Here is a 110611-nt window from a genome sequence, read left to right on the forward strand (position 1 = left end):
GTGCCGTGCTCGCCCCACTGTAGGCGACGAACCACACCGATGTCATTCGCTTCGCCGAGTCGCGGCAGACCCGTGGCGAGAACATCCAACCGGGAGCCCGCGGCACCGGTCATACACGTCCGCGAACCGGACGCCGGTGCCGCCCACTAGGGTGTGGACGTGACCTCCACAGGCTCCGCCGATCTCGTCATCGTCGCCAACAGACTGCCCGTCGACCGGTTCGAGCAGCCCGACGGCACGCCGGGCTGGCGCCGCTCCCCCGGGGGGCTGGTCAGCGCCCTGGAACCGGTGCTGCGAGCCAGTGACGGAGCCTGGATCGGATGGCCCGGCGGCACCGAGGAGGACCTCGAGCCGTTCGAGGCCGACGGCATGGACCTGGTCCCGGTGCACCTGAGCGCCGACGAGGTCGAGGAGTTCTACGAGGGGTTCTCCAACGCCACCCTGTGGCCGCTCTACCACGACGTCGTGGCCAAGCCGGAGTTCCACCGCGAGTGGTGGGAGTCCTACGTCCGGGTCAACCAGCGGTTCGCCGAGAAGGCCGCTGCCGTCGCCGCCAAGGACGCCACCGTGTGGGTGCACGACTACCAGCTGCAGCTGGTGCCGCAGATGCTGCGCGACCTGCGGCCGGACCTGCGGATCGGCTTCTACCTGCACATCCCCTTCCCGCCCACCGAGCTCTTCCAGCAGCTGCCGTGGCGCCGTCAGGTGCTCGAGGGGCTCCTCGGTGCCGACCTGATCGGCTTCCAGCTGGCCGGCGGGGCCCAGAACTTCATCCGCCTGGTGCGCCAGCGCGTGGGCCACAAGACGCACCGCGACCTGGTCTACCTGCCCGACGGCCGGACCGTGCGCGCGGCGGCGTTCCCGATCTCCATCGACGCCGCCGACTTCGAGAAGCTCGCCCGCTCCGAGGGGGTGGAGCAGCGCGCCAAGGAGATCCGCGAGGCGCTGGGCAACCCCAAGAAGGTGTTCCTCGGCATCGACCGGCTCGACTACACCAAGGGCATCTACGCCCGACTGCGGGCCTACAGCGAGCTGCTCGCCGACGGGCACTTCGACGTCGAGGACGCGGTCTTCGTCCAGGTCGCGACCCCGTCGCGGGAGCGGGTCGAGCAGTACCGCATCCTGCGCGACGAGATCGACCGTCTGGTGGGTCGGATCAACGGCGACCTCGGCAAGATCGGCAGCCCGGCGATCTCCTACATGCACTCCTCCTTCCCGCGCGAGGAGATGGCCGCCCTCTACCGGGCCGCCGACATCATGGTCGTCACGCCGTTCCGGGACGGCATGAACCTGGTCGCCAAGGAGTACATCGCCTGCCGCTTCGACGGCCAGGGCGCGCTGGTGCTCTCCGAGTTCGCCGGCGCCGCCAACGAGCTGCGCCAGGCCTGGCTGATCAACCCCTACGACATCAACGGCATGAAGGCCGCCCTCCTCGACGCCTACAACGCCTCCCCCGGGAGCTCGCGCGCCGGATGAAGGCGATGCGCAAGACGGTGGTCGAGCACGACGTGAAGGCCTGGGCGGACAGCTTCCTCGAGGAGCTGTCCTCGGTGCGCCGCGACCACGGCAAGACGGTGCGCCCGGTCTCCCAGAGCTGAGCACCGCGAGCTGAGCTCAGGCGAAGGTGGTGGCGTGCGGGGCCGCCATCACCGCCAGCAGGTCCTCCTTCAGCGGACCGGAGAGCTCGCCCCAGCCGGGGCGGTAGCCGTAGACGTCGGCCAGCGAGACGGCGCTGCGCTGGCCGTCGAGGATGTCGATGTCGGCGACCGAGATGAACCCCGGGTGCGGCACCCCGACCGCCTCGGAGACCTTGATCAGGTCGCGCCGCAACGAGACGACGTAGTTGGCCAGGCGCTGCTGCTTCAGCCCCACGTCCAGCCCCCGGGTGTAGCGCGGGTTCTGGGTGGCCACCCCCACCGGGCAGTGGTCGGTGTGGCACTTCTGGGCCTGGATGCAGCCGACCGCCATCATCGCCTCACGGCCCACGTTGACCATGTCGGCACCCAGCGCGAAGGCCACCAGCGCGTTCTCGGCCAGCCCCAGCTTTCCCGCGCCGATGAAGGTCACCTCGTCGGTCAGCCCAGCCTCCGCGAAGCGCCGGTAGACCTGGCTGAACCCGACCCGGAACGGGTAGGCGACCGAGTCGGCGAAGATCATCGGCGCCGCTCCGGTGCCGCCCTCGCCGCCGTCGATGTTGACGAAGTCCACGCCCCGGGTGCGGTCGGACATCTCCTCCCCCAGCTCGTCCCAGAACTCCATGTTGCCCACGGCCGACTTGATGCCCACCGGCAGCCCGGTCTCGCTCGCCACGAGCTCGACGAAGTCCAGCAGGGAGTCGACGTCGTCGAAGGCGGTGTGCCGACTCGGGGAGGCGCAGTCCTGGCCCTCCGGGATACCGCGGATCGCCGCGATCTCGGCACTGACCTTCTCCCCCGGCAGCATCCCGCCCAGTCCGGGCTTGGCGCCCTGGGAGAGCTTGACCTCGATCGCCCGGACCGGGGCCGACTGCACCATGTCCTTGAGGCGGCCGAGGTCGAAGTTGCCGTGCTCGTCGCGGCAGCCGAAGTACGCCGTACCGATCTGGAAGACCAGCTCGCCGCCCGCCCGGTGGTACGGCGACAGCCCGCCCTCGCCGGTGTTCTGCAGGCAGCCCGCGATCTCGGCGCCGCGGTTCAGCGCCTCGATCGCCGCGCCGGACAGGGCACCGAAGCTCATCCCGGAGACGTTGACCACCGAGCGGGGCCGGAAGGCGTGGGTGCGTCCGCGAGGTCCGCCCAGCACCTTGGCCGAGGGCACCGAGACCCCCTCCTCGCCGTGCGGCGCGGTCACCGCGCCGGAGCCCATGAAGGTGCGGTGCTTGATGATCGGGTAGCCCGAGACCTGCTCGACGTCGTTGTCGGTGCCGAAGCCGAAGTAGTTGTTCTCCAGCTTGGAGCTGGCATAGATCCACCGGCGCTGGTCCCGGCTGAACGGGCGCTCCTCGTCGTTGCTGGTCACGATGTACTGCCGCAGCTCGGGCCCGACCGTCTCCGCCCAGTAGCGGAAGTGACCGACCACCGGGAAGTTGCGCAGGATCGCGTGCTTCTTCTGCGTCAGGTCGTAGGCGACCACCCCGCCCAGCGCCGTGGCCGCCACGCCTGCTGCTCCACGCCAGCTCATCTGCTCATCCGCTTCATGGCTCGTGTCTAGTCGCAGCGCCCAAGACTTGTCGAGCCGACCGGCGTCCAGCACCCGTCGGCGGGCTAGATTCGGGGCCATGGATCTGATCCCGAAGCCCGGTCAGGTCGTCTCCGCGGCCGGCAACGTCGCCAGCATGATGCTCTACGGCGGCCTGGCGGATCTGAGGCCCACGCCCCGCACCCTGATCGACGAGGGCGAGCTGCGCGAGCTCTACCACTACCGTCCCGAGGCCGGCAGGCCCGAGCACGGCGACCCGGTGCTACTGGTGACCCCGCTGGCTGCCCCGGCGATCTGCTACGACCTGCGCCGTGGGTGCTCGCTGGTGGAGCACCTGGTGGCGGGCGGGCGGCTGACGTACCTGGTGGAGTACGGCCCGGTCTCCTTCCGCGACCGCAACCTGGGCATGGAGCACTGGGTCGAGGAGGTGCTGCCGAGCGCCGTCGAGGAGGTCTCCCGGCACGCGGGAGGACGCCCGGTGCACGTGGTCGGCTGGAGCCTCGGCGGCATCTTCGCCCTACTCGCCGCCGCCGACCGGCCCGGACTGCCGATCGCCTCGCTCACGGTGCTGGGGACGCCGTTCGACGTGCGCAAGGTGCCCCTGGTGGCCCCGGTGCGCCCGCTGCTCAACCTCACCGCGGCCGGGGGTCCGGTCAACCGGCTCTACCAGGCCCTGGGTGGCGCGCCGCAGCCCCTGGTGCGCTGGGCCTTCCAGCTCACCAGCGTCCAGAAGATCCTCACCCGACCCCTGGTCACCGTGCAGCACCTCGACGATGCCGAGTACCTCTCCCAACTCGAGGCGGTGGACCGGTTCGTCGCCAACATGGCCGCCTACCCGGGCCGCACCTTCGGACAGCTCTACCACCGCTTCATCCGGGCCAACGGCTTCGCCGAGGGCGAGTTCGAGCTCGGCGGCCGGACCATCCGGGTCGCCGACATCAGCGCCCCGGTCCTGCTCTTCGGGGGGCTCACGGACGGGATCGCCCCCATCGCCTCGATCCGCGCCGGGATCCCCCTGCTCACCGGCGCCGAGGAGGTCCGCTTCGAGATGGTGCCCGGGGGCCACCTGGGGATGCTCACCGGGCGCCAGGCACGCCACAGCACCTGGCGGGTGCTGGACGAGTGGCTCGACCAGTGGTCGGCCCGCCCCGCGCCGGCGAGGAAGAGCAGGGCGAAGAAGGCCCCAGCAAAGAAGGCCGCTGCGAAGAAGCGCGCCGCGGGGAAGTCCACAGGCGACGCCGCCCAGCCCGGCATCGGCGCTAACCCGGCGCGCCGCTACGGCTCGGGAGGGTCGCGAGCGCTCGCGCGCTGATACCGCCCCGGGGTCGCCCCTGACCCCTAGGGTGCCGACATGAGCCAGACCCGTGTGCCTGACACCTCCGTGCTTCCGGGCAGCGTGCGCTTCGGCTACGGCTCGGGCTCGGTGGCCACCGGCGCCTTCGGCACGGTGCCGGGCCTGATGCTGCTGCCGTTCCTGACCGACAGCCTCGGCATCGCGGCGCTGTGGGCCGGGGCGATCGTGTTGCTCCCCAAGCTCTGGGACGTCGTCCTCAACCCGGTGGCGGGACGGATCAGCGACCGCACGGTCGACGCCCGCGGTCCGCGCCGCCCGTGGCTGCTGCGCGCCGGCCTCCTGCTGGCCCCGTGCTTCGCGTTGATCTTCGCCGCGCCCGAGATGGGCTCCCAGGTCGCGGAGGCGGCCTGGGTGCTGGTCTTCTTCCTGGCCGCCGCGACGGCTTACGCGTTCTTCCAGGTCCCCTACGTGGCGATGCCCGCGGAGATGACCGACTCCTACGACGAGCGCACCCGGTTGATGACGTGGCGGGTGGCGATCCTCGCCCTCACCATCATGGTCGCCGGCGCGACCGCGCCGCTGATCCGCGACGGCGTCGGAGGCCGCGACGGCTACCGGGTGATGGGTCTGGTGATGGCCCTGGTCATCGTCGCCGGGGTGATCGCCTCCTACCGGGGCACCCGGAACGCTCCGGTCGGCTCCGTGACCGCGGGCGCCGGCACGCTGGGTGAGCAGCTGCGGGTCGTCGCCGGCGCCCGGGACTTCCGGCTGCTGCTCACCACCTTCGTCCTGCAGGCGCTGGCCACCGGCTGCATGCTGGCCGGGGTCGACTACCTCGCCGGCGACGTCCTGGACAGCTCGGGTGCCTCGACGGTGCTCTTCGTCTGCTTCGTCGGTCCGGCCCTGGTCCTCACCCCGGTGTGGGCCAGGCTGGGCGCGCGGATCGGCAAGAAGCGCGGGTACGTCGCCTCCTCCCTGGTGCTGGCGGCGGGCGCCATGCTGGCCGCGACCGCGCAGTCCGCCCCGGCGGCCGTGGTGTTCGCCGCCACCGCCCTGGTGGGCGTCGGCTACGCGGGGTGCCAGGTCTTCCCGATGGCGATGCTGCCGGACACGGCCGCCGCCGACACCCGGCGTACGGGTGAGAACCGGGTCGGCGTCTACACCGGCGTCTGGACGGCCGGCGAGACCCTCGGCCTCGCGCTGGGGCCGGGCGTCTTCGCGGTCGTGCTGGCGCTGGGCGACTACCGCTCCTCCACCGACGGCGCAGCCCTCCAGCCGGGCTCCGCGCTCACCGCGATCACCCTGGGCTTCAGCCTGCTGCCCGCGACACTCACCCTGCTCAGCCTGTGGTGGCTGCGCCGCTACACCCTCGGCGCGGCCGAGGTCGACACCACCCTGGAGGAGACCCGTGCCTGAGGCAGCCCCTGACGCCCTGGCTCGCCTGCACGAGCTGCAGCGCGCCGACCTGCCGGTGCACGGCGGTCGCACCCTGGCCTACGTCTACGACTCCGGCCTGGCCGAGGTGGACCGGATCGGGCGCGAGGCGGTCGCGGCGTACGCCGGGTCCAACGGCCTGGACCCCACCGCCTTCCCGAGCCTGCTGCAGATGGAGAACGAGCTGGTCGGGTTCGCCGCGACCCTGCTCGACGCCCCGGCGCAGGCAGTGGGCACGGTGACCTCCGGAGGGACCGAGTCGGTGCTGCTCGCCGTGCAGGGGGCGCGTGACGCCCGGCCGGAGATCGAGCGTCCCTCGATGGTGCTCCCGGAGACGGCGCACGCGGCCTTCCACAAGGCCGCCCACTACTTCGGGGTGCGGGCGGTCCTGGTCCCGGTGGGTGCGGATTTCCGCGCCGACCCCGTGGCGATGGCCGCCGCGATCGACGAGACCACCGTGCTGGTGGCCGCCTCCGCGCCCTCCTACGCCCACGGCGTGGTCGACCCGGTGCCGGAGATCGCGGCTGCCGCGGCAGCCGCCGGGGTGCGTTGCCACGTCGACGCCTGCATCGGCGGCTGGGTGCTGCCGTACGCCGCCCGGCTGGGCCGTGCCGTGACGCCGTGGACCTTCGCGGTCGAGGGAGTCACCTCCATCTCGGTGGACACCCACAAGTACGCCTACGCCCCCAAGGGCACCTCGGTGCTGCTGCACCGCTCGCCGGCGCTGCGCCGTCCGCAGTACTTCGCCTCGGCCGCGTGGCCGGGCTACACCATGCTCAACTCGACCCTGCAGTCCACGAAGTCCGGTGGCCCACTGGCCGGCACCTGGGCAGTGGTGACCACGTTGGGCGACGAGGGCTACCTCCGGCTGGCCGCCGAGGTGCTCGAGGCGGTGGACCGGATCGTCGCCGGGCTGGCGGCCCTGCCCGAGCTGCGGCTGGTGGTCGCGCCGGACTCGACCCTGGTGGCACTGGCCTGCGACGAGAGCTGCGACCCGTTCACCGTCACCGACGAGATGGCGAGCCGCGGCTGGTACGTCCAGCCCCAGATGTCCTACGGCGACCAGCCGGCGACGCTCCACCTCTCGGTCAGCGCCGCCACCGGAGCGCACGTGGACGAGCTGTTGACGGCCCTGGCGGAGTCGGTGGCGGCCGCGGCGGAGGTCGGGCCGGTCCGGGTCGACCCGGACGTGGTGGCGTTCGTGGAGGCCCTCGACCCGTCGACCCTGAGCGAGGAGGACTTCGACGGTCTCCTCGCCGCGTCCGGACTCATCGGCGACCCGGGCGCCGGCCTGGCGCTGCCCGAGCGGATGGCCGAGGTCAACGCGCTGCTGGATGTGGCCTCGCCGGGGATGCGGGAGGCACTGCTGGTGGCGTTCCTGGATCGGCTGGCCAGACCGGTCAGGTGAGGTGCGCACCGACCCCGGGCGCTAGGTTCTGCCCTCATGGGAGCAGACACCGAACGCGGTCTCGACTCGCTCGTGGCCCGAGGGCTGATGGCGCCGGACTGGGCCGAGGCCCTGGCGCCGGTGGAGGACCGGATCGTGGCGCTGGGTGGCTTCCTGCGCGAGGAGGTGGCCGCCGGGCGGCCGTATCTGCCTGCCGGTGAGGGGATCTTCCGCGCCTTCGTCCGTCCGCTCTCCGAGGTCCGCGTGCTCGTGGTGGGTCAGGACCCCTACCCGACGCCGGGCCACCCGATCGGGCTGAGCTTCGCGGTGGCACCCGACGTACGGCCGTTGCCGCGGAGCCTGGTCAACATCTACCGCGAGCTGCACGACGATCTCGGTCACGCCCCGGCGCCGCACGGCGACCTGAGCTCCTGGGCCGACCAGGGGGTGATGCTGCTGAACCGGGTGCTCACGGTGCGCCCGGGCGAGCCCGCATCGCACCGGGGACGCGGCTGGGAGGCCGTCACGGACTGCGCGATCAGGGCGCTCGCCGAGCGCGGCGGCCCCTGCGCGGCGATCGTGTGGGGTCGGGACGCGCAGACGCTGAAGCCCCTCCTGGGCAGCATCCCGTGGGTGGAGTCGGCGCACCCCTCGCCACTGTCCGCCTCGCGCGGATTCTTCGGCTCGCGTCCCTTCAGCCGGGCCGACCGGCTGCTGCAGGAGCAGGGCGGGTCGCCGCTGGACTGGACCGTGAAGTGACAACTGCCGGAATAAAGTTGAACTCTCAATTATTATGTCGTCATGACCCGGATGCCCGCGCTCTACATCGGCCACGGAGCCCCGCCGCTCCTCGATGACCCCGTGTGGTCCGGCGAGCTCGCAACCTGGGCCGAGCAACTGCCCCGCCCCAAGGCGATCCTGATCGTCAGCGCCCACTGGGAGTCGGCTCCGGTGAGCCTGACCGCCAGCGGTGCCGAGCTGGTCTACGACTTCGGCGGCTTCGCACCCAAGTACTACAACATGCGCTACGACACCCCCGACTCCACGGCCCTGGCGGCCCGGATCGCCGCGATGATGCCGGACAACCAGCCGGTGCACCAGCACGTCTCCCGCGGCCTCGACCACGGTGCCTGGGTGCCGCTGAAGATCATGTTCCCCGCAGCCGACATCCCCGTCGTCCAGATGTCCCTGCCCACCCACGACCCCGCTGCTCTGCTCAAGCTCGGCGAGCGGCTCCGGCCGCTGCGCGACGAGGGCGTGCTCATCATGGGCTCCGGCTTCCTGACCCACGGACTCCCGTTCCTCAAGGAGTTCCGGATCGACGCCGCCGCGCCGGGCTGGTCCAGGGAGTTCGACGCCTGGGCCGCCGAGGCCCTGGCTCGCGGCGACGTCGACGAGCTCGCGGCGTACCGCTCCAAGGCACCCGGGATGCCCTACGCCCACCCGACGGTGGAGCACTACACACCCCTCTTCGTGACCCTCGGTGCGGCCACCGTCGCCGACGAGCCCGGGGAGCAGCGGGTCGACGGATTCTGGATGGGACTGTCCAAGCGGTCGCTGCAGGTCGCCTGAGTCCCTGCTGGCGGTTTCGCCGGGGCCCCGGCGAAACCCGCACCTCGACACCGTTGCACCGCTCAAGATGTGTCAGGTTCGTGCGGGATGATGTCCTCACACCGCCTTCAGCGCCAGCGCAGTTCGCAGTCGCCGAGCCGTGATCTCAGGCGTGGCCAGATCAGGCCAGGTGAATCGGATCATCCCCGCGCCTGTCAACTCCCGCATCCGGTCCTCCCGGCGCTTCTCGCGGAACACCGCACCGCCGGCGGTCTCGCCCGGGCGCAGGTAGCGGCCGTACTTGACCGCGCCGTCGAACTCCCCGAGCAAACATTGCCTCGGCCACCAGAAGTCGCTGACTCCCACGAGTCGCCCGCTCTCGTCATGCACCTCATGTTGAAGCACCGGCTCGGGAAGGCGACACCGCCAGCAGAGCAAGCGCACGCGCGTCTCCCCCACCGACATGGAGCCCGGACGAGCGAGCCGGACCATCATCTGCAGGCGCAGGGTGTGCGGCCAGTGCTTCATCCGCTCGAACGCGGCCCACGTTGCCGCCAGGTCGCCCGCAGGACGGGCGAGCTGCGAGTCCAGGACGACAACGCCGGGCTCCAGATCCACCGAGGAGGCGACTTCCAGCGACGCCCGCACCGGTTCGACCGTCAGTACGTCGTTCACGGTGACAAGGTCTCGATCCTCGATCGCTCCCTGGTGATAGACGACGTCGTTGGTCGTGCGACCCGAAGCGCCGCCGAGCATCGTCAGGTGCACGCGATCCAGCGGCGTCCTGAACATGGCCAGCTCGTGCAGCGAAGCGGCCGAGCAGTGGCTCACCGCCACGGACCCCGGGCGGTGGCTCAGCAGGACAGCTTGCACGTGCAGCCGGTGCCGCTCCTCCGCAGACGCTGAGTCCCACAGCGACTGGTCGACGTACGCACCGTGTCGGATCCGGTGCACGACCCGCTCCTTGCGGGCGCGCACCAGATCCCGGTCGCGATAGCCCAGGTCGAGGGCGTCCCGACGCAGAAACACTCCGTGTCGTCGGATGCTGAAGAGGTCGTCCATGGCGCAGCGCCTGCCCGGTATGTCCGACTCCAATCAGGTGCTCATGCTGGCCTGTGGAGAAGGACCGCGGGCACCGTGCTCGGCTCGCCTGTGGACACGCGGTGGCCATGCCAGCCGGGTCCGGCGGATCGAACTTCCCCTGGGAAACGTGCAGTTCCGGACTGTTGCAACAGGGTGGAGGTGCAGGTTTCACCGGGGACCCGGTGAAACTGTCCGGAGGCCGGTTTGCTGGGGCGAGCCACCGGGGTCGAGACTGACCGCGTGAAGATCCTCTCAATCCAGTCCCACGTGGCCTACGGGCACGTCGGCAACTCCGCTGCCGTGTTCCCGCTCCAGCGTCGCGGGCACGAGGTGTGGCCGGTGCACACGGTCACGTTCTCGAACCACACGGGCTACGGCGCGTGGGGCGGGCCGCTGCTGGCGCCCTCGGACGTGGCTGAGGTGATCTCCGGGATCGCGGACCGCGGCGTGCTGGGAGAGGTCGACGCCGTACTGTCGGGCTACCAGGGCGGGGCGGGGATCGCGGACGTGATCCTGTCTGCGGTCGCCCAGGTCAAGGCGGCGAACCCGGCGGCGACCTACACCTGCGACCCGGTGATGGGCAACGCGAAGTCGGGCTGCTTCGTGCACCCCGACATCCCGCCGCTGATCCGGGAGCGAGTGGTGCCCGCGGCCGACATCATCACTCCCAACCAGTTCGAGCTGGGCTTCCTCACCGACACCTCGCCGGCGGACCTCGACTCCACGCTGGCCTCGGCCGACGCTGCCATGGCGATGGGTCCGAGCACCGTGCTGGTGACCAGCGTGGAGCGACCGGAGCGGCCCGAGGGCACCATCGAGATGCTCGCGGTGACCGCCGAGGGGGCCTGGATCGTGCAGACTCCGCACCTGCCGTTCAAGGCCAACGGGTCCGGGGACGTCACCGCCGCCCTGTTCACCGCCCATCTGCACGAGACCGGGTCGCCGGCCCGGGCGCTGGCCGCGACCACCTCCAGCGTCTTCGACCTGCTGCAGAACACCCTCGACTCCGGGGAGCGCGAGCTGCAGCTGGTCCAGTCCCAAGAGGTGTTCGCCCACCCGCGGCTGCAGTTCGAGGTTCGACAGGTCCGCTGAGTCGTCTCGCCTTCATTGCTGACTACGATGTGCGGGCGTCGCTCCGCGCGGGTCGATGCACGCCGGTGTAGCTCAGTTGGTAGAGCGCCATACTTGTAATATGGATGTCGCGGGTTCGACTCCTGTCACCGGCTCCACGCAGGATGTACCCATGACGCTCCTCGGCCAGCCGCACCACGACGGCTCCCGTGTCTACCTCGACTCAGGCCGCGGACCCGACACCTCTCCCGAGCTCGGCGACCTGGTGACGCTGCGCGTGCGCACGGATCCCACCGACCCGGTGGAGGAGATCTGGATCCGTACGACGTACGACGCGGAGCCGGTCTTCCACCCGATGCTGCGGCACGACGACGGCACGTGGTGGCACGGCACGATCTCGGTGCACAGCCCCGTCACCCACTACCGGTTCCTGCTGTGCCGTGGCGCCACCCAGCAGTGGCTGACCGGAGCCGGGCTGGTCGACCACGACGTCCCGGACGCCTACGACTTCAAGGTCTCCGCCTTCCCCGACGCGCCCGACTGGAGCCGCGACGGCATCATCTACCAGGTCTTCCCCGACCGCTTCGCCCGTTCAGAAGCCGCGGACGCGCGCCCGACGCCGGCCTGGGCGGTCCCGGCCGAGTGGGACGACGAGGTGATCTTCGAGCCCGCCGACCCGCGCACCCCGCTGCAGCTCTTCGGCGGGGACCTGGACGGGCTGACCGAGCACCTGGACCACGTCGCGGAGGTGGGCGCCGACATCGTCTACACCACCCCGGTCTTCCCCGGCGAGAGCAACCACCGCTACAACGCCTCCACCTTCACCCGCATCGATCCGCTGCTCGGTGGCGACGAGGCGTACGCCAAGCTCAGCGCCGCCGTGCACGAGCGTGGCTGGCGCATCCTGGGCGACCTCACGACCAACCACACCGGGGACACCCACGAGTGGTTCGTCACCGCGGCCACCGACCCACGCTCCCCCGAGCGGGGCTTCTACTACTTCCGCGACGGCGGGCACTACGAGACCTGGATGGGGCACAGCACGCTCCCCAAGCTCAACCACGCCGACCCGGCCCTGCGGGCCAAGATGGTCGAGGGACCCGACTCCGTGGTGGCGCGCTGGCTGCGCCCGCCCTTCGAGCTCGACGGCTGGCGGATCGACGTCGCGAACATGACCGGACGTCTCGGCGCCGTCGACCTCACGCACGAGGTCGCCCGCGCGGTCCGGCGCACCACCGAGGCCGAGCGAGCCGACGCCCTGGTCATCGGCGAGCACAACCACGACGCCACCGGCGACGTCGACGGGGACGGCTGGCACGGGGCGATGAACTACTCCGGCTTCTCCTGGCCGGTCTGGTCCTGGCTGCGCGACCCGGGTTCCCCGGCACGGGCCTTCGGCCGGCCGGTGCCGGTCCCGCGACGCGACGGCCACGCACTGGTCCGGGCGCTGCAGGACTGGCAGGGCACGCTCGGCTGGCGCGCCACCAGCAACGGCTGGAACATCCTGGGCTCCCACGACAGCGCCCGGATCCGCACGGTGGTCGGCTCGGCCGCGGTGCACCGCGTGGCCGCGGGCCTGCAGTTCACGATGCCCGGCGTCCCGATGGTCTTCGCCGGCGACGAGATCGGCCTCGAGGGGGTGCTCGGGGAGGACTCGCGCCGCACCATGCCCTGGCACCGCCGCGACTCCTGGGACCACGACACGCTGGCGACGTACTCCGCCCTGGCGCGGGTACGCCGGGAGCACGTCGCCCTGCGCCGGGGCGGCCTGCGCTGGGCCCACGTCTCGCCGGACGCGGTCGCCTACCTCCGCGAGCACCCGGAGGGCACGCTGCTGGTGATCGCCCGACGGGCCGGCGGACCCGCGATCGCCGACCTGCCGGCGGGCGACCTGGTGCTGAGCACCGCCGAGATCGACGCGGAGCCGGGGGCCGCCTCGTCCGGACCCGTCCTCACCATCCACCGCCTGCACTGAGTCTCGGGCGCCTCGATCCGGCGTACGCTGCCCAGATGGCTCTCAGGATCGTGGCCAACCGGCCGGACACCGCCATCTTGAGGCTGCCGTGGCACACGCCTCTTCAGGAGTGGGACGAGGAGTGGGTGGTCCCCTTCCCCCGGGGCCTATCGCGGCACGTGGTCCGCATCATCCGGCTCGGCGCCAGGACCTACGCGGTCAAGGAGACGCAGGAGCCCATCGCCTTCCACGAGTACGGGATGCTCCGCGACCTGGCCCGGCTCGACCTGCCGGCGGTGCAGCCGCAGGCCGTGGTCACCGGCCGCGTGGACCACCAGGGTGCAGCGCTGCCGGCCGCACTCGTCACCGAGCACCTGCGCTTCTCGCTGCCCTATCGCAGCCTGTTCTCGCACGGCGTCACCGCGAACAGCGTCCCGTCCCTGATCGACGCCCTGGTGGTGCTGCTGGTCCGCCTCCACCTGGCCGGGTTCTACTGGGGCGACGTGTCGCTGTCGAACGTGCTGTTCCGGCGCAACGCCGGGGAGTTCGCCGCCTATCTCGTCGACGCCGAGACCGGTGAGCTGCACGGCAGCGTCAGCGACCGGATGCGTGAGCACGACGTGACCCTCGGCACCGAGAACGTCTTCGCCGAGCTGCTGGATCTCCAGGCCAGCGGCCAGGTCTCGGGAAGCCTGGACCCGCACGAGGTCATCACGCTGCTCCGCGACCGGTACGCCGTCCTCTGGGGTGAGCTGACGGAGTCCGAGGAGTTCCCGCTCGAGGAGATGTGGCACATCGAGCAGCGGATAGAGCGGCTCAACGAGCTCGGCTTCGACGTGGACGAGCTCGACATCGTCACCGACTACGACGGGGACCGGGTGCGGATCCAGCCGCGGGTCGTCGAGCTCGGGCACCATGCCCGCGAGCTGCAGGCCCTGACCGGGATGTCGGTGGAGGACAACCAGGCGCGCCGGCTGCTCAACGACCTGGCCTCCTACACCGCCACCCACGACCTGGGCCGCGAGGACCGGCACCTGGTGGCGAACCGTTGGCTCACCGAGGTCTTCGAGCCCATCGTCGCGATGGTGCCCGCCGAGGCACGCGGCAAGCTCGAGCCCGCGGAGCTGTTCCACGAGATCCTGGTGCACCGCTGGTACCTCTCCGAGCAGGCCGGTCACGAGGTCGACATCCTGGAGACCGCGCGGGACTACGTCGACCGCTTCCTGCCGCACAAGCCAGACGAGGCGATCACGCCGGTCATCCCGGACTGAGCGCCTCTCCCCCCAGGTCCAGTCGGGCCACCACCATGGCTGCGATCCGCGCCGGCGACAGGGCGACGTCCACGACCATGCCGGGCTCGTCCGGCGCGAGCGGCTCCAAGGTGTCGAGCTGGCTCTCCAGCAGCGTGGGCGGCATGAAGTGCTCCCGAGCCGACATCCGCTGGAGCAGCAGCCCCTTGTCGCCGACCATGTGCACGAAGAACGTGCCCGCCCCGCCACGGCGCAGCACCTCGCGGTAGGAGCGACGCAGCGCCGAGCAGCTGATGATCGTCGGCGTGCCGCGCTCGTCGCGCTCCTTGGTCCAGGCGGCCAGCGACTCCAGCCACCCCCAGCGGTCCTCGTCGGTGAGCGGTCGCCCCGACTCCATCTTGGCGATGTTCTCCGGGGGGTGGAAGTCGTCTCCCTCGGCCAGCTCCCAGCCCAGCTGCTCGGCCACCGCGGTCGCGGCGGTGCTCTTGCCAGATCCCGAGACCCCCATGAAGACCAGGTGCAGCGGGGTCCCCTGGGGGCTCCCGGGCGTCATCCGACCAGCCACAGTCCGCAGGCGAGCACGAAGATCGACAGGCCCAGCGTCGTCTCCATCACCGTCCACGTCCGCAGGGTGGTCTTGACGTCCATCCCGAAGAACCGGCCGACCAGCCAGAAGCCGGAGTCGTTGACGTGGCTGAGCACCGTGGCGCCGGCGGCGATCGCCATCACCAGTGCGACCAGCTGCACCGACGACGGGTCGTCGGTGACCACCGCCGCCGAGATCAGTCCAGCGGTGGTGGTCAGCGCCACCGTGGCCGACCCCTGGGCGACGCGCAGGATCGTGGCGATCACGAACGCCGAGACGATCAGCGGCAGCCCGAGGTCCGCCAGCGAGTCCGACAGCGCTGCGCCGATCCCGCTGTAGCGCAGCACGCCGCCGAACATCCCGCCGGCACCGGTGATCAGGATGATGGCGCAGATCGGGCCGAGCGCGTCGTTGAGGATCGACTCGACGTCGGCCAGCGAGTGACCCCTCGTGCCCAGGGTGTACGTCGCGACCAGCAGCGTGATCAGCAGCGCGACCGGCGTCTGTCCCACGAAGATGACCGCGTCGACCAGCGCGCCCTCCTCGTCGAGGTCGCCGGCGGTCCGCAGCGTGCTGAGGATCGTGTTGGCGCCGATGAGCACCAGTGGCAGGAGCAGGATCGCCAGCACGTGCACGAACGACGGCGGGGTGCGACGCTGCTCGGCGCCGTCACCCTCGGCCGCGTCGGTGGAGGATCCGCCGCGGTGCCCGGTCAGGACGCTGTCGTCGATCGGCACGTACACCTTGCCGGCGTACGCCTGGGTGAACAGGTAGACGCCGACGTACCAGGCGATGACCGCGACGGGGACCCCGATCAGGGTGGTGAGGCCGATGCTGGCCCCGACCTCGGTGGCGGCGGTGACCGGGCCGGGGTGCGGCGGGACGATGGCGTGCATGGCCGCGAAGGCGCCGGCAGCCGGCAGCGCGTAGAGGAGCACCGAACCGCCGAAGCGCGTGGCGACGGAGAAGATGATGGGCAGGAAGACCACCAGACCGGCGTCGAAGAAGATCGGCAGACCGAAGAGCAGCGCGGCCACACCGAGCGCCAAGGGCGCCCGATGTTCCCCGAACCGGCTGATCAGGGTGTCGGCCAGCACCTGCGCACCGCCGGTCACCTCCAGCAGTCGGCCGATCATTGCGCCCAGACCGACCAGCAGGGCCACGGTGCCAAGCGTGGAGCCGAAGGCTCCCACCGCGACTCCGGCGACGTCGGCCAAGGGCACGCCCGAGGCGATCGCGGTGCCGAAGCTGACCAGCACCAGGGCCACGAAGGCGTGCATCTTCAAGGCGATGATCAGCACCAGCAGGACCACGATCCCCGCAGCCGCGATGAGCAGCAGCGTCGCCGAGCCGTACGCCGGTTCCATGGGATCCATGGACGACTCCTCCCGAGAGCAGGTGTGATGTGCAGCACGCTAGCGGAGCGGGCAGACGACGCCTACCGTGTCGGCCCCGAATGGGAGGGTGGACCCCGTGACCGCACCCGAACCCCTCCTCGCTCGCCTCGGCCGCAGCACGGCGCGCCACCGCCTGGCCTACGCCCTCACCTGGCTGGTCCTGGTGGTGGTCGGGTTCGTGACCAGCCTGGGGCTGCTCGGTGGCGACTCGCTCTTCGACCGGCTGCAGAGCGGCGACATCGTGGCGCCGGGCGAGGCCCAGGTCGGGCGCGACCTGGTCGCCAGCGCCGACGAGAGCGCCCTGACGGTGATGCTGCGGGTGGACGGCGCCGACCTGAGCGACCCCGCCCTGGCCAAGGCGGTGCAGGAGACGGTCGCCCGGGTCGAGGCGGTCGACGGCGTCGGCGAGGTGACCTCGCCGATGACCACTCCGGGCTGGCCCACCTCCCCTGAGTCGTTGGCGCTGGTGGCCGACCAGGACCCGGCCAGCGGCTCCTTCCTGATCGTCGCGGGCAGCGGCAGCGAGCCGGGCAGCGAGCTGCAGGACGAGATCGTCGAGGAGCTGGAGCTGGCCGCCCAGGACCTGCTCACGCCGTACTCGCAGGCGCGCACCCTGGGCGGGACCGGGCTCCTGGTCGACGACGTCGTGACCCAGATCGCCGACGACCTCAAGACCGGCGAGGGCATCGCCCTGCCCCTGTCGCTGCTGCTGATGGTCTTCGTCTTCGGCGGCTTCATCGCCGCCGGCATGCCGATCGCCGGGGCCATCGCCTCCATCGCCGGCGGGCTGAGCATCCTGCTCGGCTTCTCGCACCTGATCGACCTCGACGCCTCGGTGGTCAACATCGTCACCGTGATGGGGCTGGCGCTCTGCATCGACTACGGGCTGCTGCTGGTCAGCAGGTTCCGCGAGGAGATCTCCCGGGTCGCCCCGGGGGTGCCGCACTCCGACCTCACTGACGCCCAGGTCGAGGACGCGGTCGCCGGAGCCGTGGCGACCGCCGGTCGCACCGTCCTGTTCTCCGCCCTGATCGTGGGCATCTCCCTGTCGGGCCTGATGCTCTTCGAGGCCCCGATCATGCGCGCGATCGGCGCCGCCGGCGTCTCGATCGTGCTCGTCGCCCTGATCGTCGCCCTGACCCTGGTGCCCGCCCTGTGCGCCCTCGGGGCGCGACGCCTGGGCACCCGTCGGGGCGCCGAGGCCGCCCCCGACGAGGGTGTCTTCAGCCGTCTGGCGGCCCTGGTGCAGCGACGTCCCGCCCTGACCACGCTGGCCAGCGTGGCCGTCCTGCTCTTCCTGGCCATGCCCGCCCTGGACCTGCGGCTCAACGCCTCGGGGGTCGAGCTGCTCCCCGAGGGCGCCGAGCAGCGGGTCTTCTTCGAGGGGGTCGAGGAGGACTTCCCAGCCCTGGACACCCCGTCGGTCACGGTGGTGGCCCAGGCCGACCCGGAACAGGCCGCCGCCTGGGTCCCCGAGCTCGAGGCCCTGCCGGGAGTCCTGTCGGTGACGCCACCGAAGGAACTCAGGCCGGACCTCGTCACCATCGGCCTCCAGACCGAGGGGGGCGACATGGGCGACGCGGCCCGCGAGGTGGTGCGCACCCTGCAGGGTGGCGAGGCAGCCGGCTTCCCCACCTGGGTCACCGGCCAGACAGCCTCCCTGGTCGACTTCACCGACTCCGTCGGCGACCGGGCTCCCTGGGCGGCGCTGTGGATCGCGACCGCCACCTTCGCGCTGCTCTTCCTGCTGACCGGCAGCGTCGTCATCCCGCTCAAGGCGCTGATCCTCAACATCGTCTCGCTGGGCGCGAGCCTGGGGGTGCTCGTCTGGGTCTTCCAGGAGGGGCACCTGGAGTCGGTGCTGGGCTTCAGCTCCGTGGGCGGGATCGAGTCGGTGATCCCGCTGCTGGTGCTGGCCTTCGGGTTCGGCCTGTCGATGGACTACGAGGTCTTCCTGCTCGCCCGCATCATCGAGCTGCACGAGCAGGGGCACGACGACGACACCGCGGTCCGGCTGGGCCTGCAGCGCTCCGGGAGGATCATCACCTCGGCGGCGGTCATCATGGTGATCGTCTTCTCCGGCTTCGCCGCGGGCCAGATGCTGGTGATCAAGGAGACCGGTTTCGCCCTCGCCGTGGCGGTGCTGATCGACGCCACCCTGGTCCGGATGATCATCGTGCCGGCCACCATGACGATGCTGGGCAGGTGGAACTGGTGGGCGCCGGCCTGGATGAAGCGGGTCCACGCCAAGTACGGCGTGCGCGAGCACTCCTCCCCCGTGGCGGCACGGGGGGCGTGAGTGCGGCCTCAGATGATGGAGAGCCGCTCCAGCAGGAACAGGAACGCCACCGCGAACGCGTTGTCGTCGGTCTCGGCACGCACCACGTCCCAGTCGACCTGCTCGCGCAGTGCCCGCGCGACCGGCATCAGCCGGCCGAAGTCGCAGTAGCGCTCGTCCATCGCGTGCAGCTTCTGCACCATCAGCCGGGTGGCCGGGAGCACCGGCATCACCACCGAGATGACCTCGATGTGGTCGGCGTCGGCGAGCATCGCGCGCTCGGCCGGGATGGTGGCGTCGCGATGGATGACGTCGACCATGACGTCGTCGGTGAAGACCTTGAACAACCAGTCCTCGGGTGGCTGCACCACCTGGAAGCCGCGCTCCGCCAGCAGGCTGGCCACCTGGGGCGCGTCCTCCTCGGCCACCACGAAGTCGACGTCGTGCTCCGGCTCGGGGCCGCCCCGGGCCCACGAGGCGTACCCGCCGGCGAGCGCGAACGGCAGGCCGATCTCCTTGAGGGCGACCGCGACACGCTTCAGCGCCTCGCGAAGGTTCTCCTGCTCGACGTCGATCACGCGCACACGCTACCGAGGCTGGCAGAGTGGAGGCATGCGGGTCACCACGTTCAACATCTTGCACGGCCGCTCACCCGACGACGACCAGGTCGACCTGGCCCGCTTCTGTGAGGCGATCGCGAGCCTGGACGCCGACGTCCTGGCGCTCCAGGAGGTCGACCGCAACCAGGCCAGGTCCGCGGGCGCAGACCTGACCGCCCTGGCGGCAGAGGCCATGGGCGCCCAGGACCATCTCTTCGTCGCGGCCCTGCACGGCAACCCCGGGGTCTGGATGGCCGCCGACGGTGACGAGCAGCCCGACGCCGCGGGGTACGGCGTGGCCCTGCTCTCCCGCTATCCGGTGACGGCCTGGCAGACGATCCGGCTGGCCCCGGTGCCGGTGCGGGTGCCGATGTTCTTCCCTGGCAGCCGGCGCCCCGAGATGGTGCAGGACGAGGCTCGGGTGGCGGTCGCGGCCACGATCGAGTCGCCACTGGGACCGGTGACCGTGGCCAACACCCACCTGACGTTCATCGAGTGGTGGCAGCGCCGTCAGCTCCGCACCCTGCGCCAGGCCTTCGAGGCACGAACCACGCCACTGATCCTGGCCGGAGACCTCAACATGGGCCCGGCACGGGCCGCTCGACTGACGGGACTGGCGGCCCTGGCGGCCGCTCCCACCTTCCCCGCCGACGTGCCCGGCGAGCAGCTCGACCACCTGCTCGGCACCCCCGACCTCGCCGCGCGCGTCACGTCGAGCCGGGCGCAGCGCCTGGCACTGTCCGACCATCGGGCGCTCTCGGTCGATCTTCGACCGACCACCTGACCCCTACGCTGGACGCCATGACCACTGACCGCGACCGGGTGAGCGTGGAACGCGTCATCCCCGCGCCCCCCGAGAAGATCTTTGACCTGCTGGTCGACCCCGCCAGGCACCTGGACATCGACGGGTCCGGAACCGTCAAGCGGGCCCGCTCCGGCGGTCGGCGGCTCAGGCTGGGTGACTCGTTCGGGATGGACATGAAGATCGGCGCCAAGTACTCCACCCGGAACCAGGTGGTGGCGCTGGAGGACAACCGCCGCATCGCGTGGCGCACGCTGGCTCCCTTCCCGCTGACGTGGTTGTTCACCGGCCGCACGTGGAGCTATGACCTGGAGCCGGTGGACGGTGGCACCCGGGTCCGCGAGACCTGGGACATCAGCACCGAGGCCGCCATCGGGCGTCCCGCGGTGCGTCGGATGGCGGGACACACGCGGCGCAACATGGAACGGACCCTGCAGCGGATCGAGGACCTGGTCACCTCCTGACCGGGTTCCCTAGGATCGCAGCCATGGCCCGGATCGGCCCCGCGACGTTGGGGATCGGCATCGCAGTGGCCCTGCTCTGCGGTCTGTCACTGCTCTCCCCCGGCAGCGAGCTCCAGCGGCTGCGCGAGATGGCCGGGGTGGCCGAGCCGTTGGGGGTGCCGCCAGACGTCGACGAATCGGGCTCCTACGCCTTCACCGTCACCCAGCCCGGAAGCTCGGAGCCGGTCGGCTACAGCCCTTGCCGGCCGATCCGCTACCGGGTCAACCCGCTGCACGCGCCCGAGGACTACCAGGACTACGTCGACCAGGCCGTGCGGCAGGTGAGCGCGGCCACTGGTCTGGTCTTCGAGTACCAGGGCACCACCGACTCCCGGGAGTTCTTCGGCCCGGCCACCGACCGCGACGCTCCCGTGGTGGTGGCCTGGGCGACGGAGGACGAGGTGGAGGCGCTGGCCGGGAACGTCGCCGGTGTGGCCGGCAGCTCCTGGATCACCACCTCGCCCCGTCACCGGCAGTACTCCGCCGGCTCGGTGGTCCTGGACGCCGACAGCTTCGCCAGCTTCTGGAACCCCGAGTACGACCTGGAGGCGATCGTGACCCACGAGTTCGGACACCTGGTGGGCCTGGCCCACGTGGAGGACCGTCACGAGCTGATGAACGCCGAGACCACCGGGCAGCGCACCTTCGGTCCCGGTGACCTGTCCGGTCTCGCCCGTCTGGGCCGGGTGCCGTGCCGATGACTGCTCCGCGGCTCAGCAAGGCGACGTACGAGGCGGAGCTCTTCCGGCTCCAGGCCGAGCTGGTCAAGGTCCAGGAATGGGTCAAGGCCGAGGGCCAGCGGGTCGTGGTGGTCTTCGAGGGCCGGGACGCCGCTGGCAAGGGCGGGACCATCAAGCGGATCACCGAGTACCTCAGCCCGCGGGTGGCCCGGATCGTGGCACTGCCGATGCCCACCGAGCGGGAGCGCACCCAGTGGTACTTCCAGCGGTACGTCGAGCAGCTGCCCGCTGCCGGGGAGATCGTCCTGTTCGACCGCTCCTGGTACAACCGCGCCGGCGTGGAGCGGGTGATGGGGTTCTGCACCCCGGTCGAGCACCGTCGGTTTCTGCACCAGTGCCCCATCTTCGAGCGGCTGCTGGTGGAGGACGGCATCCTGCTCCGCAAGTACTGGTTCTCGGTGAGCGACACCGAGCAGCAGCGGCGCTTCAAGGCGCGCCTGCAAGATCCGATGCGGCAGTGGAAGCTCTCGCCGATGGACCTGGAGTCCATCACCCGCTGGGAGGACTACTCCCGCGTCAAGGACGAGATGATGGTGCACACCGACATCGGTGAGGCACCGTGGTACGTCGTGGAGTCGGACTCCAAGAAGCGGGCGCGGCTGAACATGATCGCCCACCTGCTCTCCACGCTGCCCTACACCGAGGTGCCGCTGCCGACCCTGTCGCTGCCCGAGCGACCGGAGTCGCGGGGCTACCAGCGGCCGCCGCGCGAGCAGACGACGTACGTGCCCGACCACAGCGCGACGCTGGAGTGATGCCGGGAAATGGAATGACCCCGCTGGCGTCTCGGGTCGCCAGCGGGGTCAGGAGAATCATGCGCTCGAAAGTGGTTAAAAGCAGCACTTTCCGGACAAATGTGGCGCACGTCTCAAGATCCCAGGGTCACCAGCGGTTGTGCACGTCCTCGGCCCAACCCACCACGTCCGCGACGCGGACCCACTCGCCGGCATCGTCGCGGACCCGGCCGGACCAGTGGCCGAAGCACTGGTGCGTCTTGGAGGCGAAGACCTTCACGTCGGTGACCGACTCCTTGAGGTGGAACGGCGTGAACGTCAGGTCCACCCGGTCGCCCATGACGGTCCACGGCGCCAGCCAGTCGTCGCGGTCATAGGTCCAGACCAGCTCCTCGCTGATCTTGGAGAGACGACCGTCCACGAGCAAGGAGTTCTCCACCGACCCGGTGCCGTCGGTCCACTGCCCACCGACCTGGATGCCGATCACCCGCCCGTCGACGCGACCGGACCCGGCACCCCAGTTCCACCGGATGTCGTAGGGCCAGCGTCCCCGGCCGTGGTCCAGCGTCGCCCAGGACTCCCCCTCGGGCACGACCGCCTCCACCCCGTCCACCCAGACCGAGCCGGTGGCGGGCCGGGCGACGTCCTTGACGGTGTACTGGAAGAGCCGGTCGGTCCACGGCACCACCACCCCCAGGCACTCGTGCCCCTCGGGCCGGTGCGCCACCACGTCGATCCGCACCCGCTCCCCCTGCGCGCGCAGTCGGGTGCCGCCTGCGACCTCCTCGATGTCGATGCGCACGGCCTTGGTGCGCGACCTCGCGGGCCCGTCCCCCAGGGTCCCCGGCAGGGTGGCGCTCCGGCCGAGCACCCCGATGGCGTCGTGCGCGATCGCCTCACCGGTGGCGCGGTCCAGCAGCCAGATGCCGTGCACGGCGGCGTAGTCGATGTCGGAGACCACCAGCGCGACCACGTGCGTGGGAGTGGTGACGGCCCAGTACTCCCAGCGCTTGTTGCGTCCCCGTCCGAGCCGTCCGCGGCCGATGCCGTCGGTGGAGATCACCGGTGTGCGGGTCCAGCCCACGGCGGCGGGGTTCAGCCGGCCGTCCGGCAGCGTCAAGGACACCGCCTCGGTGATCTCCCGCTCTCTCACCGCACCGCCGGTGAACCGCTGGCGCAGCGAGTCGTTGGAGGCGCGCACCGCGTCGGCGTCCACCTTGAGCTCGCGTCGGTCGTAGGTCATGAGTCCGTTCGTCTCCTCTTCCACGTCGGTGAGCTGGGTGTAGACGAAGGCGGCCAGGCCGTCCCGCACCGCCGGCCCGACCTGGAGGTCCTGCAACCGCAGGAACGCGGCCTGGAAGGCAGCCCGGTCGGCGTACTTGCGGTAGCCGAACTCGGCGTCGCTCCAGGTGTGGCCCGGCACGCGGTGGGAGTAGCCGCCGTACTCCGAGAGCACGGCGGCGCGCGGGTCGGCCCGATCGGCCCGCGAGAGCCGGTAGCGGCGGAAGTAGACGTGGCGGCTGACCATGTCGCCCGCACCCTGGTCGTGCCAGCCGCTGGCGTGGTCGACGAGCCGGGTGGGGTCCAGCTCCTTGAGCCAAGCGGCGGCCTCGGCGGCGTCGAACTGGCCCCAGCCCTCGTTGAACGGCACCCAGGCGGCGATGCTCGGCACCGACTGGAGCAGGTGCACGGTCGCCTCGAGCTCGTCGACGAACTCCGCGCGACCTTCGTCGTCCTGACGGCCGAACAGGGCGTGCCGGTGGTCCGAGAGCTTCACCGGGGCCAGCACCGGGGTGGTGACCACGGCATGCCGATAGCTGCGCCCGCCGTTGACCATGTCCTGCCACACCAGCATGCCGAGGCGGTCGCAGTGGTGGTACCAACGCAGCGGCTCGATCTTGATGTGCTTGCGCAGCATCGTGAAGCCGAGCTCCTTGGCGGTGCGGATGTCGTGGACCATGGCCTCGTCGGTCGGGGCGGTGTAGAGACCGTCGGGCCAGTAGCCCTGGTCGAGGAGCCCGGCGTGCAGGTAGGGCTCGCCGTTGAGCAGCAGCCGCGTGTGCCCGTGCCGGTCCGGGCCGATCCCGAACGAGCGCATGCCCACATAGCTGGTGACCTCGTCCTCGTCCAGGGTCACCGAGACGTCGTACAGGAAGGGGTCCTCCGGCGACCAGGTGCGGACCTCGGCGCCGAGCCACACGCGGGTCGGGACGCCGACCGGCACCTCCTCGCTCACCACGCCGATGGTCACCCGCGCGACCTCCGGCGCGTCGGCACCGGGGACGACCGTCACCTCCACCTCGCCCGCGTCCAGGTGGGGGGTCAGCACGAGCTGCTCGACCCACTGCCGCGGGACGGACTCCAGCCACACCGTCTGCCAGATCCCGGACTGCCCGGAGTACCAGATGCCGCCCGGATCGAGCTTCTGCTTGCCGCGGCTGCGGAACGAGGTGTCGGTGACGTCACGCACCCGCACCACGAGCTCGAAGCCGGGTCCGGTGAGAGCGTCGGTGACGTCGAGGGCGAACGGCAGGTAGCCGCCGCGGTGGCCGCCCACGGGCGCCCCGTCGACCCAGACCTCGCAGTCCTGGTCGACCGCGCCGAAGTGCAGCAGCACCCGGTCGCGGACGAAGCCGTCGGGCAACGTGACCGTACGCCGGTACCAGAGCGCCTCGTCCGGCTGCAGGGTCCGCCCCACCCCGGACAGGGGCGCCTCGGGTGAGAACGGGACCAGGATCGGGCCGTCCCAGACCTGGGGGTGCGCCCAGTCGCCGGCGTCGGTGAACGCGTGCTCCCAGGTGCCGTTGAGGTTGAGGTAGGAGCCGCGGACCAGCTGGGGTCGCGGGTACTCGGTCAGCACGCTCATGCTGCCGCCTGCTCCAGCAGGGGGTCCTCGACGCGGTCGAGCAGTCGCAGCGGGATCACCACCAGCATCACCACTGCCAGGGCCGCCACGAAGATCCACGGCGTCGGCACCTGCTTGACCACACCGAGCTCCACGAAGCTCTCGTCGGCACCGACGATCACGGCGGCTCCCAGGAAGGGTCCGACGACCATCGGGACGAGGATCGCGAAGACCATGCGCAGACCCTGCACCTGGCCGGCCCGGTCGGGCGGGGTGAGGTTGCGGACGGTGGCCGAGATGGCGGCGACGCCCAGCATGAAGCCAGACATCAGCACGATGCCGGCACCGATCACCGGCAGCATGCCGCGAGCGAAGAAGAAGGCGACCAGCCCGACGGCGTACACCCCGACGACCGGAAGGATCGCCCGCGCGGCACCCACCCGGTCCAGCACCCGACCCCCCGCGACGCTGACCGCAGCCGCTCCCAGCAGCACCGAGGCGAGCACGATCGCGTAGCCGTCGATGTCGAGGTAACGCTGGACGTAGATGATGAGGAACGGCAGGAAGACCTGGGTGCTGGTGCCCAGGACCGCCCACGCGGCGAGCGCCAGGTAGAGCCGGGGATTCGACCGCGCCGTGGACGGCCGAAGTCCGTGCAGCACCGACGAGAGGTAGGTGCCCGCGGGTCGGGGCTGCCGCGTCTCGGTCAGTCCGAACCACGCGACCACGCCGACCAACGCGGTCACCCCGCCCACGATCGCGAAGAAGAGCTGCCAGTGTCCGCCGCGGGTCAGCGGGTCCAGGGCACCGAAGACGATGAGCATCGCGAGCAGCGGCAGGGTGGCGAGCACGCCGTCCACCCGTCCCCGGTTGCCGACGTCGGTGGAGTCGGTGACCCAGGCGTTGAAGGCCGCGTCGTTGGCGGTCGCCCCGAGGGCGCTCATCAGGCAGTCGAGCAGGATGATCACGGTCACAGCCACGGTGACCGCCTCGGCGCCGACGAGGCCGAAAGCGGCGGTGCAGGCTCCCCACAGCACGTAGCCGACGGCGATGAGCTCCCGGCGCCGCCCCGCCCGGTCCGAGGCGGCGCCCGCGAGCAGGGTGGCAGTCGTCGCGGCGAGCGCGCTGCTGGCGACCAGGGTGGCGAGCACCGTCGGGGAGTCGGTGATGGTCTCGTAGACGAACACGTTGAGGTACATGTTCTCGACCGTCCAGGCCAGCTGTCCGGTCAGCCCGAGGATCACGACCCAGCTCCAGAGGCGGCGGTCGACGACGGGCCCAGGCATGCGCCGGACCCTACCGGTAGACCCCGAGGTCGATCTCAGCGTTGCTGAGGTAGACCTCCACGCCGGGCGGGGCGCCCAGCATCAGCTCGGCCTCCTCCATCGACAACCGGCGACTCCCGCGCTCGTCGACCAGCACGCAGGTCCCGAAGGGGGTCTGCCACAACGCGCGGCCGCGTCCGCACGAGCGATAGCGGAAGCCTCCGTGGGTCTTCCAGCGGTGGTGGGTGCGGCGCAGCGGGCTGGCGTTGTGAGGACCGGTCTGGCCGGGTGGACCCGCCGGGTCGTAGGGCTCCACGTGGTCGAAGTCCACACGGTCGCGGGTGGCGGTCCTGGGAGAGAAGGGGAATACGTCACCGCCTGACAGCAACCAGGCGATGTCCTTGGAGCTCTCCGGGTGCTCGTACTGGTCGACCCGGGGGCGGAGCGCGGTGTCGAGCACCGGGGTCAGTCGCACGTCGGCGTGCCCGAGGAGCTCCCGCAGCGCCTGCACCAGCGCCGGCCCCAGCCCCTCGATCCGAGCCAGGCCCGCCTGGCGGAGCAGCGAGGTGTCAGTGACGTGGACGAAGACCTGTCCTCGACCGCGCAGCGCGGCCAGCTGACGGGTGGACATCGTGGCCAACCGCTCGACCGTGCGCAGCAGGTGGTCGGGCGCCCAAGCCGGACGGGTCTCCTCGGGCTGCCCGGGATCCGGGACGTGGTGGTCGAGGAGCAGCTTCAGCAGCTCGGCGGGACGTGCCAGCCAGCCGAAGGCCTCGGCACGCAGCTCGTCCCGGTTGCCTTCCTCCCGCTGTGCGTCCGCCAGCACGTCGGCCACCCGGTCGAGCAGGGCGTCGACCCAGGCCGCGTCGCCGGCGTTCACCCGGGCGATGACGTGGCGGAACCCGAACTCGTCCACCTTGCCGAGGGCGACGTACCGTCGTCGGCGCTCGATCTCCCTACGCATGGCGAACGCCTCTGGATCCGCCTCGACGGTCTTCGCCCGCGCGATCTCCAGCACGGTCGACGGGGAGTGCCCCGCGATCGCGCGCGCGACTGAGGCGTCCACGATGCCGACGGTCTCGACCGGGACCGAGCGGGAGAGCACCGCCACCTTCCGCGCCACCCAGGGCTCGCAGGAGCCCGAGACCACGACCGCCCAGGTGCGTGGGAGCCGGTGCTGGAGGTCGAGGGTGTCGGCCATGAGAGCCCTCGTGGTGGCCACGTGCGAGTCCCGAGAGATGGCCAGGTCGGGCAACGCGAACTCCCGCACGGGGGGAGTCCCGTCACCCCCGGGACGGATCATCGGGTCATCGTCGTCGCAGGGATGACCGTGCAGCACGGCCCACTGCGCGGCCAGCTGCATCTCCGCGACCTCCGCGAGCCGTCTCGCTCGAAGGGTGCGCGAGGCGGTCTCGAGGAGCGCCGTCGAAGACAGCTCGTCGATCTCCGTCAGGACCATGGTTCCGATCCTAGATCGAACACCTGTTCGAATGAATACCTAACCTGAAGGATCCTCCGCCGAGGGAAACCGTCGGCCCATCTCGGCGCTGATCACCACGTGACGCTCCAGGAAGGCCCGCTCGTCCAGCCGCTTGCGCCGCAGCCAGGCGGTCACCTCGTCGTTGCACTTGCTCGCGTTGCACGACCCGCACGCCGGCGCGATGTTGGCCAACGTGTAGCGACCCCCGCGCGAGATCGGCAGGACGCAGTCGCGCTGCAACGGCCGGTCCGCCGCGCCGCAGTAGGCGCAACCACCCCAGGCGGCCTGGAGCGCGCTCCACTGCTCCGCGGTCAGGTCGTGCTCGACCTTGGCCATGCGACGCTTGCGGCGGCGGGCCACGGTCGCCTTGCGGCTGCGGTTGAGGGGCACGGCGCGCGGGCTCACATCGCCCGAGCCAGGCTACGGCGCAGCGACAACGCACCGAGGCCGAGCAGAAGCAGGGCCATCCCGGCGAGCACGCCGAGCTGGGGCAGCACGTCGAGCAGACCGCCCCCACGGCGCTGGATCTCGGCGAAGGCCTCGTAGGCCCAGGCGTGCGGGGTCACGTGCGAGACGGTCCGGATGGTGTCGGGGAAGAGCTCGAGCGGCAGCATCGAGCCGCCCAGGGCGGCCAGCACCAGGCCCAGCCCGATGCCCAGGGCCGCAGCGGCGCCCTCGTTCTCCAGCAGCGTGCCGAGGAGGATCGCCGCCCCGGAGGCGACGAGGGCGAACAGCGCGACGACCACCAGGGAGAGCCACAGACTCCCCCAGCTCACTCCGAACAGCACCGACGTGGCCAGCATCAAGTAGCCGCCCTGGAAGAACCCCAGCGCCCAGCGGCCCAGGGTCTGACCGGCGATCACCTGGGTGGTGGAGACAGGCCCTGCCAGCATCCGCGCGACCACACCGAGTCGCCGGGCCTTGATCAGCGTGGCAGAGCCCGAGAGGGTGGCGAGGAAGACGAAGAGCAGCAGCTGTCCCGAGGCACCGAGGTCGAACTGCCCCAGCCCGTCGAACTCCTCGCTGAGCTCGTCAATGTCGGTGACCTCCAGGACGGGCGCACTGGTTTCCTGCCGCGCCTGCGCCAGGGCCGCCTCGGCTCGGCCCGCCGGTACGCCGTACGCCTCCAGCGCGGCGACCTGACCGTTCGCGGCCTGCAGGGCGGCGACCGCCGTGCGGACCTGCTGCTCCACGACCTGCGCGTTCGGAGACGACGCCCGCACCATGGTGAGTCGCACCTCGTCCCCGGACGCGTACGCCGCGTCGGCCTCGTCGTCCACGCGCAGCGCGACGTCCAGCCGACCACGGGCCAGCTGCTCGAGGGCCGCGTCCCACTCGGGGTCGCTGACCTCGATGTCCTCGGACTCCAGCCCGGTGACCAGACCTGCGGTCAGGGCGCTGTCGCTGCCGCTGACCGCGACCCGGCCGGTGGTGGCCCCCTCGCCGAACTGGGCACCGATCATCAGCACCAGCAGCAGCGGGAAGATGAAGACGAAGAAGATGTTGGAGCGGTCCCGGACGAAGAGCCGCAGCTCCACCCCGGCGACGGTGAGCGCGTTCCTCATGACAGCGCCCCCGGTCGGGCACCAGCCGGGACAGCAGCATCATCACGGCCGCGAATCCCAGCATGATCAGCACGGGCGTGCCGATGTCGCCCAGCCCGCCGCCGCCAGCGGTGATCCCCAGGCCCCGGAGCAGGGCGGCGACGGGGTTGAGGTCGAGCACCGGTGCGAACGCGCCGGTGGCGCTGACCGGGAAGAACGCGCCCCCGCCCACGCCGAGGACCACCGCGACGATGGAGGTGGCGATGCTCGCCTGCTCACTGGTGCGCGCCACGCGCACGATCAGGAACATCACCGAGGTGGCGGCCGCCGAGACGCAGACCACCAGGGCGCCCACTGCCAGTGGCGAGCCGAAGCTGGCGTCGAAGAGGAACCCGCCGACGGCCAGCAGCACGGCGCTGGCGACCACCCCGAGGGTGAGGCTGACGAGCGCCTTCGAGGCCACTATCCGCCACGCCGGCATCGGCATGGAGCGCAGGCGGCGCAGCGTCCCGGTCTCCCGCTCCAGCAGCAGGCTGGTCACTCCGAAGCTGACGGTGAACATCAGGAACAGGCCGGTCTGCCCAGCCACGAGCGCGGCTCCGGAGTCGAGCTGCTCGTCCGACGCCTCGCCCTCGGCCAGGGTGTACGCCGGCCCGCTCGAGGAAGCCTGCTCGGCCAGCTTGCCCAGCTGATCCTCGGAGATCCCCTCGACAAGTCCGGCCCGGGCGGCGACAGCGCCGTGAGCGAACCGGTCGAGCACCCCGTCGACGACCGAGAGCACGATGTCCGACTCGATCCCGGCCTCGTCGCCCCGGACCGCGTCGACGGTGACGGGCTCTCCGGACTGCGCGGCCTGGCCGAAGCCGTCGGGGACGATCAGCGACATCGCGGCGTCACCGTCCTCCACCTGCTGACGCCCCGTCGCGGCGTCGACCTCGTGGACGGTGACGTCGAGTCCGCCCTGGCCGTCCAGGTCTCGGACCACGCGCGCGATGACTTGGGCGAGATCGTCGTCGGCCGGGGCGGAGACCGCCACGGTGATCGGCTTGAGCTCGATGTCGTCGGTGTTGCCGAAGACCAGGTTGAACACGAACATCAGCGCCAGCGGCACCACGAACGCGAAGATGAGGACCGACCTGTCGCGCACACGCTGGCGCAGGTCGGAGAGGGTGAGGGTCAGCAGCTGGCGCACGGTCGTTCCGAGCCCTAGTCCCTCAGGGCCTTGCCCGTGAGGTGCAGGAAGACCGACTCCAGGTCCGGACGCGAGACCTCCACGTCGGAGAGCTTGACGCCCAGGTCGGCTGCGGTGCTGACCACGTCGGCAACCAGCGCGGCGGCGTCGCGCACGGCGAGGGTTGCCGAGTGCCGGTCGGCGTCGACCCGCTCCACTCCCGGGATGGCACGAAGCTTCTCCGCGGCTGCGCCGACATCGCCGCTGCCGCCGATCCTGATCGTGTCGACCCCTCCGGTGAGGCGGATCAGCTCGTCCCTGGTGCCCTCGGCCTGAAGCACACCCGAGTCGATGATGCCGATCCGGTCACAGAGGCGCTCGGCCTCCTCCATGTAGTGCGTGGTGTAGAGCACCGCCATGCCTTCGACGGCCAGCGCCTCGACGGACTCCAGGATCGCGTTGCGCGACTGCGGGTCCACGCCCACGGTGGGCTCGTCGAGGATCAGCAGGGTCGGCTGGTGCAGCAGCCCGATGCCGATGTTGAGCCGGCGCTTCATGCCGCCGGAGTACTCCTTGCTCAGGTCCTTGGCGCGGTCGGTGAGGCCGATCAGCTCCAGCACCTCGGCCACCCGGGAGGTCAGGCGCGCGCCGCCCAGACCCTGGAGCCGTCCGAACAGCAGGAGGTTCTCGCGCGCGGACAGCTCGGGATAGATCGCCAGGTCCTGCGGCACCAGCCCGAGGTGCTTCTTGGGCTCGATGGCACGGGGCGTCATCTGTCGTCCCGCGACGGTGACCGTCCCCGAGTCCGCCGCGATAAGCCCCGCCACCATGGAGATGGTGGTGGTCTTGCCCGCGCCGTTGGGGCCGAGCAAGCCGTAGGTCTCACCTGGGGCGATGCGGAACGAGACGCCGTCGACCGCGGTCAGCTCGCCGAAGCGGCGGACCAACGACTCGACGACGAGCACGTCGGCCGGCGCGGGGTTCTGGCTCACGCGCCGACTGTAAGGCAACTCACTCGTGCATGGAGCGAGGGATGCTGCTGTTGGCGATCCTGTTCTCGGAGTCGATCATCCAGGCCAGCTGCTCGATCCGCTCCAGCACGGTGTGCAGGATGTCGGCCGAGGTGGGATCCTCGGCGTCGACGTCGTCGTGGATCCCACGCGCGGTGGCGGCGACGGCGTACAGGGCAGCCACGATCGCGTCGACGGTGTCGGCGGTGTCGATCTCGTCGCTGGGCAGCTCGGGCAGGGTGCTCTTCGCGGCCACGGTCTTCACTCGCGCGTCAGGGGTGACGTAGATGGCGCGCATCCGCTCGGCGATGTCGTCGGCGAAGCCGCGGGCCGCGTCGACCACCTCGTCGAGCACGAGGTGGGTGTCGCGGAAGTTCTTGCCCACCACGTTCCAGTGCAGCTGCTTGCCCTGGAGCTGCAGGTCGGTGAGGTCGACCAGGAGCTGCTGCAGGTGATCCCCGAGCTGCTGGCTGGCCTGGAATGCGGGGCGGGCGGCGTGCTTGCTCATCGTCTGGGTCATGACCGCAGTCAACACTCTTTTTTGGAATGATTCCAGAAAGGTGAGCCTGCCCTTAGCCGCCCAGCACCACCAGCGGTTGTCCTCCGAGGCCCCTCAGGAGCCGCTGCCGTGGCTGTGCGGCGGGACGACCGGGCCCTCGGAGGGCTGGACGACCACGATGCCGGGACCGTGGAAGGAGTACTGGAAGGCCTCCCCCGTGCCGCCGCGGAGCATGGAGCGCATGTTCATCGAGCTCACCACCTGCGGGGTGAGGCCGGCCGACCAGCAGACGGCAGCGTTGATGTCCACCGCCGTCGGCGTCTGCGAGCAGTCCAGGATCAGCGGTGGGCCGTCGCTGGTCAGCGCGACAGTGCCGGTGCCCTGGATGAGGGTGTTGAACATGCCTCCGGTCATCATCCCGGCGCCCTTGACCCGGTGCACGTCGTACTCCAGGGAGGCGTCCATCGCCAGCAGGCTGGAGCCGTTGACCGAGAGCCCGTCGCCCTCGAGGTGCACCAGGAAGATGTCCTTGGCCGCGTCGGCGAAGAAGACCTCCCCCTGGCCGGCGACCGTCATCAGCGGGGTGTCCTCGGAGGTGACGAGTCGCCTCATCATCTTGCCGAGCGAACCGGCCGACTTGTGCTCGAAGCTCACCTGCCCCTGGTAGGCCACCATCGCGCCCTTCGCGGCGAGCACGGGCTCGCCGAGCACCGCCCGGAGGGTCTTGCGGTGGTGCAGGGAGAACCGCTCGGCGGTGGCCCTCTCCTCGTTGACCTGGTCGAAGAGCTCGCTGCGCATGGGACACCTCCGGGGTGAGGCGACCCCCCTGGTCGCCGATGACCCGACAGTAGTGGTGCGGGCGGACGTTCCTGGCCCGTTCGGAACAGGGTTTTGCACAGGCCGGGCGTCTCGCACCGACGCCGTCGCCGAGAAAACGCAAGGATCTGACCAGTCCTTGCCGGCGCTCGCCGGTCCTACTCGGGAGGTCCCATGAGCATCCAGCTCGACCATGCCCACGTGTCGCGGGCGACCGACAAGCTCGTCTCGCGTGCCGCCGAGATGGCGGCGCGTCGCGCCCAGATCGAGGCTTCGGTCGAGTCCCTGATGACCGGCTGGCGCGGTGAGGCGGCCGCCCGCTTCGCCGCCTTCTGGGAGGAGTGGCGGGAGAGTGCCGACGCCGTGATCGACGGCCTGTCGACCGGGGTCGAAGGGGTCCGGTACGCCGACTCGCAGCTCTCGGTCGCAGACACGGGCTCCGGGGACGCCCACACGCGGATGCGGGGCCGACTCGGATGACCGCCTTCCGGGTCGACGTCGAGGAGCTCCGCCTGGTCGTGGCCGAGATGACCGCCTGTCAGGCGGCGCTCGACGACCTGGTGGGTGACGCCGACGCCGTGACGAGGGACCTGCACGCCGAGTGGTCCGGACTGGCCCGCGACGCCCACGTCACGTCGTACGCCCGGTGGCGCGGGGAGTTCGCCGACATGACCCAGGCGCTCGCCGGGATCCGCGACCTGGGCGACACCGCACAGGCCAACTACACCGCCGCAGTGGGGGCGAACCTGTCGATGTGGGGGCAGGTCCGGTGAGGCTCGCGGTCGACGTCGTCGGGTTCACCGACGCCGCCGAGGCCTGCTGCTCGGGCAACCAGATCACGGCCATGCTCACGCAGTCGCTCTCAGGCAACCTCTCGGGGTACGCCGGCATGGCTGGCGACGACGCCATGAGCGCCGACTTCGCAGCCGAGTACGACGCCGCAGCCCGCGAGTCCCTCGGCGCGCTGGTCGAACTGACCTACGCGTTCAGCAGCCTGTCCCGACTGCTCGCCACCTCAGGGGACAACCACGGACGAGCCGAAGCCGCAGCCGCCGCACGCGTGTACAACGCCGACACCTCCCGGCCCGCGAGCCACTTCGTCCACTACCGACCACCCCCACCCCCCTCCAGCCTCGGGGCCAACAACCCCGACCTCCAGATGGTGCAAACCTGGATCCTGGACCACGTCGAAGGATTCATCTGGCCCGGCGCCGACGTCCACCAACTCCTCGCTGCCGCGGCCACCTGGCAATCCACCGCCTCCTCGATCGCCGACCTGGAGCACCAGTGCGACCAGGCCATCACCCTGCTCGAACGCCAGCACTCCCCCGAGGTACCCCTCGCCACCACCGCCCTGACCGACCTGCGCTCCCTGATCGGCCAGACCGCCCAGGAGATGCACGCGATCGCCTCCTCCTGCGAGGAGTACGCCGAAGCAGTCCGCACCACCCACGAACGCACCCTCGCCCTGATCAACGAGATCTGCCAGATGATCGTGGAGGGCGTCGCCTTCTCCGCAGTCGTCGGCCTCCTCTCCTCCGGCATCGGAGCAGGCGCCGCCGGGACCGCCGCCATGGCCCGGATCGCCGCCCAAGCACCCCGATTCCACGCCCTCCTGATCACCCTGCGAGTCACCACCACCAAAGCCGCCACCCGACTCCGCCAAGCAAGCAACCGACTCGACGAGGTACGCCGACGAGCCGGGAAGTACCCACGGGTACGGGACGAACGCGGGTCCTTCCGGTTGCCTGGAGGAGGACGGTCATCAATCAAGGCTCAAGACAGGATTGGTGGCCACATCGAGGAGAGGCACATCGGCAGAAACGTGGATCAACTCGCCACCCGCGCACGCGAGGAAGAGCTTGAGTTTGCCTCATCCTTCAAGACGTATAAGGACGCAGACAGAGCCCTTGACAGGGTTTTTGAGAAGCACGCTGAGCAAGTGCAAGACTGGCTGGCGAACGGTAAGAAGTCCCTGCGGATCAATGCCGTCCTGCCCGAGGTGGTGGGCGTCTCGGTCGACGCGGCCGGCAACGTCCGTCACGTCACGGGTGTGCGAGTGATCTTGGTTCGAAGCAACGAGACCGAATCCGGATATCGAGTTGTTACGACCTTCCCCCAACCCACAGGAGTGGGCAATGCTTGAGGACCGGTACCCAGCGCTATGGCATTTCCTCGGGGCCTACTTGCACCAGGACTGGAGGGATCAGTACAGCAGCCCGCAAGAAGCGCTGCTCGACCTGCTGGATGGCGACCCGGAGGAGGCTCCGGCGCTCATCGATGAGATCGACGATCTGACGACCTCGGCCAGCACTGAAGAACTCGATGACTTGATCGTTGAGCTGGGATCCTTCTACCGCCCCTCACGCGACGGCACGGACGCTCGAGAGTGGCTAAACGAACTGCGTGGACTCACCGTGGATGCGATCAGCGCCTCCTCCACACGCGAGGGCAGAGAGCGTACTTGACCTTTATGGCCCGTTCTCGGGACTTCGTTCCACCCCTCGGTGGCAACGTCATGCACGTTGTTTGGAACGGCCCGCCAGGAGTTCGATGATCCGGCGGTCGGTGACACAGCGGTGAGGTCACGACCGCACGTGCATGCGCTCCCCCTGCGGGCCGAAGATGGCCAACACCTCGGCGGGCGTCGGACCCGGATTTCCGATCCAGTGCGGGGTCCGGGTGTCGAACTCCGCAACCTCCCCGGGTTCCAGGAGGAGGTCCCGGGTGCCGAGGACGAGCCTGACCCGACCACTGAGCACGTAGAGCCACTCGTACCCCTCGTGGGTCTGCAGGGTCGGCTGCGAGGCACTCTCGACCGGCATGATCATCTTGAACGACTGCAGGCCACCCGGCCGACGGGTCAGGGAGAGGAACGTCCGCCCGTGCCGGGTGACCGGTCGGGGGCGGATGCGCGGGTCCCCCGTCTCCGGGGCGTCCACGAGCTCGTCCAGAGCGACCCGGTGCGCGCGGGCCAACGGCAGCAGGAGCTCCAACGTCGGCTTGCGCTGGCCGGACTCCAGACGGGACAGCGTGCTCACCGAGATCCCGGTCTCCGCGGCGAGGTCGTTCAGCGTCGCCTCGCGCTCAAGCCGGAGCTGGCGCAGCCGTGGCCCCACGCCCCGCAGGATGTCGTCGTCTGCCATGTCATGACCTTGCCAGAGCGGCAACGGCGGTTGTCAACGAGGAGCGCAACGCACGTTCAGTGCGAGGCGTAGCCGAAGTCGGCTCGGAGGCCCGACTGCACACCGTTCGCCTCGAGAACTTCGGACGACTTCTCCACCACCCGGCGCGAAGGCCAGACGTGGAGGCCCATCAACCCCAGGCCGATCGCTGCTCCGAGCAGGTAGAGCAGGTAGGAGCCGTCCATGAAGGCCAGGACGATCCCGAGAAGCACCGGCACCTCGGCCATGGCGAAGCGCACGAACGTCGCCGACTGGTAGCGGCCCCGGGCCACGGCGTTCGCCTCGGCCTCCATGCCCTTCCCCAGCGGGTCCATTCGATAGCCGACCGTCGGAACCAACGCCAGGAGGGCGGCGCCGACCACCAGCAGCAACCCGACCCACACGACGTCCGGGCTGGCGGTCGTCCAGCTCTCGTCCGTCTCGGTGTCGGCAGAACCGATGAAGGCGAGAACCACGGCGATCAGCACCGGAGCGCTGATCAGGGCACTCGCCAGAATGCGGTGGGTCTGGGCGAACGGCACGACGGCGGGCTGCGTGGACATGGCGGCAGTCTTGCTCACTCCTGCTGCGATGCGGCGCAGACTCCGCGAGGACGGACGAGCCGGTTATCCACAGGTGACGGTCTCGGGGCCGCCCTGCCCGGCCGGAACCCGCAAGGATCGGGAGCGATACCGGGCCACAGGGGGCGGCAACATGGGGAAGACACGACCGGACGTGCATCGAGCGGAGCAGCTCCAGTGAGGCTCGCGGTCGACGTCGTCGGATTCAGCGATGCCGCGGCAGCTTGCCGCTCGGGCAACCAGATCACCGCGATGGTCACCGAGTCGCTGGCAGGCAAGCTCCAGGGATACGCCGGCATGGCCGGCGACGATGCCACCAGCACCGACTTCGCCATCGAGTACGACGCCGCAGCGGACGAGTCGCTCCAGGCTCTCGTCGAGCTGACCTACGCGTTCAGCAGCCTCTCACGGCTCCTGGCGGTGTCGGGCGACAACCACGGTCGGGCAGAAGCTGCCGCGGCCGGGCGAGTGTGGAACGGCGACACCTCCCACTCGACCAGCGGCTTCACGCACTTTCGTGCCTCAGCACCACCGAGCAGCCTGGGCGGCAATCCTTCGACTCTCAACACGGTCGAGGCCTGGATCATCGAGCACGTCGAAGGATTCGTCTGGCCGGGCGCCGACATCGACCGGCTCCTGGATGCCGCGGCCGCATGGCGCTCGGCTGCAGATTCCGTAGGCGACCTGGAGCATCAGTGCCGGGAAGCCGCCGCCCTCCTCGGTGGCCAGCAGTCCCCCGAGGTCCCCCTCGCCACCGCTGCTCTGACCGAGCTGCGCGCGTTGATCCAGGACACCGCCGGCGCCATGCTCGCCACCGCTGCTCTGACCGAGCTGCGCGCGTTGATCCAGGACACCGCCGGCGCCATGCTCGCCATCGCAACGTCGTGCCAGGAGTACGCCGAAGCGGTCCGGAACGCTCACCAACGCACCCTCGCGATCATCGGCGAGATCTGCCAGATGGCCCTCGAGGGCGTCGCCATCTCCGCGGTCGTAGGGCTGCTCTCCTCCGGTCTCGGAGCGGGAGCCGCCGGCAGCGCCATGATGGCCCGCATCGCGGCGCAGACGCCCCGGTTCCACGCACTGCTAGTCACTCTGCGCGCTGCCTCCACCAAAGCCGCGACCAGGCTGCGCGAGGCCCGCAGCCGGATGGCCCAGGTGCGTCAGCGCGCAGGCAAGTACCCGCGAGTGCGGGACGAACGGGGATCGATCCGACTGCCGGGTCCTCCCTCCGGGACCTTCAGGAGCGGCTGGTTGATCAGCCACGAGGCACCACCCGGTCACACCTTGCGTGATCACGCGAGGAGATCTATCGAGGAACTCCTTGAACAATGCCTGAGACACAAAAAGAAGCAGGCTTCGTCCTTCCCATCCCAGCTGGACGCGGAGCGTTTTGTTTCGCGGGCCATCAAGGACAACTGGAATGACATTGACGCGTGGCGTCGAAGTGGGAACCCCAGATCCTTCCCGCTGACCAAGGACATGGGGGAACCAACGGGCGTTACTGTCACGAAGGACGGATCCGTGACCTACCGGTCCGGCGTGCGGGTCGTCCTCATACCCAACGAGTCAATGCCACACGGCTGGCAGGTCTTGACTGCTTACCCGAACTAGGAGGACACCCCACATGGATCCCCTGACGTATCTGCTTCAGGCCTACTTCCACGAGGACTGGTCGCACACGTTCCAGACCTGGGAAGAGATCCTTGACGAGTTCCTCAAGGAGGATTCCGCACTGATTGCCCGCGTTCCCGAAGAGATCGACACGTTGCTTGCGCGCATTGGAGACGACGCGGAGCTTGAGCGCACGCTCATGAGCATGGGCCTGGCGTACGACCCAGATGAAGGTGACCGGGCATGGCTGGAGGCCGTGCGCGATCGGATCGTCAGCTCGCTCCGCTAAGCACACACGAGGGCATCAGTTCGCCAGCATCAACGCATCGTTCAGGTCGGCGTTGGTGGCAATGACTCCGACGTCCTCGCTGCCCGCCCCTGCTCTCGGATCAAAGACTTTCCCCTCGCCCGGCCAGGTGCGGAACACGCTGAGCGAGTCTGACCGGTGGAGATTCCTTGTAGACCTCGGCCAGATCGGGACCACGCTGATGTTCTCGCTGCGCTGACCATCGGCACTCCTCCGAGACGTCCTTGCACATCAGCCAGGGGCGACGAGAGGCTCGAGGGCCTACTCGGGGGTAGTCGTACTTGACCCGGTCGAGGACCACACCCAAGGGCAGACCGCCGCTACCTTTTAAAGTGATGGACGAGCAACAAGCTCCCAATCGATCGATTGGCACTCTCGGGTTGACCTTCGTCGCAATCGGCGGCGTCGTCGGCTCCGGAGTGCTGTTCGCACCGCTGTTCGCCGCACAGCAGGCCGGTCCGGCGGCCATCCTGGCCTGGCCGATCGCCGCGGTGATGCTGATCTCGGTCGCGCTGGTTTATGCCGAGGTTTCCGCCATGCTGCCGGTCGTCGGGGGTCTCGGGCTGCTGCCCACCTTCAGCCACGGGCAGGGGGTCGGGATCGCGATCAGCTGGGTGGCCTGGGTCGGGTACGTGACGGCCGCACCGATCGAGACGCAGGCCACGCTCGAGTACGCCAGCAACGAACCGGCGTTCGACTGGCTCTTCGTCGCCGCGACCTCCTCCAACGGAGAGAGCGCGCTGAGCCTGGGCGGGATCGTCGCCGCGGCGATCGTCCTCGTCGCCTTCACCGCGCTCAACGCGTTCGGGGTGGCACTGTTCGCGCGGATCAACACCGCGCTGACCTGGATCAAGCTGATCATCCCGCTGGTCATCACCATCGCCCTGCTGACGCACTTCTCCACCGCTCCCATCAGGGAGGAGGGATTCGCTCCCGAAGGCGTCGACGGGGTGCTGAGCGCGATCACCACCGGCGGAGTGGTCTTCGCGTTCCTCGGCTTTCGGCACGCGCTTGACCTCGCCGGTGAGGCACGACGGCCCCAGCGCGCCATCCCCGTCGCCCTCGTGGGCGGGATCCTGATTTGTGCCGCGCTCTTCACGGTCCTGCAGCTGGGCTTCATCGGCGCGGTCGACCCGACCGAGCTCGACCGCGGCTGGGCCCACCTGGACCAGGGCGGGGCCAACGGTCCCCTCGCGGCGATCCTGTCAGGCCTAGGCATGGCCACGCTGGCCAAGCTCGTGGTCGCCGACGCTGTGCTGGGGCCGTTCGGCGCAGGCCTGGTCTCCACCGCGTCCAGCGGGCGACTCACGGTGGCGGTCGCCGAGAACGGCCTGTTCCCGCGGGCTGTGTCCGTCTTCTCGCCCCACGGTGTCCCGCTGCGCGCGATGGCGCTGAATCTGGTGGTCGGGTTGGCGCTGCTGCTCGCCTTCCGCGACGGCTGGTCGGAGCTGCTCGCCTTCAACTCCGGAGCCATCGTGCTGTCGATGTGCCTCGGCCCGATCACCGTCGTCGCGTTGCGCCGTCAGGTCCCGGATCGGATCCGCCCGTTCCGGCTGCCCGCGCTGCCTGTGGTGGCACGGTTCGCCTTCGTCGTGGTCGGCCTCATCATCTACTGGACCGGTTGGGACACGATGATCAAGCTGACCATCCCGATCGTCGTCGGTGTCGCGGTCCTGTCCTGGCGGATGGTTCGCGACGTGGACCTGGCACGCTCCCTGGCGCCGCGCTCCCTGGTGTGGCTGGGTCCGTACTACGCCGGTCTGCTGCTGCTGACGTACGTCGGCCGGTTCGGCGGTGGCCGGGAGCTGCTGCCCAACGGTGTCGACATCATCGCCGTCGCTGTGTTCTCGCTGATGATGTTCGAGTGGGGAGTGCGCTCGGCACTCCCGGACGCGGCAGCTGCGGCCGCCGTCGCAGGGGTCCCGGAGGCTCCTTCAGGCGCAGCGCCGCACTGATCCATGGCGCTCCAACCGGCGCGCGCTTCTTCGCTCGATGGTCTTGCCTACTGGCGAGTCATGCCCGAGGGTGTGCGCACCTTTCAATTCTCGGACAGAAGGAACTCTCGGTGACTACACGTCGACTCTCAGCCCTTGCCCTTTGCGGGGCACTCACTCTCACCGCCGCCGGCCTGACCGTCGGAGGCCCGGCGCAGGCCAAGCCGATCACTTCCCACTGCGGGACCGAGGCCGGCGGCAACTCGGCCGGTTTCGTGAACCACTCCCAGCTCACCTCCGCGCTCGACAAGATCGAGCGCACCAGCAAGGGCAACGTGCAGGTCGACGTGATCGGCCGCAGCAACCAGGGGCGGGAGATCTACTCCGCCCGGGTCGGCACCGGCGACACCGTGATGCTCGTGCAGTCCCAGATCCACGGCAACGAGAACCACGGCACCGAGGCCCTGCTCAACATGCTGCAGCAGCTGGGCGGCAACAGCCCGGCCGCACAGGCCACCCGCGAAGGGATCACGATCGTCGCGATCCCCCGACTCAACGTCGACGGGGGCGAGCACCAGCACCGGCAGAACGACCAGAGCTGGGCTCAGACGGTGGCTCGGTTCCCGCAGCTTGCCGGCTCGGCGCCCGCGTGGAACTACAACGCCGGGGTGCCCGGCTTCGACACCAACCGCGACTTCAACCCCGACCTGGACTACGTGCCCCAGCCCGCCGATCTCCCCGGCAACAGCGGGTCGGTCGGCTGGTACCTGACGCCGGAGGCACAGACCGTCCGTGAGGTCTACCGCGACCTGGAGCAGGAGTTCGGCACGGTCGACTACTTCGTCGACCTGCACAACCAGGGCCCGTGCTACCTCGTCGAGGGCACCAACCGTCTCTCCACTCTGTCGATCTCGGGGCGGTTCATCGCCGACCCGGCCGAGCACGGCACCTGGCCCGAGTTCGACTACGACGCCTCGCGGCGCGCCAACGTCGCCATCTACGACGCCCTGAAGAACCGCGCCGGCAACGGCTCGGGATTCGGCGACGTCACCCTCTACCCGCAGGACACCGACCTGCCCGGCACCGCGCTGGGCTCCTTCGCCCTGCGAGGCAGCGCCACCGTTCTCTTCGAGAGCAGCTCCCAGACGCAGTCCACCGGGCTGAAGGGCAACGGGATGCTGACCAAGCAGATCGAGATCGGGCTGCAGGGGCTGATCGACTCGATCGTCGACGGGTCCGTCGACTCGCTCAACCCGAACGCGTACGAGGCCATCCCCAACCGGATGCCGGTGCCGCGCAGCTGAGGCACTGATCCGCGGAGGTACGCCGCTCGCCGGCGTACCTCCGTATCGGGGACAGCTGGGCGACTTCGGACCGGACCCTGCACCCGTCGCTGGGCCCGCTGGCGGACTGGTGGCGGACGGGCAGAGTCGCCGCCGTGCACGCGGCCGGCCTGCCGGCCCGCAACCGGTCCCACTTCGCCGCGATGGAGGAGGTCGAGGACGCCGACCCGACGTCGTCGCTGCGTGTGGACTGGCTCAACCGCCTCGCGGATCTCGGCCCACACCTGGACCGCACGACCGTCGTGGTGCTGAGCGAGTTCGGCCGTCGGACGGAGGAGAACAGCAGCATGGGGCTCGACCACGGCTACGGCAACGCCATGCTGCTGGCCGGAGCCTGCGTCGTCGGCGGGCGGGTGCACGGCACCTGGCCGGGGCTGACTCTGGGCAGCGACGCCGACCTGCTCGTCACCACCGACTATCGCGATGTCCTGGCCGAGGTCGTCGCGACCAGGTTCGGCGTGTCCGCCGCTCGGGTGTTCCCAGGCTCTTCCCCCGCACGTGTCGGCGCGATGCGAGCCTGACGAACGGGCGCGGGTCCGGTCAGCAGGGGCGCCAGGTCTTGCCGCCCGGCGCATAGCAACGGGGGCCGTTGTAGACCGGATAGCTGGGCGACTTCGTGACCGGAGACTTCTGCGTCGGCTTGGGCTTCGGCTTGCGTTGCTCCGCCCGGGCCGTGCGCCACGCACGGGTCTTGGCGGTCCGCACGGTTGCGATCGCTCTCGCCAGCGGCTTGCGGGCGGCGCGGATCCACGTGCGCAACGTCGGACCGGGCAGGCCGTACCTCGCGGCCCTGATCTTGTTCAGCGCCGCCTTGGTGGCGGCGAGACTCGCGATCACCGCGGCGTACTGGGTCTTGGTCTGAGCAGGCATCGCGCGGGCCTGCGCCACCTTGGACCGCACCTCGTCGAGGTGGCCCGCCGGCGTGCAGCCGAGTCGCGGGTCGAAGAAGCCGACTCGATCCCGAACCGCGGCCTTGCTTGCCCGCACCACCGCCGGGTAGTGCGCCCGGTTGGGAGCGATGTTCACCGGGACGCCCAGGCCGTTTCTCGCCAGCGCCACCGACAAGGACTTTCCCGACTTCCCACGCACGACCGCGAGGACCCGTCCGTACGGATCGAAGAGGCCCTTGTCGTAGGTGAGGGCCGGACTGGTGCCGGGACGAAGCTCCCGCTTGGTGAACGCGGTCGCCTCAGCGCTCAAGCAGGTGCCCACCTCCGGGGTGTCGACGTTCAGGAAGCGGATACGTCCCTCCGCACCGTCCTCCCACGTGCCGGCCACGGTGTCCCCGTCCACGACCCGATCGACGGTGAACCGTCCTTCGCCCGGGGCCGCATGAGCCACGCCCTGCACGCTCATGACCACCACTGCCAGCGCCACGATCGCGCTGATTCTGCTTAATCGCACAGAGTTCTCCTCGTCCTACGGATGAGCTCGCACGGTACGTCGACCTGTCTAGACCACGCAGACGAACGGAGTCGATGTGGGGAGGGTCACGAGAGCAAGGGCCGCGCCTGGCTGGTAGCGGGCTCCGACGGGGGCGTCATGGCTGAGGCATGAGCGAAGCTCATCGCAAGGCCCTTGCACGACCGCGGTCCTGATCACGGCGTACTGCTCGTCGGTCAGCTCGCCAACCACGTGCGCGACCTCCACCTGCGCGAAGCTCTCGGCGGGATCGTCGAAGACGCCCTCCATCTTGACCTGGATGATCTCGAAGCGGGACAGTCACTCGGCGGCGACGCCGGGGACCGTGGAGACGAGCCACGCGATCAGCGGGGCCACCTCCTCGACCTCCACCTCGCCGTCGTTGACCTGTTGCAGCAACCTGTTCAGCTCGCTCATAGTCCTCCTCCCACCGGGCTAGACCGGGACAGACTGTGAACGGCCAAGAGTCCGGTGGGCTACGGGGTGGTGCGAAGTGGCACTCGTACGGAGTAGGTGTCGGGGTCGTTCCCGTCGACCTTCGACCTTCGGTTGCCAGACGGGTGACCTAGGACCTGAGGCGGCTCTCAAACGCGTCCACCCGGGTCTCGATCTGCACGACGGTCCACTCCTGTCTCGACCAGCCGCGTCCCGCGAGGTACGGGACGGTAACGGCGGTACACGCGCCAGCCGCCGGAGCTCGGGCGACACTCACCCTAGGGACTTCGGCGGAGCGAGGCCCGCGCTGTCAGTCGCCGATACCGAGCCGCTTCGCCACGTCGTGCCCGCCCACGCGGCGGACGGTCTCGGGATCGCCGACCACGACGAGGACGTCGGTGGCCCGGGACATCCCGACGTACAGCCGCTTCTTCGCCCGATCGCGCGTGCCGTCCTCGTTGAGGCAGAGGACGACCGCGCGGCGCTGCAGCCTTAGAGGAACGGAACGGCATCGGCAAGTCAGCGTCATGCACCTGTGCCTGTAGGAAGGACCGTCGTGGTCGTACTGAGAACAACGTGAGCGTTAATAGCCGAAGATGTGGACGGCACGCACATTGGTGGCATTGGCGTCCATGAGAAGGTTCCCAAGCGCTTCACGACAGCGCTGTACTCCCGCTTGGGTGTCATACGGTGGTTGTGCTTGAGCGCCTGCGGAACCATCAGGAACAGGAAGTCCGCGTGGCGGCACAGATGACACTTCCACATGTCCAACAGGTCCATGTTGTTCGTGGTGGTCTTCCCCCGTTCGACCTCGAGGAGGACGCCGCTCTTGCCCACAGCGCGGTAGTAGTCGGGGCGGAGCTTGTTCTCGTACTCCAAGAACAGGCCCTTAGCCTCGCTCGTGAAGCCCAGTTCCAGGGCGTAGGGCAGGAACGTTGCCTGCACCTCGGCGCTGGAGATGCCGGGCATGTTCGCCCTCGCCAGCAACTCCCGGGCAGGGCGGGTATTGAGGTGGGCGAGAAGCTGGTCACTCAGTTCCTCGACTGCGCGGACTCCTCGGTGTCGGCCCACTTGTCGAGTGCGTAGATCGTGCGTTTGGTCCCAGTGTCCACGGCGCAAGCTTCGGACGGTCCCGAGTCCTTGTCAGATGATTCTTCTAATTGATCGTCACCGACTCGAAGCATGAGCGACACCCGCCGTATGGGGTGGCTGGTGGATTACTTCGAACTCTTGGCATCAAGACGCACGGGGGTGCCAACATGAGTCAGCGCCCGAACCGGAAGACGACGAAGTGCCCCAAGGAATGAATTCCTTGGGGCACTTCGACGTTCTACTCAGGATCAGCTGCAGCCGCTGGTGCTTCCGCACCCTTCGCACACGTAGCACGACCCAGCCGGACGCATCTTGGTCCCACAGGTCATGCACAGCGGGCTGTCGACCGCCGTACCGGTGAGCTTCTCGAAGAGCTCAGCGGAGGTGCGCGCCTCACCCGTGGTGATCTTGGCCGGCACCTCGCGGGCCTCGGCACCGTGGGTGTCCTTGGTCTCGACCTCCTCGAGGTTGAAGGTGTCGGTGTCGGACTTGAGCGCCTCTGCCTCGCTGATCTCGACGATCGGCTCGTAGGAGCCGGTCTCCAGGTGGCGCTGGCGCTCCTCGGCGGAGTAGATCCCCAGCATCGACCGCTCCTCGAAGGACATGTAGTCCAGGGCGAGACGACGGAAGATGTAGTCCATGATCGACTGGGACATCCGCACGTCGGGGTCGTCGGTGAGGCCGGCGGGCTCGAAGCGCAGGTTGGTGAACTTCGAGACGTAGGTCTCCAGCGGGACGCCGTACTGCAGGCCGATGGACACCGCGATCGAGAAGGCGTCCATCACGCCGGCCAGGGTCGAGCCCTGCTTGCCCAGCTTGAGGAAGACCTCACCGAGCTCGCCGTCGTCGTGCGCACCGGAGGTCATGTAGCCCTCGGCGCCACCGACGGTGAACGACGTGGTCCGGGAGACGCGCGACTTGGGCAGGCGCTTGCGCGTCGGGGCGTAGACGACCTTCTCGATGACCTTGGCCTCGACGGGCTCGGCCGCCGAGGAGGCCTTGTTGGAGTCCGTGCCCTTGTTCTCGCCCTTGCCGCCGGAGAGCGGCTGGCCGACCTTGCAGTTGTCGCGGTAGACCGCGGTCGCCTTGAGGCCGAGCTTCCACGACTGCAGGTAGATGTCCTCGATCTCCTCGACCGTGGCGCTCTCCGGCAGGTTCACCGTCTTGGAGATGGCACCGGAGAGGAACGGCTGGCAGGCAGCCATCATCCGCACGTGACCCATCGGGGCCAGCGCCCGCGCACCCATCGCGGTGTCGTAGATCTCGTAGTGCGCGTTCTTCAGCCCGGGAGCATCGATCACGTGACCGTGCTCGGCGATGTAGGCGACGATCGCCTCGATCTGCTCGGGCTGGTAGCCCAGCTTCTTCAGCGATCGCGGAACCGTCTGGTTGACGATCTGCATCGAGCCGCCGCCGACGAGCTTCTTGAACTTCACCAGGGAGAAGTCGGGCTCGATGCCGGTGGTGTCGCAGTCCATCATGAAGCCGATGGTGCCGGTCGGCGCGAGCACCGAGGCCTGCGCGTTGCGGAAGCCGTTCTTCTCACCGAGCTTGATGACCTCGGCCCACGCCTTGGTGGCGACCTTGTGGACGCGGCCGTCCTCGGTGTGCAGCACGCGGACCTGGTCGTTGGCGGCCTGGTGCTTGCGCATGACCCGCTTGTGGGCGTCGGCGTTGCGCTCGTAGCCGGCGTACGGACCGACGATCGAGGCGAGCTGCGCCGAGCGCTTGTACGACGTACCGGTCATCAGGCTGGTGATGGCGGCGGCCATCGAGCGGCCACCGTCGGAGTCGTAGCCCAGGCCCATCGCCATCAGCAGCGCGCCGAGGTTGGCGTAGCCGATGCCGAGCTGGCGGTAGTCGCGGGTGGTCTTGCCGATCGGCTCGGTCGGGAAGTCGGCGAAGCAGATGGAGATGTCCATCGCGGTGATGATGAACTCCACCGCCTTCGCGAACAGCTCGGCGTCGAAGGTGTCGTCGTCCTTGAGGAACTTCAGCAGGTTCAGCGACGCCAGGTTGCACGAGGAGTTGTCCAGCGACATGTACTCCGAGCACGGGTTGGACGCGGTGATCCGCCCGGTCTCGGGGTTGGTGTGCCAGTCGTTGATGGTGTCGTCGTACTGCAGACCCGGGTCGGCGCACTCCCAGGCGGCCGTGGAGATCTTGGTGAACAGCTCACGAGCGTCGACGGTCTCGATGACCTCGCCGGTGCTGCGCGAGCGCAGGCCGAACTCGGTGCCGTTCTCGACCGCGTTCATGAACTCGTCGGTGACCCGGACGGAGTTGTTGGCGTTCTGGTACTGCACGGAGGTGATGTCCTTGCCGCCCAGGTCCATGTCGTAGCCGGCGTCGCGCAGGGCGCGGATCTTGTTCTCCTCGCGCGCCTTGGTCTCGACGAACTCCTCGATGTCGGGGTGGTCCACGTCGAGCACGACCATCTTGGCCGCGCGCCGGGTAGCGCCACCGGACTTGATGGTGCCGGCGGAGGCGTCAGCGCCGCGCATGAAGGAGACGGGGCCCGACGCGGTACCACCGGAGGAGAGCAGCTCCTTGGAGGAGCGGATGCGGGAGAGGTTGAGGCCGGCGCCGGAGCCGCCCTTGAAGATGAACCCCTCCTCCTTGTACCAGTTGAGGATCGAGTCCATGGAGTCATCGACGCTGAGGATGAAGCACGCCGAGACCTGCTGCGGGGAGGGGGTGCCGACGTTGAACCAGACCGGGGAGTTGAACGAGAAGTACTGGTTGACCAGGAGCCAGGTGAGCTCCTCCTCGAAGACCTGCGCATCGGCGGTCGTCGCGAAGTAGCCGTTGTCGATCCCGGCCTTGGTGTAGGTCTTCACCACGCGGTCGACGAGCTGCTTGAGGCTCCACTCGCGCACGTCGGTGCCGACGGCGCCGCGGAAGTACTTGGTGGTGACGATCGTGGAGGCGTTCACGCTCCAGAAGTCGGGGAACTCCACGCCGCGCTGCTCGAAGACGGTGTCGCCCGTCTTCCAGTTGGTCTGGACGACGTCGCGCCGCTCCCAGGTGATGGCGTCGTAGGGGTGGGTGCCTTCGGTGCTGAAGACGCGTTGCATCTTCAGACCACCCTTGTTCACCGTCTCGGTCATGAATTCTCCTCAGTCACTGCTGCGTCGTTGCATCGGTCTCTGCTGTGGTGCGCCCGGCACGCCGCTTCCCCACGACGTGCCGGGCAGTATCTGGTCAGCCCGTGGGCTGAGGTGCGGTGGCTGAGCGCTCTGCGCGCAGCCACTCGATCTCGTTGGCGAAGTCCTCTGCGCTCTCGAAGGCGCGGTAGACGGAGGCGAACCGCAGGTACGCCACCTCGTCCAGCTCGCGGAGCGGGCTCAGGATCGCGAGCCCGACCTCGTGGGCGGGCACCTCGGCGTACCCCTCGCTGCGCAGTGCGTCCTCGACCGCCTGCCCCAGGCAGGCGAGCTGGTCCTCGGTGACGGGCCGGCCCTTGCAGGCCTTGCGCACACCCTGGATCGCCTTCTCCCGGGTGAAGGGTTCGGTGGCACCAGAACGCTTGAGCACCATCAGCTGCATGAGCTCGACGGTGCTGAAGCGCTTGCCGCACTCCTGGCAGGTACGACGGCGGCGGATCTGACCACCGTCGTCGGAGACGCGGGAGTCGAGCACCCGGGTGTCGGTGTGACGGCAGTAGGGGCAGTGCATGTCGGGTGTCTCCTCTCGGCCCGGTGTGGCGTCATCCGGGCACAGCAGTAAAACCCTGCTCTCAGGGTTAACGCCTGTGGATGACGGCCTGTTTCCTGTGGATGAAACTGTCTGTGCTGTGGGCGAACCACCCGGTCCCTGTGGACTAGATGTGGAGAACCACAACGGTGTAACTACTAGATGTAGTGGTAACCGTACGTCCCTGGCACAACGCTTGGCAAGCGGAACCGCCTTTCTGGGGCCACGGGTTTCCGACGCCCGAGCGCCTTCTGACAAACGTGCAGGTCAGACCCAATATCGGGTAGGAAAATCGGTCTGGACCGCGCCGGGCAACAGGTACCGACCTCGCTGGCCGGGCCTGACACAATGGCCGGCGTGGCGACGGGCAAGCGGGCAGGATCGAGACGGGCAACACCTTCCTCGACGCGTTCTGCCTCGTCCATCGACCCGAAGGTCGTGGGGTACGCCGGGGGATCACCGCCTGCGTCGTCGCGTGGGGGTACCTGGTGTACGCCGCCATCGACTTCGGCAGCGCCGCCAGGTCGGGCAGTGGCGGCGGCTGGGCACTGTTGGTGCTCGCCTCCATCGGCGCCGCGGCCTGTCTCTTCGTGGGCCTGATGCTCGCCACTCGCCTGTCGTCGGCACTGGGCTTCAGCTCCTCGCCGAACAAGCCGGCGCCGAGCGACCCTGCGACGACCCCGGCCGACACCATCGAGATGACTGCGGAGCCGCCGAAACCGGCCGCACCTCGCCCGCCGGGCGGAAGGCGGATCTCTCGCAAGTAGCGAATTCAAGGGGCGGGCTCAGCGCGTGAGCCCGCCCCTCGTCTTCCCCTATCCACCGCTCGGGGTCGAAGCGAGCGGTGGAAGCTATTCAGTTGTGGATCCATGGGGCCGCGCGGGCGCGCAGCACGGGTCAGTCAGCGAGCGGGATGCGCAGCTTCTGCCCCAGGGTGAGCATCCCGGAGTCGAGCGCGTTCAACCGCTTGATCTCCGACATCACGCTGGGAACGTCGCCGTCGACGGCGATCTCCGACGCGATCCCCCACAGGGTGTCCCCCTGGCCCACCATCACGACCTCGGTGGGTGCCGGCGTGCCAGCCTCGTCCGTCGCGACCGAGCGGGAACCGAAGAAGACCCCGGCGACCAGCACGGTCAGCAGGATCGCGGCCACCACGACCACTCGCCCACGACGCGTCAGGCGCACACCCGTGGACCCCGGCGCCTGACGGGCTGCCACAGGCAGGTCACGACCGAGGCGAAGCTCGCGAGTGGGGTTCAGCGTCATGGTGCTCATGGGGACCTCCGGGGGAAGTGTTCAGCCGGTTGGCTTGTGTTGATCTCATGTCTAGTGATCTCCGCCGACAGTCCTGATCTGCTGGACTACGAGGAGTCGATCAGACGTTCGATCGAACACATGTACGAAGTTAGAGCACATGTTCGAATGAATCAAGCATCTGTGCGAACAAGTGTTCGAGCGTGTCGCGGCCCCCCACGACCCCTCGACGTGCTCGAAGCGCGCCCGGTTCTCACGCGCTGAGCGCAGATGCTCCGCGAAAGCGGGGAAAATGCACCACAAAGCCGGCGTTGCCCAGCGGATCACCTCGATGTCATCAGTTTGAGGCATGCAACTGTCTAGGCAGCCCCCCTAGCGTCTCCCGCATGCGAGACACGCTGACCACGCCGATGGCGATCATCGAGGCAGACCTCGAAGCTCTCCAGCAGGCCATGTCCCTCTCCCCCGTCTTCCAGACCACTCACGAGCCGGACGCACTCCTGTACTGGTCGCACCTGCCTCTTCCCGCGGGCAACGTGATCACGCACGCGCGCATCTCGGCGCGTGACGTGCCGACCCGCGTCCCAGCGCTCCTGGGGCCCTACCTCGAGCGCGGACTCCCGTTCCGGTGGGTCACCACCCCCAAGACCACCACCCCGGCGCTGGAGGCAGCCCTGGCGCAGGCCGGCATGGTGCCTCGCGAGAGCCCGGCGATGTACCTGGCGCTGCAGGAGACCGTCGATCCCGGGACCCCGGACGACGTCTACATCGACGTCGCCTGGCCCGACCACCTCGAACCCGTCAGCTCCATCCTGTTCTCCGGCTTCGGCCTACCCCGAGGCACTGAGGCCGAGCACCTGCAGTTCCTCGACACCCTCGACCCTGCCGACACCCAGTTCTTCATCGCCCGGAGCCTGGTCACCGGCGAACCGCTGGGCGCCAGCACCATGCACCGCCGCGGCACCAGCGTGATGCTGGCCAACGTCAGCACCAGCGAGCACGCCCGGGGCCGGGGCATCGCGAAGGCCCTGTGCGCCACCATGCTCAACCGAGCCGCGCACACCGAGGCGCTGACCGCCACCGTGCTCTCCAACGACGAGGGCTACCAGGTGTACGTCGACCTGGGCTTCCGCACCAAGTTCAACGTGGTGACCTGGGAGTGGCACCCGCAGACCTGAGGCAACCAGAGCCGAGGCAACACGCCGTTCGAACAGGTGTTTGAACTCCGGTCCGGTGCCGACTACGGTGAGACCACCGAGATCGCACCACACCAGGAGGACACCGGATGGCCAACCCGCGCGAGACCAAGGGCAAGGTCGTGGCCCTGCCCGACGGCCCTCCCGACGCCACCGGCCTCACCCCGCGGCAGCAGCGGGTGCTCTCCACCATCAAGGACGCGATCGAGCAGCGTGGATACCCGCCGAGCATGCGCGAGATCGGCCAGGCGGTCGGCCTCACCAGCTCCAGCAGCGTGGCCCACCAGCTCAAGGTGCTGGAGGAGAAGGGCTTCCTCAAGCGCGACCCCAACCGGCCCCGGGCTCTCGAGGTGTTCCTGCCCGAGGTGATGGCGGCCCGTCGCGCCATGAGCAGCGACGAGGAGACGATCTTCGACCCCACCGGTGTCGGCGACGCCGCGCCGGCCGCCCGCTACGTGCCGGTCGTCGGTCGGATCGCCGCCGGTGGCCCGATCCTGGCCGAGGAGCGCGTCGAGGACGTCTTCCCGCTCCCGCAGCAGCTGGTGGGCGACGGCACGCTCTTCCTGCTCGAGGTCTCCGGTGACTCGATGATCGACGCCGCGATCTGCAACGGCGACTACGTCGTGATCCGGCAGCAGCCCGAAGCCTCCAACGGCGAGATCGTCGCCGCCATGATCGACGGTGAGGCCACGGTCAAGACGTTCCAGCGCAAGGACGGCCAGGTCTGGCTGCTCCCCCACAACGACGCCTACGAGCCGATCGACGGGACCCACGCCACCATCCTGGGCAAGGTCACCGCGGTCCTGCGACGGGTCTGAGCCAGGGGCCCTCGCCACTCCGGAGACGAGGCGGCGGGTCGTGTAATCTCACGGCGGTGCGACGAAGCCGACGAGATGCCGAACCCGCCGACCTCTCCTCCGAGCAGTTCCGCACCAAGCCTGACGACCGGTTCAAGCTGACCGACGAGAGCCAGACGCTCCTCAAGGAACTGGACCGCCACAGCGGCGCGTCCCGCCGCCTCTCCCCGTTGAGCTACAACCTCACCGTGGGCCACGAGCACCGGTTCATCTGGTTCCGAGTGGCCAAGGTGGCCACCCGCACGATCCGCCACCACTTCACCACCCATGGGGTGCCCCTGGACGTGGACCACGCGATGCGGATCCGCTATCCCATCGACGTGTTCGAGGACTACTTCAAGTTCGCCTTCGTCCGCGATCCGCTGGACCGGTTCGTCTCGGCCTGGCACAACAAGGTCGTGGACATGAACTACTTCCACTTCGACGAGCCCACGCACCGCAAGATGCAGGACGTCGAGGAGTTCGCCCGCTGGGTGGCCGACCAGGACCTCGGCCAGGTGCCGGGCACCGACCAGCACCTCGCGCTGCAGACCCGGCTCATCGACCTCAGCCAGGTCGACTTCGTGGGACGTCTGGAGACCTTCGACGAGGACTTCGCCGAGGTCTGCCGCCGCGTCGGCGCACCGGCGGTGCCGACGGTGGCCCAGAACCAGACCGGCTCCCCTGGCAGCACCCGTGAGGTCTCCGACTCGCTGCGCAGCATGGTCGAGGCGATGTACCGGCGGGACTACCAGATCCTCGGCTACTGACCCGAGCCGCCGGCCAGTCGGGTCAGCGCCTTGCGCACCACCTGCGGGTCGGTCGTGGTCCACATCGGCGGCAGGCTCGCCTTGAGGAAGCCGCCGTACCGCGCGGTGGCCAACCGGGGGTCCAGCACCGCGACCACGCCGCGGTCGGTGGTGGTGCGGATCAGCCGCCCCGCACCCTGGGCCAGCAGCAAGGCGGCGTGGGTGGCCGCAACCTGCATGAAGCCGTTGCCCCCGGCCTTGTCGGCCGCGCGCTGCCGAGCACTCATCAGGGGATCGTCGGGCCGCGGGAACGGGATCCGGTCGATCAGCACCAGCTGGCAGGTCTCGCCGGGCACGTCGAGGCCCTGCCAGAGGCTGAGCGTGCCGAAGAGAATCGTGTGCGGGTCCTCCACGAACTGCCGCGCCAGCTCCGGCAGCTGCGCCTCGCCCTGGGCCAGGGTGGTCAGGTGCGGCAGCCGCTCGCGCACCGCCTCGGCGGCGGTCTCGGCGGCCCGCCGTGAGGAGAACAGCCCCAGCGTGCGTCCCTCGGCCGCGTCGATCAGCTCCACGATCTCGTCGAGCTGGGCCTTGCCCAGCCCGTCGCGTCCCGGCGGCGGCAGGTGGCGGGCGACGTACAGGATGCCCTGGCGCCCGTAGTCGAACGGCGACCCCACGTCGAGGCCCTGCCACGGCAGCGCACCCTCGGCCTCGACCTCGGGCGCACCGGTGTCGATCCGCTCGGACGGCTTGAGCCCGACGCTGCCCGCGACGGTGTTGAAGTCGCCCCCCAGCATCAGCGTGGCCGAGGTGAAGACCACGGTCTTGTCGGTCAGCAGCCGGTCCCGCATCTGGCCCCACACCTGCAGCGGCGCGATCGCCAGCCGGGCGGGGATCCGGTCCCGGGCCTCGTTGAGCCACATCACGTCGGAGTCCTTGCCCGCCGCCATCCGCTCGGCGGTGGCGAAGACCTCCTGGGCCATGCCCTTGGCCTGGGTGCGGGCAGCGTCCACGTCGCCGCCCTCCTCCTTGCCGAAGGCCGAGGCCAGCGCCCGCGCCGCGTCGCGCACCAGCACCAGGGCGTCGGAGAGCTGGTCGGTGCGCTGGTCGATCCGACCCGGGGGCGTCATCGCCAGCGCGTCCGCCAGCGCGTCCGCCGCGTCCGCCAGGTCGTCGGCGGGACTGTTGGCGCCGCCCCGATCCGCGACGTACTTGTTGGCCCGACGCGCGGCCCGCTCCACGTCGTTGACCGCCAGCTCGTCCGTCGCGGCCTGGGTGACCCGGGCGGTGAGCTCGTGGGCCTCGTCGATCACCACCACGTCGTAGTCGGGGATCATCGGGACCCCCTCGATGGCGTCGATGGCCAGCAACGAGTGGTTGGTGACGATCAGGTGCGACTTGTGGGCCTTCTCCTTGGCGCGCTCGGCGAAGCACTCGGCGGCGAAGGCGCAGCGCGCGGCGCCGAGGCACTCGCGGTGGTTCACGCTGACCTGGCGCCACAGGCGGTCGTTGTGCCGCGGCGCGTTGTCCCGCTCGCCGGTGCCGCCGTTCTCGACCTCCTCCTCGGCCCAGGCCCGCAGCTTGAGCACCTCGGCACCCATCGTGCCCTCGGGCACGTCCACCAGGACGCCCTGGTCGTCCGGGACGCCCTCGCGGATGCGGTGCAGGCAGGCGTAGTTCGAACGACCCTTGAGCACGGCGTACGACGCGTCGAGCCGGTCGCCGACCGCCTCCACCAGCCGCGGGATGTCCCGCTCCACCAGCTGGTGCTGCAGCGCCAGGGTGGCGGTGGCCACCACGACGCGCTGCCCGTGCAGCAGGCTCGGGACCAGGTAGGCCAGCGACTTCCCGGTGCCGGTGCCGGCCTGGACCAGCAGGTGCCGGCCGTCGTGCATGGCCGTGGAGACGGCCTGAGCCATCTGCACCTGCCCCGCGCGCTCCTGACCGCCGAGCGCCGTGACCGCAGCGCCGAGCACCTCGGTCACCCGGGAGGTGTCGTGGGGCTCCTTCTCAACGGGGACATCAGGCACCCGAGCACACTATCCCTGCCTGCCGACAGCTCAGATGACGGCGCCGGAGTCGTCGGGCGCGCGCTCGACGCGCACCTTCTTCTCCTTGGTCATCGGCCACTTCTCCTGCAGGTAGGTGACCATCGGGGTGGCGGTGAAGACCGAGCTGTAGGTACCGACGATCAGACCGACCAGCAGGGCGATGGCGAAGTCCTGCAGGGAGTCGCCGCCGATCAGCGCCAGGGCACCGAGGATGAACATCGTGCCCAGACCGGTGTTCACCGTGCGCGGCAGCGTCTCGAGGGCAGCCTTGTTGGCCAGGTCGGTGAACAGCTCTCCGGGCTTGGACGACTGCCAGCGCTCGCGCACCCGGTCGAACACGACCACGGTGTCGTTGACGGAGAGACCGATGATGGTCATCGCGGCCGCCAGGAAGATGCCGTCGATGGGCTTGCCCAGCCAGGCGAAGAGGCCCACCACGATGACGACGTCGTGGAACATCGCGGCCACCGCGGCCAGGCCGAAGGTCCACTTGAACCGGAACGCCAGGTAGGCCAGCTGGGCCAGGAACGCCACGCCGAAGGCGATCAGCGCCTTGTTGCGCAGCTCGTCACCCAGCGAGGCCCCGATCACCTCGTCGCGCTCCAGGGTCGCCCCGCCGCCGGCCTCGTCGATCGCCGCGGCGACGTCCTTGGCCTCGGCGTCGGTCAGCTCGCCGGTGCGGACGCTGATCTTGTCCTCGTCGGCCAGCTGGACCGTGGCGGTGCGGAAGCCGGCGTCCTCCACGGCGTCCCGCGCCTGGTCGGCGGTGAGCGTCTTGGTGGTGGAGTACTCCAGGACCCGGCCACCGGTGAACTCCACCCCGAGGTTGAGCCCCTGGATGAAGATGCCGGCCAGGGCGACCACCATCACGACACCCGAGATCCCCAGCCACAGGGCCCGGCGGATCATGAGGTTGGGGTTCTTCTCCTCCAGCCACTTGCGCACTCGACCGATGTCGCCGATGCCGGTGAACTTGGGGTGGCGGGCCACCCACTTGTTGCTCACCCCCAGCTCGGTGAGCACGCGGGCGATGATCAGCGCGGAGATCATCGACGCCACGACACCGATGGTCAGGGTGACACCGAAGCCCTTGATCGGCCCGGAGCCGAGGAAGAACAGCAGGCCCGCCGCGAGCAGCGTGGTGACGTTGGAGTCGATGATCGCGCTCCACGCCTTGTTGAAGCCGACCATGAGGGCGCGGCGCAGCCCCGCCGAGGGTTGGTCCTCGTACTCCTCCCGGGCTCTCTCGAAGACCAGCACGTTCGCGTCGATCGCCATCCCGATGGCCAGCACGAAACCGGCCAGACCAGGAAGTGTCAGCGTCGAGCCCAGCCCCACCAGCATGGCGTAGGCGAGCAGCGCGTACGAGGTGAGCGCGATGGTGGCCAGGAAGCCCACGAAGCGGTAGACGGCGATGATGAAGAGCCCGGTCAGGATGAGCCCGACGATCCCGGCCTTCCAGGAGGCCTCGATGGCAGCGTCGCCCAGGGTCGGGCCGACGGTGCGGCGCTCGATGATCTCGACCGGCAGCGGCAGCGCGCCGCCCTCGATCAGGATGGCGAGGTTCTTGGCCTCCTCCAGGGAGAAGCCGCCCTCGATCTGGGTGGCGTTGGAGATGGATGAGCCACAGGGCACGGTGACCTGCGGTGAGGTGATGACCTCACCGTCGAGGACGATCGCGATGCGCTTCTGGTCGCCCGTGGCGCAGGCGGCTGCGGCCGAGAGCTTCTCGAAGGCCTTCGAGCCCTTGCTGGAGAAGTCGACGTCGACGACCCACTGGGTCGAGTTCTGCGGCTGGGTGGCGTCGGCGCCGGTGATGTCGTTGCCCTCCAGCACGGCCGGACCGAGCTCGAGGATGTCGCCCTGGTCGCTGGGCGCCACGATGTCGCCCTTCTTGCTGGGCTTGACGTCCGCGCTGGCGAGGCCGCCGGCGACGACGGCGTGCACCGTGAGCTGGGCCGTGCGACCGATGGTCTCCACCGCCTGGTCGGGGTCCTGCACGTCGGGCAGCTCGATGAGGATCCGGTTGTCGCCGGAGCGGACCAGGGTCGGCTCCGAGACGCCCAGGGCGTCGACCCGGCCGCGCAGGATCTCCACCGCCTGGTCGGTGTTCTCGGCGTTGGCCTTGACCCCCGACGGCGAGTCCGAGGTCTGCAGCGTCAGCGAGGTCCCTCCGCTCAGGTCCAGGCCGAGGCGGGGCTCCTTGTTGAGGGCGAGCGCCGCACAGCCGGCCAGCAGACCGAGGACGAGAAGGAAGCGGATCCAGGCACCACGTGACATGCGACGCATCTTTCCTCAGGCGGCAACGCCGCCCCCAATCGGGGGGCGACCTCAGGGACCAACGACTCGGGCCGCCTCATGGTTCCGCCTCGTCCCGCCGAGCCTCACCGGCTCACTGCGCGTAGGCATCCAGCTCGCCGGCGAGGTCCGGGTGCGCACGGCCGTGGATCAGGGTGCCGTGCTCGGTGTGCTCCAGGGAGTCGATCTCGCCGTGCTGGTGCAGCTGGTTGAGCAGGTCGCCACGTCCGTAGGGCAGCAGCACCGTGAAGTCCACCTCGGGTCGGGGCAGCTCGTGCTCGATGACCTTCAGCGCGTCCTCGATGCCCTCCCCCGTGCGGGCGGAGACCACGACGCTGTGCGGCTCGCGCTGACGAAGGCGCGCGATCACCATCGGGTCCGCGGCGTCGGCCTTGTTGATCAGCACCAGCTCGGGCACGTCGCCGGCGTCGATCTCGGCGAACACCGAGCGGACCGCCGCCAGCTGCCCCTCGGGGTCGGGGTGGGAGCCGTCGACCACGTGCAGGATCAGGTCGGAGTCGGCCACCTCCTCCAGCGTCGAGCGGAACGCCTCGACCAGCTGGTGGGGCAGGTGCCGGACGAAGCCGACGGTGTCGCTCATCGTGTAGACGCGGCCGTCCGCGGTCGTCGTACGACGGGTGGTGGGGTCGAGGGTGGCGAACAGCGAGTCGTCGACCAGCACCCCGGCGTCGGTGAGCCGGTTGAGCAGGGAGGACTTGCCGGCGTTGGTGTAGCCGGCGATCGTGACGCTCGGGATCTGGTTGCGCTGACGCTGGGCCCGCTTGTTGTCGCGGGTGCCCTTCATCGCCTTGAGCTCGCGGCGGAGCTTGGCGATGCGGTCGTTGATCCGACGACGATCGGTCTCGATCTTGGTCTCACCGGGGCCACGGCCACCGATGCCCTCACCGCCGGAGACCCGGCCACCGGCCTGGCGGGACAGGTTGCCGCCCCAGCCGCGCAGGCGCTGCTTCATGTAGCTCAGCTGGGCGAGCTCGACCTGGGCCTGGCCCTCGCGGGACTTGGCGTGCTGGGCGAAGATGTCGAGGATCAGCGCGGTCCGGTCGACGACCTTGACCTTGAGCCGATCCTCGAGGTTCCTGAGCTGGCTGGGCGCCAGCTCGCCGTCGCAGATGACGGTGTCGGCGCCGGACGCGGCCACGATCTCGCGCAGCCCGTCGACCTTGCCGCGCCCGATGTACGTCGCCGGGTCGGGGCGCTGGCGGCGCTGGTAGATGGCGTCGAGGACCTCCGAGCCGGCGGTCTCCGCGAGCAGCGCGAGCTCGGCCATCGAGTTCTCGGCGTCCGCGATCGTGCCCTCGGTCCACACTCCGACCAGCACCACCCGCTCCAGGCGGAGCTGGCGGTACTCGACCTCGGAGATGTCCTCGAGCTCTGTGGACAGCCCGGCGACGCGCTTGAGCGCGTGCCGCTCGACCAGGTCCTGCTGACCGCCGGTCAGCTCCTCGGGGTCCGGGTCGTCGGGGCTCACCACGGTGTAGCCCGACTCGAAGTCGTCGTCCTCGGCCGGAGCTGCGGAGTCGCCGTCCCACGTCTTGGTGGCGTCCAGCTCGTCGGCGAGGGAGAAGTCGCGTGCGTTCGTCATATGCCCTTCAGGGTAGGTCGGCGTCGCGGCTGATGCGACTCGTTAATCGACGTACCCAGAACACCGGTGGCTCACCCGTTAGTCCCGTGCTACTTGGGCGGCATCCGGATGCCGCCGTCGACGCGGACCGTCTCGCCGTTCAGGTAGGAGTTGGTCACGCACTCGACGACCATGCTGGCCAGCTCGTCGGGGACGCCGAGTCGCTTGGGGAAGAGCACCGACTCGCCCAGCTTGGCCTTGAACGCCTCCGCCGGCTCGCCCTCGCCGTAGATGGGGGTGTCGATCAGCCCGGGGGCGATGGTGTTGACCCGGACGCCGATCGCGGAGAGGTCGCGGGCCACCGGGAGGGTCATCCCGACGACGCCGCCCTTGGAGGAGGAGTACGCCGCCTGGCCGATCTGGCCGTCGAAGGCCGCCGCGGAGGCCAGGTTGACGATGGCACCCCGCTCGCCGTCGGCCAGCGGCTCGGTGCGGCCCATCGCGGTGGCGGCCAGCCGGATCGCGTCGAAGGTGCCGATCAGGTTGATCTCGATGACGCGACGGTAGGCGTCCAGGTCGTGCGCGGACCCGAACTCGCCGTCGCGACCCACGGTGCGCTGGGCCCAGCCGATGCCGGCGGAGTTGACCAGCACCCGCAGCGGACCAAGCTCGGCGGCCCGCAGCACGGCGGCCTGGAGCTGCGCGGTGTCGGTCACGTCGACGTGCACGAAGACGCCGCCGATCTCGTCGGCCAGCGCCTGCCCGCCGTCGTCCTTGAGGTCGGCCATCACCACCCGGGCGCCCTTGGCGGCGAGCTGACGGCAGACCGCGGCCCCAATGCCCGACGACCCACCCGTGACCAGTGCTGAGGCTCCAGAGATGTCCATGGAGGGCAGCATAGGAGGATTGCTAGAGGTCGGTCTCGCCCCTGGCCACCAGGACCGCCGGACCGGTCAGCAGCACCCGGTCGTCCTCGGTCCAGGTGACGTGCAGCGTGCCGCCCGGCACGTCCACGGCGTACGTCGTGCCGCGCGGGGCGCCGTCCCGGAGGGCGGAGGCGACCATCGCCGCGCAGGCGCCGGTGCCGCAGCTGCGGGTCTCCCCCGAGCCGCGCTCGTGCACCCGCATCGCGATGTGGGACCCGGCGAAGCCGACCACGAACTCCACGTTGACGCCCTGGGGGTAGACCGCCTCGTCGTGCGTGGGCGGGACCAGCAGCGGGCCGGCGTCGGTCAGGTCGTCGACGAGGGCCACGGCGTGCGGGTTGCCCATGTCGACGTGCACCGCGGTCCAGGACCGGTCGCCGACCGAGACCTGGGACTCCCCCAGCACCTCCGGCGAGCCCATGTCGACGGTGATCAGGTCGCCGTCGACGGTGACCACCTTGATCCCGGCCCGGGTGGCGATGCGGATGGGGTCGGTGGGGTCCGCCAGACCCTCCTCGACCAGGTGCCGGGCGAAGACCCGGACCCCGTTGCCGCACATCTCGCTCAGCGACCCGTCGGAGTTGCGGTAGTCCATGAACCACTCGCCGTCGCTGGGGTTGATGGCGTGGGTGCGCAGCACCCGCAGCACCCCGTCGGCGCCGAGGCCGGCGCGGCGGTCGCACAGCGCGCGCACCCGTTCCGGGCTGAGGTCACCGTGCACGGTGCCCTCGTGGTCGGGCAGCAGCACGAAGTCGTTCTCGGTGCCGTGGCCCTTCAGGAACGGATACGTCACGGGGTGAGTGTCGCACTGTTCAGCACGCTCCAGCGAGCGACGGCGAAGTCGCGGTTGCGCTCGACCTGCTCCAGCCTCAGCTCCAGGCGGCGCGGCAGCAGCGGTGCGCCACCGCCGAGGGCGACCGGCGCGTACTGCACCCACAGCTCGTCGACCAGCCCGAGGTCGGCGAACTGGCCGACCAGCTCACCCCCGCCGACCAGCCACACGTCCCGGCCCTCGGCCGCGGCCACGGCCTCGGCGTGCACCTCACGCAGGGCCGCCTCGTCGTCGGCGCTGGTGAAGGTGATCCCGTCGAGGAGGTCGAACGCCCGGTGGCTCAGCACGAAGGTCCGGGCCTCCCCCAGCGCACCCACCTCGTCGTGGTCCAGCAGCCACTGCCAGGTGGTGGCCCCCATGACGCTGGCCCCGATCCGGGGCTGGAGGGCCTCGAAGCCCATCGGGCCGGTCGGGTCCACGTCCCGGGTCAGCAGCCAGGACAACGAGTTCCCCGGATCGGCGATGAAGCCGTCGACGGAGGAGGCGGTGTAGAAGATGGTGGCCACGCGAGCCACTGTGGCACAGCGCGGGCCCCTGTGCAGTTCACGAAGTTCGCCGCCCGCGCCCTTCCCAGCACCGGTTACCTCTTAGTAAGTTTCCAGCCAGTAAGCCCGTGTCGACCAGTCGGTCCCGGTCTTGCGCCCTGGTCCTGGGGAGGGAAATTGAGGGGCGGCCCATGGGGCCGCCCCTCTTTTCGTGCCGCCGGTCAGAGCGCGGCGACCAGCTCCAGGGCACGGTCCACCCGCGCCGGGTCGTCGAACCTGACCCAGGAGACGCGGGGGTCCTTGCGGAACCAGCCGTCCTGCCGCCGGGCGAACCGCCGGGTGGCGAACACGGTCCGCTCCTGGGCGGTCTCGAGGTCGATCTCGCCGCGCAGGTACGCCGCTACCTCGCGGTAGCCGATCGCCACCGAGGCGGTCTGCCCCTGGGCGAGACCCTGGGCCTGGAGCCGCTCCACCTCGGCCACGAACCCCTCGGCGAACATCTGGGCCACCCGCTGGGCGATCCGCTGGTCCAGGGTGGGGCGGTCGATGTCCACGCCGATCTGCACGGTCCGGGGGTCGACGTACTCCAGGGTGGGCAGGGAGGCGCTGTAGGGACGGCCGGTGAGCGCGATGACCTCCAGGGCGCGGACCACGCGACGACCGTTCTCCACCTCCATCTTGGCGCCGGCGGTCGGGTCCAGCTCGCTCAGCCGGCGGTGCAGCGCCGCGGAGCCCAGCTCCTCCAGCTCGGCGTTCAGGGCCTCGCGCACGACCGGGTCGGTGCCGGGGAACTCGAACCGGTCCAGGACCGCGCGGGTGTAGAGCGCCGAGCCGCCGACCAGCACCGGGGTCCGGCCCCGTCCCCGGATCTGGGCGATCGCGGTGCGCGCCAACGTCTGGAAGCGGGCCACGTTGGCCGGCTCGGTGACCTCCATCAGGTCCAGCAGGTGGTGCGGGATGCCGCGGCGCTCGGATTCCCGAAGCTTGGCGGTGCCCACGTCCATGCCCCGATAGACCTGCATCGCGTCGGTGTTGACCACCTCGCCGTCGAGGCGCTCGGCCAGGTCCAGGGAGAGCCCCGTCTTGCCCGCCGCGGTGGCCCCCACCACGGCGACGATGGGCGGGGCGTCGGACGGCATGGGGCTAGTGTTCCAAAGCACCGATCCCGCACGACGACCGCACACCGAGGAGTGGAGAGACCAATGGGAATCCCCGACGACGCCGAGGACCAGGTCGCCGACGCGGCCGAGCAGCCCGACGAGGCCGTGCCCGGCACCGACGACGACCTCCCCGCGTCCCGCAGCCAGGGCCAGCAGGGTCTCACCCAGTCCGGTCCGCCCAGCGACCCCAGCGCTCCCACGGGGTGAGCGCGACCATCCCCGAGCGCTTCGTGGTCGTCCCCGCCTCCTACGTCTTCCTGTGCCGGAGCGGCGAGCGCGGCGACGAGGTGCTCCTGCAGCTGCGCCGCAACACCGGCTACATGGACGACCACTGGGCCGCCGCGGCGGCCGGGCACGTGGAGCGTGGCGAGACGGCGTACGGAGCGGCGCGCCGGGAGGCCGCCGAGGAGCTCGGCATCGAGGTCGCGGACCTGCACTTCGAGTTCACCATGCACCGCACCGCCCGCGACCTGCCCATCGACGAGCGGGTGGACTTCTTCTTCACCGCCCGTGACTGGGCAGGCGAGCCCCGGATCATGGAGCAGGACAAGTGCGCGGAGCTGCGGTGGTGCGCCCTGGACGACCTCCCCGAGCCGGTGGTGCCCCACGAACGTGTGGCGCTGGCCAATTTGGGCACTGGGGAGAAGTACCTCGCCATCGGATTCGAGCAGGAGCAGAGATGACCGACCCCGACCTGGGCCCAATCCCGACCCCCACCACCGAGGACCCGGACCTCTATCCGGGGGGCGTCGACGCGGTCGAGCCCACCGGCCCGGACCCGCTGCCGCACGACCTGGACCCCCAGCACAACGCGGGGCTGCGCGACAAGGCGCCCGACGAGATCTCCGAGCCCGACGCGGAGAAGGAGCAGGCGCCCAGCGACGGCGCCGTCTCCGGCGAGACCGAAACCCCCGACGAGCCCCCGGCCTGAGGACGAGATGACCGAGCAGCGCAAGACCGGAGTGCCCGACCCCGACGTCAGCGAGTCGCTGCGGGCCTCGAACCCCAACGCCTCGGGCGAGGAAGGGCTCGCCGGCGAGATGGGCATCAGCAGTGAGCGGGTGGGCACCGCCGGCCCGGGACAGGTCTCCACCGACGGCGTCCGCGACGCCTCGCCCAACCCGCCCGAGCCCGACCCGGGCCCCGAGCAGTCCGCGGGCGGGCACGAGGAGAACCCGGCCGAGATGGGCCGCAAGTCCGACTACCCGAGCGCGGACCCGCGCTCGTCCGGCGAGGAGCCGGAGACCGGCGACCCGGGCCTGCGCCAGGGGCGGCCCCGCGCCGACGACGCCTGAGCGCTCAGCCGCACACCGGTGCCGGCGGCAGCGCCGCCGGCACCCCCACCGTCGGCATCCCCAGCCCGACGCCGCTCGGCGCGGGCGGGGCCGCGGTGCGGGCCTGCCAGGCGTCGCCGGAACGGGTACGCCGCACGGCCAGCACCGGACCGTCGGCGATCAGGTGGTGCGGCGCGGCGTGACTGATCCGCACCGTGGCCATGTCGCCGGGCCGTACGCCGTCCACCCCGGGGAGCCGGGAGAAGTCCGGCTCGAAGTGCACCAGGCGGTTGTCGGCGCCGCGACCCGAGAGCCGTCGGGTCGCGGTGTCCTTGCGGCCCTCCCCCTCGGAGACCATCAGCTCCACCTCGTTGCCCAGGAGCAGCTTCGACTCCTCCCAGGCGATCTCGTTGACCACCGCGACCAGCCGGTCGTAGCGGTCGGAGATGACCGCCGGGTCGACCTGCTCGGCCATGGTCGCCGCAGGAGTGCCCGGACGCGGGGAGTAGATGAAGGTGTAGGCACCGGAGAAGCGGGCGGCCCGGACCACGTCGAGGGTGGCCTGGAAGTCCTCCTCGGTCTCGCCGGGGAAGCCGACGATGATGTCGGTGGTGATCGCCGCGTCCGGCATCGCCGCGCGCACCCGGGAGATGATCCCGAGGAACTTGGACTGGCGGTAGGACCGGCGCATCGCCTTGAGGATCCGGTCGGAGCCGGACTGCAGCGGCATGTGCAGCTGGTGCACCACGTTGGGGGTCGTGGCCATCGCCTCGATGACGTCGTCGGTGAACTCCGCCGGGTGGGGCGAGGTGAACCGGACCCGTTCCAGGCCCTCGATCTCACCGCAGGCCCGCAGCAGCTTGGAGAACGCCTGCCGGTCCCCGAACTCCACGCCGTAGGCGTTGACGTTCTGGCCCAGCAGCGTGACCTCGCTGACCCCCTCGGCGACCAGGGCGCGGATCTCGGCGAGGACGTCGCCGGGCCGGCGGTCGGTCTCCTTGCCGCGCAGCGAGGGCACGATGCAGAAGGTGCAGGTGTTGTTGCAGCCGACCGAGACCGACACCCAGGCGGCGTACGCCGACTCGCGCTTGGTGGGCAGCGTCGAGGGGAAGACCGAGAGCGACTCCAGGATCTCCACCTGGGCCTCCTCGGCGACCCGGGCGCGCTCCAGCAGCACCGGCAGCGAGCCGATGTTGTGGGTGCCGAAGACGACGTCCACGTAGGGCGCCTTCTCCACGATGGTGGCGCGGTCCTTCTGGGCCAGGCAGCCGCCCACCGCGATCTGCATCCCCGGGTGCTGGGCCTTGACCGGCACCAGCTGGCTGAGGTTGCCGTAGAGCTTGTTGTCGGCGTTCTCGCGGACCGCGCAGGTGTTGAACACCACGACGTCGGCCTGCTGGCCCTCGGGTGCGGCGGCGTACCCCGCGTCCTCCAGCAGCCCGCTGAGGCGCTCGGAGTCGTGGACGTTCATCTGGCACCCGTGGGTGCGTACTTCATACGTGCGAGTCATGGCCGCACCAGCCTACGGCGCGCGGGCTGCTGGTCACGAGTCGGCAAAGATTGGCCTCAGGGCCCCTCGCAGATGGCCCATTTGTGTCACGGGGGGCTAGGTTCCCCCCATGGCAGTGGTGGACGAGAAGGCGGCCGAGACGCGTCCCGACGGGCTGGTCGTGCTGCAGGGCGTCGACAAGCACTTCGGGCAGCTGCACGCCCTCAAGGACGTGAACCTGGCAATCAAGCGTGGCGAGGTGGTCGTCATCATCGGGCCTTCCGGCTCGGGGAAGTCGACGCTGTGCCGCACGATCAATCGGCTCGAGACCATCGACTCCGGCCACATCTGGCTCGACGGCGAGCCGCTGCCGGCCGAGGGGAAGGCCCTGGCCAACCTGCGCGCCGAGGTCGGCATGGTCTTCCAGTCCTTCAACCTCTTCGCGCACAAGACGATCCTGGAGAACGTCACGCTGGGCCCGATCAAGGTGCGCAAGAAGTCGAAGGCCGAGGCCGAGAAGCGGGCGATGGAGCTGCTCGAGCGCGTCGGCGTCGCGCATCAGGCGCAGAAGTACCCCGCCCAGCTCTCCGGCGGCCAGCAGCAGCGCGTGGCGATCGCCCGTGCCCTGGCCATGGACCCGAAGGTGATGCTCTTCGACGAGCCCACCTCCGCGCTCGACCCGGAGATGATCAAGGAGGTCCTCGACGTCATGGTCGACCTCGCCAAGCAGGGCATGACGATGGTCGTGGTCACCCACGAGATGGGCTTCGCGCGCACGGCGGGCGACCGGGTGGTCTTCATGGCCGACGGCGCCATCGTGGAGGAGAACACCCCCGAGGAGTTCTTCACCAACCCTGCCTCGGACCGCGCCAAGGACTTCCTCGGCAAGATCCTCAAGCACTGAACCGGCTCAACGAACAAAGGGAGTACAGATGCGATTCACCAGGAGCAAGGCACTCGTCGTGACGGTGGGCCTGGCCCTCAGTCTGGCGGCGTGCGGCGACGCCGGTAGCGACGACACCGAGACGACCGACGTCGACGTCGCGGAGAACGCGGCCGACAAGTTCGAGGACGGCACCGCGATGAAGGAGCTGGCCGAGGACGGCTCCATCACCATCGGCGTGAAGTTCGACCAGCCCGGCATCGGCTTCAAGGGCGCCACCGACGACGCGCCCAAGGGCTTCGACCCGGAGATCGGCAAGATCCTCGCCGCCGACCTGGGCATCCCCGCCGACAAGATCAAGTGGAAGGAGACGATCTCGGCCAACCGCGAGCCGTTCCTCCAGGAGGGTGAGGTCGACCTGGTCATCGCCTCCTACTCCATCACCGACGAGCGGCGCGCGATCGTCGGCCAGGCCGGCCCGTACTACGTCACCGGTCAGCAGCTCCTGGTGCGCTCCGACAGCGACATCGAGTCCATCGAGGACATCAAGGGCCTCGACGTCTGCTCGGTCACCGGCTCCACGTCGCTGGACAACGTCAAGGCCGAGGGCGCCAAGCCGCGCGGCTTCGACACCTACTCCGAGTGCGTGGACCAGGTCCTCGACGGCACCGTCGACGCCATGACCACCGACGGCGCCATCCTGCTCGGCTACGCCGCCGAGAACCCCGATGAGCTGAAGGTCGTCGTCGACCCGTTCTCCGAGGAGCGCTACGGCGTGGGCTACAGCCCGGACCGTCCCGAGATGTGCCAGTGGATCACCGACACGCTCGAGAAGGCGGAGGATGACGGCGCCTGGGACGAGGCGTTCGAGGCCACGCTGGGCCAGTCCGGGGTCGAGACCCCCGACGCACCGGCCCTGGACGAGTGCGCGTGACCCTGACGTAGCCACGTCTGACCCCGCACGACTGACACCGGTGCCGGCGGGCGTCCACCACCCGGACGCCCGTCGGCACCACCCAGGAAGGAGCCACCGCGCATGGATGCGGTCTTCTCGAACTTCGACGAGGTGCTCAAGGCCTTCGGCCTGACGCTCGGGCTGTTCGTCGTCTCCGGCATCGGCTCCCTCATCTGGGGCACCGTGCTGGCCGTCTTCCGGGTCGGCCCGGTGTCGGTGCTCAACAAGGTGGCGGCCTGCTACGTCACCCTGTTCCGCAACACCCCGCTCCTGATGATCTTCATCTTCATGGCGATCGCGATGCCCAGGCTGGGCTACACCTTCAACTTCATCGAGGACGTATCGATCGGCGGGTGGCAGGTCTCGGGCTTCTTCTTCCGCTCCTGCCTGGCCCTGACCCTCTACACCTCGGCCTTCGTCTGCGAGGCGATCCGCTCCGGCGTCAACGCCGTGGACCTGGGCCAGGCGGAGGCGAGCCGCGCGATCGGCCTGACGTTCAACCAGTCCATGCGTCTGGTGGTGCTGCCCCAGGCCCTGCGCGCCGTCGTCCCGCCGCTGACCAGCGTCCAGGTGGCCCTGGCCAAGAACACCTCGGTCGCGGCCGCGTTCGGCATCGCCGAGGCGACCGCCACCATGCGAGGGCTGGTCAACCAGAACGGCGACCAGCTCTACGGGATCTTCATCGCCTTCGCGATCGGCTACATCATCATCGTCGAGGCCATCTCGTTCTCCTCCTACGCGATCGAGCGAAGGCTCAAGGTGGCCCGATGAGCGCCTCAGTCCTCTTCGACGCCCCGGGTCCCAGGGCACGTGCCCGGCAGCGGATCTACTCGGTGCTCAGCGCGCTCGCGGTGGTCGCCGTGCTCGCCTTCGCCGTGTGGCGGCTCTACGACCGCGGCCAGCTCGAGTACTCCCTGTGGGAGCCCTTCCTCACCCCCGACTACATCCGCTACATCCTGGTCGACGGCCTCGTCAAGACCCTGCAGATGGCCTTCTTCTCGATCATCTTCGCCGTCGTCTTCGGCTTGGTCTTCGGCGTCGGCAAGCTCTCGGACCGTCGGTTCATCCGCTGGGTGTCCTGGCTGGTGGTGGAGTTCTTCCGCGCCGTGCCGGTGCTGCTGCTGATGGTCTTCCTGTTCTTCCTGCTCTCCATCGGCGACAAGCCCCTGAGCCCGTTCTGGTGCGTGGTCATCGCACTGACCCTCTACAACGGCTCCGTCCTCGCCGAGGTCTTCCGCGCGGGCGTCAACGCCGTTCCGACCGGCCAGTCGGAGGCGGCGTACGCCATCGGGATGCGCAAGACCCAGGTGATGGTGACCGTGCTGCTCCCCCAGGCGGTCAAGATCATGCTGCCCACGATCATCAGCCAGATGGTGGTGGCGCTCAAGGACACCAGCCTCGGCTACTACATCACCGCGCCCGGCCTGACGGCCGTCGGCAAGCCGATCTACCTGGAGTTCAAGAACCAGGTGCCCGTCGCCATCGTGATCACCGCGATCTACATCGCGGTCAACCTGCTCCTCACCCTGATCGCGATCAAGGTCCAGAAGCGGCTGGTGGGCGAGAAGGAGATGCTGCAGGTCTCGATGGTCGGGACCGGGCCTGACGAGTCCAAGACGATCTGATCCTCAGCCGGCCAGCGCCTCGAGGTCGAAGACGTCGAGGGTGAGCTGCAGGGCCTCCACCGAGGCCCGGATCGACTCGGGCCGGCTGGCTCCGGGGATCGGGACCACGCACTCGGCCTGGGCGAGCTCCCAGGCCAGTGCCACCTGCTGCGGGGTGGCGTCGTGCTTGCGCGCCACCTCGGCGAAGGCGGCGTGCTGCCGGCCGAGCTCCCCGGCATGGCTGATGCCGCCCAGCGGGCTCCAGGGCAGGAACGCCAGGCCGAGCTCGGCGCACAGCTCCAGCTCGGGCAGCGAGGACCGGAAGCTCGGGGAGAACTGGTTCTGCACCGAGACCAGGGCGTCGCCCAGGATGCCGTTGGCGAGCCGGATCTGGCCGGGATCGGCGTTGGACAGGCCCACCCGGGCCACCTTGCCCGCGTCCACCAGGTCCCGGAAGGCACCGATCGTCTCGGCGTAGTCCACGGCCGGGTCCGGGCGGTGGTGCTGGTAGAGCGCGATCTGTTCCACGCCGAGGCGCTCCAGCGAGCCCTCGACCGCCTCGCGGATCCACTCCGGGCGTCCGTCGACGGGCCAGTCGCTGCCCTCGCGCCGGAGCCCGCCCTTCGTGGCCACCAGCACGCCGCTGGCGTCCCCGTCCCAGGAGGCCAACGCGTCCGCGACCAGCCGCTCGTTGTGGCCCAGCCCCGTGCCGTCGGGGGCATAGCAGTCGGCGGTGTCGATCAGCGTCACCCCCGCGTCCAGCGCCGCGTGGATGGTGGCCCTGGCTCGGCTCGTCGCCTCCTCCCCGCCGGTCGACATGGGCATCGCTCCCAGGCCGATCGCGCTGACGGTCCGGTTGCCGAGGCTTCGCTGCGCAAGAGTCATGCCCCGAGCCTAGGACCCGGGCCCCGTAGGCTCCCGCCATGACCTCGAAGAAACCGCGTGGCCGGATGACCGGTGCCGAGCGCCGGGAGCAGCTGATCGTCGTGGCCAGGGGGCTCTTCGCCGAGCGCGGGTTCGACGGGACCGCGATCGAGGAGGTCGCTGCCCACGCGGGGGTCTCCAAGCCGGTGGTCTACGAGCACTTCGGCGGCAAGGAGGGGCTGTACGCCGTGGTGGTCGACCGCGAGGTCACCCAGCTGCTCTCCATGATGCGGGCCGCGCTGTCGGCCGGCGGCAGCTCGCACCAGCTCCTCGAGGACGCCGTCTGCGCGCTGCTCGACTACATCGAGACCAGCCCCGACGGGTTCCGGATCCTGGTGCGGGACTCCCCCATCGGCGCCTCCAACGCGACGTACCAGACGTTGATCGGGGACATCGCCACCCGCGTCGAGGGCCTCCTCGGCGAGCGTTTCCGTGAGCAGAAGCTGGACCCCCGCAACGCCCCGATGTATGCCCAGATGCTGGTCGGCATGATCGGTGCCGTCGGTCAGTGGTGGCTGGGCGAGCGCAAGCCCGCCAAGGCGGTCGTCGCAGCCCACCTGGTCAACCTCGCCTGGAACGGCCTGTCCGGCATGGACGCGAAGCCGACCCTGGGCCGGGCGGCCGAGGACGAGGTCCCGGCCTAGCGGGTCGCGAGCAGCTCGACGCGGTTCCCGTGGCCGTCGAAGGTGTGCAGCCGGACGTGACCGGGGAAGGTGTCCCGCTCGGCGCGGTCCACCTCGAACCCGAGCCGGGCCAGCCGATCCCCGGCCGCCTCCAGCGCCTCGACGGAGTCCAGCAGCAGGGCGGGGTGGGCCTTGCGAGCGGGCTGGAAGGGCGTCTCCACGCCGACGTGCACCTCCGCCGCGGCTCCTCCGGAGCCGTCGAGGGCTCGGAACCAGGCGCCGCCCCGGGAGCGCAGCGGCTCCGGCTTCTCGACCTCGGTCAACCCCAGCCCCTCTCCCCAGAACCTGCGGGCGTCCGCCTCGCCGCCTGCCGGACAGGCGACCTGGACGTGGTGCAGCCTCATGCCGGCACCTGCGCGACCACGAAGACGCGCCGGAACGGCATGACCACGCCGTGCCCGGTCTCCGGGTAGGCCTCGCGCAGCCGGGCCTTCAGCTCGGCGACGAACGCCGGGCGCAGGTCGTCCGGCAGCGCCTCCAGGGTGGGTCGGGTACCGGTCGCCGAGACCCACTCGAAGACCGGGTCCGGACCGGTCAGCACGTGCAGGTACGTCGTCTCCCAGGCGTCCACGGTGCACCCCAGGGCGGAGAGCTCACGCAGGTAGGTGGCGGCGTCGTGCGCGTGGGGCACCGCCACCCCCGCGGTGTGCTCGACGTACGGCGGCTGGGCGGCGAGGTCGCTGCGCAGCGTGTGGCTGGGCTCGGAGAAGTTGCCCGGGACCTGCCACGCCAGCCAGCCGCCGGGCGCCACGGCCCCGACCAGGGCGGGGACCAGGGCCAGGTGGTCCGGGACCCACTGCAGCGTCGCGTTCGAGACGAGCACGTCGACGGGTTCCCCGGCCGCGGCGAGCCAGCTGCGCAGGTCCGCGACCTCCCAGTCGATCGACTCCGGGACCGCCTCGCGTGCCCGCCGGATCATCTCCTCGCTGGAGTCGACGCCGCGGATCGCCGCGTCCGGCCACCGGTGGGTCAGCAGCCGGGTCAGGTTGCCGGGCCCGCAGCCCAGGTCGACCACGCTGGCCGGTGACCGGGCCGCCACCCGGGCGAGCAGGTCCACGAAGGGCCGGCCGCGCTCGTCGGCGTACTCGAGGTAGAGGTCGGGGTCCCAGGAGAAGGTCATCTGCCCACCTTGGGCCGCAAATGTCTTGATGTCAAGATTCTCGATGTGCCGCTAGGGTGTGTCCATGCGAGACGAGGTCGACGAGCTGGTGGAGGCATGGGCGCGCGAGCGTCCCGACCTCGACCTGACCCCGGTCGAGGTCTTCAGCCGGATCAGCCGGCTCGCCCGGCACCTCGACCTGGCCCGCAAGCACGCCTTCACCGCGCACGAGATCGAGGTCTGGGAGTTCGACGTGCTGGCCGCCCTGCGCCGGGCCGGCGACCCCTACGAGCTGTCCCCGGGACGGCTGCTGCGCGAGACCCTGGTGACCAGCGGCACCATGACCAACCGGGTGGACCGACTGGCCGCCCGGGGGTTCGTGGAGCGGCTGCCCGACCCGAGGGACCGACGCGGGGTGCTGGTGCGCCTCTCCCCCGCCGGCAAGGTCACCGTCGACGGGGCGTTCGAGGCGCTGCTGGCAGCGGAGGCCGAGCTGGTGGGCGACCTCACCGACGACGGCCGCGACCAGCTCGCCGGCCTGCTGCGCAGCCTGCTCAAGCCCTTCAGCTGAGCAGCTACTGGCCGAGCAGCTCGGCCGCCTCCAGCCACTCCAGCTCGAGGTCCTCCCGCTCGGCGGCGAGCTCGGAGAGCCGCGCCCCCAGCCGACCCATCCGCTCGTAGTCCCCGTGCGCCTGCGCCATCTCGGCGTTGGCGGCGGCCTCCTGCTCCGCGACCCGGGCCAGCTGCTTGTCCACCCGGGCCAGCGTCTTGCGCGCCGCACGCTCCTCGGCGCTGCCCGACTTGGCCCGGCCGCCCTCGACCGCAGGCGCGGAGGCCGGCTTGGCGGCCGCGGCCGCCGAGGCCGACTCGGCCGCCAGCATCGCCTCGCGACGCTCGAGGTACTCGTCCACCCCGCGCGGCAGCATCGAGATCTGGCCGTCCCCAGCAGCGCCCACACCGAGTCGGTGACCCGCTCCAGGAAGTACCGGTCGTGCGAGACCACGACCAGCGTCCCGGGCCAGCCGTCGAGGAAGTCCTCGAGCACGTTGAGGGTGTCGATGTCCAGGTCGTTGGTCGGCTCGTCCAGCAGCAGCACGTTGGGCTCGGTGAGCAGCAGCAGCAGGAGCTGGAGCCGGCGGCGCTCGCCACCGGAGAGCTCGCCGATGCGGGTCGTGAGCCGGTCGCCGGTGAAGCCGAAGCGCTCGAGCATCGCGCTCGCGGTCACCTCCTGGCCGTCCGCGGTCTTCGTCACCCGCCGCACCGACTCCACCATCGGCAGCACCCGGGCGTCGGGATCGAGGTCGTCGAGCTGCTGGCTGAGGTGCTGCAGCGCGATGGTGCGCCCGTGCTTGACCTTCCCGGTGCGCGGGCTCAGGTCGCCGGCGAGCATCGCCAGGACCGAGGTCTTGCCCGCGCCGTTGACGCCGACCAGCCCCACCCGGTCACCGGGACCGAGCCGCCAGGTGGCGTGGGAGAGCAGCTGACGCTCGCCGCGGTACAGGTCGACGTCCTCCACGTCGAGCACGTCCTTGCCGAGGCGCTGCGCCGCGAAGCGCTGCAGCTCGAGCCGGTCCCGGGGCTCCGGCTCGTCCTCGATGAGGGTGTTGGCCGCGTCGATGCGGAACTTCGGCTTGGACGTGCGGGCCGGTGCTCCGCGACGCAGCCAGGCCAGCTCCTTGCGCACCAGGTTCTGGCGGCGGCTCTCGGTCGCCGAGGCCTGCCGCTGCCGCTCGGCCTTGGCCAGCACGAAGGCGGCGTACCCGCCCTCGTAGGAGTCGACCACCCCGTCGTGCACCTCCCACGTGGTCTGGCAGACCTCGTCGAGGAACCAGCGGTCGTGGGTGACCACCACCAGGGCCGAGGACAGGGTGACCAGGTGGCGCGCCAGCCAGGCCACCGCCTCCACGTCGAGGTGGTTGGTCGGCTCGTCCAGCACCACCAGGTCGTGCTGCTCGAGCAGCAGCGCGGCCAGCGCGCAGCGGCGCCGCTCGCCACCGGAGAGTCCGAGCACCGGGCGGTCCAGGTCGATCCCGACCAGGAGCTCCCGGACGACGCCGCGGGCGGTCGGGTCTCCGGCCCACTCGTGGTCGGCCTTGCCGCGCAGCACGGCCTCGCGCACGGAGTGGGAGTCCACCAGCTCGTCGCCCTGGTGCAGGTAGCCGACGTCGAGCCCGCTGGTGCGCGAGACCCGGCCGGTGTCGGGCTCCTCCAGACCGGTCATCACCTCCAGCAGGGTGGTCTTGCCGTCACCGTTGCGCCCCACGATGCCGATCCGCTCGCCGGCGCTGATGCCGAGCGAGACGTCGTCGAGCAGCGGCCTGATGCCGTAGGACTTCGAGACGTGTTCGAGGTTGAGAAGGTTGGCCATCACATGACTTCCACGAGGTGGGCGCCGGCAACCGGGCCATGGGCAAGAAGGGTCACAGGGTGCTGGGGCTGGAGAGCCGCGGCGACCGCCTGCGCGGACTCCGGCGACTCGCACAGGAAGACCACGGTGGGGCCGGACCCGGAGACCAGGCCGCGCAGGGCACCCTCGGCCTCGCCGCGGGCCAGCAGGCCGCCCAGGTCGGGGCGCAGGTCGATCGCGACCTCCTCCAGGTCGTTGTGCATGGCGACCGCCAGTCGCCCGCTGTCGCCGACGAAGAGCGCCTCCAGCACCCTGTTCGCCGGGCGGGGCTCGGCGGGGGCGTCGGGGAACAGCTTGTCGTAGTGGCGGTAGACCGCCGGCGTGGACAGGCCCAGCTCGTCGGGCACGACCACCCAGGCGTAGCTGCCGTGGTCGGGCAGCGGGGTCACCAGCTCACCGCGGCCCAGCCCGCGGGCGCTGCCGCCCAGCAGCGCGAAGGGCACGTCGCTGCCCAGCTCGGCGGCCAGCGCCAGCAGCTGCTCGTCGGGTGTCTCCAGGTCCCAGAGCCGGTCCAGGGCGACCATCGCCGCCGCGGCGTCGGCGGAGCCGCCGGCCATGCCGCCGGCGACCGGGATGGCCTTGCTGATCTGCACCTTGGCGCCGGGGCCCCCGGAGCGGCGCAGCAGCCGGCCGACCGCGTCCACGATGTTGGCTCCCACCGCCGGCAGCGCCGTGTCGTCGAGGTAGGAGGCGAGCTCGGTGCTGACGCTCCACTCCTCCGCCGGCTCCACCTGGACGTCGTCGTAGAGGCTCACCGCCTGGTAGACGGTGTCGAGGGGGTGGAAGCCGTCATCGCGGACCGCACCCACACCGAGGTGCAGGTTGATCTTCGCGGCGGCTCGCACCGTCAGGGGCGCGCTCACGGGGCGACCGTCCCCACGTGCAGCTCCTCGGCGATCCGGACGAACTCCCCGATCCCGATCGCCTCCCCGCGCGCCTGCGGATCCACCCCGGCGGCCACCAGCGCGGCCTCGGCGGCCTCCGCCGAGCCGGCCATCGACTTGAGGGTGGAGCGCAGGGTCTTGCGTCGCTGAGCGAACGCGGCGTCCACGACGGCGAAGACCTGCTCGCGGGTGGCGCGGGTCACCGGCAGCTCGCGGCGAGTCCACGCGACCAGCCCGGAGTCCACGTTCGGGGCCGGCCAGAACACGTTGCGGCCCACGGAGCCGGCCCGGCGCAGGTCGGCGAACCAGGCCGCCTTCACCGACGGCACGCCGTACACCTTGGAGCCGGGGCCGGCGGCGAGCCGGTCGGCCACCTCGGCCTGGACCATCACCATCCCGCGCTCCAGGGACGGCAGCAGCGCCAGCATGTGCAGCAGCACCGGCACCGACACGTTGTAGGGCAGGTTGGCCACCAGCGCGGTGGGGGGCGGCCCGGGGAGCTCGGTGATCCGGAGCGCGTCGGCCAGCACCACCTCGAACCGGTCGGCGTGGTCCCCGGCGTACTCGGAGATCGTCTGAGGCAGCAGCCCGGCCAGCAGCGGATCGACCTCGACCGCCACCACCCGGCTGGCCACCTCAAGCAGCGCCAGGGTCAGCGAGCCCAGGCCGGGCCCCACCTCGACCACCACGTCGTCGGGGGTGATGCGCGCGTCGCGCACGATCCGGCGCACCGTGTTGGGGTCGATGACGAAGTTCTGGCCGCGCTGCTTGGTCGGTCGCAGGTCGAGCCTGGCCGCCAGCGCTCGCACCTCCGCCGCGCCGAGCAATCTCGGCGCGGCGGGAGTGGTCGTCATGACCGGCAGCCTATGTCCCCAGACGGGCTCGTCCTCAGCGGGGCAGCCCGAGGCTCGAGGAGCAAGCCGGCCACGCGCCGTAGCCGCCGGCAGCGTCCCGCAGCCTGGTCGCCACCGCGATCTGGGTCTCCCGGCTGTGCTGGCTCGGCAGGCCGGTGCCGCCGTAGGCACGCCACGTGCCCACGTTGAACTGGAGCCCGCCGTAGTAGCCGTTGCCGGTGTTGATGGCCCAGTTGCCACCGGACTCGCACTGGGCGAGCTGGTCCCACACGGTGTTGCCGGAGGAGTAGTCGGCAGCGGCGACGGTCTTGGTGCCGACCTTGACCACCTTGGCCTCGGGCTTGCGAACGACGCGCTGCTTGAGGACCTTGCGGCCCACCAGCGAGCCGTTCTCGTAGGTGAGCCGGTAGGTGACGTCGCGCAGCCCGGAACGGCCGGCCCGCACCACGGTCTGCTTGCCCTGGAGCATCGAGCCGTCCTTGCGCTCGACGGTGCCGAAGCCGATCGCCTGGGCGCGGACGCGCTTGTTGACGACCTTGACCCGGGTGACCACGATGCGGTCGCCGGCCTCTACCTGCTTACCGCGGCGCGGGGTGACCCGGTCGTCGGCGTCGACCTTGACGTCGAGCTCGGCGAGCGCGTCCTGGACGGTCATCGCCGGCACCTCGACGGTGCGGGCCTTGCCCTCGCCGACGGCGAGGGTGAGCTTCTTGGGGGTGACCACCTCGAGCTCCAGGCCGGAACGGCGGATCGGGGCGCTGCGGGTCACCGAGAGGTCGGCGCCGCGGAACCGGCGGCCGATCTGGGCCAGGGCCCCGCCCACGTGGCTGGCGGTCACCCAGTGGGTCGAGCTCTCGCCGTCCACGCTGAGCTTGAGGGGACGGGAGAAGGCGACGGTGATTGCGCTGCCGTCGTCGACCGCGGAGTCCAGGGCCGGGGCCACCTCGTCGCGGGCGTCGACCTCGACGCCTTCGGCCTCCAGGACGTCGGCGACGGTCTCGCCCAGGACGTCGACCTCACGGGTCTCGCCGTCCAGGGTCAGGGTCACCGACTTGGTGAGGGAGGCGTAGCCGAGGGTGGTGCCGACCACGGCGAGGGCCACGAGGGCCACGAGGGAGAGGAGGAGGGGCTTGCTGTGGAGCGCTGACTTGGTGAGCTGTGCGATGCGCACGATTCTCCGAACGTTGTACTTCCCGGTCTTCGGACGCCGGTGCCGGAGCGACCCTTGGGCACTGGCGAAATCAACCCGATTCCGGCCAACAATCACAAGACCATAACGAGAATTGGGGACGTACCAAACTCTTTGGCCCAGATCCAGCGTGGAAGTGATGAGCCTCTCCACCCGCCGCAGCGGCTACCAGGACCCCCCGAAGGCCGCCTCGGTGTTGGCGTCCACGGCCGCGCACAGCACTTCCAGGTCCTCGCCCCGCACCTGCGCCATCGCGCGCATCGTGACCGGAATCAGGTAGGAGGCGTTCGGCCGCCCGCGGTACGGCGTGGGGGTCAGGTAGGGCGCGTCGGTCTCCACCAGCACCCGGTCCCGAGGAGCCAGCACCAGCGCCTCCCGGAGCGCGTCGGCGTTCTTGAACGTCACGGTGCCGGCGAAGCTCAGGTGGGCGCCGCGGTCCAGGCACGCGCGCGCGAAGTCGGCGTCGCCGGAGAAGCAGTGCATCACCCAGCGCTCGGGCGTCCCCTCGGAGTCCAGCACGTCCAGCACGTCCTGGTGGGCGTCGCGGTCGTGGATCACCAGGGTCTTGTCCAGCCGCTTGGCCAGGTCGATGTGCCGGCGGAAGCTCTCCACCTGGGTGGCCCAGCCCTCCTCGCCGGTGCGGAAGTGGTCCAGGCCCGTCTCCCCCACCGCCCGCACCCTCGGGTGGGCACCGGCCAGCCGCTCGATCTCCGCCAGGGCCGCCTCCAGCTCGCCGGCGGCCTCCAGCCGGGGCGCCTCGTTGGGGTGCAGCGCCACCCCGGCCACCAGCGCCTGGTGCTCGGCGGCCGCGGCCACCGCCCACCGCGCGCCGGGCAGGTCGCAGCCGATCTGCACGATCCTGGGCACGCCCACCGCGCTCGCCGCAGCGATCGCCTCGACGACGCCCGCCTGGTCGTCGTCGGCGATGTCGAGGTGGCAGTGGTTGTCCACCACCGGGTGGGGCAGTGGCTCCGGGGCGGGTGGACGCTCGCTCATCGGGTGGACGCGACCCGCGCCAGGACCGCCGCGGCCAGCGCCTCGGGCGCCTGCCGGGGGATCCAGTGGGTGACGCCCGCGAGGACCACGAGCTCGTAGTCGCCGCTCACGTGGTCACCGCAGCGCTCCGCCGCCTCCCGGGTCAGGGCCACGTCGCGGTCGCTCCACACGTACGTCGTGGGCACGGTCACCGGGGTCCGGGTCAGCGAGAGGGGGGCGAACGGCAGCGCGCGGTACCAGCCCAGGGCGCCCGGCAGCGCGCCGGACTCCACGATCTCGGCGTGGAAGCGAGCCACGTCCTCGGCCCGCATGCCGCCCTTGCGCAGCGGGAGGTCGAACGCGTCGGGCTTGGCCGCGATCATCCCCTCCACCAGCAGCGGCGTCGCGAAGAGGCCGACGTACCAGGAGGCGGCCAGCTGGCCGTGCAGCAGGGCGGCCCGGAAGGCCCCGGGGTGGGGCACCGAGACCGCGGTGAGCGACCGCACCAGGTCCGGGCGCTCGGCTGCGAGCGCCCAGGCCACCACCGCGCCCCAGTCGTGGCCCACCAGGTGCACCGGCCCCCCGGTGCGCTCCGCGAGCGCCACCACGTCGCCCACCAGCAGGCTCAACCGGTAGGACCAGCGTCCCCGCGGCCGGGCGCCGGGCGAGTAGCCGCGCTGGTCCGGGGCCAGGGTGTGCAGCCCCTGCTCGTGGAGCAGGGCCGAGACCGCGTCCCAGGACGAGGCCCGCTCGGGGAACCCGTGCAGCAGGATCACCGGCTCGCCGTCGGCCGGCCCACCCTCGACCACGTCGAAGTCCAGCCCGTCATGGCGGTAGGAGCTCAGCCTGTTCATCGCACGTGCACCACGTCGTAGACCTCCCTCTTGGGCAGCCCGGCCCGTCTGGCCACGGCCGCGATCGCTTCCTTGCGGCTCATCCCCACCGCCTCCTCCTCGGCGACCGCCGCGCGCAGGCTGTCGGGGTCCCCGGCCACGTCCGGGCCCGGGGGCCGACCGGCCACCACGATGGTCACTTCGCCACGTACCCCGTTCTCGGCCCAGGCAACCAGGGCGCGCAGCCCGTCGCGGCGCACCTCCTCGTGGGTCTTGGTCAGCTCGCGGCAGACCGCGGCGGGCCGCTCCTCACCCAGCGCGTCCGCCATGGCGGCCAGCGTCGCGCCGGTGCGGTGCGGGGCCTCGAAGAACACCATGGTGCGCGGCTCGGTGGCCAGGTCTGCCAGCCTCCGGGCCCGCTCGCCGGCCTTGCGCGGCAGGAAGCCCTCGAAGCAGAACCGGTCCACCGGGAGCCCCGAGACGGCCAGCGCGGTGAGGACGGCGCTGGGCCCGGGCACCGAGGTCACCCGCACCCCCTCGGCGACCGCGGCGCTGACCAGGCGGTAGCCCGGGTCGGAGACGCTGGGCATCCCCGCGTCGGTGACCAGCACCACCCGGCTGCCGGACAGCAGCGCCTCCAGCAGCGCCGGCGTCCGGGCCTGCTCGTTGCCCTCGAAGTAGGACACCACCCGGCCGCCGAGGGTGATGCCCAGGTCGCTGGTCAGCCGCTTCAGCCGCCGGGTGTCCTCCGCCGCCACCACGTCGGCCCCGGCCAGCTCCGCGGCGAGTCGCGGCGGAGCGTCGCCGACCTGGCCGATCGGGGTCGCGGCCAGCACCAGGGTCCCGGCTCCAGCCCCGGGCCGGGCGTCCACGGGTGGGGCGTCCACGGGCTGTTCTGTCATGGTCACATCCTGCCCCGTGCTGGCTATTGTTGCCGACCGTGACCCCCGCCCTCCGCCGCCGCCTGCCCGGTGACCAGGTGATCGGCTGGGTGGGCGCGGTGCTGCTCGGCTGCCTGGCGTTCTTCCTGCGGGTGTGGCGGCTCGGCACCCCGCACGCCTTCTCCTTCGACGAGACCTACTACGCCAAGGACGCCTGGTCCCTGCTGCACCACGGCTACAGCCGCGGCTACGTCGACGGCGCCGACGCCAGCATCCTGGACGGCAAGACCGACGGGCTGTGGACCGACTCCCCCAACATGGTGGTGCACCCCGAGGTCGGAAAGTGGCTGATCGCCCTGGGCGAGAAGGCGCTGGGCATGGACCCCACGGGCTGGCGCATCGCCTCGGCGGTGGTCGGGTCGCTGATGATCGTGCTGATGTGCCGGTTCGCCACCCGGGTCACGGGCTCGGTCTTCCTGGGCCTGCTCGCCGGGTTCCTGCTCTCCCTGGACGGGCTGCACCTGGTGCTGTCCCGCTTGGCGCTGCTCGACATCTTCCTCGCCTTCTTCATGCTCGGCGGCGTGCACTGCGTGGTCGCGGACCGCCAGTGGTTCACCGCCCGGCTGGCCCGCGAGCCACGCGTCACCGGCGGCTGGGGGCCGCGCGTCTGGTTCCGGCCCTGGCTGCTGGCCTCCGGGGTCTGGTTCGGCCTGGCCGTCGGCACCAAGTGGACCGCCCTCTTCCCGCTGGCCGCCTTCGGCCTGCTGGTGTGGGCCTGGAGCGCGGGGGCCCGCCGCGGGCGCGGGGTGCGCTGGCCGGTACTGCGATCGGCCGTGCTGGACGGGGTGCCGGCGTTCGTGCACCTGGTGCTGGTGGCCTTCGTCGTCTACGTGACCACCTGGACCGGGTGGCTGATCCACGCCGACGACTACGAGCAGGCGCTCTCCAACACCCAGTACACGACGTACGGCGGGGGCACCCAGTGGCCCTCGGCCACCGAGCCCGACGCCGAGGGACTCGGCGAGGTGGTCCAGTCGCTGCGCTCCTTGGCCAGCTACCACCGCGACGTCTACGTCTTCCACTCCCACTTCCTCAACGACGCCACCCACGTCTACTCCTCCAAGCCGGCCGGCTGGCTGCTGATGAACCGGGCCGTCGGGGTCGACGCCCAGCTCGACATCCAGCCGGGCACCCAGGGCTGCGAGGCCGAGGCCGGGTCCACCTGCCTGCGACAGGTGGTGCTGCTGGGCAACCCCATCCTGTGGTGGGGCGGGTGCGTCGCCCTGCTCGCCGCCGTGGTGCTGTGGGTCGGCAGCCGGGACTGGCGCTTCGGGGTGGCCGTGGTGGGCACGGCGTCGACATGGCTGCCGTGGCTGCAGTACGACGACCGCACCATCTTCCTGTTCTACGCGATCGCGATCGCGCCCTTCATGGTGCTGGCCGTGGTGCTCGGGCTGGCCAAGATGCTGGGGCCCTCGCCGCTGCCGTCCCGGCGCCGAACCGTGGGCGCGGTGCTGGGCGGGTCGTTCGTGGTCTCGGTGGTGCTGGCCTTCGCCTGGTTCTGGCCGGTGTGGACCGACCAGCTCATCACGCACTCGGAGTGGCTCGACCGCATGTGGTTCAAGCGCTGGATCTGACCGTCTTGCATGGTGACGACCCGCCGTGGGTACCGTGGCGCCATGCTGCTCCCTCCCCCACGCGGCTCGCTCACCGAACGCCTCGTCACCGTGCTGCCCACCGGAGACACCAGCGATCTGGGCGACCTCCTCGTCCCTGACGACGCCGACGACGCCCAGCTCGCCCTGTGGATGCTCTACGAGCTGCACTACCGCGGGTTCCAGGGCGTGGACGAGCGACTGGAGTGGGACCCCGCCCTGCTCGGGCTGCGGCGCCGCCTCGAGGACGACCTCGAGCAGGAGCTGCGCACCCGTTACGCCAAGGCCGGGATCACCGGGGACAGCGCGGAGGACATCTTCCGGATCACCGACGAGCACGAGGGCCGCTCACTGGCTGCCCACGTGCAGCGGCACGCCACCCGCGAGCAGGTGCTCGAGCTGCTGCGGTCGCGCTCGATCTACCACCTCAAGGAGTCCGAGCCGCAGGCCTGGCTGGTGCCGCGGCTGGGCCACGTGGCCAAGGCCGCCCTGGTCGAGCTCCAGTACGACGAGTTCGGGGGCGGCGACCCCAACAAGCTGCACTCCCACCTCTACGCCGTCGGCCTGGAGGCCTGCGGCCTGGACCCGTCGTACGGCGCCTACGTGGCCGAGACGCCCGCCGAGGTGCTGGAGCAGAACAACGCGATGAGCCTCTTCGGGCTGCACCGCCGGCTGCGCGGGGCGAGCCTGGGGCACCTGGCCGCCTTCGAGGCCACCAGCTCGCTGCCGTGCCGCAAGATCGCGCAGGGCATGGAGCGACTCGAGCTGCCGGTCCAGATGCAGCACTACTACCGCGAGCACGTGGAGGCCGACGCGGTCCATGAGCAGCTGGCGGTACGGGTGATCTGCGCCGCCCTGCTGCGCGAGTCCCCCGAGCTGCTGGACGACGTCCTGTTCGGGGCCTACACCTGCCTCGACACCGAGGACCGGGTCACCGAGCACTACCTGGCCCGCTGGGAGGCGGCATGAGCGCGCCCGCGGGCCCCGAAGGGGTGGCCCATCCAGACGTGATCATCTGTCCCCGCGGCCCGCTGCTGCTGCGCGGGGACCACCTCGTCGACGACGGCGAGGGCAACATCGTGCGCACCGAGCGTCCGGTCAGCGCGGTCTGCCGCTGCGGCAAGTCCGAGACGCAGCCGTGGTGCGACGGCACCCACAAGGTGCTGCCGCCGAAGCTGCAGCCCTGAGAGCCCGCCCCTCAGTCAGTCCTGACCGGGCGCAGCGGGCTGGTCGCCGGACCCTCCACCACCGCGCCGGAGAGGTCGAAGCGGGACCCGTGGCAGGGGCACTGCCAGGTCTCGGAGGTCTCGTCCAGGTCCACCAGGCAGCCCATGTGCGTGCAGGTCGCCGAGACCTGGTGCAGCGCGCCCGCTCGGTCGCGGTAGGCCGCCACCACGTCCGCGCCCTGCTGGAACCGACCCGACTCGCCGGGCGCCAGCCGCTCGGGTGAGTCGGGCAGGGCAGCGGTGCTCGCCGCGCCCACGCGACCCGCCACCGCGTTGGAGACGAAGGTGCGGCCCTGCTTGGCGAGCTGGGTGCCCTCCGCCAGCCAGCGGCCCCGGCGCAGCGTGAAGAGGTCCCGCCACCCGCGTCCCTGCCCCGACAGGAAGGCCCCGCCGTCGTCGGAGTCCAGGATCATGTCGCGCAGCAGCACCCCGGACAGCACCCCGTTGGCGATGCCCCAGCCACCGAAGCCGGTGGCGCCCCAGACCCCCGACCCCGGCCGGGTGATGGGCCGCATCTCGCCGATGAAGGGAAGGCGGTCAGGGGAGTCGTGATCCTGGGCGGACCACTGCCGCTGCACGTCGTAGCCCGGCATCCGGTCCTGGGCCCAGTGCACCAGGTCGCTCAGGCGCACCGCGGCGCTGGTGCTCCCGGGGCTGAACGGGGCGCCGGAGACCATCAGCACCGGGCCCTGGGCGCCCGGCACGGGCCGCAACGCCGGGGTGTCGCTCCCCACGCCGACGTACATGTCCCGAAGCTGGGGGCCGGGGGGCATGGGGCCGGTCAGCACGTGCTCGCGGTGGGTCTTGAGCCGGGCGAACATCACGCCCTCCGCGAACGCCGGGAAGTGGGTGGCGACCACCACGTGCGCGGCGCGCACCGAGCCGCCCTCCTGCGTGCTGGCGCGGTGCGGGTCCCCGGTGTCGAGCTCGACGACCCGGGACCGCTCGAAGAGCCGGCCGCCGAGGTTCACGAAGTCGCGCGCCAGACCGTCGAGGTAGGCCACCGGGTCGATGAGCAGCTGGTTGCCGAGCCGCACCGTGCCGGTCACGTCGAACGGCAGCCCCGGGTCCGCGTCGGTGGTCACGTCGAGCTCGCACTGGGCCAGCACCTCGGCCTCGGCCCGCAGCGCGCCCAGCTCCCGCTCGTCCTCGGCGAAGAGCCAGCTCGGGCGGCGCTGCATCGAGCAGTCGATACCGACCCGCTTGACCAGCGAGGCCAGGTGCTCCACCGCCATCACCTGGGACTGGGCGTAGGTGCGGGCCGACTCCAGGTCCGCACGCGCGGCGATCGTCGAGTACGTCGTGCCCTGCAGTGCGCTGACCTTGGCCGTGGAGCCACCGGTGGTGCTGCCGGCACCGACCGTGAGGGCCTCGAGGAGCACCACGTCCCGCCCGGCCGCGGCGAGCTCCCAGGCGGCGCTCATCCCGACGATCCCGGCGCCGATCACCAGGACGTCGCAGTCGATGGCGCCCGACAGCTGCTGGGCCGGCGTCCGGCTTCGGTCATCGAGCCAGATCGGATCCATCACGGCGCGGGCGTACCCGCTCCGGGAGTGGTCCAAACACTGAGGCAACTGGTAGACAGGAGACTTCTGGGGTCGAGAAACCTGCGCCTGTGGTGCAGGACCTGTTGAGAGGGTCTGAGCGTGATCGCCAAGGAGCTGCAGGAGCTGCGGCGCGACGAGGCCTTCCAGCACTCCCCGCGCCCCATGGCGGTGTGGGACGAGGAGTTCGTCATCCGCGCCGCCAACGCCGCCTACCTCGAGCTCACCGCCCAGACCGAGGGCTCACTGCTCTCGCGCGTCCTCTTCGAGGTCTATCCCGAGAACCCCGACGACCCCGAGAACGACGGCCCCGCGGCCATCCGGCGGTCCTCGCTGGCGGCGCTGAGCGAGGGGCGGACGCACCACCTGCTGCTGCAGCGCTACGACATCCCGGACCCCGCGCATCCGGGGACCTTCCTGCCCCGCTGGTGGGCGCCGATGAACGAGCCGCTGCTCATCGACGGCGTCCCGGCCGCGGTCCTCAACCACGTCGTGCGCGTCCAGGACCCGACCCCGCACGCCGTCCGCACGGTGGACCAGCTGAAGGAAGCCCTGGGCGGTGGCTGCTTCCTCGACGACCTGTCGCGCGATCCACGCTTCGAGGAGCTGCTGACCGTCGTCCAGGGTCTGAGCACCCTGGGACGCGAGGTCGACCAGCTCCAGGAGGCGCTGCTGTCCCGGGCCACCATCGACCAGGCCAAGGGCATCGTCATGGCCAGCCGGCACTGCTCTCCCGACGAGGCGTTCCGGGTGCTCGTGAAGCTCTCCAACGACACCAACGTCCGCCTCGCGGAGGTGGCGCGAGCACTGGTCTACCAGGCCGAGCACCCCCGGGGAGCTCCCCGGGGGTGAGGGGCATCGGAGTCCGGCTCCGGGCTTGCTCTTTGGCGCCGGCTCTGATTGTCTAGACCGAAGTGGTCGAGAGTAGTTGCCACGTCGCCCTTCACCAGGGAGATGGGTTTCGTGCTCCAAACACTTGCCACCCGCGCCGGCACCGACAACATCTGGCCGGACCCGGCCGACCGTCGCGCTGCCACCGCTCAGCTGCTCGAACGTGCCTCGCTCGTCGACGGGCCCGCACGCCGTGAGATCGAAGAGCTCGTGGTCGAGCTCAACGTCGAGGTCGCCCGCGACGTGGCCCGCCGCTACCGGGGCCGGGGCATCGACCAGGACGACCTCGAGCAGGTCGCCTGCCTGGGCCTGGTCAAGGCCGTGCGCCGCTTCGAGGCCGACAAGGGCCGCGACTTCCTGAGCTTCGCCGTGCCCACCATCCGTGGCGAGCTGCGTCGGCACTTCCGCGACCGCGGCTGGATGGTCCGGCCGCCCCGCTCCATCCAGGAGATGCAGGCCTCCATCAACGGTGCCGAGGAGCAGTTGGTCCAGGACCTGGGCCGGTCCCCGAGGCCCCGCGAGATCGCAGCGCACCTGGGGGTCGACCTGGACCTCGTGGTGGAGGCGCTCGGTGCCAGCGGGTGCTTCGTGCCCTCCTCGCTGGACGCACCGCTGTCGCCCGGCGAGGCCGCGGAGCTCGGCCAGACCCTGGGCACCCACGAGTTCGGGTTCGAGGCCGCCGAGGCCCGCGCCGCCCTCGGACCGGTGCTCGCCACGCTGACCGACCGGGAGCGGCTGATCCTGGAGCTCAGGTTCGGTCAGGGGCGCACCCAGGCCGAGATCGGCGCCGAGATCGGCGTCACCCAGATGCAGGTCTCCCGCCTGCTCACGGCCACCTTGGCCAAGCTCCGGCTGGCCATGGAGTCCGCGGCCTGATGACGGCATGAATATCCCCCGCAGTGGGTACGAGAGAGCCGTTCCACACACATTCTCCAGCGGAAGGAACCTCGATGGGTCTCGACGACAAGATTGAGAACACGACCGACAAGCTGACCGGCAAGGGCAAGGAAGCCGCCGGTGGTGCCACCGGTGACGAGGACCTGAAGGCCGAGGGCAAGGGCGACCAGGCCAAGGCCGACCTGAAGCAGGCCGGCGAGAAGGTCAAGGACGTCTTCAAGTAGCCCGACCGCCTCACCGACACAGCGAGCACGCCGTTCACGCAACGGGTGCTCGCTGTTCGTCGTTCAGGGGGTGACTTCCCAGCGGTCGCCCGCGCGGCGGGCCAGGCCTGCGTCCGCGAAGGCCGCCAGCCACCCCTCCATGGGGAACCAGCCCCAGCGCCGACGGAACAGGTTGGCGTTGCGCACGATGGCGGCCACGTGCTCGATCGGCGGGTCGGAGACGGGGTGCCACTGGTGGTGCGCCACCGCACCGCCGACCCACCAGCCCGGCACGCCCGCCCGGGCTGCGCGCTGGCCGAAGTCGGTGTCCTCGCCGCCGTACCCGACGTACTCCTCGTCGAAGCCGCCGACGGCGTCCCAGGTCTCCCGGTCCACGGCGAAGGAGAGGGACCAGAACAGTCGCAGGTCCGTCATCGGCAGCAGCTCGCCGGGCGCGGGGGCGGGACGGCCGGGGTGGGGCCGCGCCGCGGCGATCTGGGCCGCGTCGTACGACGTCCGGCCGGCGGGCAGCGCCGGCAGGTAGGCGACGGGGCCGCACAGCAGGCCCTGACGCTGCCGGGCCGCGCGCTGGTAGCCCTCGAGCAGGCCCGGCGAGGCCAGGCAGTCCACGTCCAGCAGCACCACCAGGTCGGCGCCGGCCTCCAGCGCCGCGGCGACGCCGCGGTTGCGGGCCCGCGCCAGCGGCAGCTCGCCGGGTGCGGGCACGTGGTGCACCGTGCTCACCGTGCGCAACGGACCGTCGGCCACCACCTCGGCAACCTCCGGGTCACCCATGGCGACCACCACCACCTGGTCCGGGACCCGGGTCCCGGCAGCCAGCGACCGGTGCTGGTGGCGCAGGTGCCGGTGCCGTCCGGCGACCACAGTGACCACGGCGAGGTTCAGGTCCGTACTCACGTCCGCGGTCCCCCGGCCACCCGGGCGATGGCCGCAGCCGCCCGGTCCGCGCCGCGCCCGTCGTTCCACGCCGACCAGGCCGAGCCGTCCGCGGCCGCCGCCCGCGCGAGGAGGTCCGGCCACTCGTGCGGCTCGGGCCAGGCCGGGGCCGTCACCGCGAGGCCGAGCCGGCTCAGTCGCCGCAGCGTGTGGTGCTGCTCGTCGAAGGGCCTGGGGTCGGCCACCACCACGGCCGGCGCCCGGGCTGCGGCCACCTCGGCGACCGCGTTCTGACCGGCGTGGGTGACCACCACGGCGGCCTCGCGCAGCCCGCCCCACACCTGCTCGGCGTCCAGCCGCCGTCCGGGACGGGCGCTGGACCACTGCCAGCCCGGGGTGGCCCGCTCCGCGGACGCGAAGGCGGACTGCCGGTCCGCGGAGCCGCCCGCACCCCAGAGCAGGAAGGCGGTCCCCGCCGAGCGCTCGGCCGGCGGGCCGGTCGCGACCCGGCCGTCGAAGCGACTGATGGCTCCGGTGAAGACCGTCTTGGACCGCCAGCGCTCCGGCCACCCGCTGGTCAGCTCCTCGGCCAGGTCCTCGGGCAGGTCCTCGGGCCACGGCGCCAGCAGCACCTCGGCGATGTCGTGGAGCAGCGAGTGCGCAGGATCGGTACGTCGTCCCGGCATCACCACCGTGACCACCGGGACGCCGCACAGCCGGGCCAGCAGCCCGACCTCGACGGAGACGTCGACCACCAGGGCGCTGGGACGCGCCTCGGTGATCCAGCGGGTCAGCTGGGCCGCCCGGGCGGCCAGTCCCCGGTCGTGACGCGGCACCCAGTGCAGCCGACCCCCCGCATCCACGTCCGCGTCCACGTCCGCGTCTGCGGCCGGGCCCTCGTCGTCGCGGTCGAGCACCACCCAGGGCCGCCTCGAGCCGGCCGGCGGTGCCAGCGAGCTGAGCACGGTGACCGGCTCCGCCAGGCGGGCCGCCACCGACTCCATCCGGTGCCGGTGGCCGTCGCCGTGGTGGTGGACGTAGTAGCCGATCACGCCGCGTGCCGCAGGCCGAGCTGGTCGTAGAGCGACAGGTACCGCTCCACCATGGCCCCCACCGAGCACGACGTCTCGGCGCCGCGGCGTACCTCCTCGCGGGAGAGCTCCACGACCTCGGCCACGGCCGCGGCGGCCGCGGCGACGTCACCGGGCGCGACCAGGCGGGCGCAGCCGCGGTCCAGCACCTCGGCCATGCCACCCCGGTCGAAGCCGACCACCGGGGTGCCACAGGAGATCGCCTCGGCGCCCACCAGCCCGTAGGGCTCGTCCCACAGCGGGGTCACCAGCACGGCGGCGCTCCGGCCGGCGACCTCCGCCAGCGCCTGCTGGTGCAGGTGGCCCAGGTAGACCGCGTCCGGTCCCAGCCGGGGCTGCACGAGGTCGCGCCAGTAGCCGGGGTCCGCGATCGGCCCGGCCAGCAGCAGCCGACGCCCGGCGGCGGCCGCGATGTCCAGCGCCAGGTGGGTGCCCTTCTCGGGGACGATCCGGCCCGACCACAGCAGGTCGTCGCCACCGGGACCCAGCGGCCACCGGTCGGTGTCCACCCCGTTGAGCACCACCGCGGGCTGGGTCACGTGGCTCCACTGGGTCGCGGTGTAGCGGCTCACCGCGGCGAAGTGCGTGTGCCGGGCGTCGGCGAGGCGGACCACGGGCTCCAGCCAGGGCGTGGGCGGGGTGTGCAGGGTGGTCACCATCGGGCAGGGCAGCAGGTCCGCCATCGCCACCGGCAGGTGGTGCAGGGTGTTGTTGTGCACGACGTCGACGTCGTCGCGGCGCGCCAGCGCCAGCATCAGCTGAAGATAGGCGTGGTGCTGCTCCACCCACTCCTGAGGACCCATGGAGACGTCGCGGCGCGCGGTCTCGCTCAGCTCGACGGGGCGCACGTCGAGCAGGTGCGCGTCCAGCTCGGGGTCCGACCCGGGACCGGCGAAGACCGTCACCCGGGTCCCGCGGGCGCGCAGCCCTCGGACCAGGTGCCAGGTCATGGACTGCATGCCCCCGGCGAAGGGCTCGCCGATCGGGTAGCGGGAGTCCGCCACCACCACGACGTGCGTCACCGTGGGCCTTGCCCGTCGGCCAGCGCGGCATAGAGGGAGGCGTGGACCGCCGCGAGCTCCGCGCGCTCCGCGAGCCGCGTCTGGGGGTCGGCCCGCCACTGCGGCCGGACCTGGTGGGCGCGTTCCAGCGCGAGCTCCAGCGACGCGGGATCGAGCCCGTCCTCGTCCAGGTGGTAGGACAGGCACGGCTGCTGCTCGCGGTAGAAGCCGCAGTCCGGCACCACCACGGCCGTGCCCAGGTCGTAGCAGGCCTCGAGCCAGCCGGAGTGGGTACCGAAGCGGTAGGGCAGCACCGAGACGTCCAGGCCCAGGAAGTAGTCCCACAGTTCGTCGTCGGTGAAGAAGTCGTGGACGTGCAGGTCGATCACGCCGTCGGCGTCCAGGGTCCGCACCATCTCCGCCACCCGGGCGTCGTGGTTGGACATTCCCGGTGTCATCACGTCGGTGTGGACGTCGACGCGCAGCCGGCCCTCAGGCAGGGCCGGCACCACCTTGGCCAGGGTGTCGAGCACCGGGATCGGGTCCATGCTGGCGCGCAGGCTCTTGAGGTGCAGCCCGACCACGAACCCGTCGGTCCCAGGCCGAGGACGCGCCAGCAGCGGCTCGGGAACCACGTGCGGGTGCGGCAGCACCGTGGCGGTGCGACCCCAGCGTCTGGCGACCTCACGCGCTGCGCCGTGGGTCAGGGTGAGCACCGCGTCGGCTGCCGGCACCAGGACGTCGAGCTGGGCGTCGTGGGCCGTGCTGTCACCGTGGTGGGGGTTGCGCAGGTCGTGCACGGTGTAGACCAGCGGCTTGCCGGCCGCCCGCAGCGCCGCCACCCAGTCCCGGAGCTGCTCGGGCGAGCGGGCGTCGAAGCCGAAGTGCACGTGCGCGACGTCGAACTCCTCGTGGTTCTCGGCCACCCAGGACGCCTCCAGGGACGGGGGCGGCCACCACTGCGCTGCGGGCACGTCTCCGGGGACCGGGGGGTCGGGCAGGCGCACCACGTCGTCGCCACCGGGGTCCGCCAGGTGCCGCACATACACGTGTCCGGACGGGATCGACAGCACACGCACGCTCACACCCACTCAAGCTCCCTCTAGAACGCCAGGCCCCCTCCAAGGCCGGGCGACGACCGATTCATCCGGCGGTACCCGATCGGCCAGGCCCGGAAACCGTGACCGCCCACACCCAGTCGAGGGCGTCGCCGCCGAGCCTTCCTAGGATCAGCCCCATGTCGAAACCCGCCGTCTCCCCCGTCGACAGCCCGCTGCGGGCCCTGTGGGAGCGACACCGCGCCTACCGGGGCCGCTTCCTGGCCGCCGTCGCCACCTCGACCCTCAACAAGGTCGCCGACGTGATGCCGGAGCTGTTGATCGGCGCCGCGGTGGACGTGGTGGTCCGCGGTGAGGGCTCCTTCGTCGCCGACCTGCTCGGGGTCGAGTCGCGGCACGAGCAGCTGGTCTGGCTGGCGGTCTTCAACGTGGTGGTCTGGCTGGTGGAGTCCGCCAGCCAGTACGTCGCCGACGTGCTGTGGCGGGGCCTGGCCCAGGGCGTGGAGCACGACCTGCGGGTGGAGGCCTACGACCACGTCCAGCACCTCGACGTGGGCTGGCACGAGGGACGACCCCAGGGCTCGACCCTGGCGACCCTGAACGACGACGTGAACCAGCTGGAGAGGTTCCTCGACGTCGGGGCGCCCGCGATCCTGCAGACCGCGCTCAACATCCTGCTCGTCGGCGCCGTCTTCGCGCTGACCTCGTGGCAGCTGATGCTGCTCGCCTTCCTGCCGATCCCGCTGATCGTCGCCGGTTCGCTGCTCTTCCAGCGCCGGCTCGAGCCGCTCTACGCCCGGGTCCGGGAAGCCGTCGGGGACCTGTCCGGCACGCTGAGCGCGAACCTGGCCGGCATCACCACCATCAAGGCGTTCACCGCCGAGGACCGCGAACGGGACCGGGTGGCGGCGGTCTCGAGCGCGTACCGGGAGGCCAACACCGCGGCGATCCGCTCCTCGGCCGCCTTCGTGCCGCTGGTCCGGATGACCATCCTGGTCGGCTTCACCTGCACCCTGCTGTTCGGTGGCTGGGCGACCCTGGACGGCGACATCGAGGTCGGCATGTACTCGGTGCTGGTCTTCATGACCCAGCGGCTGCTGTGGCCGTTGACCGAGGTCGCCACCGTCCTGGACCTCTACCAGCGGGGCCGCGCCTCCACCACCCGGATCCTCACCCTGCTGGCCGAGACCAGCTCGGTGCCGGTGGGCGAGCGCACGCTGGCGCCGCCGGTGGCGGGTCTGCTCGAGCTGCGCGGGGTGCGGGCCGGTTACGGCGACGGGCCCGACGTGCTGCGCGGGATCGACCTGGTGGTCCCGGCCGGGGAGACCCACGCCGTGGTGGGCTCCACGGGGGCGGGCAAGTCCACCCTGCTGCGCCTGGTGCTGCGCTTCGACGACCCCCGTTCCGGTCAGGTGCTCCTGGACGGCGAGGACGTGCGGCAGCTCGACTGGGACTCGATCCGCGGCTCCATGGGCTACGTCTCCCAGGACGTCTACCTCTTCGCCGGCACCATCGGCGACAACATCGCCTACGGCCGCCCCGACGCGAGCCGCGAGGAGATCCGCGCCGCCGCGGAGGCGGCCGCCGCCTGGGAGTTCATCGAGAAGCTCCCCGGAGGGCTGGACGCCCCCGTCGGCGAGCGCGGCGTCACCCTGTCCGGCGGGCAGCGGCAGCGGATGGCGCTGGCCCGCGCGCTGCTGCGCCGTCCCGCCGTGCTGGTGCTCGACGAGGCCACCAGCGCGGTGGACAACGAGACCGAGGCAGCGATCCAGCGCTCCCTGCGCGTGGCCACCGCCGACTGCACTGCCCTGGTCGTGGCGCACCGGCTCTCCACGGTGCGGCACGCCGACCGGATCTGGGTGCTGGAGGCCGGCGAGGTCGTCGAGTCGGGCACCCACGACGAGCTCGTCGCCCGCGGCGGGGTGTACGCCGACCTGTGGGCGGTGCAGACCGGGTCCGCGCGCCTCTGAGCGACTGCGAGTCGGCTCAGCGGCCGAGCCGCTGGTCGCTGGCCGCGATCCGCAGCCGCACCCGGGAGGCCGAGCCGAGGAGCACCCCGGGGCCGGGGTCGACGAGCTCGAGGGACAGCCACTCCGCCCCCTCGCGCAGCGAGTCCGGTCGCACGTGCACCGGGAAGGACCTCATCGTCTCGCCGGGGGCGAACTCCAGGGTGCCCTCGGTGAGGCGGAAGTCCGCTCCCGGCGTCGCCGTACCGCCGCGCAGGCGGTAGCGGACGGAGCGGGGACCGTCGCTGTCGCCGAGCAGCTGCACCGGCACCCAGGCCGTGCGCCGCCGCTCCCTCACGGTCCAGCTGGCGCGGGCGAAGGACACCTCGGGGGTGCTCATCCACCGGGCGCGGGCGGTCAGCCAGTCCCGGAGGAAGGCCACCTCGCCGTCGAAGGAGTCGGCGTGCACGCTCCCGGTGACCTGTCCCTGGGGGCCGTGCCACAGCTGCCAGTCGCGGTTCGCGGCCTCACGCAGCACGTCCGCCGAGGCCGGGAGCCCCGCCACCTGCGCCTCGAAGGTGGGCCGCAGCTGCGCCCAGCGGGCGCTGACCCGGGCCGCGAACGCGGGATCGCGGAACATCCGGGCCACCCAGTGCCGCCCGACGCGGGTGTGCCAGCCCTCGGGGAGCGTGGTGGCGTTCCACTTGCTGCCCGCGCTCAGGTCGAAGTCCCAGACCGGGCCCATCGCGAACTTCGCACCCGGCGCCCAGGTGACGTAGACGCTGGAGTGGAAGTTGGAGTCCTGGTTGCGGAAGAGCTCCTCCACCAGGTACCAGTCCACGACGGAGCCGACGTCGATGTGCGCGGCGTACCCCCGCTCGGGGTCGGCGAAGCGGGGCCCGTAGAGCACGTCCTCGAAGGCGCGCACCGCGCGCTTGACCGTGCGCCGCTGACGGACGCTGACCTCGTCGGGGTCCTTGAACACCACCGGAGTGCCCCGCTCGGACTTGAATCCGGGATCGCCGGAGCGCCGGAAGCGGGCGTCGATCTCCAGCAGGTGCCCGTTCTTCGGCACCTTGACGCGGCTCCTCCCCGCCTCGACCTGCTCGGTGAGCAGGTAGAGCCCCTGGGACAAGCCGTTGAGGACGACGTCGACGTAGCGGGCCCGCGGCGTCCAGGGCAATCGCGTCTGCCGGGCCATCTCCAGCGCCAGGTGGCTGCGCAGCGAGCTGCGGTCGGCGAAGCCGGCCAGCAGCACCCAGTCCTGCGCCACGGGCATCCCGAGGAGCCCTGCCTCGGCCTTCAGCTTGATCTTGTAGGGCTTCTTGGGCCAGCCCCACGTGGAGTTCCCCCGGCCGCGGATCTCCAGCCTCCGGGTCACGCCCGCCAGCTGCATGCTGGCTGCCACGTAGTCCTCCTTGCTGGTCACCGGGACGGCACCGTCGGTGTTGATCACCAGCGTCTCCGGGGGCGGCATGGGAGCCCGGCGCGCCGCCTCGGCGCGGGCCAGCGGAGACAGCGCCGGGGACAGGGCCGGGAACAGCAGCGCCAGGGCAAGCAGCACTGCGGCAGCCCGCGCCAGGGCGTGGACCGGGGCGGTGCGGGGAGAGCGGCAGCTCGTGCGGGTCATGCGCGGATCATGCCGGTCCGGGCGTCCCCTGGCCAGACCTCTGGCCATGGATCCGCCTGGGGGGTACCGGCAGCGGACATGAAGAAGGCCTGAGCCGCGGACGCGGACCAGGCCTTTCACGTGGTGGAGCTGAGGGGATTCGAACCCCTGACCTTCTCATTGCGAACGAGACGCGCTACCAACTGCGCCACAGCCCCAGTGCACCTTGTGAGTGCGTCGAAAAGATAGCACCCGGCCCCGGGCGGGGCCGAATCAGGACCCGACCGCGCGGTGCCTCTCGGCCTCGGCCGCGGCGGCCTCGGCCTGCTGGCTCTCCTCCGCCGACCGCGCCAGTGCGGAGTCCGCCTGGGAGCGGCCCGAGGTCCACACCCCGGTGGAGTCGAGGTCGATGGTCTGGACGCTGCGGCGCACGGCCGCGGGCTTGGAGACGTAGGTCGGCAGCGTCACCGGGATCATGTCCCACATCGAGGGGTCGGTGGCCACCACCTCGGGCACCGTGGCGACCACGGCGTCCATCGAGACACCGGAGTCGGTCACCGGGTTGATCGCCGCGTCGACCACCGGGATGCCTGCGGTCTTCTCGGTGGACGACTCCGTGACGGCGCGGCGCACGACCGGCACCGCACGCTCCTTGGTCACCATCAGCCGGCAGGCGACCAGCCAGGCCACCAGCAACGCGCCCGGCGCGGCGACGTACCACCAGCTGATCACGCCGCTCGCTGCGACCGCACCCACGACGACCAGCAGCAGCAGCAGCGCGCTCAGCACGTTGCGGCGCCGGCGTGCCGCCCGGTTGGCGGCCGCCCGACGGGCGGCGACGGTCGCGACGACCGGCTCCGGCCCCTTGGTCTCGATCACCGGCACCGAGGCGGCACGTCCCGGGGTGACCACCAGACGTGCGTCGCGGCGGCTCACCGGCTCGCGCCGGGCCAGGACCCGCATCGTGGCCGAGAACCGGTCCACCGACCGGCTCCGCTGCACCTCGTCGTGGTGCTTGAGCGCCTTGGGAATCAGGTAGACGGCCCACGCCACGGCAACGGCGACGAAGATAAGTGCGCTCAGGTCCACACCTCAGAGGTTAGGTTCGCTGAGCGACCATGGGGCGGACGTCAAGGGTGTGTCGCAAGACAACTCTTGTGACTACTGGGATTCCGGCCGAAAGTCCTGCTCCGAAGCCGCACGCAGCCGGGCCAGCATGCTCCCGGAGACCTCCTCCACGGTGACCGCGTAGATCCGGTGGTCCCGCCAGGCCCCGTCGATGTGCAGGAACCGCGGGGCGTAGCCGATCTCGGCCAGCCCCAGCTTCTCCACCACGCGCAGGGAGTTGGTGTTCTCCGGACGGACGCAGATCTCGACCCGGTGCAGGCCGGCGGCGGAGAAGCAGTGGTCGATGACCATCGCGACCGCGCGCGGGATGACGCCGCGGCCGGCGACCGCCTGGTCCAGCCAGTAGCCGACGGAGGCGAACTGGGCCGAGCCGCGCACGATGTTGTTCACCGTCACCTGCCCGACCAGGCTCCCCTCGAGCTCGACCACGAAGGGCATGGTGGTGCCCTCGCGGGCCTTGCGCTGCAAGGTCCTGACCAGCTGGCGGTACGTCGCCGGGCGGCTCTCCGCGCCCGGCGGCACGGTCGCCTCCCAGCGCTGCAGCCAGGCCGCGTTGCGCATCCGGCACCGGCTCCAGGCCTGCTCGTCGGCGTACTCGATGGGGCGCAGCACGAGGTCGCCCTCGCTCAGCCGGGCCGGCCACCCCGGGGCCCGGCCGGGCAGCAGGGGCCTCACGGGGCGCCCCGGTCGTGGTCTCCGCCCACCAGCTGCTCGACCGCGTGCACCAGGACCGGCTCCAGCACCGCCAGGCCGTCCTTGACCCCGCCCCGGGAACCCGGCAGGTTGACCACCAGGCAGGTCCCACGCACCCCGGCGAGCCCCCGGGAGAGCATCGCGGTCGGCACCCCCTTTGCCACCCCGTGGGCCCGGATCGCCTCGGCGATGCCCGGCACCTCGAAGTCCAGGACGGCCGCGGTGGCCTCCGGCGTCCGGTCGGTCGGGGTCAGGCCCGTGCCGCCCGTGGTGAGCACCACGCGGGCACCGGCGTCGACCGCGGCCCGGATCGCGCCGGCGACCGGGTCGCCGTCGTGGACCACCGCGGCGTCTCCGGCGACGAAGCCGAGCCGGTTGAGGAACTCCACGATGAGCGGGCCCGTCTCGTCGGGGTAGACACCGTCGGCTGCCCGGTTCGAGGCGACGACGACCGCGCCCGGCAGGCCGGTCACGCCGACCAGTCCCCCGACTTGCCGCCGGTCTTGGTCTCCACCCGGATGTCGGTGATGACGGCCGCCTTGTCCACGGCCTTGACCATGTCGACGACCGTCAGCGCCGCCGTGGCGACGGCCGTCAGCGCCTCCATCTCCACGCCGGTGCGGTCGGTGGTGGAGACGCTCGCGGAGATCGCCACGGCGTCGTCCTGCACCTCCAGGTCGACGCTGACCGCGGAGAGCGCCAGCGGGTGGCACAGCGGGATCAGCGACGGGGTCTGCTTGGCGCCCATGATGCCGGCCAGCCGGGCCACCGCCAGGGTGTCGCCCTTGGGCACCCCGGCGCCACGCAGCAGCTCGACCACCCTCGCCGAGACCAGGACCCGGCCCGACGCGGTCGCGGTGCGGGCGGTCACGGCCTTGGCGGAGACGTCCACCATCCGGGCGGCGCCGGCCTCGTCGACGTGGGTCAGTCGGTCCATGCCTGACACTCTCAGAACTCCTCGTCCAGGGACAGCACCTGGACCATCTCGCCGGCGGAGACGCTCGTGACGTCCTCGGGCACCACGACCAGGGCGTTGGCGGCTGCCAGGTCGCCGATCAGGTGCGAGCCGTGGCCGCCCACCGGTGAGACGAACGGGCCCCCGCCGTCGACGTCGAAGGCGCCGCGCACGAACTGCCGCTTGCCCGGGACAGAGGAGATCGGGTGGGTGAGCCGGGCCCGGCGGGTGGGGCGCTGGTAGGGCAGCTTTCCCATCATCCGGCGCAGCGCCGGGAGCACGAAGACCTGGAAGGAGATGTAGGCCGAGACCGGGTTGCCGGGCAGCGTGAAGATCGGCACCCGGTCCTCCCCCACGGTGCCGAAGCCTTGGGGCTTGCCGGGCTGCATCGCGACCCGGCCGAACCACACCGTGCCGAGCTCGGAGAGAGCCTCCTTGACCACGTCGTAGTCGCCCTCGCTGACGCCGCCGCTGGTGACCACCAGGTCGGCGCGCACCAGCTGGTCGCTGAGCGCCTCCCGGAAGGCCCGCGGCTCGTCCGGCACGATCCCCACCCGGTACGCCGTCGCACCGGCCGCCCGGGCGGCGGCCGCGAGCAGGAAGGAGTTGCCGTCGTAGATGGAGTCGTGACCCAGCGCCGTGCCCGGGTCGCGCAGCTCGGAGCCGGTGGAGATGATCACCACCCGGGGCCGGGGGCGGGAGCGCACCGTCGCCCGCCCGACCGAGGCCAGCAGCCCGAGGTGCCGCGGCCCCAGCACGGTGCCGTGCTCGAGCAGCTTGTCCCCGACCGAGACGTCCTCGCCGGTACGCCGGATGTGCTGTCCCGGTGACGGGGCGCGGGTGATCTCGACCTGGACCACTCCCCGGTCGGTCCACTCGTACGGCACCACGCAGTCCGCGCCGGTGGGCACCGGTGCGCCGGTCATGATCTTCACCGCCGTGCCGGGCGAGAGCGCCAGCAGCTTGGCCTGGCCGGCGCCGATCTCGCCCACCACCGGCAGCCGCACCGGGGAGTCCTGGGTCGCACCGGCGACGTCGTCGAGGCGGACGGCGTACCCGTCCATCGCGGAGTTGTCGAAGCTGGGCAGGGCGACCTCGGCGAAGACGTCCTCGGCCACCGCCATGCCCAGCGCCTCCATCAGCGGCTGGGGGAAGTCCGAGAGCGGGGACACCCCGGCCAGGACGCGCTGGACCAGGTCGTCGACGGGCAGCAGGTCAGGCATCCGGGTCCTCGCCGGCCAGCACCGCACCCGGGGCGATGCGCTGGGCCGAGGGGCTCTCCAGGGCGACGTCGCCCTCGAGCACCACCCCGCGCCCGAAGGTCCAGTCCCCGCTCACCCGCAACGAGCGGGCCGCCCGCATGGACGGCGCACCCTCGGGGAAGCGCTTGTCGAACTCCCCGACCAGCTTGTAGAAGTCGCTGTCCAGGTCGACGAACGGCACCCGGTCGCTGGCCTGGTCCAGGACGAAGTCCGCACCCAGGTCGTAGATGTCCGAGCGCAGCACCAGCAGGTCGTTGGTGGTCTTGACCGGCACGAACCGGTCGCGCCCGACCTCGATGGTGCGCGCCCCGTCGAAGACCTCGATCGCCGCGCCCATCGCGGTCTCCACCTGGATCACCTCCGGGGACGCGGGGTCGGCGGGATCGACGTTCTTGACGTTGCGGATCAGCGGCAGGCCCAGGATCCCCTGGCGGGCGTCCAGCAGGTCCTGCATCGCCTGCAGGTCGAACCACAGGTTGTTGGTGGAGGTGTACTTGTGCCGGTCCAGGTCGGCCAGGGCCTCCTTGTCGGCCTCCAGCGTCTGTGCGGACTCGCGCAGCACGATGCGGCCGTCGCTGCGGCGGCGGGCGAAGTGGCCGCCCTTGCGGTCCGACGGGGTACGCCGGACGGCCTCGATCGCGAACGGCGCGCCGGAGGTGGCGAACCAGCCGGCCACCTGGGGGTCCGGCACCGCGCCGAGGTTGTCGGAGTTGGAGACGAACGCGTAGCGGTAGCCGGCCGCGATGAGCTGGGCCAGCAGCCCGCTGGAGCGCAGCGCGGTGTAGATGTCGCCGTGACCGGGCGGGCACCACTCCAGGTCGGGGTCCCGGGGCCAGGCGACCGGCTGCAGCGTCTTGGCGAGCAGCTTGGGCTCCTTGTTCTGCAGGAACTCCAGGGGCAGCCCCTCGACCGGCAGCTCGTCGTAGCGCGCGAGGGCCGCCATCGTGTCCTCGGAGGTGCGGAAGCTGTTCATGAAGATCAGCGGGAGCCGGGCGTCGTACTTCTCCCGCAGGTGCAGCACCTGGCGGGCGATGATGTCGAGGAACGAGAGTCCGCGGCGCACGCACAGCAGCGACTTGGCCCGGTTCATCCCCATCGAGGTGCCCAGACCGCCGTTGAGCTTGATCACCACGCAGGCGCCGATGGCCTCGGCCGCGTCGGCCTCGGCGACCTGGGCGTCGGCCAGGGACTCCATGTCCAGCGGCTCGATCGACTCCTCGGGGACCATCCCGGTCTCACCGTGCTCGAGGAGGCGGAAGTAGTGCGCGAACGTCTCGACGGCGAGCTCGTCGACGCCCGCCTCGCGCATCTTGGTGCGGGCCCGGTCGAGCCCGCTGTTGTTGCCGTTGCTAGCCATGACACCGATCGTAGGCTGATCTGCGTGAATCCCCACCAGGTGCCCACAGCCAAGCTCGCGCTGCGCGACCAGGTGCTGGCCGCCCGGCGTCGCCGGTCGCTTGCGGAGTCCGCCGAGCTCGCGGCCCGCAGCTGCGAGCACCTGCTCGCGCACCCCGCCGTACGCCGGGCCGGATGCGTCGCGGCGTACGTCTCGGTGAGCCGGGAGCCGGGCACCGGACTGCTGCTCGACGCGCTCCGTGCGGCCGGCAAACGGGTGCTGCTGCCGGTGCTGCTGGCCGACAACGACCTGGACTGGGCGGTCTACACCTCGGCCGAGGACCTGCTCCCGGCGACCCGGGGCACCATGGCGCCCCGGGGCCCGCTGCTGGGGGTCGAGGCGATCGCCGCCGCCGACGCCGTGCTGGTGCCCGGGCTGGCGGTCTCGCCGACCGGGCTGCGGCTGGGCCGGGGCGGCGGCTCCTACGACCGGGCCCTGGCCCGGGTGCCCGCCGGCACCTTCACCGCGGTGCTGCTGCACCCCGACGAGGTCGGTCTGGACGTCCCCGGCCAGGACCACGACCGGACGGTCACCGCGGTCGCCACCGGCGACGGGGTGCTGACCCTCAACGCTGGGGGCTGAGCACCAGGGTGTCCTCGGCGGCGTCCTCGACGCCCTTGCGACCGAAGACCCACGGCAGGGTGCGCCCCGCGACGTACAGCTCGGTCTGGTCCACGTAGTGCCCGCTGGCCGGATGCCCCGAGACGCCGGTGAGGTTGATCCACCGGGAGTCGTCGAAGTCGGCGAGCGAGACCACCATCCGCATCGAGGGCGCCGAGGTGACGCCGTAGCCCTGGGACGCGTCCCAGCCGGTGGCGTTGACCACGCCGGAGCCGCCGCCGACCTCGAAGCCGTCACGGTTCAGCAGCCACTCCACCGCGCCGATCCCGGAGCCCCCGAGCGTCTGGTTGCGCAGGTCCAGCCGGTGCAGGTGTCCCCAGCTCCACTCTTGGGGCCGCACGGACTGACGCTTGGTGATCTCGTCGCGCGCGGCCATCAGCGCCTCCCGCAGGACGTCGTCGCGGACCTCCCGCACGTCCTCGGTACGGCGGTCGTCCCACAGGTCGGCTGCCGGGTCGTCGAGCAGGTCCGCCACCACCTTGAACCACCGGTCGCCCCCGGTCGGCGCGATCCGGGCGCGCAGGTCGTCGGCGAAGGCCAGGCGCAGCAGGTTGGACCACACCACGTTGAAGTACGCCGCAGCGCCGCTCTCGGCGCCCTCTCGCAGGTCCCAGTCGGCCAGCTCCGCGAGCCCCTCGCGGTAGTAGCCCCGCGGCAGTCCGTCCACCTCGAGCAGGTAGGGCACCAGGGTGGCGGCGATCGGGTTGAGCTCGTCGGTCTGCATCGCGGCCATCTCGTCGACGGTGATGTCTCCCCCGTCGGCCAGCTCGGCCTCGAGCAGGTCCCGGATCCGCTCGGAGCGGTAGCCGTGGTCCCAGTCCGAGGTCAGCGCGTAGGGGTACTCCGGCCCGATGACCGCCTGGTTGGCGGTGACGATGAACCCCTCCTCAGGGTCCAGCACCGAGGGCAGGCCGTCGAAGGGGACGAACTCGCCGGTCCAGTCGTTCTCCGGCAGCCATCCCTCCGCGGGCATGGACCCGTCGTTGCCGGACTGGCGGATCGGCACCAGGCCGGGGGCCTGGTAGCCGATGTGGCCCTCCCGGTCGGCGTAGACCAGGTTCTGGGAGGGCACCGCGAAGCGGGAGGCCGCGGCGCGGAACTCGTCCCAGTCCGCGGCCCGGTTGAGCAGCAGGATCGCGTCGGCGGTGGTGCTCGGCTGCAGCGCGGTCCACGCCAGGGACACGGCGTACCCGCCGGAGTTGGCACCCACCGAGCTGATCTCGCCGGAGACGTCGGAGATCAGCGGTCCGTGGGCGGTCTCGCGCACCCGCAGCGTGAAGTCGTCGGCGTCCCGGACCACGATGGTCTCCTCGCGCACCCGCAGCGGCTCCTGGTGGCCGTCGTAGGTCCAGGTGCTGCCCTGCACCTTCTCCAGGAACAGGTCGGAGACGTCGGGGCCCAGGTTGGTGAAGCCCCAGGCGATGTCGGCGTTGTGGCCGATGACCACCCCGGGGACGCCGGAGAAGGTGAAGCCGGCGACGTCCAGGGTGCAGTCGGCGGCGACGACACGACAGTGCAGGCCCATCTGCATCCAGATGCCCGGCAGGCTCACCCCCAGGTGCGGGTCGTTGGCCAGCAGCGGCTGCCCCGTGGCGGTGTGCTCGCCCGCGACCACCCAGGAGTTGGAGCCCAGCGCGTCACCCCGCCCGATCAGCGCCGGCATCTCCTCCAGGGAGTCCCGCAGGCCGTCCAGAGCAGCGACCGCCTCGGGCGCCAGGGCCACGCGACGCGGGTTGCGGGTGGCGTTGCGGGTCGCGTCCTGCTCGAACACGCCGTCGACCACCGCGCCCCGGGTGACGATCGGCGTGGCGCGGTCGAAGTCGTAGGGCGGGAAGAGCGTGGCGACGCCCTCGGGGCTCTGGTCCAGCGAGGTCACCACCCGGTCGATCTCCTCGCCCATGTTGCCGCGCAGGTCCCAGGCCATCGCCTTGAGCCAGGCCAGCGAGTCCACCGCGGTCCACGGCTCGGGGGTGTAGTCCAGGCCGCTGGCCCGCAGCAGCGTGTACTCCACGGCGATGTCGGAGGCCGAGTGCTGGGCCAGGTAGGCGTTGACCCCGGCGGCGTAGGAGTCCAGGGCGGAGCGGGTCTCCGCGCTGATCAGCCCCAGCTCCTGCTCGGCCACCCGGCGCCAGCCCATGGTCCGGATCATCTTGTCGGTCACCAGGCCGTCGGTGCCGAAGAGCTCGGCGAGCCGGCCCGCGGTCACGTGGCGCCGCACGTCCATCTCGTAGAACCGCTCCTGGGCGTGCACGTAGCCCTGGGCCCGCATCAGGTCGGCGTCGGAGTCGGCGTACACCTGGGGGATGCCGTGCTCGTCGCGGAGCACCTCGACCTCGGCCCCCAGCCCGGGCAGCTCCACCGTCCCCGAGGTCTGGGGCAGCGGCTTGCGGTAGAGCACCAGGCCCCCGACGGCGGCCGCCAGCAGCACCAGGACGAGCCCGGTCGCGACGTACGCCGGGATGCGGGCCCAGCGCGGCCAGGCCCGGAAGGTGCGCCACCAGGAGCGGCGCGCGGCAGCCTCGTCGGGGCTGCCGTGGGCGGAGACGGTCTGGTCGGTCATCGCCCGTCATTGTGCCCTTCTCGGCTGACGTAACATGGGCGCCGTGCCGACCTACCAGTACGCCTGCACCGAGTGCGGGCACGCGTTCGAGCAGTTCCAGAGCTTCAACGACGACGCGTTGACCGTCTGCCCCCAGTGCGACGGGCGCCTGCGCAAGGTGTTCAACGCCGTCGGCGTGGTCTTCAAGGGATCCGGTTTCTACCGGACCGACAGCCGCTCCGGCTCCTCGGCCAGCGTGCCGGCTGCCTCGGACTCGTCCTCCTCGAAGCCCGCCTCCGCACCCGCGAAGGACTCCGGCTCGTCCTCGTCGCCCAGCTCGACCGCGCCTGCCGCCAGCTGACCTGTGGACGCCGCAGGCGCCCCCACCACCTGTGGATGACGGCACCGGCCGAGGCGGTTGCCGGCCCTAGCGTCGGGCCATGGTCTTCCTCGGGTCCCCTGCCGCCCGCGTCCGCGGCCTGCGCCGCCGAGTGCTGGCGCACCGCCGCCTGCTGGCCTTCGGGTGCGCCGCAGCGGCGGCTGCCGCCGCGGTCACCGCGACCGCGCCCCCGCCTGCCCCGTCCGAGCGGGTCCTCGTGGCGACGCGCGACCTGCCCTCGGGCACCGTCCTCGCGCCGGGCGACCTGACCCGAGCCGCCTGGCCCGCGGGCGCCGCCCCGGACGGCGCCGTGCGGCTCGCGGTGGGCCGCACCCTGGCCGCCCCGGTGCGCCGGGGCGAGCCCATGACCGACTTGCGGCTCACCACGCCGGGGCTGCTCCAGGGCTATCCGGGCTTGGTGGCGGTGCCGGTTCGCGTCCCCGACCCGGCCGTGGTGGCCCTGCTGCGCGTCGGGGACCGAGTCGACCTGCTGGCCGCCGACCCCGAGACGGCGACTGCCGAGGTGGTGGCCCGCTCGGCCGAGGTGCTGGCGCTGCCGAGCGAGGTCGAGTCACCCGCGCAGGGCGCCACCGGCCGCCTGGTGGTGCTGGGCCTGGCGGCGGACGAGGTGGCGCCGGTCTCGGTCGCGGCCGTCAGGGACTTCATCACGCTCACCTTCTCGGGCTAGTTTGAAGACGTCGCATCCGTCGCCCTCCGGCTCGGAGGAACCCCGAGGAGATCGCATGACCGGCTTCAAGAACTTCATCATGAAGGGCAATCTGGTCGAGCTGGCCGTCGCCTTCATCATGGCCACGGCCTTCGCGGCGGTCGTCACGGCCACGGTGGCCCTGCTCATGGACCTGGTGGGCAAGATCGGGGACCAGCCGGACTTCTCCAACTACGCCCCGGGGGCGTCTCGGTGGGTGCCTGGATCACCGCGGTGATCTCGTTCCTGATCCTGGCCGCGGTCGTCTACTTCGCGATCGTGCTGCCCTACACCAAGGTCCAGGACAGGTACTTCCCCAAGTCGGAGGAGGGCACGCCGCAGGACATCGCACTGCTCGAGGAGATCCGGGACCTGCTCAAGACCCGCGGCGTCTGACCGCCGGCAGCACCTCGCTCAGCTCCCGTGGTGGGGCGGGACCTGCGAGCGCAGCCAGTCGTCGCTGCTCCGGTCCCGCTCCGCGCCGTCGGCCGGGTCCCGCTCGTCGCTGGTCGTCTCCGGGACCACGTCGCCGAAGATCTCGGCCAGACGCCGCCGGCGTTCCCAGTCGGCCTCGCGCTTGGATCCTTCGCTCACGCGCAGAGACCGTTCTCCCGGGCCGCCTCGACCTCTTCCTCGCTCGGCCCCACAGTCGGGGTGGGGGTGGGGGTGGGGGTGGGCGAGGCTGACTCCGTGGGGGTGTCGCTGGGGGTCGGCGTCGGAGAAGGGGTCTGGCTGGGCGTCTGGGTGGGCACCGTGGTGGGGGGCTTCTCGGCGCTGATGGCGCCCTCGCTCAGACCTGCGGTCAGCGGCTTGTCGCGAAGGATCTTGCGCCACAGGCGCTTGGCGTCCTTGGTCCAGAGCACGTCGTAGGAGGGACGCTCGTACTCCCAGGGCACGGTGATGAACTGGATGTTGTCCAGGCCGATGTCCTGCACGGTCAGCGCCAGCTTGCCGAGCTCGCTCAGGTTGTCCAGCCCGGGCGAGACGGTCAGGGACTTGGTCGCGGCGTTGGTGAACCGGACGAGGCGGTCGGGCCGGGTCAGGGTGCCGGCCGAGACCACCTTGTTGATCATCGAGGCGATGAAGGTCTGCTGACGCTTGATCCGGCCCAGGTCGGACTTGTTGCCCACGGCGTAGCGCACCCGGACGTAGTCCAGCGCCTCGTCGCCGCGCAGCTCGCGGTCCTTGCCCGCCTTGATGTTGATGCCGTGCGCCGGGTCGATGATGTCCTGGGGCACGCAGACGTTGACCCCGTCCACGGCGTCGACCATGTCCTGGAAGCCGGCGAAGTTGACCACCACGAAGTCGTGGACCCAGATGCCGGTGTTCTGCTCGAACTGCTCGATCACGCAGGCCTCGCCGCCGAGGGCATAGGCCTTGTTCCACTTCTGGTCCTCGCCGCCCGGGATCTCGTCGTCGGCGCCGCAGTCGGGCCGGGTGACGATCGAGTCCCGCGGGATGGAGATGCCGTAGGCGCGCTTCCGGTCGCCGGAGAGGTGCAGCAGGATCGTGGTGTCCGAGCCACCGCCGCCGGCCTCGTTGTCGATCTTGCAGCCGTCGCAGGAACGGGTGTCGTCGCCCATCAGCAGCACGTTGATGGCCTTGCCCTTGGGCAGCTCGGGGCGGTCGTCGACGTCGTTGAACGCGCCGGAGACCGTCAGGTTCGAGTTGAGGTGGCGGTAGAGGAACACGATGGAGAGCCCGGTGACCAGGGCCAGCACCAGCATCGAGGCCACCACGACGGCGCCGATGGTGTTCTTCTTCTTCGCCGCGCCACGGCGCTTGGGGGCACCGTCGTCGTCGGGCACGCCCGGCGTCTCGTCAGACACGCACACCTCGTCGCTGCTCAGGACAGGCCCCGTCTTGCTGGACGGGGCTACACGTCGAACCTACGTGACGGCGCAAGTGTCCAGTGCACCGCGTCCCATCGCAAACCGACCCGCGGCGGGCCGACCTGCCACGATGGGCGCCATGTCCTCTCCTCAGCGCGGCACGGACCGCCGTCTCGACCTCGTCCTCCTCGGCGCGACCGGCTTCACCGGCGGCCTCACCGCGGACTACCTGGCCGCCCACGCGCCCTCGGGGTTGCGATGGGCCCTGGCCGGGCGCAACGCCGAGCGGCTGGAGGAGGTCAGGGCGCGGCTGACCGCGTCCGACCCGGCGCTCGGAGAGCTCGAGCTGATCGTGGTCGACACCACCGACGCCCCGGCGCTGGCCGAGATGGCCGCCGCGACCCGGCTGGTGATCACCACCGTCGGCCCCTACCTGCAGCACGGCGAGCCGGTGGTCGCCGCCTGCGCCGCGGCCGGCACCGACTACGTCGACCTCACCGGCGAGCCCGAGTTCGTGGACCGGATGTACCTGGAGCACCACGCGCGGGCGGTCGCCTCGGGAGCGCGCCTGGTGCACGCCTGCGGCTTCGACTCGGTGCCGCACGACCTGGGCGCGCTGTTCACGGTCGCTCAGCTGCCGTCCGACGTACCGCTGACGGTGCGCGGCGTGGTCCGCTCCTCGGCGCAGTTCTCCGGCGGCACGTTCCACTCCGCGCTCAACGCGATGTCCCGGATGCGGGAGTCCTCGGCCGTGCTCAAGGAGCGGCGCCGGCTCGAGCCCCGCCCCGCGGGGCGCTCGTCTCGCGCGGTCACCGCGAAGCCGCACCGGGACCCCGACCTCGGCTACTGGCTGCTGCCGCTGCCGACCCTGGACCCGTTCGTGGTGGCGCGCAGCGGGGCGGCGCTGCCGGCGTACGGGCCGGACTTCCGCTACTCCCACTACGCCGGCACCAAGACCCTGCGGTACGCCGTCGGGGGCGCGGCGGCGGTCGGCGCGATGGCGCTCTCGGCCCAGGTCGGTCCGCTGCGGCGCCGGCTGCTCGGCCGGATCACCCAGGGCGATGGGCCCGAGGAGTCGCGCCGCGCCCGCTCCTGGTTCACCGTCGACTTCATCGGCGAGGGCGGCGGCTCCAAGGTCCACACCCGGGTCAGCGGTGGCGACCCCGGCTACGACGAGACGGCCAAGATGCTCTCGGAGTCGGCCCTCTCGCTGCTGTTCGACGACAACCCGGCCACCGCCGGCCAGGTGACCACCGCCCAGGCGATGGGCGAGCACCTGACCCGGCGGCTGCAGGCGGCCGGGATGCGGTTCGAGGTCGTGGCCGACTGAGAGGCCAGCCGGCCAGCATCTCCCAGTCACCGTTGCGCGCCACCCGTTCGGGCGGATGACTTCGTGCTGGTGCCCCAGGCAAGAGTCGAACTTGCGACCTTTCGCTTAGGAGGCGGCTGCTCTATCCACTGAGCTACTGGGGCGTTGGGCGACATCTTGTCAGCACTGGGCACACCAGTCGAAAACGACCCCGTCCGTGGTTAGTCTCTTACGGTATGTGCCGCAACATCCGACCGCTGAACAACTTCGCCCCGCCGGCTACCGATGACGAGGTGGCTGCCGCCGCACTGCAGTACGTGCGCAAGGTCAGCGGCACGACCAAGCCGTCACTGGCCAACCAGGAGACCTTCGACCGCGCCGTGGCCGAGATCGCGCACCTGACCAGACACCTCCTCGACGACCTGGTCACCACCGCGCCCCCCAAGAACCGGGACGTCGAGGCCGCCAAGGCACGCGCCCGGGCGGAGCTGCGGTACGCCAGATGACCTCAGCCAGCTCCGGGCCGGCCCTGGACCTGCTCCGCGGCCGGCGGCTCGTGGTGCTCACCGGCGCCGGCCTCTCCACCGACTCCGGGATCCCCGACTACCGCGGACCGGGCTCGGTCCCCCGGGCGCCGATGACCTACCAGGAGTTCGTCAGCGGGCCGGCGGCTCGGCAGCGCTACTGGGCGCGCACCCACCTGGGCTGGGGCCGGATGAGGAGTGCTGAGCCCAACGCCGGGCACCACGCCATCGCCGCCCTAGACCCGGAGCTCCTCATCACCCAGAACGTGGACGGGCTGCACGAGGCTGCCGGGACCTCGTCCATGGTCGCGCTGCACGGCCGGATCGCCGACGTCGTCTGCCTCTCCTGCCGCCGTACGACGGGCCGGGCGCAGCTGCACGACCGCCTGACCGCGGCAAACCCCGGCTGGGCCGAGGCCCACGCGGCGCTGGCGCTGCGCCCCGACGGGGACGTCGACCTGGAGGACACCGACGGCTTCCTGGTGCCCGACTGCGACGCCTGCGGGGGCGTGCTGAAGCCCGACGTGGTCTTCTTCGGCGAGAACGTGCCGGCACCGCGGGTGCAGCGCTGCTACGACGCGGTGGACGCCCTGGGCCGGGACGGGGCGCTGCTGGTCGCCGGCTCGTCGCTGACGGTGATGAGCGGGCTCCGCTTCGTCCGCCGCGCCGCCAAGGCCGGCACCCCGGTGGTGATCCTCAACCGGGGAGCCACCCGCGGGGATGACCTGGCCACCTGCACCGTGGACCAGGGCTGCAGCGAGTTCCTCACCGCACTCGCCCAGGCAGCCGAGGGGTCCGGCCTCAGTCGCGCACCGGCCAGGTGATCCGGGTCCGCATCGCGGTCGGGTCGCCGTCCGGAGTGGGCTCGGTCAGGTAGGTCTCCCACATCGGCCACCCCAGCTCCAGCCCCTGGCCCGCCGCCCAGGCCGCCAGCCGCTCATAGCTCTGCCCCAAGGTGTCGTAGGACCCGACGTGCACCGTCTGCACGGCCCGGCCGGTCGGCAGCTCGTCGCAGGTCACCTCGCCCGAGCCCGCCACCTGCCCGGCGACCGGGAACCCCGCCCCGACGTCGACGCTCTCGCCCGGTGGGGCGTAGTAGACGCCGACCGGCGGACCGGCGGGCACGATGCCCTGGTCCCCCAGCGCCTGCAGCACCGCACCGAAGGCGCGGTCGAAGAGGCTGGCGATCCCGGTGATCGGCAGCTGCTCACGGACCATCGCCACCCGGATCGGCTCCAGGGAGACCACCCGCGGCTCGTCCTGCTCCTCGGCGGCGTGCGACATGGCGGCTCCTGGGTGTGGGTCAGACGGCTGCTACGGCGGCCTCGGCGGGGCGGACGAAGATGTGGTCGGCGGCCTCGAAGTCGATCTCCGCGGACTCGCCGCCGGAGCCGACCAGGACACCCTCGGTGGTCCCGAGGATCACCACCGTGCGGTCCGGCAGCGCACCCGCGCGCCGCAGGGCGCTCATCAGGCCCTCGTCCTTCTGCATCTCCTCGGAGATGCGACGCACGTGCACCCGGACCTCCTCGGTGCCGGCCGCCGCAGACAGCGAGACGACGCCGTCCATGAAGTCCTCGGCCGGGGGGGACTCCCCCAGCTCGTCCAGACCCGGGATCGGGTTGCCGTACGGCGACTGCGTGGGGTGGTCGAGCAGCTCGACGAGCCGGCGCTCGACCGTCTCCGACATCACGTGCTCCCAACGGCAGGCCTCGGCGTGGACGAGCTCCCAGTCCAGCCCGATCACGTCGGTGAGGAGCCGCTCGGCCAGGCGGTGCTTGCGCATCACCCGGGTCGCCAGCCGCAGGCCCTCGGAGGTGAGCTCCAGGTGCCGGTCGCCCTGGACGGTCACCAGGCCGTCCCGCTCCATCCGGGCCACGGTCTGGGACACCGTCGGCCCGCTCTGGTGCAGACGCTCCGCGATCCGGGCGCGCAGGGGCACGATCCCCTCCTCCACGAGCTCGAAGATCGTGCGGAGGTACATCTCGGTGGTGTCGATCAGATCGCTCACACCCCCCATTCTGTCCCATGCCCTGAAGAAGTGGCAGGGTGGAGGGGGTGAGCAAGCTGACGATCCCCGCCCGGTACTGCGGCCCGCCCTCCTCCGGCAACGGCGGCTGGTCCGCCGGCGAGCTCGCCGGCCACGTGGTGCACGACCGGCTCGACGGCCCTGCGGACGCCTGGCCGGGCATCGCGGTCTCGCTCCGCACGCCGCCGCCGCTGGAGACGGGGATGAGCGTGACCGAGCACGACGGGACCACCGTCCTGGCCGACGGGGGCACGGTCGTGGCAGAGGCCAGGCTGGCCGCCGACACGCTGCTCCCGGTGGAGCCGGTGGACCCCGACACCGCGCGGGCCGCCGAGGCGTCGTACGCCGGCCTGGTCTCGCACCCCTTCCCCACCTGCTTCTCCTGCGGGACCGCCCGCGAGGCCGGCGACGGGCTCCGCATCTTCCCGGGCCGGGTCGGCGAGGACCTTCCCGCCCGCGTGGCGGCGACGTGGACCCCGGGCAGGGACCTGGCCGAGGACTCCCGCGCCCTCGTCGAGGGTGAGGCCCGGACCAGCCTGGCCGTGACCTGGGCCGCGCTGGACTGCGTCGGCGGCTGGGCCGGGGACCTGACCGAGAGGCTGATGGTGCTGGCCCACATCGCCGCCCGGGTCGACACCCTGCCGGTGATCGGTGAGCAGCACGTGCTCGTGGGACAGCACCGCGGCTCGCAGGGTCGCAAGACCCGCACCGCGTCCACGATGTACGACGGGGACGGGCGCATCGTCGCCACCGCCGAGCACCTGTGGATCGCCGCGGACCCGGCGGCGTTCGCGTGAGCGGCCCGGCCGACTGGTGGCGGGACGCGGTCGTCTACCAGGTCTACGTCCGCAGCTTCGCCGACAGCGACGGTGACGGCGTCGGCGACCTGCCCGGCATCACCGCCCGGCTGCCGCACCTGCGCGACCTGGGGGTGGACGCGGTGTGGATCACCCCGTTCTACACCTCTCCCCAGCACGACCACGGCTACGACGTGTCGGACTACTGCGACGTGGACCCGCTCTTCGGCACCCTCGCGGACGCCGACACCCTGCTGGCCCGGGCCCACGAGCTCGGCCTGCGGGTGATCGTGGACCTGGTGCCCAACCACACCTCCTCGCAGCACCCGTGGTTCGTCGAGGCGCTCGCCGCCGAGCCCGGGTCTCCGGCGCGCGCCCGCTACCTCTTCCGCACCGGGCGGGGACCCGGCGGCAGCCAGCCCCCCAACAACTGGCTCTCGGTCTTCGGCGGGCCGGCCTGGAGCCGGGTCGGCGAGACCGACCAGTGGTACCTGCACCTGTTCGACTCCACCCAGCCGGACCTGGACTGGCGCAACCCCGAGGTCGGGGACATGTTCGCCGGGGTGCTCCGGTTCTGGCTCGCGCGCGGGGTCGACGGCTTCCGGGTCGACGTCGCGCACGGCCTCTTCAAGGAGGAGTCCCTGCGCGACCAGGAGCGGGCCGAGGTGGCGGGCGGCCAGGAGGGGGCGAACGAGGGCGCCCGCGAGATGGTGGAGCGCACCGTGGCGGACGAGCCCATGTGGGACCAGCCGGAGGTGCACGAGGTGTACCGCCGCTGGCACGACATCCTCGACGAGGCCGGACCGGACCGGATGGCGGTCGCGGAGGCCTGGACCCAGACGCCGGAGTCGATGGCGCGCTTCGTCCGGCCTGACGAGCTCGACCAGGCGTTCAACTTCTCCTGGCTGCTGGCCGACTGGTCCGCCGCCGCCTTCGCCGACGTGGTCACCGGCACCTTGGCCGCGGTCGACTCGGTGGGCGCGGCGCCCACGTGGGTGCTGAGCAACCACGACGTGGTGCGCCACCCCACCCGGTACGGCGGTGGCCCGCGAGGTCTGGCCCGGGCTCGCGCCGCGACGTTGACCATGCTCGCCCTGCCCGGCTCCTCCTACCTCTACCAGGGCGAGGAGCTCGGGCTGGAGCAGGTGGAGGTGAGCTCGGAGCACCGGCAGGACCCGTCCTGGTTCCGGACCGGCGAGCCCGGGCGCGACGGCTGCCGGGTGCCGATGCCGTGGGGCGGCCAGACGCCGCCGTTCGACTTCGGACCGGCGGGCAGCAGCCCCTGGATCCCGCAGCCCGAGGGGTGGGCCGGCCTGACCGTCGAGGCCCAGGCCGGCGACCCCGGATCGACCCTGGAGTTCTACCGCGCGGCCCTGGCGGCCCGCCGCGAGCACGCCCGCGGGTTGGGGGCCGAGGTGGAGGTGCGGCTCGACGCCGGTGACGTGCTGGAGCTGCGCCGGGGCCCGCTGACCGTGGTGCTCAACTGCGGGGACACCCCGACGGCCCTCCCCCAGGGGGAGGTGCTGCTCTCCTCGGCCGGGCTCCGCTCCGAGGGCGGTGCGACGTACCTGCCCGCCGACGCCGCAGCGTGGCTGCGCTCCGCGGCGGTTCAGCCCTCCAGCGCGGAGTTGTAGCGGCCCAGGGACTCCACGAACTCGCTGAGGGCCCGGTCGTCCCACTCGTCCAGCCGCGACTTGAGCCGCGCTCGGCGCTCGTCGACGACCTCCGCCATCGCCTTGCGCGCGAGCGCGGTGGCGTCGATGATGCTGGCTCGGCCGTCGGCAGGGTCCGGGGAGCGGCTCACCAGTCCCAGGTCGACCAGCTGCTGCACCTGCCGACTCACCGCCCCCTTGTCGAGGTCGAAGACCTCAGCGACCTCGGAGGGCCGCAGCGGGCCCCGCTCCAGCAGCAGCGCCAGCATCAGGTACGCCGCCGGGTGCAGGTCGGGGTGCACCAGCCGGGCCCGGTGGCCGATCACTCGCCGGGCCCGCCGGATGAGCACCGCGACCTCGCGCTCCAGGGCACCCAGGGTGTCGTCCCGGATGGCAGAGTCCCCGACCGGGAC

Annotated in this window: 110 protein-coding genes, 3 tRNA genes and 3 pseudogenes (1 of these 116 running past the window's edge); 55 read left to right on the forward strand and 61 right to left on the reverse strand. The window is 71.0% G+C overall.

The genetic code is table 11. The features are described from left to right. The first annotated feature begins 153 nt into the window (after positions 1 to 153). Positions 154 to 1598, forward strand: a pseudogene (locus C0R66_RS14330) (alpha,alpha-trehalose-phosphate synthase (UDP-forming)). 16 nt (positions 1599 to 1614) lie between these two features. Here the strand turns inward: C0R66_RS14330 and C0R66_RS14335 are convergent. Then, positions 1615 to 3159, reverse strand: coding sequence for an FMN-binding glutamate synthase family protein (locus C0R66_RS14335; protein ID WP_101525282.1), 1545 nt, complete (start codon positions 3157 to 3159; stop codon positions 1615 to 1617). Between the two features lie 97 nt (positions 3160 to 3256). Here C0R66_RS14335 and C0R66_RS14340 point away from each other — a divergent pair, with 97 nt between their 5' ends. From C0R66_RS14340 to C0R66_RS14360, 5 genes are read left to right on the forward strand one after another with little or no spacing between them, the layout of a single operon-like run. After that, positions 3257 to 4489, forward strand: a complete 1233-nt coding sequence (locus tag C0R66_RS14340; protein ID WP_101525283.1) for an alpha/beta fold hydrolase — start codon at positions 3257 to 3259, stop codon at positions 4487 to 4489. A gap of 39 nt (positions 4490 to 4528) precedes the next feature. Then, positions 4529 to 5887 (forward strand): MFS transporter, encoded by a 1359-nt coding sequence (locus tag C0R66_RS14345; RefSeq protein ID WP_101525284.1) that lies wholly within the window; start codon positions 4529 to 4531, stop codon positions 5885 to 5887. Then, a complete protein-coding gene (locus tag C0R66_RS14350) occupies positions 5880 to 7313 on the forward strand; it encodes a pyridoxal phosphate-dependent decarboxylase family protein (protein WP_101525285.1) in 1434 nt (477 codons plus the stop codon). Before C0R66_RS14345 ends, C0R66_RS14350 begins: the two co-directional genes overlap by 8 nt. A 36-nt stretch (positions 7314 to 7349) precedes the next feature. After that, positions 7350 to 8051, forward strand: coding sequence for a uracil-DNA glycosylase (locus C0R66_RS14355; RefSeq protein ID WP_101525286.1), 702 nt, complete (start codon positions 7350 to 7352; stop codon positions 8049 to 8051). A 42-nt stretch (positions 8052 to 8093) separates the two neighbouring features. After that, positions 8094 to 8864, forward strand: a complete 771-nt coding sequence (locus C0R66_RS14360) for a dioxygenase family protein (protein WP_101525287.1) — start codon at positions 8094 to 8096, stop codon at positions 8862 to 8864. Positions 8865 to 8960: 96 nt separating this feature from the next. On the opposite strand, the gene C0R66_RS14365 is transcribed toward C0R66_RS14360, so the two are convergent. Continuing rightward, positions 8961 to 9674, reverse strand: coding sequence for a hypothetical protein (locus C0R66_RS14365; RefSeq protein ID WP_158648056.1), 714 nt, complete (start codon positions 9672 to 9674; stop codon positions 8961 to 8963). Positions 9675 to 10166: 492 nt separating this feature from the next. Here C0R66_RS14365 and pdxY point away from each other — a divergent pair, with 492 nt between their 5' ends. From pdxY to C0R66_RS14385, 4 genes are all read left to right on the forward strand, one after another. Further along, a complete protein-coding gene (gene pdxY / locus C0R66_RS14370) occupies positions 10167 to 11018 on the forward strand; it encodes a pyridoxal kinase PdxY (RefSeq protein WP_101526263.1) in 852 nt (283 codons plus the stop codon). 61 nt (positions 11019 to 11079) lie between these two features. Next, positions 11080 to 11155 (forward strand) — tRNA-Thr (locus tag C0R66_RS14375). A gap of 14 nt (positions 11156 to 11169) precedes the next feature. Then, positions 11170 to 12972 carry a glycoside hydrolase family 13 protein gene (locus tag C0R66_RS14380; protein ID WP_101525289.1) on the forward strand — a complete coding sequence of 601 codons (1803 nt, stop codon included), beginning with the start codon at positions 11170 to 11172 and terminating at the stop codon, positions 12970 to 12972. 35 nt (positions 12973 to 13007) lie between these two features. After that, positions 13008 to 14222 carry a DUF4032 domain-containing protein gene (locus C0R66_RS14385; RefSeq protein ID WP_101525290.1) on the forward strand — a complete coding sequence of 405 codons (1215 nt, stop codon included), beginning with the start codon at positions 13008 to 13010 and terminating at the stop codon, positions 14220 to 14222. On the opposite strand, the gene C0R66_RS14390 is transcribed toward C0R66_RS14385, so the two are convergent. After that, positions 14209 to 14754: a gluconokinase gene (locus C0R66_RS14390; protein ID WP_199286694.1), complete on the reverse strand. Its 546-nt coding sequence runs from the start codon at positions 14752 to 14754 to the stop codon at positions 14209 to 14211. The genes C0R66_RS14385 and C0R66_RS14390 overlap by 14 nt on opposite strands. Then, positions 14751 to 16163 carry a GntP family permease gene (locus C0R66_RS14395; protein ID WP_101525291.1) on the reverse strand — a complete coding sequence of 471 codons (1413 nt, stop codon included), beginning with the start codon at positions 16161 to 16163 and terminating at the stop codon, positions 14751 to 14753. Before C0R66_RS14395 ends, C0R66_RS14390 begins: the two co-directional genes overlap by 4 nt. 97 nt (positions 16164 to 16260) lie before the next feature. Between C0R66_RS14395 and C0R66_RS14400 the strand changes: the two genes are divergently transcribed. Next, a complete protein-coding gene (locus C0R66_RS14400; RefSeq protein ID WP_101526265.1) occupies positions 16261 to 18483 on the forward strand; it encodes an MMPL family transporter in 2223 nt (740 codons plus the stop codon). An 8-nt stretch (positions 18484 to 18491) separates the two neighbouring features. Here the strand turns inward: C0R66_RS14400 and C0R66_RS14405 are convergent, their stop codons facing one another. Further along, entirely contained in the window at positions 18492 to 19040 is a 549-nt protein-coding gene (locus C0R66_RS14405) for a nucleotidyltransferase family protein (RefSeq protein WP_101526266.1), read from the reverse strand. A 34-nt stretch (positions 19041 to 19074) separates the two neighbouring features. Between C0R66_RS14405 and C0R66_RS14410 the strand changes: the two genes are divergently transcribed. The 4 genes from C0R66_RS14410 to ppk2 are packed head-to-tail and all read left to right on the forward strand — an operon-like array spanning position 19075 to position 21861. Continuing rightward, positions 19075 to 19845: an endonuclease/exonuclease/phosphatase family protein gene (locus C0R66_RS14410; protein WP_101525292.1), complete on the forward strand. Its 771-nt coding sequence runs from the start codon at positions 19075 to 19077 to the stop codon at positions 19843 to 19845. A gap of 17 nt (positions 19846 to 19862) precedes the next feature. Continuing rightward, positions 19863 to 20327: an SRPBCC family protein gene (locus tag C0R66_RS14415; RefSeq protein ID WP_101525293.1), complete on the forward strand. Its 465-nt coding sequence runs from the start codon at positions 19863 to 19865 to the stop codon at positions 20325 to 20327. A gap of 23 nt (positions 20328 to 20350) precedes the next feature. Further along, positions 20351 to 21067: a matrixin family metalloprotease gene (locus C0R66_RS14420; RefSeq protein WP_101525294.1), complete on the forward strand. Its 717-nt coding sequence runs from the start codon at positions 20351 to 20353 to the stop codon at positions 21065 to 21067. Further along, complete coding sequence (ppk2, locus tag C0R66_RS14425; RefSeq protein WP_101526267.1) at positions 21064 to 21861, forward strand: polyphosphate kinase 2; 798 nt, start codon at positions 21064 to 21066, stop codon at positions 21859 to 21861. Before C0R66_RS14420 ends, ppk2 begins: the two co-directional genes overlap by 4 nt. 127 nt (positions 21862 to 21988) lie before the next feature. On the opposite strand, the gene C0R66_RS14430 is transcribed toward ppk2, so the two are convergent. The 9 genes and pseudogenes from C0R66_RS14430 to C0R66_RS14470 form a co-directional block, all read right to left on the reverse strand. Continuing rightward, positions 21989 to 24706, reverse strand: a complete 2718-nt coding sequence (locus C0R66_RS14430) for a DUF2804 family protein (protein ID WP_101525295.1) — start codon at positions 24704 to 24706, stop codon at positions 21989 to 21991. After that, on the reverse strand, positions 24703 to 25971 hold the full coding sequence (locus C0R66_RS14435) for an MFS transporter (RefSeq protein ID WP_101525296.1): 1269 nt from the start codon (positions 25969 to 25971) through the stop codon (positions 24703 to 24705). Before C0R66_RS14435 ends, C0R66_RS14430 begins: the two co-directional genes overlap by 4 nt. A gap of 10 nt (positions 25972 to 25981) precedes the next feature. Beyond that, positions 25982 to 27409 (reverse strand): hypothetical protein, encoded by a 1428-nt coding sequence (locus tag C0R66_RS14440; protein ID WP_101525297.1) that lies wholly within the window; start codon positions 27407 to 27409, stop codon positions 25982 to 25984. 39 nt (positions 27410 to 27448) lie between these two features. Further along, complete coding sequence (locus C0R66_RS14445) at positions 27449 to 27820, reverse strand: HNH endonuclease (RefSeq protein WP_241901456.1); 372 nt, start codon at positions 27818 to 27820, stop codon at positions 27449 to 27451. An 11-nt stretch (positions 27821 to 27831) separates the two neighbouring features. After that, complete coding sequence (locus C0R66_RS14450) at positions 27832 to 28995, reverse strand: ABC transporter permease (RefSeq protein ID WP_101525298.1); 1164 nt, start codon at positions 28993 to 28995, stop codon at positions 27832 to 27834. Between the two features lie 88 nt (positions 28996 to 29083). Next, a pseudogene (locus C0R66_RS20330) lies at positions 29084 to 30166 on the reverse strand (ABC transporter permease); the annotation flags it as partial. 14 nt (positions 30167 to 30180) lie between these two features. After that, positions 30181 to 31137: an ABC transporter ATP-binding protein gene (locus C0R66_RS14460; RefSeq protein WP_199286695.1), complete on the reverse strand. Its 957-nt coding sequence runs from the start codon at positions 31135 to 31137 to the stop codon at positions 30181 to 30183. 19 nt (positions 31138 to 31156) lie between these two features. Further along, a complete protein-coding gene (locus C0R66_RS14465; protein WP_101525299.1) occupies positions 31157 to 31675 on the reverse strand; it encodes a Dps family protein in 519 nt (172 codons plus the stop codon). Between the two features lie 93 nt (positions 31676 to 31768). Continuing rightward, the gene (locus C0R66_RS14470; protein WP_101525300.1) at positions 31769 to 32452 is read right to left on the reverse strand and encodes an AIM24 family protein; all 684 of its coding nucleotides are present in this window, start codon (positions 32450 to 32452) and stop codon (positions 31769 to 31771) included. 192 nt (positions 32453 to 32644) lie between these two features. Here C0R66_RS14470 and C0R66_RS14475 point away from each other — a divergent pair, with 192 nt between their 5' ends. From C0R66_RS14475 to C0R66_RS14490, 4 genes are read left to right on the forward strand one after another with little or no spacing between them, the layout of a single operon-like run. Further along, a complete protein-coding gene (locus C0R66_RS14475; protein WP_101525301.1) occupies positions 32645 to 32950 on the forward strand; it encodes a WXG100 family type VII secretion target in 306 nt (101 codons plus the stop codon). Further along, complete coding sequence (locus C0R66_RS14480) at positions 32947 to 33243, forward strand: WXG100 family type VII secretion target (RefSeq protein WP_101525302.1); 297 nt, start codon at positions 32947 to 32949, stop codon at positions 33241 to 33243. Before C0R66_RS14475 ends, C0R66_RS14480 begins: the two co-directional genes overlap by 4 nt. Next, positions 33240 to 34616, forward strand: a complete 1377-nt coding sequence (locus C0R66_RS14485) for an RNase A-like domain-containing protein (RefSeq protein ID WP_101525303.1) — start codon at positions 33240 to 33242, stop codon at positions 34614 to 34616. Before C0R66_RS14480 ends, C0R66_RS14485 begins: the two co-directional genes overlap by 4 nt. Continuing rightward, positions 34609 to 34938 carry a contact-dependent growth inhibition system immunity protein gene (locus C0R66_RS14490; protein ID WP_101525304.1) on the forward strand — a complete coding sequence of 110 codons (330 nt, stop codon included), beginning with the start codon at positions 34609 to 34611 and terminating at the stop codon, positions 34936 to 34938. Before C0R66_RS14485 ends, C0R66_RS14490 begins: the two co-directional genes overlap by 8 nt. A gap of 117 nt (positions 34939 to 35055) precedes the next feature. On the opposite strand, the gene C0R66_RS14495 is transcribed toward C0R66_RS14490, so the two are convergent. Both C0R66_RS14495 and C0R66_RS14500 read right to left on the reverse strand, forming a co-directional pair. Next, a complete protein-coding gene (locus tag C0R66_RS14495; RefSeq protein WP_101525305.1) occupies positions 35056 to 35616 on the reverse strand; it encodes a helix-turn-helix domain-containing protein in 561 nt (186 codons plus the stop codon). Positions 35617 to 35672: 56 nt separating this feature from the next. Next, positions 35673 to 36197: a hypothetical protein gene (locus C0R66_RS14500; RefSeq protein WP_101525306.1), complete on the reverse strand. Its 525-nt coding sequence runs from the start codon at positions 36195 to 36197 to the stop codon at positions 35673 to 35675. A 195-nt stretch (positions 36198 to 36392) separates the two neighbouring features. On the opposite strand from C0R66_RS14500, the gene C0R66_RS14505 reads away from it, so the two are divergent. Both C0R66_RS14505 and C0R66_RS14510 read left to right on the forward strand, forming a co-directional pair. After that, positions 36393 to 37826 (forward strand): RNase A-like domain-containing protein, encoded by a 1434-nt coding sequence (locus C0R66_RS14505; RefSeq protein ID WP_101525307.1) that lies wholly within the window; start codon positions 36393 to 36395, stop codon positions 37824 to 37826. Positions 37827 to 37839: 13 nt separating this feature from the next. Continuing rightward, positions 37840 to 38115 carry a contact-dependent growth inhibition system immunity protein gene (locus tag C0R66_RS14510; protein WP_101525308.1) on the forward strand — a complete coding sequence of 92 codons (276 nt, stop codon included), beginning with the start codon at positions 37840 to 37842 and terminating at the stop codon, positions 38113 to 38115. Between the two features lie 15 nt (positions 38116 to 38130). Here C0R66_RS14510 and C0R66_RS20000 read toward each other — a convergent pair whose 3' ends face one another. Next, entirely contained in the window at positions 38131 to 38253 is a 123-nt protein-coding gene (locus C0R66_RS20000; RefSeq protein ID WP_277869129.1) for a hypothetical protein, read from the reverse strand. A 215-nt stretch (positions 38254 to 38468) separates the two neighbouring features. On the opposite strand from C0R66_RS20000, the gene C0R66_RS14515 reads away from it, so the two are divergent. From C0R66_RS14515 to C0R66_RS14525, 3 genes are all read left to right on the forward strand, one after another. Then, the gene (locus C0R66_RS14515; RefSeq protein ID WP_277869130.1) at positions 38469 to 40088 is read left to right on the forward strand and encodes an APC family permease; all 1620 of its coding nucleotides are present in this window, start codon (positions 38469 to 38471) and stop codon (positions 40086 to 40088) included. 110 nt (positions 40089 to 40198) lie between these two features. Then, the gene (locus C0R66_RS14520) at positions 40199 to 41371 is read left to right on the forward strand and encodes a M14 family zinc carboxypeptidase (RefSeq protein ID WP_199286696.1); all 1173 of its coding nucleotides are present in this window, start codon (positions 40199 to 40201) and stop codon (positions 41369 to 41371) included. 134 nt (positions 41372 to 41505) lie between these two features. Further along, a complete protein-coding gene (locus C0R66_RS14525) occupies positions 41506 to 41931 on the forward strand; it encodes a DUF1501 domain-containing protein (RefSeq protein ID WP_101525310.1) in 426 nt (141 codons plus the stop codon). 19 nt (positions 41932 to 41950) lie between these two features. On the opposite strand, the gene C0R66_RS14530 is transcribed toward C0R66_RS14525, so the two are convergent. The 5 genes from C0R66_RS14530 to nrdR all read right to left on the reverse strand — a co-directional run bounded on the left by C0R66_RS14530 (position 41951) and on the right by nrdR (position 48037). Next, complete coding sequence (locus C0R66_RS14530; protein WP_158648058.1) at positions 41951 to 42814, reverse strand: thermonuclease family protein; 864 nt, start codon at positions 42812 to 42814, stop codon at positions 41951 to 41953. Between the two features lie 763 nt (positions 42815 to 43577). Further along, positions 43578 to 43796, reverse strand: a complete 219-nt coding sequence (locus C0R66_RS14540; protein WP_199286697.1) for a hypothetical protein — start codon at positions 43794 to 43796, stop codon at positions 43578 to 43580. Further along, a complete protein-coding gene (locus tag C0R66_RS14545) occupies positions 43793 to 44236 on the reverse strand; it encodes a hypothetical protein (protein ID WP_101525313.1) in 444 nt (147 codons plus the stop codon). Before C0R66_RS14545 ends, C0R66_RS14540 begins: the two co-directional genes overlap by 4 nt. 371 nt (positions 44237 to 44607) lie before the next feature. After that, the gene (locus C0R66_RS14550) at positions 44608 to 47469 is read right to left on the reverse strand and encodes a vitamin B12-dependent ribonucleotide reductase (protein WP_101525314.1); all 2862 of its coding nucleotides are present in this window, start codon (positions 47467 to 47469) and stop codon (positions 44608 to 44610) included. Positions 47470 to 47563: 94 nt separating this feature from the next. Continuing rightward, complete coding sequence (gene nrdR, locus C0R66_RS14555; protein ID WP_101525315.1) at positions 47564 to 48037, reverse strand: transcriptional regulator NrdR; 474 nt, start codon at positions 48035 to 48037, stop codon at positions 47564 to 47566. Between the two features lie 506 nt (positions 48038 to 48543). On the opposite strand from nrdR, the gene C0R66_RS14560 reads away from it, so the two are divergent. Continuing rightward, positions 48544 to 48822: a hypothetical protein gene (locus tag C0R66_RS14560; RefSeq protein ID WP_101525316.1), complete on the forward strand. Its 279-nt coding sequence runs from the start codon at positions 48544 to 48546 to the stop codon at positions 48820 to 48822. A 130-nt stretch (positions 48823 to 48952) separates the two neighbouring features. Here the strand turns inward: C0R66_RS14560 and C0R66_RS14565 are convergent, their stop codons facing one another. Next, positions 48953 to 49333: a LysM peptidoglycan-binding domain-containing protein gene (locus C0R66_RS14565; protein ID WP_101525317.1), complete on the reverse strand. Its 381-nt coding sequence runs from the start codon at positions 49331 to 49333 to the stop codon at positions 48953 to 48955. Between the two features lie 365 nt (positions 49334 to 49698). Between C0R66_RS14565 and C0R66_RS14570 the strand changes: the two genes are divergently transcribed. From C0R66_RS14570 to C0R66_RS14580, 3 genes are all read left to right on the forward strand, one after another. Further along, positions 49699 to 50490: a GNAT family N-acetyltransferase gene (locus tag C0R66_RS14570; RefSeq protein WP_101525318.1), complete on the forward strand. Its 792-nt coding sequence runs from the start codon at positions 49699 to 49701 to the stop codon at positions 50488 to 50490. 107 nt (positions 50491 to 50597) lie between these two features. Further along, a complete protein-coding gene (lexA, locus tag C0R66_RS14575) occupies positions 50598 to 51326 on the forward strand; it encodes a transcriptional repressor LexA (protein WP_101525319.1) in 729 nt (242 codons plus the stop codon). 56 nt (positions 51327 to 51382) lie between these two features. Further along, positions 51383 to 52114: a sulfotransferase family protein gene (locus C0R66_RS14580; protein WP_101525320.1), complete on the forward strand. Its 732-nt coding sequence runs from the start codon at positions 51383 to 51385 to the stop codon at positions 52112 to 52114. On the opposite strand, the gene C0R66_RS14585 is transcribed toward C0R66_RS14580, so the two are convergent. The 7 genes from C0R66_RS14585 to miaA all read right to left on the reverse strand — a co-directional run bounded on the left by C0R66_RS14585 (position 52108) and on the right by miaA (position 61403). Then, positions 52108 to 54120: an ATP-dependent DNA helicase gene (locus C0R66_RS14585; RefSeq protein WP_241901458.1), complete on the reverse strand. Its 2013-nt coding sequence runs from the start codon at positions 54118 to 54120 to the stop codon at positions 52108 to 52110. The two genes, C0R66_RS14580 and C0R66_RS14585, sit on opposite strands and share 7 nt — an antisense overlap. Positions 54121 to 54150: 30 nt before the next feature. Continuing rightward, the gene (gene secD, locus C0R66_RS14590; RefSeq protein WP_101525322.1) at positions 54151 to 56421 is read right to left on the reverse strand and encodes a protein translocase subunit SecD; all 2271 of its coding nucleotides are present in this window, start codon (positions 56419 to 56421) and stop codon (positions 54151 to 54153) included. A 112-nt stretch (positions 56422 to 56533) separates the two neighbouring features. After that, positions 56534 to 58042, reverse strand: coding sequence for a GTPase HflX (gene hflX / locus C0R66_RS14595; protein WP_101525323.1), 1509 nt, complete (start codon positions 58040 to 58042; stop codon positions 56534 to 56536). A gap of 89 nt (positions 58043 to 58131) precedes the next feature. Beyond that, positions 58132 to 58908, reverse strand: a complete 777-nt coding sequence (locus C0R66_RS14600) for an SDR family NAD(P)-dependent oxidoreductase (protein WP_101526271.1) — start codon at positions 58906 to 58908, stop codon at positions 58132 to 58134. Between the two features lie 22 nt (positions 58909 to 58930). After that, positions 58931 to 59740 carry a diaminopimelate epimerase gene (dapF, locus tag C0R66_RS14605; RefSeq protein WP_101525324.1) on the reverse strand — a complete coding sequence of 270 codons (810 nt, stop codon included), beginning with the start codon at positions 59738 to 59740 and terminating at the stop codon, positions 58931 to 58933. Next, on the reverse strand, positions 59737 to 60285 hold the full coding sequence (locus tag C0R66_RS14610) for a dihydrofolate reductase family protein (protein WP_101526272.1): 549 nt from the start codon (positions 60283 to 60285) through the stop codon (positions 59737 to 59739). The genes dapF and C0R66_RS14610 overlap by 4 nt, the downstream gene beginning before the upstream one ends. A gap of 200 nt (positions 60286 to 60485) precedes the next feature. Next, positions 60486 to 61403, reverse strand: a complete 918-nt coding sequence (gene miaA, locus C0R66_RS14615; protein ID WP_101525325.1) for a tRNA (adenosine(37)-N6)-dimethylallyltransferase MiaA — start codon at positions 61401 to 61403, stop codon at positions 60486 to 60488. A 63-nt stretch (positions 61404 to 61466) separates the two neighbouring features. Here miaA and C0R66_RS18750 point away from each other — a divergent pair, with 63 nt between their 5' ends. Genes C0R66_RS18750 through C0R66_RS14630 form a run of 4 tightly spaced genes read left to right on the forward strand, consistent with a single transcriptional unit; the run spans position 61467 to position 62719 of the window. After that, entirely contained in the window at positions 61467 to 61631 is a 165-nt protein-coding gene (locus tag C0R66_RS18750; RefSeq protein ID WP_158648059.1) for a hypothetical protein, read from the forward strand. Further along, positions 61628 to 62107, forward strand: a complete 480-nt coding sequence (locus C0R66_RS14620; RefSeq protein ID WP_240311558.1) for an NUDIX hydrolase — start codon at positions 61628 to 61630, stop codon at positions 62105 to 62107. Before C0R66_RS18750 ends, C0R66_RS14620 begins: the two co-directional genes overlap by 4 nt. Then, positions 62104 to 62355 carry a hypothetical protein gene (locus tag C0R66_RS14625; protein ID WP_101525326.1) on the forward strand — a complete coding sequence of 84 codons (252 nt, stop codon included), beginning with the start codon at positions 62104 to 62106 and terminating at the stop codon, positions 62353 to 62355. Before C0R66_RS14620 ends, C0R66_RS14625 begins: the two co-directional genes overlap by 4 nt. Positions 62356 to 62362: 7 nt before the next feature. Continuing rightward, a complete protein-coding gene (locus C0R66_RS14630) occupies positions 62363 to 62719 on the forward strand; it encodes a hypothetical protein (RefSeq protein ID WP_101525327.1) in 357 nt (118 codons plus the stop codon). Between the two features lie 4 nt (positions 62720 to 62723). Here C0R66_RS14630 and miaB read toward each other — a convergent pair whose 3' ends face one another. Then, on the reverse strand, positions 62724 to 64208 hold the full coding sequence (gene miaB, locus C0R66_RS14635; protein ID WP_101525328.1) for a tRNA (N6-isopentenyl adenosine(37)-C2)-methylthiotransferase MiaB: 1485 nt from the start codon (positions 64206 to 64208) through the stop codon (positions 62724 to 62726). A gap of 109 nt (positions 64209 to 64317) precedes the next feature. Between miaB and C0R66_RS14640 the strand changes: the two genes are divergently transcribed. The 4 genes from C0R66_RS14640 to C0R66_RS14655 all read left to right on the forward strand — a co-directional run bounded on the left by C0R66_RS14640 (position 64318) and on the right by C0R66_RS14655 (position 67650). Continuing rightward, entirely contained in the window at positions 64318 to 65091 is a 774-nt protein-coding gene (locus tag C0R66_RS14640; protein WP_101525329.1) for an amino acid ABC transporter ATP-binding protein, read from the forward strand. A gap of 28 nt (positions 65092 to 65119) precedes the next feature. Then, entirely contained in the window at positions 65120 to 66004 is an 885-nt protein-coding gene (locus C0R66_RS14645; RefSeq protein WP_101525330.1) for a glutamate ABC transporter substrate-binding protein, read from the forward strand. A 102-nt stretch (positions 66005 to 66106) separates the two neighbouring features. Continuing rightward, positions 66107 to 66796, forward strand: a complete 690-nt coding sequence (locus C0R66_RS14650) for an amino acid ABC transporter permease (RefSeq protein WP_101525331.1) — start codon at positions 66107 to 66109, stop codon at positions 66794 to 66796. Beyond that, complete coding sequence (locus C0R66_RS14655) at positions 66793 to 67650, forward strand: amino acid ABC transporter permease (RefSeq protein ID WP_101525332.1); 858 nt, start codon at positions 66793 to 66795, stop codon at positions 67648 to 67650. The genes C0R66_RS14650 and C0R66_RS14655 overlap by 4 nt, the downstream gene beginning before the upstream one ends. Positions 67651 to 67653: 3 nt before the next feature. Here C0R66_RS14655 and C0R66_RS14660 read toward each other — a convergent pair whose 3' ends face one another. Then, complete coding sequence (locus tag C0R66_RS14660) at positions 67654 to 68514, reverse strand: aldo/keto reductase (protein WP_101525333.1); 861 nt, start codon at positions 68512 to 68514, stop codon at positions 67654 to 67656. A gap of 38 nt (positions 68515 to 68552) precedes the next feature. Here C0R66_RS14660 and C0R66_RS14665 point away from each other — a divergent pair, with 38 nt between their 5' ends. Then, positions 68553 to 69197, forward strand: coding sequence for a TetR/AcrR family transcriptional regulator (locus C0R66_RS14665; RefSeq protein WP_101525334.1), 645 nt, complete (start codon positions 68553 to 68555; stop codon positions 69195 to 69197). Here C0R66_RS14665 and C0R66_RS14670 read toward each other — a convergent pair. After that, positions 69194 to 69580 (reverse strand): VOC family protein, encoded by a 387-nt coding sequence (locus C0R66_RS14670; protein WP_101525335.1) that lies wholly within the window; start codon positions 69578 to 69580, stop codon positions 69194 to 69196. The genes C0R66_RS14665 and C0R66_RS14670 overlap by 4 nt on opposite strands. Then, entirely contained in the window at positions 69577 to 70356 is a 780-nt protein-coding gene (locus C0R66_RS14675; protein WP_101525336.1) for a methyltransferase domain-containing protein, read from the reverse strand. Before C0R66_RS14675 ends, C0R66_RS14670 begins: the two co-directional genes overlap by 4 nt. A 64-nt stretch (positions 70357 to 70420) precedes the next feature. Between C0R66_RS14675 and C0R66_RS14680 the strand changes: the two genes are divergently transcribed. Continuing rightward, complete coding sequence (locus tag C0R66_RS14680) at positions 70421 to 70906, forward strand: MarR family winged helix-turn-helix transcriptional regulator (protein ID WP_101526274.1); 486 nt, start codon at positions 70421 to 70423, stop codon at positions 70904 to 70906. Between the two features lie 4 nt (positions 70907 to 70910). On the opposite strand, the pseudogene C0R66_RS14685 reads toward C0R66_RS14680, so the two are convergent. The 7 genes and pseudogenes from C0R66_RS14685 to rsmI form a co-directional block, all read right to left on the reverse strand. Then, a pseudogene (locus C0R66_RS14685) lies at positions 70911 to 72703 on the reverse strand (ABC-F family ATP-binding cassette domain-containing protein). Next, a complete protein-coding gene (locus tag C0R66_RS14690; protein ID WP_101525337.1) occupies positions 72703 to 73605 on the reverse strand; it encodes a 4-(cytidine 5'-diphospho)-2-C-methyl-D-erythritol kinase in 903 nt (300 codons plus the stop codon). The pseudogene C0R66_RS14685 and the gene C0R66_RS14690 overlap by 1 nt, the downstream one beginning before the upstream one ends. After that, complete coding sequence (rsmA, locus tag C0R66_RS14695) at positions 73602 to 74480, reverse strand: 16S rRNA (adenine(1518)-N(6)/adenine(1519)-N(6))-dimethyltransferase RsmA (protein ID WP_101525338.1); 879 nt, start codon at positions 74478 to 74480, stop codon at positions 73602 to 73604. Before rsmA ends, C0R66_RS14690 begins: the two co-directional genes overlap by 4 nt. Before the next feature lie 34 nt (positions 74481 to 74514). Next, the gene (locus tag C0R66_RS20005; protein ID WP_101525339.1) at positions 74515 to 75651 is read right to left on the reverse strand and encodes a resuscitation-promoting factor; all 1137 of its coding nucleotides are present in this window, start codon (positions 75649 to 75651) and stop codon (positions 74515 to 74517) included. Between the two features lie 183 nt (positions 75652 to 75834). Next, the gene (locus C0R66_RS14705) at positions 75835 to 76665 is read right to left on the reverse strand and encodes a TatD family hydrolase (protein WP_101525340.1); all 831 of its coding nucleotides are present in this window, start codon (positions 76663 to 76665) and stop codon (positions 75835 to 75837) included. Next, on the reverse strand, positions 76662 to 77498 hold the full coding sequence (locus C0R66_RS14710; RefSeq protein WP_101525341.1) for an alpha/beta hydrolase: 837 nt from the start codon (positions 77496 to 77498) through the stop codon (positions 76662 to 76664). The genes C0R66_RS14705 and C0R66_RS14710 overlap by 4 nt, the downstream gene beginning before the upstream one ends. Continuing rightward, a complete protein-coding gene (gene rsmI, locus C0R66_RS14715; RefSeq protein WP_101525342.1) occupies positions 77495 to 78379 on the reverse strand; it encodes a 16S rRNA (cytidine(1402)-2'-O)-methyltransferase in 885 nt (294 codons plus the stop codon). The genes C0R66_RS14710 and rsmI overlap by 4 nt, the downstream gene beginning before the upstream one ends. A 38-nt stretch (positions 78380 to 78417) precedes the next feature. Here rsmI and C0R66_RS14720 point away from each other — a divergent pair, with 38 nt between their 5' ends. Genes C0R66_RS14720 through C0R66_RS14730 form a run of 3 tightly spaced genes read left to right on the forward strand, consistent with a single transcriptional unit; the run spans position 78418 to position 81200 of the window. Further along, complete coding sequence (locus C0R66_RS14720) at positions 78418 to 79995, forward strand: dolichyl-phosphate-mannose--protein mannosyltransferase (RefSeq protein WP_241901459.1); 1578 nt, start codon at positions 78418 to 78420, stop codon at positions 79993 to 79995. A gap of 42 nt (positions 79996 to 80037) precedes the next feature. Then, entirely contained in the window at positions 80038 to 80982 is a 945-nt protein-coding gene (locus C0R66_RS14725) for an iron-containing redox enzyme family protein (protein WP_101525344.1), read from the forward strand. Continuing rightward, positions 80979 to 81200: a CDGSH iron-sulfur domain-containing protein gene (locus tag C0R66_RS14730; RefSeq protein ID WP_101525345.1), complete on the forward strand. Its 222-nt coding sequence runs from the start codon at positions 80979 to 80981 to the stop codon at positions 81198 to 81200. Before C0R66_RS14725 ends, C0R66_RS14730 begins: the two co-directional genes overlap by 4 nt. Positions 81201 to 81211: 11 nt before the next feature. On the opposite strand, the gene C0R66_RS14735 is transcribed toward C0R66_RS14730, so the two are convergent. After that, positions 81212 to 82765 carry an FAD-dependent oxidoreductase gene (locus C0R66_RS14735; RefSeq protein WP_101525346.1) on the reverse strand — a complete coding sequence of 518 codons (1554 nt, stop codon included), beginning with the start codon at positions 82763 to 82765 and terminating at the stop codon, positions 81212 to 81214. Between the two features lie 120 nt (positions 82766 to 82885). Here C0R66_RS14735 and C0R66_RS14740 point away from each other — a divergent pair, with 120 nt between their 5' ends. From C0R66_RS14740 to C0R66_RS14750, 3 genes are all read left to right on the forward strand, one after another. Further along, positions 82886 to 83635: an ANTAR domain-containing protein gene (locus C0R66_RS14740; protein WP_101525347.1), complete on the forward strand. Its 750-nt coding sequence runs from the start codon at positions 82886 to 82888 to the stop codon at positions 83633 to 83635. Between the two features lie 102 nt (positions 83636 to 83737). Then, entirely contained in the window at positions 83738 to 84550 is an 813-nt protein-coding gene (locus C0R66_RS14745) for a sigma-70 family RNA polymerase sigma factor (protein WP_101525348.1), read from the forward strand. A 74-nt stretch (positions 84551 to 84624) separates the two neighbouring features. Beyond that, positions 84625 to 84795, forward strand: a complete 171-nt coding sequence (locus tag C0R66_RS14750) for a CsbD family protein (RefSeq protein ID WP_101525349.1) — start codon at positions 84625 to 84627, stop codon at positions 84793 to 84795. Positions 84796 to 84858: 63 nt separating this feature from the next. Here C0R66_RS14750 and C0R66_RS14755 read toward each other — a convergent pair whose 3' ends face one another. The 4 genes from C0R66_RS14755 to C0R66_RS14770 are packed head-to-tail and all read right to left on the reverse strand — an operon-like array spanning position 84859 to position 88842. Then, entirely contained in the window at positions 84859 to 85692 is an 834-nt protein-coding gene (locus tag C0R66_RS14755; protein ID WP_199286698.1) for a glycosyltransferase family 2 protein, read from the reverse strand. Then, positions 85689 to 86723, reverse strand: coding sequence for a glycosyltransferase (locus tag C0R66_RS14760; protein ID WP_101525350.1), 1035 nt, complete (start codon positions 86721 to 86723; stop codon positions 85689 to 85691). The genes C0R66_RS14755 and C0R66_RS14760 overlap by 4 nt, the downstream gene beginning before the upstream one ends. After that, positions 86720 to 87784 (reverse strand): glycosyltransferase, encoded by a 1065-nt coding sequence (locus C0R66_RS14765; protein WP_199286699.1) that lies wholly within the window; start codon positions 87782 to 87784, stop codon positions 86720 to 86722. Before C0R66_RS14765 ends, C0R66_RS14760 begins: the two co-directional genes overlap by 4 nt. Next, on the reverse strand, positions 87781 to 88842 hold the full coding sequence (locus C0R66_RS14770; protein ID WP_241901461.1) for a glycosyltransferase: 1062 nt from the start codon (positions 88840 to 88842) through the stop codon (positions 87781 to 87783). The genes C0R66_RS14765 and C0R66_RS14770 overlap by 4 nt, the downstream gene beginning before the upstream one ends. Positions 88843 to 89000: 158 nt before the next feature. On the opposite strand from C0R66_RS14770, the gene C0R66_RS14775 reads away from it, so the two are divergent. Then, positions 89001 to 90791: an ABC transporter ATP-binding protein gene (locus C0R66_RS14775; RefSeq protein ID WP_101525352.1), complete on the forward strand. Its 1791-nt coding sequence runs from the start codon at positions 89001 to 89003 to the stop codon at positions 90789 to 90791. Between the two features lie 16 nt (positions 90792 to 90807). On the opposite strand, the gene C0R66_RS14780 is transcribed toward C0R66_RS14775, so the two are convergent. The 8 genes from C0R66_RS14780 to C0R66_RS14815 form a co-directional block, all read right to left on the reverse strand. Next, positions 90808 to 92397, reverse strand: coding sequence for a CotH kinase family protein (locus C0R66_RS14780; RefSeq protein WP_158648061.1), 1590 nt, complete (start codon positions 92395 to 92397; stop codon positions 90808 to 90810). A gap of 121 nt (positions 92398 to 92518) precedes the next feature. After that, positions 92519 to 92594: transfer RNA gene (locus C0R66_RS14785), tRNA-Ala, on the reverse strand. Between the two features lie 55 nt (positions 92595 to 92649). Then, on the reverse strand, positions 92650 to 93465 hold the full coding sequence (sepX, locus tag C0R66_RS14790; RefSeq protein WP_158648062.1) for a divisome protein SepX/GlpR: 816 nt from the start codon (positions 93463 to 93465) through the stop codon (positions 92650 to 92652). 72 nt (positions 93466 to 93537) lie between these two features. Next, positions 93538 to 94179 (reverse strand): GNAT family N-acetyltransferase, encoded by a 642-nt coding sequence (locus C0R66_RS14795; protein ID WP_241901462.1) that lies wholly within the window; start codon positions 94177 to 94179, stop codon positions 93538 to 93540. Further along, complete coding sequence (locus tag C0R66_RS14800) at positions 94176 to 94661, reverse strand: MogA/MoaB family molybdenum cofactor biosynthesis protein (RefSeq protein WP_199286949.1); 486 nt, start codon at positions 94659 to 94661, stop codon at positions 94176 to 94178. The genes C0R66_RS14795 and C0R66_RS14800 overlap by 4 nt, the downstream gene beginning before the upstream one ends. Before the next feature lie 5 nt (positions 94662 to 94666). Further along, positions 94667 to 95134, reverse strand: coding sequence for a cyclic pyranopterin monophosphate synthase MoaC (gene moaC, locus C0R66_RS14805; protein WP_199286700.1), 468 nt, complete (start codon positions 95132 to 95134; stop codon positions 94667 to 94669). 11 nt (positions 95135 to 95145) lie between these two features. After that, a complete protein-coding gene (glp, locus tag C0R66_RS14810; RefSeq protein ID WP_101525356.1) occupies positions 95146 to 96375 on the reverse strand; it encodes a molybdotransferase-like divisome protein Glp in 1230 nt (409 codons plus the stop codon). After that, positions 96368 to 97771, reverse strand: coding sequence for a UTP--glucose-1-phosphate uridylyltransferase (locus C0R66_RS14815; protein ID WP_101525357.1), 1404 nt, complete (start codon positions 97769 to 97771; stop codon positions 96368 to 96370). Before C0R66_RS14815 ends, glp begins: the two co-directional genes overlap by 8 nt. A gap of 24 nt (positions 97772 to 97795) precedes the next feature. On the opposite strand from C0R66_RS14815, the gene C0R66_RS14820 reads away from it, so the two are divergent. Beyond that, positions 97796 to 98392 carry a 5-formyltetrahydrofolate cyclo-ligase gene (locus C0R66_RS14820; protein ID WP_101525358.1) on the forward strand — a complete coding sequence of 199 codons (597 nt, stop codon included), beginning with the start codon at positions 97796 to 97798 and terminating at the stop codon, positions 98390 to 98392. Here C0R66_RS14820 and C0R66_RS14825 read toward each other — a convergent pair. Then, complete coding sequence (locus tag C0R66_RS14825; protein ID WP_101525359.1) at positions 98376 to 100991, reverse strand: penicillin acylase family protein; 2616 nt, start codon at positions 100989 to 100991, stop codon at positions 98376 to 98378. The genes C0R66_RS14820 and C0R66_RS14825 overlap by 17 nt on opposite strands. Before the next feature lie 43 nt (positions 100992 to 101034). On the opposite strand from C0R66_RS14825, the gene C0R66_RS14830 reads away from it, so the two are divergent. The 4 genes from C0R66_RS14830 (at position 101035) to C0R66_RS20190 (ending at position 102451) form a co-directional block, all read left to right on the forward strand. After that, a complete protein-coding gene (locus C0R66_RS14830) occupies positions 101035 to 101331 on the forward strand; it encodes an FmdB family zinc ribbon protein (protein ID WP_101526279.1) in 297 nt (98 codons plus the stop codon). Positions 101332 to 101410: 79 nt separating this feature from the next. Further along, positions 101411 to 102037, forward strand: coding sequence for an SAF domain-containing protein (locus tag C0R66_RS14835; protein WP_101525360.1), 627 nt, complete (start codon positions 101411 to 101413; stop codon positions 102035 to 102037). 55 nt (positions 102038 to 102092) lie between these two features. After that, a complete protein-coding gene (locus C0R66_RS20185; RefSeq protein WP_338418196.1) occupies positions 102093 to 102293 on the forward strand; it encodes an MscL family protein in 201 nt (66 codons plus the stop codon). Continuing rightward, positions 102290 to 102451 (forward strand): MscL family protein, encoded by a 162-nt coding sequence (locus C0R66_RS20190; protein ID WP_338418197.1) that lies wholly within the window; start codon positions 102290 to 102292, stop codon positions 102449 to 102451. Before C0R66_RS20185 ends, C0R66_RS20190 begins: the two co-directional genes overlap by 4 nt. 18 nt (positions 102452 to 102469) lie before the next feature. On the opposite strand, the gene C0R66_RS14845 is transcribed toward C0R66_RS20190, so the two are convergent. Together C0R66_RS14845 and C0R66_RS14850 are read right to left on the reverse strand one after the other, a co-directional pair. Then, the gene (locus C0R66_RS14845) at positions 102470 to 102649 is read right to left on the reverse strand and encodes a hypothetical protein (protein ID WP_101525361.1); all 180 of its coding nucleotides are present in this window, start codon (positions 102647 to 102649) and stop codon (positions 102470 to 102472) included. Then, complete coding sequence (locus C0R66_RS14850) at positions 102646 to 103884, reverse strand: LCP family protein (RefSeq protein WP_241901463.1); 1239 nt, start codon at positions 103882 to 103884, stop codon at positions 102646 to 102648. The genes C0R66_RS14845 and C0R66_RS14850 overlap by 4 nt, the downstream gene beginning before the upstream one ends. A gap of 142 nt (positions 103885 to 104026) precedes the next feature. Between C0R66_RS14850 and C0R66_RS14855 the strand changes: the two genes are divergently transcribed. Next, positions 104027 to 105217: a saccharopine dehydrogenase family protein gene (locus tag C0R66_RS14855; protein WP_241901464.1), complete on the forward strand. Its 1191-nt coding sequence runs from the start codon at positions 104027 to 104029 to the stop codon at positions 105215 to 105217. 67 nt (positions 105218 to 105284) lie between these two features. Here the strand turns inward: C0R66_RS14855 and C0R66_RS14860 are convergent. Then, positions 105285 to 105360 (reverse strand) — tRNA-Arg (locus C0R66_RS14860). Between the two features lie 72 nt (positions 105361 to 105432). Between C0R66_RS14860 and C0R66_RS14865 the strand changes: the two genes are divergently transcribed. Continuing rightward, positions 105433 to 105702 carry a DUF2277 domain-containing protein gene (locus C0R66_RS14865; RefSeq protein WP_101525363.1) on the forward strand — a complete coding sequence of 90 codons (270 nt, stop codon included), beginning with the start codon at positions 105433 to 105435 and terminating at the stop codon, positions 105700 to 105702. Then, positions 105699 to 106544 (forward strand): NAD-dependent protein deacetylase, encoded by an 846-nt coding sequence (locus tag C0R66_RS14870; protein WP_101525364.1) that lies wholly within the window; start codon positions 105699 to 105701, stop codon positions 106542 to 106544. The genes C0R66_RS14865 and C0R66_RS14870 overlap by 4 nt, the downstream gene beginning before the upstream one ends. Here C0R66_RS14870 and C0R66_RS14875 read toward each other — a convergent pair. Both C0R66_RS14875 and C0R66_RS14880 read right to left on the reverse strand, forming a co-directional pair. Beyond that, complete coding sequence (locus C0R66_RS14875; RefSeq protein ID WP_101525365.1) at positions 106522 to 107004, reverse strand: GyrI-like domain-containing protein; 483 nt, start codon at positions 107002 to 107004, stop codon at positions 106522 to 106524. The two genes, C0R66_RS14870 and C0R66_RS14875, sit on opposite strands and share 23 nt — an antisense overlap. Before the next feature lie 19 nt (positions 107005 to 107023). Further along, positions 107024 to 107731 carry an iron-dependent transcriptional repressor DtxR gene (locus C0R66_RS14880; RefSeq protein ID WP_101525366.1) on the reverse strand — a complete coding sequence of 236 codons (708 nt, stop codon included), beginning with the start codon at positions 107729 to 107731 and terminating at the stop codon, positions 107024 to 107026. A gap of 47 nt (positions 107732 to 107778) precedes the next feature. Here C0R66_RS14880 and C0R66_RS14885 point away from each other — a divergent pair, with 47 nt between their 5' ends. Continuing rightward, positions 107779 to 108546, forward strand: coding sequence for a hypothetical protein (locus C0R66_RS14885; protein ID WP_101525367.1), 768 nt, complete (start codon positions 107779 to 107781; stop codon positions 108544 to 108546). After that, positions 108543 to 110180 (forward strand): glycoside hydrolase family 13 protein, encoded by a 1638-nt coding sequence (locus tag C0R66_RS14890; protein WP_101525368.1) that lies wholly within the window; start codon positions 108543 to 108545, stop codon positions 110178 to 110180. Before C0R66_RS14885 ends, C0R66_RS14890 begins: the two co-directional genes overlap by 4 nt. Here the strand turns inward: C0R66_RS14890 and C0R66_RS14895 are convergent. Beyond that, positions 110156 to 110611: the 3' portion of a MarR family winged helix-turn-helix transcriptional regulator gene (locus tag C0R66_RS14895; protein ID WP_101525369.1), read on the reverse strand. 39 nt of this gene lie beyond the right edge of the window; 456 of the gene's 495 nt are visible here — the last part of the coding sequence; its start codon lies beyond the right edge, outside the window; its stop codon occupies positions 110156 to 110158. The genes C0R66_RS14890 and C0R66_RS14895 overlap by 25 nt on opposite strands.

The sequence above is a fragment of the Nocardioides houyundeii genome, assembly GCF_002865585.1.
Classification (GTDB): Bacteria; Actinomycetota; Actinomycetes; order Propionibacteriales; family Nocardioidaceae; genus Nocardioides; species Nocardioides houyundeii.

What these genes read in the sequence shown, in the direction of transcription:
- C0R66_RS14835 (WP_101525360.1), top strand. Translation starts at nt 101,411, where the DNA reads ATGGTCTTCCTCGGGTCCCCTGCCGCCCGCGTCCGCGGCCTGCGCCGC.
- C0R66_RS14490 (WP_101525304.1), top strand. Translation starts at nt 34,609, where the DNA reads ATGCTTGAGGACCGGTACCCAGCGCTATGGCATTTCCTCGGGGCCTAC.
- C0R66_RS14415 (WP_101525293.1), top strand. Translation starts at nt 19,863, where the DNA reads ATGACCACTGACCGCGACCGGGTGAGCGTGGAACGCGTCATCCCCGCG.
- C0R66_RS14465 (WP_101525299.1), bottom strand. Translation starts at nt 31,675, where the DNA reads ATGACCCAGACGATGAGCAAGCACGCCGCCCGCCCCGCATTCCAGGCC.
- C0R66_RS14360 (WP_101525287.1), top strand. Translation starts at nt 8,094, where the DNA reads ATGACCCGGATGCCCGCGCTCTACATCGGCCACGGAGCCCCGCCGCTC.
- C0R66_RS14645 (WP_101525330.1), top strand. Translation starts at nt 65,120, where the DNA reads ATGCGATTCACCAGGAGCAAGGCACTCGTCGTGACGGTGGGCCTGGCC.
- C0R66_RS14410 (WP_101525292.1), top strand. Translation starts at nt 19,075, where the DNA reads ATGCGGGTCACCACGTTCAACATCTTGCACGGCCGCTCACCCGACGAC.
- moaC (WP_199286700.1), bottom strand. Translation starts at nt 95,134, where the DNA reads ATGGACCGACTGACCCACGTCGACGAGGCCGGCGCCGCCCGGATGGTG.
- C0R66_RS14385 (WP_101525290.1), top strand. Translation starts at nt 13,008, where the DNA reads ATGGCTCTCAGGATCGTGGCCAACCGGCCGGACACCGCCATCTTGAGG.
- C0R66_RS14625 (WP_101525326.1), top strand. Translation starts at nt 62,104, where the DNA reads ATGACCGACCCCGACCTGGGCCCAATCCCGACCCCCACCACCGAGGAC.
- C0R66_RS14480 (WP_101525302.1), top strand. Translation starts at nt 32,947, where the DNA reads ATGACCGCCTTCCGGGTCGACGTCGAGGAGCTCCGCCTGGTCGTGGCC.
- C0R66_RS14345 (WP_101525284.1), top strand. Translation starts at nt 4,529, where the DNA reads ATGAGCCAGACCCGTGTGCCTGACACCTCCGTGCTTCCGGGCAGCGTG.
- C0R66_RS14600 (WP_101526271.1), bottom strand. Translation starts at nt 58,908, where the DNA reads ATGGACATCTCTGGAGCCTCAGCACTGGTCACGGGTGGGTCGTCGGGC.
- C0R66_RS14500 (WP_101525306.1), bottom strand. Translation starts at nt 36,197, where the DNA reads ATGTCCACGCAGCCCGCCGTCGTGCCGTTCGCCCAGACCCACCGCATT.
- C0R66_RS14675 (WP_101525336.1), bottom strand. Translation starts at nt 70,356, where the DNA reads ATGACCTTCTCCTGGGACCCCGACCTCTACCTCGAGTACGCCGACGAG.
- C0R66_RS14355 (WP_101525286.1), top strand. Translation starts at nt 7,350, where the DNA reads ATGGGAGCAGACACCGAACGCGGTCTCGACTCGCTCGTGGCCCGAGGG.
- C0R66_RS14705 (WP_101525340.1), bottom strand. Translation starts at nt 76,665, where the DNA reads ATGAGCGAGCGTCCACCCGCCCCGGAGCCACTGCCCCACCCGGTGGTG.
- C0R66_RS14510 (WP_101525308.1), top strand. Translation starts at nt 37,840, where the DNA reads ATGGATCCCCTGACGTATCTGCTTCAGGCCTACTTCCACGAGGACTGG.
- C0R66_RS14725 (WP_101525344.1), top strand. Translation starts at nt 80,038, where the DNA reads ATGCTGCTCCCTCCCCCACGCGGCTCGCTCACCGAACGCCTCGTCACC.
- C0R66_RS14660 (WP_101525333.1), bottom strand. Translation starts at nt 68,514, where the DNA reads ATGACTCTTGCGCAGCGAAGCCTCGGCAACCGGACCGTCAGCGCGATC.
- C0R66_RS14825 (WP_101525359.1), bottom strand. Translation starts at nt 100,991, where the DNA reads ATGACCGACCAGACCGTCTCCGCCCACGGCAGCCCCGACGAGGCTGCC.
- C0R66_RS14735 (WP_101525346.1), bottom strand. Translation starts at nt 82,765, where the DNA reads ATGGATCCGATCTGGCTCGATGACCGAAGCCGGACGCCGGCCCAGCAG.
- C0R66_RS14855 (WP_241901464.1), top strand. Translation starts at nt 104,027, where the DNA reads ATGTCCTCTCCTCAGCGCGGCACGGACCGCCGTCTCGACCTCGTCCTC.
- C0R66_RS14440 (WP_101525297.1), bottom strand. Translation starts at nt 27,409, where the DNA reads ATGGTCCTGACGGAGATCGACGAGCTGTCTTCGACGGCGCTCCTCGAG.
- miaB (WP_101525328.1), bottom strand. Translation starts at nt 64,208, where the DNA reads ATGACTCGCACGTATGAAGTACGCACCCACGGGTGCCAGATGAACGTC.
- rsmI (WP_101525342.1), bottom strand. Translation starts at nt 78,379, where the DNA reads ATGACAGAACAGCCCGTGGACGCCCCACCCGTGGACGCCCGGCCCGGG.
- C0R66_RS14395 (WP_101525291.1), bottom strand. Translation starts at nt 16,163, where the DNA reads ATGGATCCCATGGAACCGGCGTACGGCTCGGCGACGCTGCTGCTCATC.
- C0R66_RS14565 (WP_101525317.1), bottom strand. Translation starts at nt 49,333, where the DNA reads ATGAGCACCATGACGCTGAACCCCACTCGCGAGCTTCGCCTCGGTCGT.
- secD (WP_101525322.1), bottom strand. Translation starts at nt 56,421, where the DNA reads ATGTCACGTGGTGCCTGGATCCGCTTCCTTCTCGTCCTCGGTCTGCTG.
- C0R66_RS14515 (WP_277869130.1), top strand. Translation starts at nt 38,469, where the DNA reads ATGGACGAGCAACAAGCTCCCAATCGATCGATTGGCACTCTCGGGTTG.
- C0R66_RS20185 (WP_338418196.1), top strand. Translation starts at nt 102,093, where the DNA reads ATGACCGGCTTCAAGAACTTCATCATGAAGGGCAATCTGGTCGAGCTG.
- C0R66_RS14430 (WP_101525295.1), bottom strand. Translation starts at nt 24,706, where the DNA reads ATGAGCGTGCTGACCGAGTACCCGCGACCCCAGCTGGTCCGCGGCTCC.
- miaA (WP_101525325.1), bottom strand. Translation starts at nt 61,403, where the DNA reads ATGCCGTCCGACGCCCCGCCCATCGTCGCCGTGGTGGGGGCCACCGCG.
- C0R66_RS14650 (WP_101525331.1), top strand. Translation starts at nt 66,107, where the DNA reads ATGGATGCGGTCTTCTCGAACTTCGACGAGGTGCTCAAGGCCTTCGGC.
- C0R66_RS14670 (WP_101525335.1), bottom strand. Translation starts at nt 69,580, where the DNA reads ATGAGGCTGCACCACGTCCAGGTCGCCTGTCCGGCAGGCGGCGAGGCG.
- C0R66_RS14865 (WP_101525363.1), top strand. Translation starts at nt 105,433, where the DNA reads ATGTGCCGCAACATCCGACCGCTGAACAACTTCGCCCCGCCGGCTACC.
- C0R66_RS14495 (WP_101525305.1), bottom strand. Translation starts at nt 35,616, where the DNA reads ATGGCAGACGACGACATCCTGCGGGGCGTGGGGCCACGGCTGCGCCAG.
- C0R66_RS14475 (WP_101525301.1), top strand. Translation starts at nt 32,645, where the DNA reads ATGAGCATCCAGCTCGACCATGCCCACGTGTCGCGGGCGACCGACAAG.
- hflX (WP_101525323.1), bottom strand. Translation starts at nt 58,042, where the DNA reads ATGACGAACGCACGCGACTTCTCCCTCGCCGACGAGCTGGACGCCACC.
- C0R66_RS14380 (WP_101525289.1), top strand. Translation starts at nt 11,170, where the DNA reads ATGACGCTCCTCGGCCAGCCGCACCACGACGGCTCCCGTGTCTACCTC.
- C0R66_RS14780 (WP_158648061.1), bottom strand. Translation starts at nt 92,397, where the DNA reads ATGACCCGCACGAGCTGCCGCTCTCCCCGCACCGCCCCGGTCCACGCC.
- C0R66_RS14750 (WP_101525349.1), top strand. Translation starts at nt 84,625, where the DNA reads ATGGGTCTCGACGACAAGATTGAGAACACGACCGACAAGCTGACCGGC.
- C0R66_RS14630 (WP_101525327.1), top strand. Translation starts at nt 62,363, where the DNA reads ATGACCGAGCAGCGCAAGACCGGAGTGCCCGACCCCGACGTCAGCGAG.
- C0R66_RS14710 (WP_101525341.1), bottom strand. Translation starts at nt 77,498, where the DNA reads ATGAACAGGCTGAGCTCCTACCGCCATGACGGGCTGGACTTCGACGTG.
- rsmA (WP_101525338.1), bottom strand. Translation starts at nt 74,480, where the DNA reads ATGACGACCACTCCCGCCGCGCCGAGATTGCTCGGCGCGGCGGAGGTG.
- nrdR (WP_101525315.1), bottom strand. Translation starts at nt 48,037, where the DNA reads ATGCACTGCCCCTACTGCCGTCACACCGACACCCGGGTGCTCGACTCC.
- C0R66_RS14470 (WP_101525300.1), bottom strand. Translation starts at nt 32,452, where the DNA reads ATGCGCAGCGAGCTCTTCGACCAGGTCAACGAGGAGAGGGCCACCGCC.
- ppk2 (WP_101526267.1), top strand. Translation starts at nt 21,064, where the DNA reads ATGACTGCTCCGCGGCTCAGCAAGGCGACGTACGAGGCGGAGCTCTTC.
- C0R66_RS14745 (WP_101525348.1), top strand. Translation starts at nt 83,738, where the DNA reads ATGGGTTTCGTGCTCCAAACACTTGCCACCCGCGCCGGCACCGACAAC.
- C0R66_RS18750 (WP_158648059.1), top strand. Translation starts at nt 61,467, where the DNA reads ATGGGAATCCCCGACGACGCCGAGGACCAGGTCGCCGACGCGGCCGAG.
- C0R66_RS14775 (WP_101525352.1), top strand. Translation starts at nt 89,001, where the DNA reads ATGTCGAAACCCGCCGTCTCCCCCGTCGACAGCCCGCTGCGGGCCCTG.
- C0R66_RS14545 (WP_101525313.1), bottom strand. Translation starts at nt 44,236, where the DNA reads ATGCCCGGCATCTCCAGCGCCGAGGTGCAGGCAACGTTCCTGCCCTAC.
- C0R66_RS14640 (WP_101525329.1), top strand. Translation starts at nt 64,318, where the DNA reads ATGGCAGTGGTGGACGAGAAGGCGGCCGAGACGCGTCCCGACGGGCTG.
- C0R66_RS14390 (WP_199286694.1), bottom strand. Translation starts at nt 14,754, where the DNA reads ATGACGCCCGGGAGCCCCCAGGGGACCCCGCTGCACCTGGTCTTCATG.
- C0R66_RS14655 (WP_101525332.1), top strand. Translation starts at nt 66,793, where the DNA reads ATGAGCGCCTCAGTCCTCTTCGACGCCCCGGGTCCCAGGGCACGTGCC.
- C0R66_RS14870 (WP_101525364.1), top strand. Translation starts at nt 105,699, where the DNA reads ATGACCTCAGCCAGCTCCGGGCCGGCCCTGGACCTGCTCCGCGGCCGG.
- C0R66_RS14730 (WP_101525345.1), top strand. Translation starts at nt 80,979, where the DNA reads ATGAGCGCGCCCGCGGGCCCCGAAGGGGTGGCCCATCCAGACGTGATC.
- C0R66_RS14680 (WP_101526274.1), top strand. Translation starts at nt 70,421, where the DNA reads ATGCGAGACGAGGTCGACGAGCTGGTGGAGGCATGGGCGCGCGAGCGT.
- C0R66_RS14450 (WP_101525298.1), bottom strand. Translation starts at nt 28,995, where the DNA reads ATGAGGAACGCGCTCACCGTCGCCGGGGTGGAGCTGCGGCTCTTCGTC.
- C0R66_RS14815 (WP_101525357.1), bottom strand. Translation starts at nt 97,771, where the DNA reads ATGGCTAGCAACGGCAACAACAGCGGGCTCGACCGGGCCCGCACCAAG.
- C0R66_RS14665 (WP_101525334.1), top strand. Translation starts at nt 68,553, where the DNA reads ATGACCTCGAAGAAACCGCGTGGCCGGATGACCGGTGCCGAGCGCCGG.
- C0R66_RS14420 (WP_101525294.1), top strand. Translation starts at nt 20,351, where the DNA reads ATGGCCCGGATCGGCCCCGCGACGTTGGGGATCGGCATCGCAGTGGCC.
- lexA (WP_101525319.1), top strand. Translation starts at nt 50,598, where the DNA reads ATGGCCAACCCGCGCGAGACCAAGGGCAAGGTCGTGGCCCTGCCCGAC.
- C0R66_RS14875 (WP_101525365.1), bottom strand. Translation starts at nt 107,004, where the DNA reads ATGTCGCACGCCGCCGAGGAGCAGGACGAGCCGCGGGTGGTCTCCCTG.
- C0R66_RS14435 (WP_101525296.1), bottom strand. Translation starts at nt 25,971, where the DNA reads ATGCCTGGGCCCGTCGTCGACCGCCGCCTCTGGAGCTGGGTCGTGATC.
- C0R66_RS14570 (WP_101525318.1), top strand. Translation starts at nt 49,699, where the DNA reads ATGCGAGACACGCTGACCACGCCGATGGCGATCATCGAGGCAGACCTC.
- C0R66_RS14550 (WP_101525314.1), bottom strand. Translation starts at nt 47,469, where the DNA reads ATGACCGAGACGGTGAACAAGGGTGGTCTGAAGATGCAACGCGTCTTC.
- C0R66_RS14340 (WP_101525283.1), top strand. Translation starts at nt 3,257, where the DNA reads ATGGATCTGATCCCGAAGCCCGGTCAGGTCGTCTCCGCGGCCGGCAAC.
- C0R66_RS14540 (WP_199286697.1), bottom strand. Translation starts at nt 43,796, where the DNA reads ATGACGCTGACTTGCCGATGCCGTTCCGTTCCTCTAAGGCTGCAGCGC.
- C0R66_RS14335 (WP_101525282.1), bottom strand. Translation starts at nt 3,159, where the DNA reads ATGAGCTGGCGTGGAGCAGCAGGCGTGGCGGCCACGGCGCTGGGCGGG.
- glp (WP_101525356.1), bottom strand. Translation starts at nt 96,375, where the DNA reads ATGCCTGACCTGCTGCCCGTCGACGACCTGGTCCAGCGCGTCCTGGCC.